Raw genomic sequence first — 107,843 nt, forward strand, 5'->3', positions numbered from 1 at the left:
GTGGTGAGGACGTCGGGGTGGTCCGTGCCCTGGAGCCGCGCTTTTTCGGCGAGGACTTCTTCCCCGACGTCGATGGCCTCGGTGATGCGCCCGGCGCTCTGGTACACCGTGGCGAGGTTGCTCCGCGCCGCGAGGGTGTCGAGGTGGTGCGCGCCCAGGACGCGCGCGCTGTCGGCCGCCACCCGTTCCAGCAGGGAGACGGCCTGGGCGATGTCTCCGGCCTCCTCGTGGGCCAGGGCGAGGCTGCCGCGGGCGGAAAGCGTGTCGGGGTGGTCGGGGCCGAGGATACGGGTGCGGTCGATCGCCACCTGTTCCAGCAGCGTGACGGCTTGGGCGTGGTGGCCGGCCTGTAGATGGCAGAGCGCGAGTTCAGCACGGACGCCGATGGTGTCGGGGTGGTCGGAACCCAGGGAACGGACGCAGTCGGCAGCGAGCCGCTCGAGCAGGGCGAGGGCCTCCCCGGTCCGTCCGGCGTGTCGGTGGCAGGAGGCGAGGACGCGGCGAGCGGCGAGCGAGTCGGGGGCGTGGGCCATCACCTGCCCCAGCAGGGAAGCGGCTTCGTCGGTGCGGCCCATGAGTACGAGCAGGGCGGCGAGATCGGTGCGCGCGGTCAGGGTCCTGGGGTGCTCGGAGCCCAGGAGCCGTACCTGGTCGGCAGCCACTTCCGTCAGGAGGCCGACGGCTTCGTCGCCGCGCCCGACCAGTCGGTAGGACGAGGCCAGGTTGCCACGGGCCATGAAGGTATGGGGGTGGTCGGGGCCCAGGACACGCACGCTGTCGGCCGCCACCTCCTCTTCGAGGCGGACGGCCTCGTCCGTTCGCCCGGCCCGGAAGTACGACAGGGCGAGGCCTGCCCGGGCCGTGAGGCTGTCGGGGTGGTCGGGTCCCAGGAGCCGTACGCGGTCGGCGAGGACCTGCTCCTTGACGGCCAGCGCCTGCTCGTTCAGTCCGGCCTCGTGGTACGAGTCCGCGAGGTTGCCGAGGGCGCCGAGGGTGTGGGGGTGGTCGGGGCCGAGCACCCGTCGGCAGTCGACCGCCACCTGTTCGAGCAGGGCGACGGCGTGGGCGGTGCGCCCGGCCTTCCGGTGCGCGAGGGCGAGGTTGCCGCGCGCCGCGAGGGTCTCGGGGTGGTCCGGGCCGAAGCGCCGCGTGTTGTCGGCCACCGCTCGTTCCAGAGGCGGCACGGCTTCGGTGGTGCGCCCGGCCTGCTCGTAGCAGAGCGCCAGGACGCCCCGCGCCGTGAGGGTGTCGGGGTGGTCGGGGCCCAGGAGGCGCTCGTAGCCGGCGAGCACCTGCTCCCCGATGGCCACGGCATCATCCAGATGTCCGGCCTGTTGGTGGGCGAGGACGAGGTTGCCGCGCGTGGCCAAGGTGTGGGGGTCGTCGGGGCCCAGGAGCCGTTCGAGGTCCGAGAGGGCCCGCTCCCCGGTGGAGACCGCGTCGTCTAAGCGTCCGGCCTGCCTGTACGCGACGGCGAGGTGGGCGCGGGCGCGGAGTGCATCGGGGTGGTCGGGGCCGAGGAGACGCTCGCCGTCGATGGCCAGCTGGTTCCAGTGGGCGGTGGCGGCGGCGGCCAGGCCGGCTTCGAGGAGGCTGGCGCCGTAGCGGAAGAGCAGGTGGTGGGCGTGGGGGTCGGCACGGTCGAAGTGCCACAGGAGTCCGCCGGCGTTCCCCCGTAGCGCTTCGGTGTTGGCCCTCAGGACGACGGCGAGGGCGTGGTCCTCGTGCTCCTCCCCCGGCCACAGGGCGAGGAGCGCGTCGGCGGCCGTGCAGTGCGGGCGCTCGCTGACGGGGGTGGTGTCGAGGGTGGCGCGGGCGGTGAGCGCGTGGATGGTGACCTGCCGGTTCGGTTTCTCGGTGAGGGTGAGGAGGCTGTAGTTGTGCAGGACGGCCAGGGCGTCGAGCGCGTCCTCCTCTCGCACCCGTCGCACGGCACCGCGCCCGTCCTCGACCGCGGCGCGCTCGCCCCCCACCGCTCCGGCGCGGGCGCGGGCGAGGTGCTCCAGAACCGGCACGGTGGCCCACAGGTCCTCGGGATGGCCGGCAGGGTCGAGGAGCGAGGCCAGGACCAGCGCGTGCACGGTGAGCGGATCCTCCTGCCGGACGGCGTCGAGGGACAGCAGAAGGGCCACTGCGACGGACAGGTGGTAGCCGTCGACGCCGTCGCGCCCCGGTAGGGCCTCCTCCAAGGACCGGCCGCGCTCACGGAACGACTGGAGGTACTGGCTGCTGCTGCGCCGCCGCTGGATCATGTAGGCGGCCGCGTAGGCAAGCGCCAGGGGCAGGTGCCCAAGCGCCTCGGCGAGATCGGCGCTCCCGGCGTCCAGCAGGTGGGAGCAGCGGGCGGCTTCGAGGCGCTCACGCAGGTAGGCGGCGGACTCGGGAGCCGAGTAGACGCCGACGTCCACGAGTGCGCGCCCGGCGTCGCTGGCCGCGGCCCCCCGCAGCCGACTGGTGGCGATCACCCGTCCGCGCCCGCCGCGGCTCGTGGCGGGCCACAGGTCGCCGAGGGTCTGGTCGGTGATGTTGTCGAGGACGACCAGCCAGGACCTCTCGGTGGTGGCGAGCCAGGCCAGGAACGCGGCCGCGTCCTGCTCGACGGTCTCCGGCTGTCCGCCGACCCCGGGCACCTGCACCTTCACCGCGGTGCGGGCGTACGCCTCCAGCACACCGGCCGGCCGTGTGGCGTCCACCCACATCACCAGGTCGGTGCCCTCGTTGATGGCCCGGCGGGCGTAATGCGCCGCGAGCTGGGTCTTGCCGACCCCGCCCTGGCCGGCCAGCACCTGGGACAGGACGACGGTGCCGGACTTCTCCCGCGCGTCGTCGATGACCTCGCACACCGCGGTCCGCGGTTGGAAAGCACTGGGTTCGGGTGGGAGATTGCCCTCCAGGACCGGCCATTGGACCGGGCCCTTCGTGGCTTCGACCGACTCCAGGTCGGGCATGATCCGGCGGTCTCCGTGCCGTGACAGGAGGTCGGCGAACCGCGGGATCTCGAACAGGGGGTGGACCGGCTGGGCGTGCAGGCGGCGATGCCCGAGTGCCGGGTCGGCTTCGGTGACGACACCGACCAGCCGTCCCTCGCAGAAGACGGCGCTGCCCGAAACCCCCGCCCACGACGCGCCGTTGCGTCCCCTCCGGTGCTCGGGCCAGATCGGGGTGTCCAGGACCCATCCCCCGCCGGTCCTGGAGGTACCGGCCGGGGGCAGCTCGCCCCGCAGGTGCTCCACCTGCGGTTCCCCGCCGTCGCCGGCAAACGACGGGAAGCCCAGGCCCTCGTACGACAACAACGCGGCCCCGGCCGGCCGGCCCCAGCGCACGGGCGCGGAACCGCCGACATCAACGGGCTTGTCCAGCCATAGCAGCGCCACGTCCATGGTGTCGGAAACGTGGTCGCGGGGAGTGGGCCAGCAGACGCGGACGCCACGCCGGTGCAGCTTCGTGCTCAGGACCGGATGCCCGACGCGCACGCTCAACCACGGTTCGCGGTCGCGCACGACGTGGAGGCTCGTCAGGACCAGCCGGGGCCCGATCAGGTAGCCGGTGCCGTTCGGTGCGCCCCCTACACGGATCAGTACCAGTCTCCTCGGATCCATGTCACTCGTCCCAGGGCTCGGGCTGCAGCGGCTCGGACGGTTGAGAGCCGTAGGCGGGGTCCGGTGCCCCGGCGTACGCACTGCGGACCGAGACACCGCGCTCGACCCGGAAGCGTTGACCGGGGCCGAGGGCCTCGTCGAGGACGTTCAAGGTGAGGGTGAGCCGCTCTCGCCGGACGGCCCCGCGCGCCCCTCCGGCCTCGGCCTCGCCCTTCGCGCCGAGCGCGCCGACGGACACCGTCACCTTGCCGGCGCCGTCCCGCCGGAACTCGACCTCCAGCTCCAGCTCCGCCTTCTCCACTTCGAATCTCAACTGCTGTCCCGCGCCGTCGGTCTGCGCCTGGTACAACTCCGACCGCAACTGCCACAACGCTTCACTGAGACTGATCTCGTCCATCCGTACCGTCCCCACCCCTCCGTGCCCGCCCCACACCGTGGTGATCGCGGCGCACAACCGATCCGGCCCGCCCACGACGGCCTCAACAGACCGACCCCTCAAAGGAGAAGAGCCCGCTGGGCCGTCGACGCGTACCAGTCTGCTGGCGAAGGGGCCGCTCGTCTCGGGAACGGCCAACTGTCCACCCCTGCGGGACCGGCGGTGCCGACCCTGGTGCACCGGGAGAAGCGCCGAGCTCCCGCCTTCCTTCCCCCGCGGCCAACTTGCCGCGGGCGGCGCGTCCTGGCCCGAGGCGGAAGGGCGCTGGCGCGACGGTCTTCACCTGCACCGACTTCACCGGAAAGGGCTCACTCGGGGCCATCCGGGTCATGTGCTGCTCGGAGGCGGCCGGCGATGTAGCCGGCGCGGTCGCCGCCGTTCCATGTGTGCCGGTGGTGTGCGGTGCCGTCGGCGGTGCCCGGGAGGTCGGCGAGCATCTTCCAGTGGACCGCTCCGACGAGTGCGAGCCAGGCGCCGTTGCATGCCTTGCCGGCGCTGGGGACACCGAGGCTCTGGAGGCGTCGTCGCAACGTGTTCGAGCTGAGCGGGCGGGAGGGGTGACTCTATCGCCGGCAGCCGGCAACGTTCGTTGGTCACCGCTGGGAACGGTCCGTCGGCGGCGAGAAACCTATTGCTGAGTTCTGGAAGCGCTCCGGTGCTTGTTTAGACATTCCGAACGTCGGTGATCGTGAAGCGCTCCGGGAAGCCGCAAACACCCGTTGTTGGAGAAGCCCTGCGCAGCCAGAGGGGCGAAGGCCGGGAAGGAGATAGGGGGTCTCCTGGTCTTTGAGGGGCGCGGCCAGAAGGCGGCGTTCATGGACGAGTCGTTGGAGGAGGGCTGACAGTCGCGGGCGAAGCCAGAGTGTTTCGCGGCCGAGCTGGAGGCCCAGGACTCCGGGTTCGTCGGGGTGGATGTGGATGTGGACCTGGGCGAGGGTGAGGTTGGCGGTGGTGTCGTTCCGGCTTCCGCCGGTCGGGACGAGCATGCCGTGGCGGCTGGGGACGAGCAGGCCTTCGCCGACCTTGCGGGTGCGGGAGGGGAGGGGGTGTGCTCGGAGAGCATGGCGCGGCCGTCGTGGCCGGTGTGGTTGAGGGTGAGGAGGCTGGCGCGCTGCGGGTACTCGGGGAGGCCCTTCTCGATGCGGCTGATCGTCTTGGCGGCCAGGGGGCGCTTCCTGTCACCGATCCTGGTTCCGAGGTTGGTCCAGTCGATCGCGGCGGCGGCCGGTCGGGTGTAGGGCTCGACCAGGGAGTTCCGGCAGCGGTAGTCGTACTGGCGGCCGTACTTGCCGATGGTGCGGCCCTTGCGCCAGGCCTGGACGGCTTCGACGTCCTCGTCGCATCCTGCGCACCAGGCCAGGGGGCGGGGGCGGAGGTCCGGCATTGGATGCCGGTCCGGGTGAAACGATGTAGATGCGGTCGCGCCACTGCGGGGCGTGGAGGTTGGCGTCGAGGGGGTCATCCCCGCGGGTGCGGGGAGCAGGCTAACTGACCTGCTACTTTAGGTGGCGCGGATGGCGTTCTGCAGCACTTTCACCGATACCGGCAATTCGGGCATCTCCTCAGTCGGCCGCGGCACCCAGCCTTGCAAGCCAGGCCCCTTCGCACAGAACCCTTGCGGCTGCCGTTCGAAGCGTGCGCCACATGAGCGGATTCCTCAGCGCCCAGAACGGCCTGACGCGGTCCGTGCTCTCCGCGGAGACCCGACCCCGCCGACCGCCCCACTCGACCACCCCGTGCCCTCTCAGCGAAGATCGGTCCCCGGCATCGCATCGTGACATCCGAGGAGAGCCCCTTGATCACCCAAGGAGTACACGTCAGGGGACGGTGCAGCGCTTGCGGTGGCACCACCGTCTGCGACGTCGGTCAGTTCCTCGACCGCGGCCGGCTCCGCTGGGGCGCCGAAGGCCGGTGTGAGGGCTGTCCTCACGGGTGGTGCGAGCAGGGCGCCGGCCCCGTGACCCCCGAGCACATACGGCAGGCCCTGCTGCGGGAACACGGGCCCACCCGGCTGCGCCTGTCCTCGGACCTGCCGAGCCTCGTCCCGGTGCTCAAGGCCCTGCGCGACGCGGGCGACGGCCTGTCCCTCGGTGAAGCGCGGGCGCGCGCCGCGCAGCTCGTCGCGGACGGTCTCCTCGGGACGCTCGTGGAGATGGAGGTACTAGCCGGCCATATGCGGGCGCATTCCGTGCCGGTGGCCGTCGGGCCGGCCGGTGGGTGACGCGGCGGCGCGCCCCCACCGCGCACGGGCCAACCGCCCAACCGCCTGATGCGGCGTCATTCGCCCCGTAGGGTTCCCCATACGTGATCATCGACTGCGGGGAGCGGAACGTGGTGGGGGCCGGGGGCGAGCGGGGGCGGCGGAGCGGGGTCGTCGGGTACTGGCGGGCGGTCGAGTTGTTCAGCCCGCAGAAGGTGCCGGCGCTGTCCGCGCGGGACCGGGTGTACCCGCTCGAGGCGGACGGACCCCTGCCCTGGGAGGCCGGGCATCCGCTGCGCTCCGTCCCGCTGGAGCCGGGGTACGACTGGCAGCACGTGGTCTACGGCGGGACGTACGCCCTCGCCGCCGTGCGCGACACCCTGCTCCGCGTGTTCGGGGAGAGCGGCGAGGACCACGACGGCCGGATGGACGGCGAGAGCGCGCTGTTCGCCCTCACCGTGACCGACGAGGGCCGGCTGCTGCTCGACTCCCCCGTCTTCTCCTCCTGCGCCTGGGCCACGGGCCGCGCCCTCTCCCCCGGCCCCGGCCGCCCGGGATGGCTCGACGGGTTCGAGGAGGAGGCCGAGGCCTGGGGCGAGCGGGCCGCCGCGCTCGGTGAGCCCGACGGGGCGCCGGCCCCCGAGGGCGAAGAGGAGGAAGAGGTCGCCGTCGGGACAGGTGTGGTCGGCGGCGGGCAGCTGCTGGAGTTCACCGGCGAGCTGGCCCGGGCCTGGGGTGTCGAGGCGGCGCTGGAGCCCGTCGGGGTGCGGGTGCGCAGTGTCGCCGTACGGGCCGACCACTCCGGCGACGCCGACCAGCAGGACTTCCTCAACAGCTTCATCGCCGCCGACCTCGAGCGCGTCGCGGGCGCGCTCGCGCGGCAGGACCCCGGCTCCGGGCTCGCCGCCTACCTCACGCCCGGCGCCGCCTTCGACCAGGCCCGCCGGGTGGACCTGCGCCTGCACCCCGAAGCCGCCCTCGCCGGCGTGGCCCCCGCCCGTACCCCGGCGGGCCGCTGGCCGGCCGAGGCGGAGCACCCGCTCGCGCTGAGCCAGCAGTTCGCGGTCAACGCCGTGCACGCCGAGCTGGCCCCCGCCGCAGGGCTCTTCGCCGTCAACGGCCCGCCCGGCACCGGCAAGACCACCATGCTGCGCGACTGCTTCGCCGCGGCCGTCGTCGAGCGGGCCCGCCGCCTGGCCGGGCTCCGCCTGCCCTCCGAAGCCTTCGCGCAGCAGGACCCGTACGTGTGGAAGAGCGGCGACTACACCCGCACGGTCACCCCCCTGCGCCCGGAGTTCACCGGCTTCGAGATGGTCGTCGCCTCCGCCAACAACGGGGCGGTGGAGAACATCTCCACCGAGATCCCCGCCCGCGCGGCCCTCGGCCGGCAGTGGCGCGAGGAGGCCGACTACTTCGCCGAGCAGGCCACCCGCCTGCTCAAGGGCGAACCCGCATGGGGCGCGGTCGCGGCCAGGCTCGGCAGCAAGCGCAACCGCATGGAGTTCGTGAACCGCTTCTGGCACGGGAAGTACCGCCAGACCGACACCGACGCCCCTCCCCCGCCGCCGGTCCCTCCCCAGCGGCGGCCCCGGCCCCGCAACGCGTGGATCGACAGCGGCAGCGGCCTCTCCCACCTGATGCGCCAGTGGCGCGACACCCCGCAGAGCGGCGTGTGGCGCGAGGCGAAGCAGCGGTTCCAGGCCGCGCTGGCCGAGGCCGAGCGGCTGCGTGACGAGCGTGCCGCGGCCGCCGACGCGTACGCCGGGCGGGCCGCGGCGTACGAGGCCCTGCGCGGGGCGCGTCTCGCCGCGGAGCGGGAAGCGGCGGCGCTGGCCCGCGTACGGGAGGACCTGCCCGGCGCAGAGGCGGCTCTGGCCCGTGCCCAGCAGCAGCTGGCCGATGCCGAGCAGGCGCACCAGGGTCATCTGGCCCGCCGTCCCGGCTTCTCGGTGAGCCTGTTCACGATGGGCCGGGCGGCACGGGCCTGGCACGCCGACGAAGCCGGGGCGGCCGGCCTGGTCGCCGACGCCCGCAAGGCGCGCGAGGCGGCGCAGGCGCACGTGGACGGCGTACGGACGGCGGTGGGCGCCGCCGCGGCGGTCCTGCGCGCCCGCCAGGACGCGCAGCGGGCGGCGCTCGCACACGCCGAGCGCACCGACCAGGCGCTGGCCGCGGCCCGGACCCGCTGGGAGGGGTTCGTCCCGGAGGACTCCTGGCTGACCGACGACGCGGCGCGCGAGCTCGCCGCGCCCTGGTCCGACCCCGAGATCACGCGGGCCCGGACCGAGGTGTTCCTCGCCGCCCTCGGCCTCCACCAGGCCTTCCTGCGCTGCACCGCCCGCACCATGTACGCCAACCTGATGGCGGCGATGGACGCCGTCGCCGGCTCGGTGCCGAAGACCGTGCCCGAAACGCACGTACGGGCCGCCTGGCAGAGCCTGTTCCTCGTCGTGCCGGTGGTGTCGACGACCTTCGCCTCGCTGGACCGGGTCTTCGGGCGGCTCGGCGCGGAGTCCCTGGGCTGGCTGTTCGTCGACGAGGCCGGGCAGGCGGCGCCGCAGATGGCGGTGGGCGGCATGTGGCGGGCGCGGCGTACGGTCGTCGTCGGCGACCCGCTGCAGCTGGAGCCGGTCGTGGTCCTGCCGTGGACGGCGCAGCGGGCGCTGCGCGAGGACTTCGGCGTGGCGGAGGAGTGGGCGCCGGGCCGTACGTCGGTCCAGCAGCTCGCCGACCGGGCCAACCGCTACGGCACGCTGCTGCCCGCCGAACTGCCCGACGGCGCACACGAGGTGTGGGTCGGGGCCCCGCTGCGGGTGCACCGGCGGTGCGACGACCCGATGTTCTCGATCAGCAACGCCGTCGCCTACGACGGCCTGATGGTGCAGGGCACCCCGCCGCGTGAGGCGTACGTGTACCGGCCGGGCAGCAGCTGGGTCGACGTCGCCGGGGCGGAGGCGGACGGACACTGGATCCCGGAGGAGGGGCGGGCACTGCGGCGGGTGCTGGAGCGGCTGCGGGACGAGGGCGGGGTAGACCTGGCGGAGGACGTGTTCGTGATCAGTCCGTTCCGGCAGGTGGTGGCGGGAGCCCGGCGGGCGTGCCGGGACCTGATGCCGGCCGACCGGGTGGGGACGGTGCACACCACGCAGGGCAAGGAAGCGGACGTCGTCATCCTCGTCCTGGGCACGGACCCGCGCCGCCCGGGCGCCCGGGCCTGGGCGGCGTCACAGCCGAACCTCCTCAACGTCGCGGTGAGCAGGGCGAAACGCCGCCTCTTCGTGATCGGCAACCTCGAGGGATGGCGCGACCAGCGCTTCTTCAACACCCTGGCGGAGTCGCTGCCGTGCCACCGGTGGCAGGCCCGGGTCCGCGGGGAGGACGGCCGGAGCTGAGGCTGCAACGTGATCGGCGACTCGCTGGGCCAATTCGGCATGCACTTCAAGAGCGCCTGCGACCGGCACGACTTCGGCTACCAGAACTACCGCGACGCCCTCGGCGAAGAAGGCTTCCGCAACGGCGTCCTCGGCGTTACCGGAATCGGAACCGACAGCCCGAAGAGCCGCGTCGACGCGGTGTTCCGGCAGGACCTGCAGCGGGCCTGCGAGTACGGCCCGGCCAGGACCGGCACCTACAGCCCGCCGAAGCCCCCCGGCTACGACCTGGAATGCCAGTTGGCCATCAACAAGATCTGGGCGGCGGTCGTCATAGCCGGCTGACCGGCACAGCAGAACCCGACACTCGACGGCAGCGACGACCAGGCGCTGGAGCTCGTCCGGCTCCAGCGTCTCCACCTCCCACTGCACCGGGCGCCTGGGGTCGAGGCCGTGGCGGCGGGCGAAGGCCGGCCGCCTCGGGTCGCCGCTCCTGCCTTCGGTCGCCGGGAGCCCGTACGCGCGTACCTGCTCGTAGGTGAGCAGCACCCGGGTCATCGAGCTCCAGCAGTCCTTCCGTGAGCTCGACCGCCTCACCCAGCAGCTGACCGGCCCGGGCACGTGGTCGAAGCCGTCCGTGATGCCGATGGACGCCTACCGCGACGGCGACGCGTACGTGATCGCCTTCGACCTCCCCGGTGTCGCCGTGGACGCGATCGACATCGACGTCGAGCGGAACATGCTCACGGTCAAGGCCGAGCGCCGGCCGAACGCGAAGTCGGACCAGATCCAGAGGGAGCTCACCGAGCGGCCCCTGGGCGTGTTCTCCCGCCAGATCATGCTGGCCGACACCCTCGGCGCCAAGTACATCGACGCCGACTGCGAAGCGGGTGTCCTGACCCTGCGGATCCCGATCGCCGAGCGCACCAAGCCGCGCAAGATCGCCATCAGCGGCGCCGGCGACCGCAAGCAGATCTCCGGCTGACCCGCATCCGAGCCCGCCCGAACGGGCGGAGGACGAAGCGCCCAGCCTCCCCTCGAAGCCGCCCTCACTCTCAACACCCGGCTCCCCGACGCCCGGCGGCTCACCGGCTGGGCCTTCGTCAAGGACCTCGCCACCCGCACGGACGCGACCCCGGCCACCGCCCGCTGGGAAGCCGGAACGGTCCTGACCGTCCTGGCCCGCCTCGCCGGCCCGGACCTCCTCGCCCGGATCCTCCACCAGCTCCCCGACGGCTGGGCACTCCTCTTCGGCCAGGCCCAGCTCCTGCGCCCCCAGCCCGCCGCCTGAGCGCCGGTACCGGTCTCCTCACTCGGCCGGGGCGGTGGCGTGGGACAGTGCCACGCCGCCGATGATCAGGGCCAGGGCGAGGAGGCGGCCGAGGGACACCGGGTCCTTGTGGACCACGATGCCCAGGGTGATGGCGCCGGCCGCGCCGATCCCGGTGAAGACGGCGTAGGCCGTGCCGACCGGCAGGCCCTTCATCGCCAGGGACAGCAGGTAGACGGCGACGGCGGCGAGCGCGAAGCAGAGCAGCGTGGGCAGCGGGCGGGTGAACCCGGCCGTCGGTTTGATGCTCTGCGACCAGGCGACCTCCACCAGCCCGGCGGCGACGAGGAGGAGCCAGTTCACAGGGAGGCTCCCGTCTTGCGGGCAGCGACGCCACCCGGATGGGAGGCGCGCCAGGCGGCGGCGACCGCGTCCCCCGCCTCCCGACTGGAGGAATGGCGGCGGGCGCTGGCATCGAGGTGCAGCAGCGTGGTCATGGCGGGGGTCCCCTCGCTATCGGCCGGAACATTAACCGGACACGGCGTCCGGTTATACCGGATGAGAGCCTCAACCGGACATGGCGTCCACTTATTCCGGTAGGCTGAGGTCCCATGGGGACGAGGGAACGCGCGGACGCCGCCCGCAACCGGGCCAAGGTGCTCTCCGCCGCCGCCGAGCTGTTCGCCGCCGGCGATCCGCGGACGGTCACGATGGAGGACATCGCCCGGGCGGCCGACATCGGCCGCGGCACGCTCTACCGCCGCTACCCGGACGTCACGTCCATCGCCGCGGCCCTCCTCGACGAACACGAACGCCGCCTGCAGGAAGAGCTGCTGCACGGCGCTCCCCCACTGGGCCCCGGAGCGCCGTCGGCCGAGCGGCTCACCGCGTTCTACGCCGCCATGGTCGGCCTGCTGGAGAGCCACGGCCACCTCGTGCTGGGCGCCGAGACCGGCGAGAAGCGCTTCACCGTCGGGGCGTACGGCTTCTGGCGCGCCCACGTCCTCGCCCTGCTGCGCGAGTCCGGCGTCCCCGACCCGGAGGCCCTGGTGGACACCCTGCTCGCGCCGCTGGCACCGGAGGTCTTCCTCCAGCAGCGCGCACAGGGGGTGACGCCGGACCGGATCAAGGCGGCGCTGGGGCGGCTGGCGAGCGCGCTGACCGCCGACTGAACGAGCCGGCGGACCGTGCCGGCAGGGCGTGCGCGGGCCAGGCCCGGTACCAGCGTTCGGCGATGGCCCGCGAGAGGCGTACCGGCCTAGCTTTCGGGCTTGGCTGCCCTCGTGCGGCCCTGGGCCCAGGCGGCCAGCGTGGCGCCGACGACGGTGATGCCGATGTAGACGGTCATCGTGGCGGGGAATCCGCCCGGCAGCCAGCTGAGGAAGCCGGCGTTGCCAGGGTCGATCAGTTGGCGTATCGCCCCCTGCCCGCCCACGACGAGGAGGGCCAACCCAAGGATCTGTACGAGCTGGTACTTCACGTCACCCTCCGTGCGTCAGGACGTGCTTGCCGTGGCGGTAGCACGGCGGCGCCCGTAGGTGGTGAACCAGGTGTATACGGGGGCCAGCGTGGGTGACGGTGGCCAGCCGTTGACCGTTGCCACGAGCTGCCAGTAGCGCTCGCAGTACGGATCAGTGGCAGGCTGCAGCCGAGCGAGGAGCCAGCGGCGTAGATCATCGTCGCCCGCGTCGTGGAAGGCATGGCAGTAGAGGCCTGCGAGTGTGTCCGCGACCGAGGCCGTCCGCGTCGCCGTGGGGAGAATCCCTGCGGATCCGGCTTCGTCGATGCGCGCGCGCATCGCCTCGTCGAGAGCGTTGTGCGCATCCATGGTGTCATGCACCGTCGGCGTCTGTGCTTGCTCCTGGGCGGTCTGCCGGAGCGCCGCACGGAAGTCGGGGTCGCCGCAGAGCTCGGTGAGCTCCAACCAGGCCTCGACCTGTTCGGGCGTCGGATCGTCAGGGAGCTGGGGGACGGCGGAGCGCATCAGGCCCGCGAACTCCGGGTTGGAGCGGACACCTTGAAAGGTGTCGTCAACGAAGTCGGCCAACAGGCGACGGTGTTGTGCCTGGGAGAGTGCCGCGAGTCGGTGCATGAAGTCGATCTCCAGGTGGGTGGGGTCACGGCGGGCGACTGCGTGGAGGACCGCGCGGCGCAGTCGCAGGGTGCGGATCTGCACGTCCAGCGCGTCCACGTGTGCTTGCGCGACGTCAGGCAGGGATGTCTCCCTGTCCAGCACGCTGCGCACACTGCTCAGATCGACTCCGAGATCGCGGAGCGTGCGGACCAGGTGCAGGCGTGCGAGCGCGTCGGGGCCGTAGAGTCTGTAGCCGGCGGGACTCCGGCCGGTGGGCGGGACGATGCCGCGATCGGAGTAGAACCGGATGGCCTTCACCGTCAGGCCGGTGATTCGGGAAAGCTCTCCGATGCCGTAGAGCGTTTCGCTGTCGCTGTGCATGCCCTTAGCATGATGTCTCCCCTGGGGGGAGGCTCAACACCCGGGCGGGCGGGGCGGCCACCGGTGAGCCGCTACCGGTTCGCGGTCGGTCAGGCGGTGGTCGACCACGACCGCCAGGCCCGCGGCGAAGCCGTTGGTGTCTGCGCCTGGCGGACGCCGCGTCGGGGTCCCCGTGGATCGCCCGCACCCTCGCCTGCGAACCGCTCGGCGCCCCGCCGGCCGCCCCCGGGCAGGACGCGCCGGCCGTGGCGGCGCGGGTTGCGGTCGACGCGCCCGAGGGCGGTGACGAGGAGGAGCAACCCGGGTCAGGCCGGACCGGTGTCCCTTCAAGCGATGAGCAAGCGGAGGCCGAGATCTGCCGCGTCGAGGTCGGCGAGGTCGCTGTTGCGCTCGGCCCACCGGCCGGAACGGAGGTCGTCACCGAGGCTGCGCACCGCCCGCTGCTCGGCCTCTGGCCCGCCCCTCGTCCACACCGACACCGCACGGCGCACGTGATCCTCCAGATACGCTCCCGGGCGGCGCCGGTACGCGTCGAACCGGCCGTCGGCGCAGTCCCACGGGATGGGCACCGGCTCGGCGCGGGCGCCGATGGCGCCGGCCATCCCCGCGAGCGAGGGGAAGCCGGCGAGGACGCCGGCGAACTCGGGCAGGTAGTCGCGCGTGAGCCAGAACCGGCCTAAGGCGTGTCTGATGATTGATCTTGCGGCAGGTAGAGGTGGGTTGACGGACGTGGCGTGGGAGCGGATAGGGCCCTTGTTGCCGCAGGTGGACGGGCGTGGCCGTCCGTGGCGTGATCACTGGCAGGTGGTCAATGGTGTGCTGTGGCGGTTGCGGGCCGGGGCTCCGTGGCGGGACCTGCCGGAGCGGTATGGGCCGTGGCAGACCGTCTAGGAGCGGTTCGCCCGCTGGGAGGCGGACGGCAGGTGGGCAAGGCTGTTGGAGCATGTGCAGGTCCGTGACGACGCGGTGGGCGGGGTCGAGTGGACTGTCGCTGTCGACTCCACGGTCAACCTGCCCCACCAGCACGCCGACGACGCACGTAAAAAGGGGCCGCAGACGGGGACGAACTGGAAGATCCGGGCCGCTCGCAGACGCGCCAGGCCCTCGGCCGGTCCCAAGGCGGGCTGACCACGAAGGTCCACCTCGCCGTCGACGGCCGGGGCCTGCCCCTGTCCATCGTGCTCACGCCCGGCAACGTCAACGATGCCACCGCGTTCGGCCAGGTCCTCGACGGGATCCGCGTCCCGCGAGCCGCGCCGGCCGCCCGCGCACGACACCGGCCCGGGTCCTGGGCGAGGCCTACCCCAGCCGGGCGATCCGGCGCCTGCTGCGGCGTCGGGGCATCGCCGTCACGATCCCCGAGCGCCGCGACCAAGCGGCCAACCGCCGGCGCCGAGGGCGCCTCGGCGGCCGGCCGCCCGCCTTCGACAAGGACGTCTACCGCGACCGCAACGTGGTCGAACGATGCTTCGCACGCCTCAAGCAGTTCCGCGCGATCGCGACCAGGTTCGACAAGCTCGCCGACCGCTACCGGACCGGAGACGTCCTGGCTTCGCTGATCCTCTGGCTCCGAGATACAACCGTTGCTCCCGGCGGCGGATGGGCGGGGTCGGCCGTGGAGAGATCACCGTCAAGTGATCGATGGCGTGTTGTGGCGGTTGCGAACGGGCGCGCCATGGCGCGATCTGCCCGAGAGATACGGCCCTGGCAAACCGCCTACGAACGCTTCGCCCGCTGGGAGGCCGATGGCACCTGGGCCAAGCTGCTGGAGCATGTCCAGGTCCGGGATGACGCCGTGGGGCGCGTGGATTGGACGGTGTCGGTGGACTCCACCATCAACCGGGCTCACCAGCACGCCGATGGAGCCCGTAAAAAAGGGACCCTGGCAAGGACAAACTGGAAACTCCGCCACGCTCGGCGGCGGGGCAGGCCCTCGGCCGGTCCCGGGGCGGGCTGACCACTTAAGGTCCATCTGGCCGTCGATGGTCGCGGCCTGCCCTTGTCCGTTGTTGTGACGCCAGGCAATACCGCCGACGCCACGGTTTTCGGCGCGGTGCTGGACGCGATCCGCGTGCCCCGCACTGCCGCCGGGAGGCCCCGCAGTCGGCCCGACCGGGTGCTGGCCGACAAAGCGTATTCCTCCCGCGCCATTCGTACCCGCCTGCGACGTCGAGGCATCCGTGCGACCATCCCTGAACGCGCCGACCAGATCGCCAACCGGCATCGGCGCGGCACTCACGGTGGCCGTCGCCCCGCCTTTGACAGAGATCTCTGCACGGGCCGCAATGTTGTGGAGCGGTGCTTCAGCCGACTGAAACAGTTGCGCTCCGTTGCGACCCGGTTCGACAAGCTTGCCGCCCGCTACGAGGCCGGGCTGCGGCTCGCCTCACTCGTTCTGTGGCTCCGCCACTGCGACTCGTGACTTCCTGCCCCGAGCGTCGCTCCCCAGCTCAGGCTGACCGGCCACTTCGGTGGATCCGGGCGGTGCCTGCATCGAGATCGATCCCTGTCTTCTTGGGAGCGCCGTCTTGCTCGTCATCCCGTAGAACCAGCGCGATGCGGCGTTGTTCCAGCTGGACCCGCTTGCTCGGATAGATCAGGGCATGGAGTTCTTCGGTGGCGGTCGCACCCACACCTCTGCTTCCGAACTCGCGTTCCGCCAAACGGCCGGGGAGCCAACCCCGCTGCTGACCCTGCTGAATCACCTTCCGCAACAACGCCAGCAGGAACAGCGGTATCACGATGACGAGTACGACGAGCGGGCTTGTGAGTAAGCGCAGCATGCGCTGACAACGCACGGCGTGACCCAGGCGTTCCACCCGAGAGATCATTTGTCAGACAGGAACCAGTCACTAGCCACACGGCGTCTCGACAAGGCAGGGTGCTGGCCGAGGCCAGCATGTGTGCACGTTCATCGGCTGTCCGGCACGCCGCACGGGCCGCAACAGTGGAGTGGCACCGAGTCCCGACGAGATCACCAGCAGAACACGAGCGTGAATCGCCGCTGGGCCGGTACGAGTGAGCCGGGGGCCCCGTCAGTTGACGATGCAGGTGTAGTGCATGGTGAGCGTGGTGGTGCGGGCGCCGTTCTGGATCACGAGGTAGAAGGACTTCAGGTCCTTGTCGAATGTGCCGCCCACGTGGATGTCCGCGCTCCTGCCGGGCTCCAGCGTGCCAGCCTGGGGGGTGACGAGCACGCCCTTCGCGTCGCCCCGTTCCGGCAGCTCCGCGGTGTTGGCCAGCGGGTGTGTGAGCGCCACCGCCCGCCAAGTGGCCTTAACGTCACCGGGCTTGATCTGTACCCCCGCCTGAATGCCGCTCACACACGCGACCCTCTCGCCGTCCCGCGTGGGAACGTTCTCCGGCTCCAGGGTGCGGCGGATGTAAATGTCCCCAAGAGGCGGCTCCGTCGTCCTCGGCGACGTGGGGGTCTTCGCCGGAGAACCGCCCGACTGCGGTGAACTGCCCGGGGACTTCGCGGGGGACTTGCCCCCCTCCCCCTGCTGTACAGGGCCCTGGCCCCCCGACGGTGGCCCCGGGGCCTCGTCCCCGATGCAGCCGGCTGCCCCCGACAGCATGACCATGGCGGCGACCGCCATGCCGATCCGTACGCCGCGACCTGACACGCCAAACCCCCAAGCACGGAAGCCCTATGGGAAGTGTGGCCGAAAAGCCCCGATCCATTCAAGGTGTGCGAGTGCAGCGGATATGGCCCATCGCGGTCCCGAGGCCCTGCCAGGTCGCCCGCCCTGCCGACTCCACCCCCGGACCTGGCCGCACACCGGTTCCGCTGTCAGTTCGAGGAGCCTCTCCCGCAAGGGCAGAGCGCCCGTACAACCTCGGCTCCCGCACCCTGCTCCCGACGCTCAGGCCCCGCCACCGCCCGTGAGCTCGCTGATCCACTGCTTGGCCGCGGCGAGGTCTGGAGCGTGCGTAGGCGAAGCCATCCCACTCCTCCAGGACACGCGGCTCGTCCGGCCGAAGGTGGCCCGCTCCACCCCCCACCGGCCGGGCGCCGGTAGACATCTATCGGTGCACGCCGGCGCTTGTTGTACGAGGCGAGCGGGTCGTTTGCGTCCACACGCGGCACAGCACGAGACGGCTGGTTCGGAGGGCCGGGGCGCCGGTGCTTTCCCATCCTGGAAGCGTCTCACAGCTCACGGACGGGGAAGCGGCATGCCGGGCATTTGGGGGTGGCTCAGGTGCTGCCCGGCATCGTGCACGTGCAGGGTGAAGGTCTCCGGTCCCGGCTGGCCAGCCACATCATAGGCGGTGAGTACGCTTTCGATCCGTTCCCACAGCCGGACCGGTCCACCTTCGCGTACGTCCCATCCGTCACCCTTCGGAGTGAGAAGGGCGACGGAGCCAGTGACGGTGTCGGCCAGGATCACGTTCTCGCCTAGGCCGTTTCTTGCGGATCATCCGACGGACGTGCAGAGGTGGGGCAGAGTGCGTTTCATCCCGTGGTGCGCACAGCTCGGTCAGCTCTAGGCTCGACACCATGCATCGTCAGTCCGTGTCCCCGCCGTTGACAGAGGGAGAGCTGGTCATGGCCGAGCACGAGCTCGGTGTGTCCTTCCCGGCCGCTTACCGCGCGTACCTCAAGGCGGCGAAGCCCGCCAAGCGGGTGTTCCGGCCCTGTCGAAGAGAGTGGGGCTGGGATTGGGGCGCGGATCGTCAGCCCCTGGCGGAGCTGCTGCCCCTGCCCTTTCCACACCCCGACTCATACGTGGACGCGAACGCCGAACTGGATGCACGCGAACCCTGCCTGGAGGACTTCACCAACGAGCCGGACCACGCGGATGCCTGGCAGGCCTGGGACAGGGAATGCGAGGTCTTCGAAGAGCAGAAGACCGCCGGAGCCGTGACCCTGCAGGACAACGGCTGCGGCTTCTACACTCTGCTGGCGGTCACCGGTCCACTCGCAGGCACGGTGTGGTGGGATGGTCGCGCCACTTGTGACCTGATCATCCCGCTGTCGCTCGATCACATGGGCAGCGCCCGCCCAGTCACGTTCAGCGAGTGGCTTCGCTACGACTCCTGGGACTTGCTGCCGCCGGGCTGGGGCGGGTCCTCTCGCTCCAGCTCATAGGCCGGCTCTTGGGATCACCTCGCTGACCAGATCAGAATGGCCGCGAGGTGGAGCCCTGCCTGGTAGCTCGTAGCCGTCTTGTCGTAACGAGTGGCCAGGCCGCGCCACTGGTCGGGTAGCCGGGGCACGTCGCCGTGACCCGGCCCCCTCAGAACCGGACGTGCCTGTTTCCACGCATCACGGCTCAAGCAAGCCTGAAGGCTTCACAGGTTCTGCTCTTTTCCGGTCGCCGTCGCCGTCGCCTGAATGGTGCCGGCGATGGCATTCCGAGTGGACGAGCCGAAGATTCTTGCTCTCATCGGAGCCGCCATGCCGCCGGTAGGTGAAGTGGTGTTTATGCAACCGCTTCTTCATCGCGTCGAACCAATCGATCCATTCGCGTGGACTGTCGGGCTCGAATTCTGCGCCGGCGATGAGCGTTTGCCGCACAGCGGACAGATTCCCTTCTGGCGGGCCGCCAGAGTGAGGCTGATCTTATCCATCGGTGGCGGTGTCCGCGTTGACGGCGTTGGCTCCAGTAGCCGCGGAGGGCAGGATCGTCGGGTGACGACTTACCTCTGACCAGCTGATGCCGTCTGATGTTGGTCCAGGCGAACTTGGGAAGGTGTGCGCCTGTGGGGCGGTCACCGAATACCCAGTTGTTCGCCTTAGATCGGTTGAGCCTGCCGAAGTACTTGTTCACGATCCAGTGCTTCGACTTCTTCGGGTGGGTGCGCTTGGCCCACTTGTAGGTGAGCATCCACACATAGCTGTCCAGTGCCGAGAACGTCCGGCTGGACACCACCGTCCGGTAATACGCGGACCAGCCGCCGACATCCAATCCCTCGGCGCCCACGTACCGCAGCGCCCGCACTCCAGCCTCGCCCGGCGCGTACGCCCCGGCTTCATCCGTCCCATACCCCGCACAACGCCCCGGAGGCGGGCCCAGTAGTGGCCCGGAACCCAGCGCGCTTCAGGGATCCGGAGCCTGAGCCAGCGATCAGGTCCGCCGAGCCGTCCTGCGAGGCGCTCCACCAGTAGGCCTGCGCGCGACCGAAGGGGGCGCTGGGGTGTTCGCATGCTTCGAGGACCTCGTTCTGGCGTTCGGTGGTACTGGGATCGCACCAGGAACCGACCAAGGTCCAGCCGGCGAGCTCGGGAGTAACGAACACTCTGCGGTACACATCGAGTGGATCGGCGTCGAGGCCCCCGTGGCTGTCGATGTCCGCGGCATACACGACGACGGAGAACGGGACCGGACGCGGCTGCGACAGCCCGAGCATCTCCATGACGCCGGCCTGGTCCCCGGTAGGCACCGCGATCCAGGAGAGGCAGCAGCAGGAGAGCGGAACCGGCGTGTCGCCGGCGATTTCGATCCTGGCCAGCCGTTCCAGTGCCGCGGTGTCACGGGCGCTCATCACCGCCTCGCCGCCGATCTCCGCCAAGGCTTCCAGAGCACCCGCGCGCGCCGCCCCGGGACCGTCGATGCGGACCGCCTGGAGCAGCGGCACCACGGCGGTTCCCCACGCCGAGAACGCTTGAACCGCCGCCTGCCTGACCTTCGCGTCACCCGGCAGTGGCAGGACATGTCGCGCGGTAGTCGGCACGCCGCTGTTCCGGCGGCTGATCGCTGCCACAGCGGGCGCTCCCCGGCCGGGGAGCGCAACGGGCAGCCCGGGGTCAGCCGCCACCCGAGCCGGCCGAGGCCGAACCGCCGGATGTCCAGCTGGAGTTGGTCTGCGGCCGGTCGCGCGTGCTGCGCTCGGTGCGCAGCCACACCACGACCCCAGCCGGGCCGAGCAGGGCCTTCAACGCGTCGGCGAGCCGCTGCGGGTCGCCGCCGTCCGGGAGCGCCAGCCGCTCCCGTTCGCCCCGCAGGACGAGTTCCAGCGCGAGCGTGGAGACGGCCGGCTTGTAGTCCCCCTGGTACGGCTCCACCACCTTGTGCGTCAGCCGCACCTCGCGCAGCGTCTCGACGGGCAGCCAGTCGTCCGGCCCGGCGGCCCGGACCAACCGCAGGGACGCGGGCACCGTGGCCGGCGCGAACTCCACCCGCAGGATGTCCCGGGCCCGGGAAAAGGCCAGCACCGGCCAGCCGATCAGGTACTCCAGCCCGGCGATCACCCCCACCACCACGAACACGGTCGACGCCCGCGCCCCGGCCAGCGCCATCCACAAGGCGACGCACAGGGTCGGCACGCCCAGGGCGAGCGGAGTGAACAGCGCCGGCCCCGCCGAGGCCAGCACGTTCCACACCGGCCCGGTCGGGCCGGCGCGCAGGACCAGATCCGTCGAGTCGGGGCCTTGTCTCAGCAAGGGATCGATGGCCATGCCTCCAGCGTAGGACCGGTCCGCAAGAGCGCCTCGGCCATACCCGGCCGACGGGGCACGACTTCTGACGGCCCGTAGCCCTCAGCCGGCGGGCGCGGCGGGCTCCCAGGGCTCGGACCACGGGTCGGGCCACTGCTCGGCGGCGGCCATCAGCGGGGTAGAGGGTGGCGCCGTCCAGGCTCTCGCGGATGATGTCGGCGTGGCCGCCGTGGCGTGCGGTCCCTCTCCACTCACTGACGGTTGAAGCTCAGATCACGTCCCGCGCCGGCTGCGGTAGCCGATCTCGGCGAGGTCCTCGGCCAGGTCTGCGAGGGTGACCTCCGCGTTCAGCGATGACACCAGCTTCTGGCTCAGCGGTCGCAAGGCATACACGTCGCGCACCGCTTCCAGGTCGACAGGAACCTCGTAGTAGTCCTCGGCGAAGCGCCGGAACGCTTCCGGCGAGCGGTCGACCAGGAGCTCGAACAGGCCTGTTGCCCCGTCCGGGTCGGAACACCCGGCGGGGAAGTCGATCACGCCGTGCCGCCACCGATCATCCGTTGCCTCCCGCCACAGGCAGGCCGTCACGACGGGGACGTCATCCTCGTCGGTGAACGCTGGCTCTTCGACGAAGGGCTTGAAGACCTCCGGAACCTCGTCGATCACTCCCGGCCAGGGCTCGCCGTCGTTGCCGTACGGGCTCATCGGTGCTTCGTGGTCGAAGCCACGGACGTAGGCCCCGGCCGCCGAGAACACGATGGAGTACTCGTTCCCCGACCCGTTGCGCATCGAGGCCATCTCCTCGTCGTCGGCCCAGCCAGCGTTGAAGGAGTAATACCGGCCTTCCCAGTCCGGGCTCAGGATCGCGTCGAGCATCGCCAGCGAGCGGCACAGGTTCCGCAGGTCAGCGATCGAAGGGAACTGGCGAGCTACGTCATAGACAGTCACGTGCTCATCCAACCGGATACCCCTGACACTCAGAATCTTCCCCAAGGGCTATCACGCTCAGTAGCAGTGCCGGAGTCAGGTGGGGCAACTCGCGACAGTTGAATACGCGGGCCCACCAGTACCGAGGCCGGGTACGCACGCGATCGGGGCCGGCGCCCCCACGCGCACGGACGGTCCCAGGCCGAACGCGTCGGCGACGATGCGCCGGGCACGGCCTTGATGGCCTCCGAACCTTCAGCGGCGGTCGTCAAGGCTGGTACGGGCTCCAGCGGCCGAGCCGGGCGAGTTCGCGGCGGGCGGCGGCCTCGGTCAGGCCCAGCGCGGTCGCAGCTTGCGCCGGGGTGGCGTCGTGCTGGGCGGAGCGGGCGACCCAGTACCCCGCCGCGCGGGCGGCGGCCTCCAGCCGGCGGACCGCACGGACCGCGGCGAGGGGCGAGTCGTCGCCGAGCTTGCCGATCTCGGCTTGCAGTTGCTCAAGGAGGTGGGTGACGGACTCGGGGAGCGGGATCGTGGCCGCTTCGACGGCGGTCGTGTGCTCGTCCCACTCCTGGCAGCACGCGTCCGCCTGTTCGTCGGCGGCGTCCTCCAGATCCTGCCTGCCGATCGCGTCCCAGTCCAAGGGGTGTTCGGGGCCGCTCCATCCGCACGAGCAGGTTCCGCGGAGCGCCGCCGCGCGCGGGATGTGCGTGAAGCGGCCGTCGTAGACGGACCAGTGAGACGTCCGGTGGACATCGGAGCCCGAACCGGTATCGAAGAGCGCCGGCGCGGGCACGGTCCCGTCGGCCAGGAGGACCCCGACCCAGCCCTCGTGGGAGGTCCCGAACTCCTCCGTCGTCCACGTCTCCCTGTCGCCGGCCATAACGCCCCTTCACCGCCTGGCAGAGCCCGCCCGGCCGCGGGCCCGTCTGCCACGACCTTCGCGCACCGGCGTCCTCTGGTCAGGCGAACGGAGGAAATCCGTCCCGAAGGCTGACCACGAAGAAGGGGTGTGCCGGGAGGACTCCGGTCAGCCGCTCGACGGAGTGACCGCCACTGTAACGCCGCTGAGCGTCGGGCTGCGCGGTCTGGGTCAGCGCAGCCCTACGCGGTGTGGCGGTCAGGCGGGGATGCCGAGGGGCAGGCCGAACTTCTGCATCTGGGTGGCGAAGTCCTTGGGTCCGGTGAAGAGGTGGGCGCGGAGTCCGGTGGTGGAAGCGGCGTGGACGAAGGTGGGTTCGTCGTCGAAGTACGCCAGGCGCTGGGTGGGGATGTCCATGCGGTCGACGGCGGTGCGGAAGGCGTGGGGGGAGGGTTTGTCGACGCCGAGGCTCGCGGAGGAGAAGACGTGGTCGAAGGTGATGTTGTGGTGTTCGAGGTCGGCGGGAAGGGCGTCGGTGCAGTTGGACAGGACGCCGACGGGCATGTGGCGGCGGATCCGGTCGAGGAGTTCGACCATGGTGTCGTCGCGTTCACCTCGGTCGGCGCGCCAGGGTCCGAGGTTGTGGCATACGGCGGGGCCGTAGTCGTCGGCGAGGCGGTCGGCGACGTTGTCGGCCCACTCCTGGTCGGTGAGGATGCCGACGCGGGCGGACGGCAAGCTGAGCTGCCAGCCAACCTCATCGCCACGAACCCGACGATGTTGGATAGCCGCATGGTGAGACGCAAGAAGGAGAAGAAGAAGCGGCCCGACTGGGGCAGCCCGAAGGGGATCGTGCTGTTGGCGACGCCAGAGGGCTGGCGCCACAGCGTCCTCACCGTGGAAGGCGGCATGCTCTGCGGGCGTCTGGACGTGCCGGTCAACACCGGCCCACAAGACGCGCGAGCCGCGGCGGCCCAGATGGTGACGGAACTCGCGCGCGACTTCCACGACACCGACGTCGAGGTGAGCTGGGATCCCCCTCGGGAGCCCTGGTCATGGACCGCTCAAGTCACCCTCGCCGCCGGAGCCGTCCGCTAGAGACGGGCGCCGGCGAGCGTCAGCGGCGCAGGTAGGCGAGGACGGCGAGGACCCGCCGGTTGTCCTCGGTGGAGGGGGCGATGCCGAGCTTCGTGAAGATGCTCGCGGTGTGCTTGGCGACGGCGCTCTCGCTGAAGTACAGGGTCCCCGCGATGGCGGCGTTGGAGCGGCCTTCCGCCATCAATTCCAGGACGTCGCGTTCGCGCGGGGTGAGGGCGGATATGGTGCCGCGGGCCTCGCCGCGTGCCAGCAGGCGTCCGATGACCTGCGGGTCCAGGACGGTGCCGCCCGCGGCTACGCGGCGTACGGCGTCGATGAACTGGCCGGTGTCGGTGACCCGGTCCTTCAGCAGGTAGCCCACGGCGCCGTCTTCGCTCGACAGGAGCTCGTTCGCGTAGAGCTGGTCGACGTACTGCGAGAGCACGAGCACGGGCAGGCCGCGGTGGTGGCGCCGGGCTTCGAGGGCGGCCTGGAGGCCCTCGTCGGTGTGGGTCGGCGGCAGGCGTACGTCGACGACCGCCACGTCCGGCGGCTCCTCCAGCAGGGCGCGCAGGAGGCCGGGGCCGTTGTCGACGGCGGCGACGACGTCGAAGCCGTGCTCGGTGAGCGTGCGGACCAGGCCGTCCCTCAGCAGGAAGAGGTCTTCGGCAAGGACGACGCGCACGGGATCTCCAGGATGACGGTGGTGGGGCCGCCCTGCGGGCTGTGCAGGACGAGGCTCCCGTCGAAGGTAGCCAATCGCTCCCGGACGCCGAGCAGCCCGGTCCCCCGGGAGGGGTCCGCGCCGCCGCGGCCGTCGTCGGTGACGGTCACGCGCAGCCGCGGGCCTCTGGCGCCCGCTTCCTCGCCCTCGTCCTCGTGCGCGAGGCGGATGTCCACCCGGCCGGCGGCGGAGTGCTTCGCCGCGTTGGCCAGCAGTTCGTTGACCGCGAAGTAGGCGGCCGACTCCACGGCGGCCGGCAGCCGCCCCGCCAGCCGTACCTCGACGTCCACGTCGAGGAAGCTGTCAAGGGCCAGGGAGCGTACGGCGTCGCCCAGGCCGCGGTCGATCAGGACTGGCGGCTGGATGCCCCGGACCAGGCCGCGCAGGTCTTCGAGGGCCCGCCCGGACAGTTCGCGCACCTCCAGCAGCGCGGCCCGGGCGGTCGGCGGATCCACCTCCAGCAGCCGCGTCGCGCTGTCCAGGCGCATCCCGAGGGCGACGAGCCGCGCCTGAGCCCCGTCGTGCAGGTCCCGCTCGATGCGCCGCAGTTCGGCCGCCTGCCGGTCCAGCACCTCGGTCCGGCTGTCCGTCAGCTCTTCGACTCGGCGTCAGAGTTCGGTGACGCGCGGGGCGGCGAGCAGCCGGCGCCCCCACCGGGCGTGCAGGCGCAGGACGGGCGGGGCGAGGAGCAGCCCTGCGGCGGTGAAACCCAGGCCCAGTACGGTCGCCGCGAGCATCAGGGCGGTGCTGTGCACGGGGACGAAGGCGTACCAGTTGCCGTCGTCCAGGAGCCGCCACACGAAGGGCTGCACGAGCACCCCGAAGAGCCCGTAGACGACCAGGGACGGCGGCAGGGCGACCAGCAGGCCGCCCACCAGCGGCTCCAGCCACGCCCAGGACAGGTCCCGCCAGAACCCCGCGTCCGCCAGGACCCCGCGGGCCCCCGCGGTCCGCGGGAGCGGATCGGGCGTGGTGATCCGCACCCCCGACCACTGCTCCGCCCGGTGGCGGGCGCGGTCGGCGCAGCGGCGCAACGCGGCTGCGCCGGGCGGCAGCAGCCGCAGGCCCACGCCGACGGGCAGCAGGAGCAGGGCTCCCACGACGCCGGCCCCGACGGCCGCCACCCGCAGGCCCAGCAGCCCGGCGAGGTGACAGCGGCCGACGGCGGCCGAGCGGCGGGACAACTCCGCACGGAAAGGGCGTGATGTCGAACTCATGTCCTGTGCAGGGTAGCCGCTGCGTGCACCGCCGCCCGTGCCGGTGCACGCCGGCCGCCGCGGAGGACGACCGCGAGCGTGGCCACCACCAGACAGGACAGTCCGAAGCAGAGCATGGGCGGGACGGCTCCGGACTCCTCGTCCAGGAACAGGAGCAGTCCGAGGTTGACCAGGGCGTGGAAGCCGCCCGCGTACAGCAGCCGCCGCCACCCGCCCAGGCCGTCGAGCGCGATGCCCAGGACCACCGACATCGCCACCGTGGCCACGAGGAACCCGGCGGCGTAGGCGGGCGCCTGCGCGAAGACCTGCACGTGCCAGACCCCCCACAGCACACCCACCGTCACCGAGGCGGCGACCGTCCCCAGACGGGTGCGCAGCAGCGGCTGGAGGAAGCAGCGCCAGCCGACCTCCTCCCCACAGGCCCCCACCAGCTGCGCCACCATGATCAGCGCGAAAGGCTGTTGCAGGGACCCCGGCGACGTGAAGGGCGCCTCCCCGCGGACCGCGTAGTACCCGAGCACGCAGAGCACGACGATCAGCCCGGCCGCACCGAGCAGCACCGCACCGCCGAGGGGGTGCGGACCAGCCCCCGCCCCGGCGCCCCGCAGCAGCTCGCGCGTCCGCCGGCGCCGGTACAGCGCGACCGCGCCCACCGCGAGGGCCGGCCCGAACTGGGTCAGTTGCACGACCTCCTGCGGTATCCCGGTCGCCGGCTGTACCGCCCCCAGCGTCCCGGCCGCCAGGGAGGCGACGACCGTGAACACGCCCACGGTGCCCCACACTCCACCCCGACGCTCCGTCCGCCCCGCGAAGTCCCCGTCCACGCGCTCCATGAGCACCTTCCCCGTTCGCCCGATGAATCCGTCGAATCCCTACGCGGACCACGATGCCGCGCGGCGCCCGGCAGGCCACTGCACCTGGCACCCGGGCTGGGGTGAACCTGGATGCACCCCTCGCACGGCGCCTACGGCGAGGTATGCCTGGACGCGCCGGCCACCACGCCGTCGGCCGCCGTGCCGGGTCCGCCGCGGCGTCGGTACGCCAGCCAGACGCCCACCACCGCGAGGGTGCTCGCCGGCCAGGTCGCGATGCTCAGCGGCCCCGCGAGCAGCGGGTCGACGAGCGCGCCCGCGACGTGGCGGGTCAGGGGCAGCGCGAACTCGTTGAGCGACACGTGCGCCGCCACGGCCGCCCACACCGACCCGGTCGCCAGCCGGACGGCCGCGATCACCGTTCCGAGCAGCGTCGCGGTCACCACAGCGGCCGGTATCCCCAGCACCACCGGATGGCCGGGATAGCTCCCGCCGAGCGCCGTCATCGGGACGTGCCACGCCCCCCAGATCGCCCCGCCGAGCAGCAGGCCGCGGATTCTGCCGCGCTGCACCAGCCTGGGCAGCATGTAGCCCTGCCAGCCGAGTTCCTCCCCGAAGTACAGCGGTAGGGACACCAGCGCGCTCAGCACGAGCAGCGCGACCGTGCCGGGCCCGGGCAGGTGCGCGGGGACGTACCAGCCAGCGAGGGTGGAGACGGCCAGGCCGACGGCGGTGAGGCCGAGCGGGACCGTGAGCGCCCCTGCCACGCAGCGCAGTTCGTGCCGCCATGGTGTGGACCGCAGGAGGCCGAGGACGCGCACGGCCTCGCGCGCCCCCTGCCGGTGCGCCGTGAGGCCGAAGGCGGTCAGGGCCGGCACCAGCATCATCAGGATCATGCACAACGCCGCGAGCGGCGGCGTCTCCTGCGCGGCGCTCGTCCGGCGCAGGCCGTCGAGCCACAGGGGGACCATGGTCAGCCACGCGCCGACGAAGCTGATCACCAGGAAAGAGATGAGCCCGTGGCTCGGACGTTCTCGCGAGTTCGCTCGTTTCATGACGGCGACGCTACGAACCGCCGGAGGACCGGGGCGATCGTGTGCGCTCCCCTGCTCATGGTGTAGCCAGCTCCACTGTGCCGGGAGGCCGGGAGAGGAAGACTGGGTCCGTGATGGATCTATCGACAACCCGTACGTACGTGTCGCGTTCGGCCCGTGCCGCCGGGTACTGCGCGATCGCGGCCGCCCACGGACTGGCCCTGGTCGTGCTGGTACCCGTACTGGTGTACTCGGCCGTGCTCTGCCTCGTCGGCGTGGGCCTGCTCGTCCTGCCGCTCGAACTCCGGCTGCTGCGCCGGCTCGCCGACGCCGAGCGCAGTCGGCTGGGCCGCTGGGCGGCGACCCCCACCACGCCGGCCGGACCGCACACCCGAAGCACTCTGAGGGCAGTGCTGTCGGACCCGGCGACCGGCCGCGACCTGCGCTGGGCACCCTGCATGGCGGTCGCCGGAACCCTGCTCGGGCTCATCGGCGCGGTGCTCTTCCTGTTCCCGGCGGCCGTGCTCGTCCTCGTCGGACTGTGGTGGGTGTTCCCTGCGGACGAGCCGATCAAGGTGATGATGAACATCCCGATCGACGGATGGGGATCCGCATTGCGCATCGGCGTGCCCCAGTTCGTGCTGAGCGTGCTGCTCGCCCTGACCGGCCCGCCCCTGATCGCCAGGCTGGCAGCGGCATCGAGCCGGCGGCTGCTGGCCCCCTCGGCCGCCGCGGTCCTCGCCGAACGTGTGGCGGCCCTGAACCGTACGCGCACCGGGGCGATCACTGCGCACGGCGACGAGCTGCGCCGCATCGAACGCGACCTGCACGACGGAACCCAGGCCCGCCTGGTCTCCCTCGCCATGCAGCTCGGCCTCGCCGAACGGACCCTCGGCTCCGACCCCGAGGCCGTGGGACCGCTGCTGACCCGGGCGCGGGAGGGCGCCGAGGAAGCGATGGCCGAACTGCGCGACTTCCTGCGCTCCATCTACCCTCCGGTCCTCGCCGACCGGGGCCTGGCCGGTGCGCTCTCGGCGGTCGTCGCCCGCTGCCCGGTACCCGCCGCCGCCCACCTCGGCGAACTGGGCGAGGTACCGGCGCAGGTCGAGGTCGCCGTCTACTTCGCCGTGACCGAGGCGCTCACCAACGCGGCCAAGCACAGCCACGCACGCTCCGCGTCGGTCACCCTGGCCAGGGCCGGCGACACGCTGCGCGCGGAGATCACCGACGACGGCCGCGGCGGGGCCGCCGAGGGCCACGGCACCGGGCTGCGGGGCATGCGCCGGCGCGTCGAGGCCGTCGACGGCGTGCTGCGAGTGCAGAGCCCGCCCGGCGGCCCCACCGTCATCACCGTGGAGTGCCCGTGCGCATCCTGATCGCCGAGGACAACGTACTCCTCGCCCAGGGACTTTCCACGATGCTGAAGGCCCTGGGGAACGACGTGCTCGCCATCACCGAGGACGCCGACTCCTTCGTGACGGGCGCGCTCACCCACCGCCCGGACGTGGCCGTGGTCGACGTCCGCCTCCCCCCGGCCTTCACCGACGAAGGCATCAGAGCCGCACTCCGCGCCCGGGAGCACATCCCCGGCCTCCCGGTGCTCGTGCTCTCACAGTACGTCGAGGACACCTACGCCCGAGAGTTGATCGCCGACGGCACCGGCGTCGGCTACCTGCTCAAGGACCGGGTCGCCCGCGTCGACGACTTCCTCGACGCCCTCCACCGGGTGGCGGCCGGCGGCACCGCGCTCGACCCCGAAGTGGTCCGTCAACTCCTCGCGACGCGCGGCAACCCCTTGAGCAGGCTGACGGAACGCGAACGCGAGGTACTCGCGATGATGGCCCAGGGATACGGCAACTCCGAGATCGCCGATCGGCTCGTCGTCACCGAGCGGGCCGTGCACAAGCACGTCGGCAACATCTTCCTGAAGCTCGGACTCCCACCCGAGGACAGCGGCCACCGGCGCGTCCTCGCGGTCCTCACCTACCTCGGCGCCCCCCAGAGACCCGCCCCGCCGTCCCTTCTCACGGAGGGCGCTCGGGGCGCGCCGAAGGCCGAGCCGGACGCTGTCACACGGGCCGGGCCAGGGTGGCTGCCCGCACGCACCGCGCCGTGGTCGGTGCCGGGACTGTCCCGCAGGCGGCCCGGCCCTCGGGACCCTGACAGGTGATCGGAGCGCGGGCCGGAACCCGCAGCCGCCCGATGCTCCTCCCGGACGGTGTTCTCATCCCCGCCGGAGATGGCCGCGAACTCTTGTAGCACTTGACGGCCTGGGTGGTCATGAAGACGCCGTCGTCGGTCTTCTTCCACTCCCTGTCGCGTTCCTGCTTCCACAGGCGGTCGACCTCGTCGGCGTCCTTGGGCAGCAGCCACTTCTCCGGCGTGCCGAGGTAGTGGTTGACGTGGTGCCAGGCACACATGAAGCCGTGGGCGTCGTCCTTGGAGACGTCCAGGCCGAGGTTCCGCATGGCCTCCAGGACCTGCACGCTGAAGACGCACGCGGCGCCGGTGGTGTACTTCCGGGAGACCGGCTCGCCGTTGCCGCGCCGGAACGTTCCTGCCGCCTCAGTCCTCGTCCGTGGCGACGACGACCACGGCTCGCCCACTGCCGATTCCCACCACGGCCGCGTCAAAGGTGGCCTCGGTGACCGGTGTCCACGTGACGTTGCCCAGGGCCGCCTCCCGGTAGGCGGCGTGGCCGTTGGCACGCCAGTCGGCGTCCGGCCCCAACAGCTCCGCCAGCCCGCCGGCGATGGCCTCGGCCAGGCGGCGCATCGCCCCGCCGGCACCACCGCCCCGGTAAGCGAGGGGGCGAACCAGCGTGGCTGCCGTCCAGGACAGCACCTCGTCCGCGGGAATCCGCCTGGCCAGCGCGGCTTCCATCTGGTCCGGGGAGCGCGGGCCGCCGTGCCCGTGGTCGCAACGGCCGCAGTCCGGAGCAAGCAGTCCCGTGGGCGCCAGGACGTCCCAGCACAGCTGTCCGTGGCTGCGGCCGTCGTCGGGACCGAGGTGGACGATCCGGTCCGCGTACTCGCCCCACTCCGCCAGCCACATGCCGAGGTCGGCATCGGATCCCAGATCGTATGCCGGGGGCTTCTCGAACGACAGCTTCACGGTTCTCCTTCGACCAGGTCGTCTCTTCCCGATCTTGCCTGACCCGCGCCGATGCACGGCACCGAACGACGCCGGCTTGACCGGCAGAACCCGAAAGAGACGACCCACCGCCGGCGGCCGGGCCGGGCAGCGGCCTGCCGAAGGTCAGCTCACGGACCCCGGCCATCGGGTACGCGGCGCTGTCCGCCGCGCTGCGGCGCACCCAGGAGGCGCTCCGTCGCGGACCACCGCTAGCCCGCCGACCCGGGTCGTGATGCCCGCCGGCCCGCGTCGGGCCGAAGCGAGCACGCTGGCCGGTCGACCGAGGGTGTCGCCCTGCTCCACCTCGATCGCGACCGTCTGCGCCCCTGTCGTGTCGAGCAGGTGGGCGGCCAGGCAGCCGGTGCTGTTGGCGTTGGCGACGTCCTCGTCGACACCGATCGCCGGCGCGAACATCCGCGCCGCACCCGGCCGGTCGCCCACCGGCGCTACGTACACGAAACAGCCGAGGAGCCCGTACCGCCGGCACGCCGCTGCCAGCCTGCCGAGGTGTGGGCGGACTCGGAGCAGCGCCGACCGGTCGTGGACCGGTACCAGCATGCGTGGTGCGCCGGGCGCGGCGATCCGGGGCGCGTCGGTCGGATGCGGATCGTCCGCCGTGAGCCCGAGCGCGGCGACGATCGCGGCGCGCTCGTCCGGTGCCGGGTGACGCAGCGCGACGAGGCCCTGGTCGAACCACACCTCGACGCCGGCGGGGCGACGGATCGCGGCGGTGTCGAACGTGCGCCCGCCGGTGTGCTGGCGGTCGTTCAGCTCGCCCAGCGCGGTGCGGGTCAACCGGACGGCCTGCGCGGCAACGGTGCCGTGGCCGCAGCCGGGCAGTTCGGCGGTGGCGGTGAAGAACCGGACCGGCCGGCCACCGTCCGGCGTCCGCCCCGGGCCGAGGAACGCCGCGTGCGAGGTGCCGGCCGCAGCGACGACCGCACGCCGGTCCGCGTCCGTCGCCGCCGGGTCGTCGTCGGTGACGGCCGTGGGGCTACCGCCCCGGCCGTCGCGCCGCACGCACGCATCAACCACCGTGACATCCGGCCAGGACATCGGTCAGTCGATGCCTTCGACGATGCGGAAGTCGCGCTCGACGCCATCGGAGAGGGCGACCAGCGCCTCCTGGTAGGCCGCACTCTCGCGCGCCGCGACGGCCTGCTCGAAGCTGTCGAACTCGACCACGACGGTGCGCTCGGCGATTCCGGCGTCATGCGCCACGACCCGACCGCCACGGACGATGGTCCGGCCGCCCGCGGCCTCGACGGCCAGGCGGGCCAGCTTGTTGTAAGCGGCCAGCTTCTCAGGATCTGAAATGGTGCGGTAGACGCTGACCCAGTAGCCCTTGGGCATGGAACCTCCAGTGTGGGGATGAGTGCATCCGACTTACGGGTTGGTCTCGGACGAGTGTCGACGGGCGAGAGCGAGGCTTGTCGGCGTCGTGATCACCATGGCGCCGATGCCGATCAGAGCCGCGGTGTCATGCGCGCGAGCAGTGCGCCGGCCTGGTCGGTGCACTGCGGTTCCAGCAGGGCTGTCTGCGACCTCGGCTCTCCCGTCGAGTTTGTTTCGAAATCAGAAACACCGGGGTGGATGCTAGTGTTTCGAATAACGAAACGCAAGGAGGGTCATGCCGACACCGCGCCCAGGAACACCGGTTCGTGGATCGACGACCGGCCGTCCCCTCATGGCCGCGATGGACCTGTTCGGCCGTCGATGGGCGCTGCGAATTCTCTGGGAACTGCGTGCGGGTCCGCTCGGCGCCCGCGCGCTGCTGGCACGGTGCGAAGGGCTGTCATCCAGCGTCCTCTACCAGCGGCTCCGCGAACTCGCGTCGAGCGGGATCATCGCCCCCTCGGCCGACGGCTACGAGCTCACTCGGCTGGGGACAGCACTCCGTGATGCCCTTCGTCCGCTCGACGAATGGGCGACCACCTGGGCGCAGGAGCGAGAACACAACGATCAGGAGCCCGCGGAGACGTGAAGGTCACGCCCGACGAGGTGGAGCGGTGATGTGACGGCCGCCGACTCGGGACACGGGCTCACGCGGCCTGCGAGAGACCCTCGCTCGCCGGCCCGTCGCCGCGCAGAGGGGTGAAGGCGACGCCCAGGCGTTGCGGGGGTCTCCGTCTGCCCGAGATCGCCGCCGCCCTGGACGCGGCGCGGCACGGGGGACGGCCCCCGCCGTCACCGCCGGCCCCTCGGCGCCCGGTACGGCGTCAGCACCCGCACCGCAGAACGCCTCCTCGCCAAAGCCCGTGACCACATCGGCCGGCCCCACAGGCAGCGGGGCGCAGCAGCGGGCCGGGGCACCTGCTTCCGGCCTGCACATAACCTTGACGTTTACTGACTTCGGCTCGTCAAGGTGACACCGGATTACGGGCTGCTGCGCAGCGCGTCGGCGATGCGGACGGCGTCTAGAGTCTGTTGCGAAAGTGGATCTTGTTCGTTGATGATCATGCCCTGTGGGACGTGGGGATCTGACGAACGGCCAGTGGGCCCGGCTTGAGCCACTGCTGCCGACGGGCATCAAGCCGGGTCGGCCGCAGGTGTGAACGCGGCGGCAGCTGATAGCCCTGGGCGAGGATCCTCACCCAGCTCCAGGCCGAGGCCGATGCGAAGGGTCTCGGGGGCGCTCCTGGCTCAATGCGAGGGAGGAGTCGCCCGGCCCACAACCAGCGGCGTCGATTCGAGTCTAGGCGCACGAGTCATCGCCAGGACTTGGCTGGAAAATACCTCTTTACTCCCCCTTTGGCTCTGCTTCTATTTTGCACGGCATGTCCGTGCTTGATCCATTTCAGCGCAACGACACTGGAGGCCCGGAGTGCGACGTGTCAAGAGCTTCGCCGTAGTTGCCGCAGCAACGGCAGCCATCACGTTCGCCGGAGTCGGCACAGCAATCGCCGACACAACTGCAACCAACGGCGGCCTGGCAAGCGCCACTTTCGTGAGCTATGGCGACGTCATCACCGTCACCCACTACAACTACGACCCCGATTCTCCATACCCTGAGTCCTGGGCGGAGTGGTACACCGACTACGGCCGTGAGGACTCGTGTGGGCCTACGAAGAGTTCCATCACGTGCCGTCCGAACGTGGCCGAGGGCCATTACATATACATCCGGGTCTGCACGAACTACAGCTTGATCAACCCCCCGACTTGCGGTGCCTACAAAAGGTCTTCGACCTCATAGAGACGCCGCGCTCTGGGGCCGGGGCGGGAGACCAGCCAACTGAACCCCGCCCCGGGCGCCCTACTGTTGCAAAAGTGCTGGTCATAGCCACTCGTTGATGGCTGCGACCAGCACGGTCGCGTGATAGCGGACGGCGAGTTTGTCGTACCTCGTGGCGACCGCGCGGTGGCGCTTGAGCCGGTTGATCCCGCATTCGACCGCGTGCCGCTGTTTGTAGTCATCCTTGTCGAACTTGGGCGGGCGGCCGCCTCGGGAGCCGAGCTTCTGGCGGTTGCGGATCTGGTCCGCCTTCTCCGAGATGGTGCACTTCACGCCGCGTCGGCGCAGGTAGGCGCGGTTTGCGCGGGACCCGTACGCCTTGTCCGCGCGGACCCTGTCCGGCTTCGTGCGGGGGCGGCCGGGTCCGGTTTTGGACACCCGGATGCCGTCGAGGACCGGCTGGAACTGGGGACTGTCGTGCCGCTGGCCGGCGGTCACGAGCAGGGACAGTGGTTTCTGTCCCTGCTCGACCGCCAGGTGCAGCTTGGTGGTCAGCCCGCCGCGCGAGCGCCCGAGGCCGTGGTCGTCCGGCTCGGTATCGACGCCTCCGGGAGGCTCCTTTTGGAGATCCCCTTTTTACGCGCCCCGGCTGCGTGCTGATGAGCGCGAGCGATGGTGGAGTCCACGCTCACGTCCCACGTGATCAGTCCTTTCGCGTCGGCCTCGGCCTGAAGCTGCTCGAAGATCCGCTTCCAGGTGCCATCACGCTGCCACCGTCGGAACAGGTCGTAGGCCCGGTCCCACGGCCCGTACCGTTCCGGCAGGTCACGCCAGGGCGCACCGGTCCGCGTCCGCCACCGTATGCCGTCGATCAACTGCCGACGGCTCCATGTCCGCGGACGGCCCGGCTTTTTGCCTACCGGCAGCAACGGCTCCAGACGCTCCCACTGGCCGTTCGTCAGATCACCACGTCCCACGGACAGTGATCAACCCGAACCTTGATCAACTTTCGCAACAGACCCTAGTAACGGGCTCTTGTCGCGGTCGATGGCCGGAGCCCGCCCGACCCGCACCAATCCGGGTGACTTTCGGCCCCACCGAGCCCCGGAGTCGGCGGGCGTGACCGTCCGCCGGCCTAGCGTGCGCGCCACGCCCACCCTCAGAACCGTCGCCGCGAGCTCCGCCCTGTTCCTGGCCACGCTGTCCGGCGCGACGCCCGCCGTCGCCGGAGGCGACGGCGATCTGCACCGGGTGTCGCCCGGCGACCCCTACGCCACCTGCCCGGTCCAGCCGGCGACGAGACCGCGACGCGGTCATCGCCGGACTCACACTGCCCTGGAACTCTGACGTCGTCGAAGGACACGCCAACCGGATCAAGATCCTCAAGCGCCAGATGTTCGGCCGGGCCGGCTTCACACTGCTCCGCAAGCGAGTGCGGTCCCCCTGGTCTCCCGGCGGAGATCACTCACCGTGCACGCGTCACGGAAATCGAGCCGGAACCGCTGAACGTGAACAAAGCCATCCACCCCTCCGTCACCTTCGACTGGGCCGAGTTCAAGACGCTGGCCGCCCCGAGGCGGCCTCGCCGCCGACACCAAAGGGTTGGAAGCCGCCATGGCGCTGGTCCGCGGCTGGCCGTTCGAAGGACGGACCCTGCCCTGGGCAGACCCCGTCATCCAGGAAATGCACTCCCGGATCACCGACACCACCCACACCCTCGCCCGCTGGCACACCCGCAGCAAGAATCCCGACCTCGACGCCGCCCGCCACACCATCCAACACGCCCTCGACGTCGAGGAGACCTCCGAAGTCCTCTACCGAGACCTCCTCCACATCGAAGCCGCAACCGGCAACCACGCCCCCGTGAGGAAGGTCATCGCACGAGCCCAGCACATCGCCCGCACCTACGACATCACCACCGAAACGACCATCAACGAAGTCCTTACTGGTGCTGTGCCACGTGCGACAAGGGCCTGAGCCGGCCCCTCCCACCCAGGCACGACAGCAGCCCGGACACGACCCCCAGACGCGGGGTCGACGACATGATCGGCATCTGCATCCGCCGCATGGACTTCTGTGTGCCCATCGGCGAGTTCGTCATGAGCCAGCGCGCCCGCGAAGTCCAGGCGTTCCGCGACGACGAGACCGCGCCCCTCGCCGCCCGCACGCCCTCCCGGCCATCCCCAGCTCCCGGTAGCCGGACCACAGCCCCCCGCCTTGCACGCCGGGGCAGGCAGCACCACCTCCTGCACCACTCGAACACGATCGAGACGAGCACGACATGACCGAGATGCTGACCAGGCCGGTCGAACCGGCCGCCGGCCAGCACCGCAACCCGCGCGACTACCCCTTCGACGAGGTCATGGCCACCCGCCTGCAGGTGGCTCCGTTCCCGGCACACCACGCCGCGCAACGCTCGCAAGGGTACCGAGACCCCCAAGCGACTGAGCCGTCACCGTTGGACCGTGGAGCGGACTGTGGCGTGGCCGGCCGCCCAGCCGGCTGCCGACGCCTGCATCGCCGCTACAAGCGCACGGCTGAACACGTCCTCGCTTTCGCCGGGATCGCGGCCGCCCTGATCTGCTGCTTCCGCTGGCTCATCCAGTGAATTGGGCTTTCAAGGGCGCTTCCGGACAACCGCTGTTCCTGCGTCCAGGTCGATACCCATCTGCGGTGGAGCGCCGTCGAGCGTGTCATCTCGTAGGACAAGCTCCTCCTGGCGGCGCTCGAGCTGCACACGTTTGTTGGCGTTCAAGAACGCATGCAGCTCATCGGCGACTGTGGCCCCGACGCCCACCCCGCTTCGCGGCGTCCGGGCTCTCAGGAGGCGGCACAGCCACTTTGGACGGCCGACTCGTACCAGTACGTGCCGGATCGACGCCAGCATGAAGGGGACCAGTACCAACACCGTCATGGTCAGCAGTCCCACCATCATCATCATGCTGTTTCAACGCCCCAGCACCGCACACGGTTCCAACGCGCAATGACACCGACCCTTCGTACGTGTCCACCCCGCGAGAGCTGGGCCAGCACCAATTGAGATGACCTCTACTGATCTTTTCGTAAGTTCGGTGGGTGTGGCGGGTGGATGGTCAGGCCGGTATGGGCGAGGAATGACCATGGCAGTCGGGGGTTGGTGTGGATGCGGTGGATCCCTTGCTCGGTGGCGTCGGCGACACCTGCGAGGTGGTCGCCGGCGAGGTTGGCGAGTTCACGCTTCTTGAGCGAGGACCACAGCAGTTCCACCAGGTTCAGCTCTGGAGCGCAGGCGGGCAGTCGTTCCAGGGTGAGCCAGTCCTGTTCGGCGGCCCAGGCCCGCATCGCCCGGCTCCAGTGGGCGGACAGGCCGTCCCAGACCAGGACCACTCGCTCGCCGCGGTAGAACACCTTCATCTGCTCCAGGACCTCGATGAGGGCGGCGGTGTCGTAGCTGCCGGGCTTGAGGCGGAAGCACGGGCGGGCCCCTCGGTCGGGTTCGGTGGAGTGGTAACCCAAGGCCCCGGCCATCGACGCGCGCTTCCAGTTCAGGCAGTGCCGCAGGAGTGGAGTCCCCGCCCTCGGGGGTGCGGCGGATCCGAGGGAGCAGAAAGACGCCTGATTCGTCGAGGGAGACGATCCAGGCGCGTGTGTTCACGGCCCCTTTTCGATGCGCGGCCACTCGTGCGCGATCCAGCGGGCGATCTCCGGCTCGTCCCGCTCGACCGCCCGCCGCTCGGGCCGTTGCAGGCTCCATCCGAGCCGGCCGGTCAGCAGCCGCCACACCGACGCCCTCGACAACACCACCCCCGTTGCCCGGGTGACGACCGCGCCGGCTCCTTCCAGGGTCCACAGGTCGGCCTCGAAACCATGCGCCTGGGCACCTTGCTCCAACGCGGCCCGGACCGTCTCGACCTGGGTGTCGTCCAGCTTGGTGTGGCGCCGCGGACCTGAACATGCTCGAGTTCTCCGGCACCGCGCCGGGCCTACGCGTAGGGCGCGCCGAGGTAGTTGCGTGCGAGTTCCCGCAGGCGGTGCACGTCGAAGCTGCGGCCGTGGCCGGGGTGGGCGATGGATATGTCCAGGTCGGCCAGGAGCGCCAGGCTGCGCCGATAGGCCGGCGGGTCGGATTCGGGGAGGTCGTCGATGAGGTGGCCGTTGTAGATGACGTCGCCGCTGAACAGTGCCCCGGTGTGTTCTTCGAGGAGGGCGATGCAGCCGGGGGTGTGGCCGGGAAGGTACAGGACGGTCAGTGAGCGCCCGCCCAGGTCGATCACGTCTCCGTCCTGGAGGGGGCGGTGCACCGTGAGCGGCTCCACGCGGTAGGTGCGAGGGTCGTAGCCGGTGTGGGGCAGCGCGTTGATCAGCAATCCAGGCAGGTCTTCTCCGGCCGGGTCCATGCCGATTTCCGTGTAGAGCCCGGGGCCGTAGAGGCTGGCGGGCACGCCCTGCGCCAGGGTCTCTGCAGCGGCTTGGTGGGCCGCCCGTTCTGAGAACTCGTGTGCTCCGCCGACGTGGTCCAGGTGTGCGTGGGTGAGGACGACCAGCGGATCCCGCTCGAACATGCGGGGGATGTGCCGACGCAGGCCGGCGACGCCCAGGCCCGCGTCCACGACGAGGTCGCGTTCCGTGCCGCGTAACCACCACAGGTTGGCCCGCACCAACTTGTCGACGTGCGGCTCTGTGATGCGAACGAGGCCGTCGTCCAGTTCCTCCAGCTCGTACCACCTGCGAGCCTGCGCCAGGATCATCGGCCTGCCCCGCTCTCGACGAGATGCCGATCGCCGAAGTCCGCGTCCAGCCATGAGCGCACGGCTGGCACGCCGCCGGCCTCCTGGCCGCACGCGACAAGTTGGGCCACCTGCCGACTGCCGATGGTGCCGGTCGCGCCGGACATGAAGATCTTCATGACATCTCCGTTCGTCGTGCTCACATACAGGAGACAGGGCATCCCGGCATCCCGTGATGGGCTGTGACTCGGTTCATAGGACGTCATGGCCGTCCGCGACCGAATTGTGCAGAAGGTCCATGAGGACCGCGGCGGTCTCGTCGGGGCACTCGTAGTGCGGCAGGTGTCCGACGCCGTCGAGCGGGCGCAGGTAAGCGCGGGAGAAAACGGTGCGCAGGACCTCGTCAGGCGGCATCGGGGTGATGGGGTCCTTTCGCCCCCACACCCCCAGCCGTCGGACCAGATCAGCCACCGGCTTCGGCAGGGCCGCCAAGGTCTTGGCCCCCGCCGTATGGTGCGCGCTGCCGTGTCCAGCGCCGAGAGGTAGCACGCATGGGGGAGGCGGATCCTCCATGCGGATGACGCAAGTCGTCACCGTCCGGACCACGATCGAGCCATGTCGATCACGCGTTCCCCGGACGACACAGCACGTCCCGTCCTACGCCGGGCAGTCCGCCTCCACCTGAGCGCATGGCCTGGGTACGCCGCAGCGGGATGGGGTTTCTTGTTCGCAGTACCCAGTTTCGTGTGGGCGACGGGCAGTACCTTCGGCGCCCGGACGACGGTGTCGCCGTCGCTGGTGCAGCTCGCTCGCGACGGAGTGCCGTGGTTCGTGGCCGTCCTGGTGGTGACCGGCTTCCTGAAGCTCGTCGGAGCACTGCTCGGCATCGGCTTGACGCGAGCGCGGGGCGCGCGAATCAGCCGATTCATGGTGTTCTGCGGGGGTGGTTCGGCGATCCTGCTCACTTGGCATGGCGGCCTCTTCGTCGTCCACGGTGTGCTGGCCGAGGCCGGGGCCGTCTCTGTTGAGCCGGACCTGGCTGCGCTGACTTGTTGGTACCTCTACTTGTGGGGGCCGTGGTTCATCGTCGGTGGTCTGGCCTTCGCCGGGGCCACCGCGCTGTATGTCCGCCCACGCCGTGATCGGCGCGAGCTACGGCTCTACGGCGCTGTGGGCGCGCTCGGTGCCCTGATCCTGTCCGTGACCTCGGCGGCTACCGGGATCGGTTGAGAGCCGTCACGCAACTGCTGGTCACAGGCGAGATGATCTCGCGGTGGCTGGTGTGATCACAGCGTCGGAGAGCAGGTCCCCCCGACTGGCGGCGCTGATCGCCTCGGGCGATGCGTCCCGAATCGCTCGCCGACAACCCAACCCCACATATGAGGAGTAGCCATGGTTGATCCCACGTCACATCCGCGGACTCCGGACCGCGTGCGCCACGTCGCGGTGCCGCCTGCCGCTCACGCACTCAGCACACTTGTGCGGATCGACTACGAGAACGCCGTGCTCACCGACCTCGACCCGGCTCAGAACCGCACCGCCGAGCAATGGGCGCGAACGGTCCTGGAAGACGCAGCCTCTGACACGCGGCAGGCCCTCACCCAGGGCTGGACCGCACTCGGCCTGCAGCTCCGCCCGGCCCCGTCCGAGGGTTGCGTACTCGGCTGGCCGGTGCGGCACAGAACCCCGGACCTCGTGCTCCTCTCCGCCGGCCCCACCCGTGGACTGCACGGCGAGCTGCTCTTCCAACGTCGGCCCCACACGCTACTGTTGGCCGCTTTCATTCAGTTGGACGACCAAAGAGCACGTGCCTTGTGGGCGCCAGCCGAGAACCGGCACCCCCACGTCATGTACCAGGTTCTCGAACAGGCCGTATCCCGGGCTACAGCCTGACCACATCACGACAAGGCGCTCGCCGGCGAGACGCCGAAACGGCAGCGGACTGCCGCAGGTGCGGACCGGCTGCATTCACCGCCCGCCCACAGGATGAGTGGGTGCACCTACCCGCCGCCACCCCGTCCCGGGCTGACCCGCACGACTACTGACTTTGAAGTCGGGTTGTCGTAGGGGCTGACGATCGTTGATCGTCGCGGTATGCCGGAGGTATGAGGTATCCGCAGGGTGGGGGTCTGACCGCGGAGAGGCAAGCCTTCCGCGAGCGGGTCCGGATGGAAGCGGTGGCGATGTTCGCCACCGGGCGGGGCAGTAGCGAGGTCGCGAAGGAGTTACGGGTCAGCGTCCGGTCGGTCCAGCGGTGGCGGCAGGCCTGGAGTGTGGCCGGTCGGGACGGGGTCCGTTCCCGCGGCCCGGCGTCGCGTCCCAAGTTGAGCGATGCGCTCTTCGCCGTGCTTGAGGAGGAGTTGGCCAAGGGCCCGGTCGCGCATGGCTGGCCGGATCAGCGGTGGACACTGGCCAGGATCAAGACCCTGATCGGCCGCAGGTTCCACAAGTCCATGACGCTGTCGGGCATCTCCCAGATGCTGCGGCGGCACGGCTGGAGCCACCAGGTCCCGGCCCGTCGGGCCGTCGAGCGTGACGAGGCGGCTGTGGCCGGCTGGGTGAAGGACGTGTGGCCGCACGTGGAAACACCGCGGCGGCGCTCGGGGCCTGGATCGTCTTCGAAGACGAAGCAGGGTTCTCGATGACGCCGCCGACCTCACGCACCTGGAGCAAACGCGGCAACACACCGGTCATCCGGGTCCGCGGACGCTCCCAGCGCCGCTTCTCCATCGCCGCCTTGTGCTGCTACAGACCCGGGATGCGCTCCCGCCTGGTCTACCGGCCCAAACGGCACGCCGATCACAAAAGCGGAGGCCGCAAGAGCTTCGCCTGGACCGAGTACCGCGACCTCCTCGTCGCCGCCCACCAGCAGCTCGGCGCACCCATCGTCCTCATCTGGGACAACCTGAACGTTCACAAAGACCGCCGTATGCGGGCCTTCATCGACGCACACGACTGGATCACCGCCTACCATCTGCCGCCCTACACCCCCGACCTCAACCCAGTGGAAGGCATCTGGTCGATCCTCCGCCGGACCAGTCAGGCCAACACCGCCTTCACCGACCCCGACCACCTCATCCGCCGACTACGACACGGCCTCCGCCAGATCCAATACCGGAGCGACATCATCGACGGATGCCTCGCGGCGACCGGCCTCACCCTGACGACACCACGCCTACAACCTCAGTAACCGGGCCATCCTGCCGTCGGCGCAGACCCTGTGAACTGACGTCTTACGCGACCTGTTCCCATCTCTTCTCACGCAGCTCGCTACAGCATCGTCTGGAGCGGTCTTGCCTGATGGGCATCAACGGGCCAGCCAACCTCTCCGGGAGCTCAGGGAAATGCCAGCAAGGCAGACCCTCGTGGTGGTCAGCGGACCACCGGGCACTGGAGAAACCACCCTCGCACGCAGCCTCGCCCTCGAACTCGGCTGCCCCGCGATCATCCGTGACGAGATCAAGCAGGGCCGGTGCGTCACCCCAACACTGACCATCATCGAGCGCATGACCGAGCGCGCTCGCTCGGACAGGCATCGCGCCGCCCACGGCGACCGTCAGCTCCGTACCGACATCGCCGCCGGCGCCTACAGCCCCGAGGGGTTCGTCGACATCTCCCTCGACGTGCCCACCCTGCTCGTGGACACGTCTGACGGCTACCAGTCAGGGACAGCCGAGATCGCAGCATTCGTCCGGGCGCGCTGACCTCAAAGCGGGGGGGCCAGTTCAGATTCCCCGCTCGCGGCCACCTGATGGGGAGTCATCTGGCCCCAGATGTCACAACGTGTAGTCATCGACAGGGCGGTGGCTCAGCGTGACGCCCTCGCGTGGACGCAACCGTTGCCTCGACCCGCGCCCTGGCCGAGGGTCTTCCCCGTTCGGGTGTTCCGCTGTCTGGTGACGTAACTTCGAGGATCTTGAAGCGTTCTCAGCTCATCCGATCGATCCGCGGTCCGGTCCAGAGCGAGGGGGCCTGGGTTCTCTCGGTCCAGGGAGTTTTCATGAGTCACCGTCGCACGATGCTCGCTGTGGCAGGGTCCGCCATTCTGGCCGCCGGCACGACTGTCCTCCTGCCCGCGACCGCGCACGCGGCCGTCGCCTGTGATGAGTCGTCCCTGGTCACTGCGGTAAACGCGGCCAACTCCGCCGGCGGCGGAACAGTGACTCTCACCCCGGGATGCACATACACCCTCACCGCCAGCCACGGCGACGACGGAGTGAACGGCCCCACCGGACTCCCGATCATCACCACCTCGATCACCTTCGAGGGCAACGCCAACACCATCACCCGCGCAGCGGCGACCAACTTCCGCATCGCCCAGGTCAGCAAGACCGGCGGCATCACCCTCAAGGCCGTCACCCTCAGCGGCGGCCATACGGCCACAAACGGGGGCGGCATCCTCAACTTCGGCGCGGTGGAACTCACCGGAAGTAAGCTGTCGAACAACGCCGCCGACGGCGTCGGCGGCGCCATCTACAGCACCGGCGGCGCGGCAGCGGCGACGTTTACCAGCAGCGACGTCAAGAACAACACCGCCCACCAGGCCGCCGGTATCGCCAGCGTCAACGCGACCCTCACCCTCACCAGCAGCGTGGTCAGCGGCAACGCCGCAGGTATCAACCCCGGCGGCATCTACTACGTCGCCGGCACCGCAACGCTCAACACCTCCTCGGTGACCGCCAACACCCCGACCAACTGCACCGGCAGCCCCTCCCCTGTCCCGGGGTGCATCGGATAAGTGGCCGTCTCACCACGAGATTGACAATCAGGCTGGGCAGCCGACACCCGGCCCAGCCACCTCCCGTGCTGTGCGACGCGCCACAGGTTCCCCGACTCGCCGACAGCTCAATGCGGCGCCGAGCACGGGGTGGCCGATTTCCACCCTGGCTGCCCAAGCAGAGGAGGGGGTACTGACCTGGGCCGGAAGGCGCCGACCGACCAATCGGCCATGAGTCCACGACTGACACAGTCGAGCCGGAAGCGGTCACCCACGGTTACATTCGCAACTGGCCGTCCATGGGGAATTCCTGGTGGCCGCTGTCAGGGAGGCAGACAAGCGTTTGCGTGCATGCCCCTGACACGCCCGCAGGCGGGTCCGGCGGCCGGCGGTTCAGCCGTCGGTTCCCTGCACGGTGTCGGCGTAGCTGTTGAACACGTCGAGTTCATCCTGCTCGAAGCGGCGGATACCGCCCCGGATGGAGTCGTAGCCGGCCACCACGGAAGTCGCGGTGGCGTAGACATGCTCGTCGTCCTTGACCTCGAAGTGGAAGGTGAGGGAGACACGCCTGACGTCGGTCACCCAGGCTTCGATGCGGACCGGGGTCTCCCAGGTCTCCAGCGGGTGCTGGTAGCGGATGGTCTGCTCGCGCAGCAGGAAGTTGCGGGCCAGGCGCTCGGCGGGGTCCTGGGGGACGAGCATGCTGAACATGCGCATGCGGGTCTCTTCCAGGAGGACGCCGTAACGGGAGCTGTTGAGGTGGCCGTTCGCGTCGAGGTCCGACCAGCGAACGGGGCAGTCGTAGATGTGTCGGGACACGGTGACTCCTGAGGTTGTGGGATCTGCCGCGCCTTCGAGGCGCCTGGCCGATACGAGGACGGACTGGCACACCCGTCCGCCCGCTAGGCCCGGGGGCTGCGGGGAACAGCCGTCCGAATGCTATCTGTCGTCCGGACGGCCACGCCCCGGCCCCCAGGCCCCCAGGCCCCCCAGTTGCGCTTGCCTCCCAGGGCGTCGGTCTCGTCGTCGGAGGTCTCGGCCTCGACCCAGGTGATCACTACGAACCGGCAGTGCGGCATCGACGCCGGGTACAGGACGTGGGAGACGACTTCGATGGCCTCCCAGCCCAGGGCGGGGATGATCAGCGGTCGGCTTCCAGGTGGGCTTCGGTGCGCCAGATCCGCTCGACGTCCGGGCTCTGTCGAACCTCGGCGATCAGGTCGACGAGCTCGGCGTTGTCCTTGTGAGTGGCCTGAGCGAACTTCAGCAGCCGGATGTAGGCCGCGGCGTGCATCTCCCAACCGTGCTATTGGGTACGGGCCTGAGGGTTCGTCAGGGCCCAGCGCATGAGGTTGGCACGCGGCTCCATGACCCAGGGCCACCACTCGGCCATGGCCGCGTTGCAGGCGAGGATGTTCTGACAGTAACGCGGCGTGCGGCTACGGCTCCGCGTCGGCTCTTGCGGGTCATGAGTGCGGCTCTTGACCCTCACGTGACGTCAGGCTGCATAGTCGGTGCCGTGGAAGATCACTGGACCGTGGGGCGCGTGGCCGAGCTGGCCGGCGTGAGCGTCCGCACGCTGCATCACTATGACGAGATCGGGCTCGTGCGCCCGTCGGCGCGGACCGCGGGTAGGTACCGGGCCTACTCGGCGGGTGACGTCGAGCGGCTGAGGGAGGTGCTGGCCTACCGGCGGCTGGGCTTCGGGTTGCGGGAGGTTGCGGAACTGGTCGGCGACTCGTCCACCGACGCGGTCGCGCACCTGCGCCGACTGCGTGGCCTGCTGCTGGAGCGGCGTGATCGTGCTGACGCCATGATGGCGGCCATTGACAGGGAACTTGAGGCACGGGCGAGGGGACTGAAGGTGACACCAGAGGAGCAACTGGGGATGCTCGGTGCACGGCTGTACGACGCGATCGGCGGCGCTTACACCGCGACACGGCGCACCGAGCCGCGGATCGCAGCGCAGATCTTGGACGCGCTCGGGGACGCGCGGACGGTGCTGAATGTCGGGGCCGGCACCGGCTCCTACGAGCCGGCCGATCGCGAGGTGACTGCGGTGGAGCCGTCGGAGGTCATGCGGCGTCAGCGGCCTCCCGGCTCGGCGCCGTGCGTGGCCGCCGCCGCGGAGAGCCTGCCGTTCGAGGACCACTCCTTCGACGTCGCGATGGCCGTCTCCACTGTTCACCACTGGGGGGACCCGATAGCGGGGCTGCGCGAGATGCGGCGCGTGGCCCGCCGCGTGGTGGTGCTCACGTTCGACACCGACGAGCCCGGATGGCAGGACCGGTTCTGGCTTACCCGCGACTACCTGCCCGAGTTCGCCACCGTCCTCGCAGAATTTCCCTCACTTGCGGGGATGGCCGACGCGATCGGCGCCCGCGCCGAGCCGGTGCCCATCCCGTGGGACTGCACTGACGGCCTGTTCGAGGCGTACTGGCGCCGACCGGACGCGTATCTGGAGGATCACGTCCGCCGTGCGGTGTCGGTATGGACGAGGGTCGGACCGGACGCCGAGCAGCGGGCGGTGCGAAGCCTCCGCGACGACCTCGACTCCGGCCGGTGGGCCGAGCGCAACAGCGACCTCGCCCACCTCGACGCGGCAGACCTCGGCCTCCGCCTGCTCATAGCTTGAATGGGCACCGGTCCGGACTGACCCGGGTTACTCCTCCTCGTCACCGTCCTCGGACGCGTCTGGGACGCGGAAGGGACGCAGGCCCTTGGCCGGGGCCGCTGGCGGTGATGTTGAACAGGTAGCGGCCCAGGAAGTTGATGTGCCGGTCCTTGAGTGGGGAGGGCCGGGCGACATCCTCGTCCTTGAGGTCGTGGCCCTCGGCGCGGAGTTGAGCGACGGCGGCGTCCAGGTAGCGGGTGTTCCACAGCACCACGGCGTTGAGGACCAGGCCCAGGGCGGCGAGCTGGTCCTCCTGGCCCTCGCGGTACGCCTGGCGGATCTGGCCCCGGCCGCCGTGACAGATCGCGCGGGCCAGCCGGTGGCGGGGCTCCTGCACGGTGAGCTGCCGGTTCATCAGCCGCCGGTAGGTGTCGTCCACCGGGTCGACCAGGCCGAGCAGGTGCATGGTCTTGTCGATCCGCCCGTACTCGGCGAATGCCGCCCCCAGCGGGGTCGGGTGCCCTCGCGGCCGAACATCCGCAGCAGGTCGTAGGCCCGTACCTGGTTGGTGATGAGCGACCCGGCCACCCGCAGCATGTCCGGCCAGTGCGTGGCGATCTTCTTCAGGTTGACCTTGTTGCAGGCCACGTCCTCCAGCGGTCCGTACCCGACCGACGGCTTTTCGCCGTCGGGCAGGTCGGCCCGCCAGAACCGCTGATCGGCGAGGTCACGGAAGCGCGGGGCGAAGCGGAAGCCGAGCATCTTGTACAGGCCGAACGCCATGTCGGAGTAGGAGGCGTTGTCGGTGGCCACCATCTCCGGCTTCACCCCGCCGTCCAGGTTCAGCAGGGTGTCCAGGGTGTAGAGGCTGTCGCGTGGGGTGCCGCGTACGACCATCGCGCCGATCCCGGCGACCTGGTCGTTGACGGCGTTGAGCCAGGTGACGCCGCGTTTGTAGCCGTAGTACTTGGGCGAGGGCCCGGTGTTGATGCTCTTGACCGGAACGACGAAGCGCAAGCCATCGACGGAGGCGAGCAGCCCGCCTCCCCACATTTGGGCAAGCTCGATGCGGGACTGTGCGCCGATCATTGCGGCGTTCGCCGCGGCGATGGTGTCGGCGCGCACGTGGTTCTGGTCGACGTGCGAGAGCCGCGAGCGGGTCAGCGCCTTGTTGTTCGGGTCGATGACCGGGGTCAGCCCGATGTTGCAGCTCTGGGAGACCAGCAGGGCAACCAGGGAGACGAGCAGCCCCTCCATGCGGGTACGCCGGTCGGAGACGTGCCCGAAGGAGTCGAGGAACCCGGTCCAGGAGTGAACCTCGAACAGTAGGTCCGACAGGTCGATCCTGGGCAGCATCGCCTCCGTGGTGGCCTTCAGCCAGGTCAGCGACTCCGGCTCGCCCAGCGCGCCGAGCTTGTCCACGCTCAGCCGAGCACGTCCCCCGCCCTCGGGAACGACGATCTCCACTCGGACCGACAACCGGACCGAATCGGACGTGGACCGGACTGGTACGCCCCGGGACCATCCGGGCACGTGTGCACACCGGACGGTCGGACCGCCGGCCCGGACCGCGCCGCCTGTCCGAGGCCGAGGTCGTCGAGCTGGTCCTCCCGGACGTCCCCGCAGTCCTGGCGGCCGAGGGGAACGTACAGATCACCAGGGCGCAGCTGCGGGGCATCATGCACGCCCGCGGAATCCCGCTCGGCAATGAGCACATCGGTCCTGTCCTGACCGCGCTTCGGGCCGCCACCGCCTCCACCACATCCTCCGAAGGAGCCACCCGCTGATGAAGACGTGCGAGCGATTCACCGACTGAAGGCCGGATACGAACGCGACATCACGTTCCTGCGCAACCACGCCGCCCGTCACGCGGGCAGCACCGCCTCCAAGTCGAGCACGCGGCACGCCCTGGCGGTGAAGCAGAACATGGCCAAGGCGCTGACCCGCCATTTCACGCGCTGCCCCCTGTGCGGGTGAGCTGCCCCCCTGCCCGTACGGCGGCCCGGACCAGCCCCCGGGCCGCCGCCCTGTTCCCGCGCCTCGCCTCCCGGAAGGAGCCGAATCCCCCGTGTCCTCAGCCGAGAACCCGCCCGAAGGAGAGCAGAACCAGCGCGTCGAACGGGCCGAGTCCCCCGGACGCGACCACCGATCGCCGGACAGCAACTCGCTCCCAGGAGGGGCAAGTTATCGGCCAAGACGCTCTTCCCCGTTGGGGAAGCGCGTCTTGGCCAAGCCCGCCCCAGGAGTGGCGGGAGCGGACCGGAGCCAGGGGGCACCGGTCCACGAGGCAGCGACCGAGGGCGGATCGCAGCCGGAGGGGAAGCCCGTACCGCGACGCAAACGCCGCGTCACGAAGAACGCCTCCCGCGGGCGCTTGCCGAAGACCGCCGCCGAGAAGCGCAGCTACGTGTGCAGCGTCCGCCTCAACGACGACGAGAAGCACCACCTCGCCACAGCCGCCGCAGCAGCCCGCACGAGCCTGCCCGCGTTCCTCGCCCGCAGCGCTCTCGCCGCCGCCCGCGACCCCGAGCATGCCGCCGGCGCCATCGCCGGCGAACGTGAGCTGATCTACGAGATGTTCGCCGCCCGCCGACACCTCGGCCACGTCAGTTCGAGCAGAATCTCCGCACGGGCGAGATGAGCCCGGTGACGCGGCGGGTCGTCGCGGGGCTGGGCATCGTCGGCGGCGTGGCGACCGGAGTGGTCGCGGCGGTGGCCGGGCTGTTCGTCGTGCTGGCCGCGGTGCGGTTCGATCCCGGCGAAGCCAAGGGCATGGACGAGACGCTGCGTTCGTTCGCCGCCACACCCGCCGGGCCCGTTCTGCTGATCGCCGCGGCGGTGGGCCTCCTGCTGTTCGGCTTCTACTCGTTCTGCGAAGCCCGGAGTCGGTCGGTGGCGGCCTGGACCCGGTCGGTGGCCCGGCGGACGGCGGTCAGCACCGCGTCGAGGTGGGCGTCCGCCGGGCGGTCGCCGGAGTTGATGGCGAGGGTCAGCTGGTTGAGGTTGTTGCCGTTCCGCATCAGGCGCCGGACCACGATCACCACGCCGACGATGACCAGGACGGCTCCGACCACACCGACGATGACCCGCCCGAAGGGCCAGGTCAGCACCCTCGCGGTGTAGTCCTTCGAGGTCTCATCGCCGGGACGGCCTCCGGCGGACCCGCCGACCGGCGCGGTCTGCACCACGCCGATACAGATCACGGTGTAGAAGACCGCCAGCCCCAAAGAGCCCAGGCGGCGGGTCCACCTGTCACCGCCCGTCACCGCGCCCGTCCGAATGCGGCCTCGGACAGGCGCCACAGCGCCATAGCCGCCAGCCCCACGACCAGCGCCCATAGCAGCACCCGGCCGAATGGCTGCTCGCCGATGGTCCTCACCGCGCCGGACCGGTCGGCCTCCTTGCCTCTGTCGCCGCCGAAACCATCTGTACGGCCAGCAGCCCCACCAGTACGTAGATCACTCCCCGCCCGGAGAGTCCGACCCTGGACAAGACCTCCATGGCGCGGCTGTTGGACACACGCCGGCCCTGGGACCTGGCGTGGAAGACATTGCCTTTCCTTATGGCCATACGTGGCACCTCCGGGGCCCTGCTGTCGGCCGGCAGGGCGCTGTGTTCAGTGCTTGAAAGCGTCCTTGATCTTCGCCCCGGCCTGCTTGGCGTTGCCCTTGGCCTGGTCAGCACGGCCTTCGGCCCGCAGGTGCCAGCTGCCGGTGACACGGCCGACGGTCTTCTTGGCGCCGCCCTTGACCGCCTCGGCCTTGTGCGCGATCTTCTTGCCGATACTCATGGGGTGCCTGCCTTAAGTCGTGCGCCGGTATGTGGCGGCCTACCGGGGATCCGATCGGTGCTTGAACGGGTTGAGCCCCCTCCGGCGCTCTCCGCCCGGGTTGGACTCTCGCCCAACCGTCGCCTCTGGGCGGGCGATGCCACGTTGGTCTACGACGTCGGCGCGGTCGTCGCCGGCGGTGGCTGCTCCCCGGCGCGACTTGTCGACTTCGGGGCCGGTTTCGTGGCCGCGATGAGAGTTACGGCGGGCACCGGCCAGGAGGAGGCTCAGCCCGAGCAGGGCCACGGCCCCGACGACGATGCCGTAGAGGAAGAGGGTGCCGGTGGATCCGGTGACCTCGTGGCCGAATACGGAGAATCCGCCGGTCAGCTCGTGGGCGCTGCCGTCGTTGGTCACGACGCCTGCCACACCGACGACCAGGGCGGCGATCAGGAGGACGAGTCCGAGGATGACGAGCATGGCGCGCTCCAGAGGTGTCTCTCCACGGTAGGACTGTCCTGCCCGGGAAGCCACCAGCAGAGGGCAGATCCAGACTGGGAACAGGGGCTTTGCGTCACTCCATGAGATCGGCGCACATCATGATCGTCCTCGGAATCATCCTGCTGGTCGTCGGATACGTGGTCGGCATCTCCATCCTGTGGACCCTCGGGATCATCCTGGTCGTCCTCGGCATCATCCTGTGGATCCTAGGATCCGTCGGACACAATGTCGGCGGACGACGGCACTACTGGTAGCCGCCCCTGACCCCGTGCGGGGAACGACCCCCGTTTCCGCACGACCCCCGCCGCCGAGGACGCATACAGCACGGCCGCCACGACCAGCCTGCCGCGCCTGGGGCACGCGCAACCGCGAACCGAGGCATCACACCATGGCCCTCTTCTACCTCCTGCTGATCGCCGCGATCGTGCTGATCATCATCGGCGCGACCGTCGACGGCATGCTGTACCGCTCTCCGCCGGCGTGCTCCTGCTCATCGCCGACGTCCTCTACCTCGCCGTGAGATCGGTACTACGGCGCCGTCGCCCGGCCCACTGACCCGCCCACCACTGTTTCCGCCACCGCTGCCCCGACCTCGGTCGTTGTCCGGCACGCTGACCGCCACCAGTCGACAGCCCCGACCAGGCCCCGAATCCTGGAGGCAGCGCCTGGCCCTGCGCCAATACCGATCCTTCTTCGCCTACTCAGCGCCTGACCACCGGCCCATACCGCTGCGACTACCGGCCGCTGTGAGCACTGGACGCGAAACACCGGCCGGCATCTGCCTCACGCAGAAAGGATCGCGCGGGCAGCCACCGGCCGGTACAAGTGCAGGGCCGTCATATGGGGTTCGATGTCGCTGTCCCGCTCGCTCTCCTTCTTGCTCTGGTCCAAGATCCGGCGGGCCTTGTCCTTCAGCCGCCGGCGTTCCGCCGGGCCGGTGGCACGCGCCGCGGCCTGCTCGATCTTCTCCGCCTGGTCACGCATCTGCTGTGCACGGCTGCCGGACTCGCCTGCAACACTCGTGATCACTCCTGGGACCTGGGGAGAGCGGATGCCACCACCGAAACAGCACCCCCGCCCCCGCGCATGCCGCACGGTCACCCACCGCTATCCCCGCAGCACAGGCCGGGTACAAAAGGTCACCCGGCGTTCTCAGCGGAGGTGGCGGCGCCCGGAGCAGCGCCCGTGCATGCCCAGGTACACCAGGGCCGCCACGAAGACCAGGATGCCGATGACCAGCAGGTAGAGCATGCCTTCGGCGACAGCGCCGATGATGCCCAGCACCATCGCCACGATGACCAGGATCAAGAAGGCCTTCACGACGTGGACACCTCCTCGGGCGAGTGAGGGCTCAGCGGCGGGCGAGCTGCCGCTCGCCGCCCGCACCGGGCCGGTAGGTGAGGCCGTAGTGCTGGAAGATGGCTGCCTCTTCCTCGGGCAGGACGTCGTCCATGCCGAAGGATCGTCCAGCTGATCCCCGACCGCTGTCTCCAGCGCCGCGACCAGCGCGTCCTCGGCAGTCTCCAGCACCTGCTGGGCCTGGGAGAGCAGCCCGTACCAGTGGACCGCCTGGGTGGCACCGGGATGAGTCTGAGGGGCGGCGGGCACGGCCAGGGTCAGCTCGCTCAGGCCGAGGCCGAACTGGGCCTCGATCCGGGCGGCGAAAAGGCCGAGCACGTCGCCGTCGAAGACGTCGGGGATGTCGGACACGAAGAGGGCTCCTGAAAGAAGGGAACGTACGGGCGGGTCAGTTCAGGCGAGGGCCGTGGTCGAGGGGAGGTCACCGTCGTCGACCCAGCCCGTGATGCCCGAGGCGGTGGTGACGTGCAGCCAGGCGCCGTCGGTGACTGAAGGCGTGAACGGCTCCCCACGCCGCAGCACACCCACGGCCGTGGAGATATCTGCGGCACGGGCGTCGCCGAGGCTATGCGGGCCGGGCTGCGGCGTGCGGTCGGAGCCGGCGGCGGCAACGCCGGGGCCTCCTCGTCCGACCATGCCTCCCACCAATCGACCGCGGCGTCGTATGTCTCGAACACATCTTTCTGTATGGCTACTGATCCGTAGCAGCGTGCTGCTGTCGAATCAGGCCTGGTCGGATGGAGGAGATGGCCGATGGGATTTCGCGACAGGTGTCGTGCCCGCGTGTGGATTTCCACCACTCGGCCTTTGTTGATGGCCGGGCGATGCGCTCGCGGGGGAGGACGCTGGGTACGGCCGAGCGCACGTACTCGGCTATGTGGGTGGTCATGTCCATTGCAGGAACGATCAAGCCCTGTGTCAGGTCCGTTCGCGCCGCCTTCGTGTGGAACGTTGGTGGGCACGAGCCCCGCCGGAAAGGCTGGCGGGAGCTGAAGAACGGAGCGAGCCATGAGCACCAATCTGCCCCCTGGCGTAGTCCAGATCCTCCCTGAGGGTGCGCCGTGTCCGCCCAAGACCCTGGGCCTGTATCGGGACTACAACTGCCAGGGCCCGGGGTACGGGATCGGAGCCGGCTTCAACGTGGAGCTCAGCCAGTTGCCGCTTCCTGGCGGCCGCAGCATGTCCAAGAACGTCTCATCATGGGTGAACCTCACGGACAGCGACGCGAAGCTGATCGGCAAGGGTGAGCGCATCCTGAAGGCCGGCGAGAAGCTCGAGGAGCCGGCGGGCTACAACGACACGGTGGAACGAGTCGCCTGGGTGTAGTAGGGGCGGCCAGCCCGCGCGGGGCGAGCGTGAGACATTGCGCTCGCTTCGCGCCTGGTTCAGCCACGCCCTTTCGAGGTGTTGAGGCTGGCGGGCTCTGGCGCTGATCTTGTGACGTGGTCGGTGTCAGGGCGCAACGCCGCTCCGGTGGCGTGGCCCAGCAGGTGAGCAGACCTGCGGCAAGGTCGGGCCATGCCAGGAACCATCGAAAGAGCCGAGGCGGCCGGCCGTGTCACTCCTCCTCATACGGGAAGCGGGCGAATGGCGCTTCCTCGGCGAAGAAGGTCTTGGCGCGAATTGCGGCTCGCTTATCGTCGAGTACTTGCCCCGGCCGGGAGCCGTTGCCGAGCAGCACGCCGCCGAAGCGCATCCCCATGTATGCGGCAGTGTGGTGCAGGGTGAGCACCAGCGGTTCTGCGACGATCTCCTCTCGATGTGCCATCGCCGTCACGCCCCACAGCGTGCGACCCGCCATCTTCGTCCTGAAACCCGGGTCCGGGGTGCTCAGCCACTTCGACCAGTAGTCGAAGTAGCGCTTGGCGTAAGAAGACAGCGAGTACCAGTACAGCGGCGACGCGATCACGATGTCGGTGGCGGTGAGCGTTGCCTGCCGCAGCAGTTCCTCGTTCTCCTGCTCCGGCCATGGCGCGTCGGCGTGCCGCGCGTCGACGTAGTCGGGCAGCGGCAGTTGTGCCAGGTCCAGCCACCGCTGTTCGGTGTCGCTCGGGAGCTGTTCCGCTGCGGTCCGAGCCAGCTGCTCGGTGTTGCCGTCCGGTCTGGCGCTGGCCAGGAGAAAGAGGAACGAACGGGTCACGTGAGGCTCCAGTTGTCGCTGTCGAATGTGCCACGTCCAACCCCGCCCGACCCCGCGGTATTTCCGGGCGCGGTCAGCGCGTTCATGGCTTCAGTCGCCGCCTCCGAAGCCGGCGGTGACGGTGTCGATGTCGCGGCTCAGTCGGGTGATCAGGGAGTGCAGGGCGGAGCGTGGTCTGCTGGCCGCTGCGGTGCACTGCCGCTACCTCGGCGATTGGGTGGCGACCGAGCACCGGTGGAGCCTGGCCGTCGACCCCGCCGAACGCGAGGCACTCCTGCGGTACGCGGCCGACTGCCCCGACTCCCGCATCCTCTCCCCCCTCGGCCGACTGACCAGCAGCACAGGCAAGACGTACGAGTTCGAAGCGTGCGGCTCCGGGACCCGCAAGACGTTCTCGGTGACCTACGACAGCATCAACAGCGCCCAGGTCACCCTCCGGCTGCGCTGACCCCGCCGCCATAGCGCAGGGCGCCGGGCACGGTCTTGACGACCGCCGCTCCTTCAGCGGCGGTCGTCAAGGCCGGTACGGGCTCCAGCGTCCGAGCCGGGCGAGTTCGCGGCGGGCGGCGGCCTCGGTCAGGCCGAGGGCGGTCGCAGCTTGCGCCGGGGTGGCGTCGTGCTGGGCGGAGCGGGCGACCCAGTACCCCGCCGCGCGGGCGGCGGCCTCCAGCCGGCGGACCGCACGGACCGCGGCGAGGGGCGAGTCGTCGCCGAGCTTGCCGATCTCGGCTTGCAGTTGCTCAAGGAGGTGGGTGACGGACTCGGGGAGCGGGATCGTGGCCGCTTCGACGGCGGTCGTGTGCTCGTCCCACTCCTGGCAGCACGCGTCCGCCTGTTCGTCGGCGGCGTCCTCCAGATCCTGCCTGCCGATCGCGTCCCAGTCCAAGGGGTGTTCGGGGCCGCTCCATCCGCACGAGCAGGTTCCGCGGAGCGCGGCCGCGCGCGGGATGTGCGTGAAGCGGCCGTCGTAGACGGACCAGTGAGATGTCTGGTGGACATCGGGGCCCGAACCGGTGTCGAAGAGCGCGGGCGCGGGGACGGTCCCGTCGGCCAGGAGGACCCCGACCCAGCCCTCGTGGGAGGTCCCGAACTCCTCGGTCGTCCACGTCTCCCTGTCGCCGGCCATAACGCCCCTTCACCGCCTGGCAGGGCCCGCCCGGCCGCGGGCCCGTCTGCCACGACCTTCGCGCACCGGCGTCCTCTGGTCAGGCGAACGGGGGAAATCCGTCCCGAAGGCTGACCACGAAGGAAGGGCCGGCTCGCGCTTCGCGTCCGTGCGCGCGGGCACCGCCCACGGATCGGCGTCGCCTGCCGGCGGCACGACGGCGGGAACAACACTGGTGGCCGGGGCCGGAGCGGCGCCCGCAGCCGCCCCCGGAGCGGGCGCCGGAGCCGTCCCTGGAGCGGGGACGGGAATGGGGGCGGAAGTGGGGGCGGGGATCTGAGGGTCGGCTGGCCGCGCGGCTGGGGCGTGCGCCGGGGCGGCGGCCGGGGCAGGCGCGGAGGCCTTGGCGACGGGCGTCTTGGCGGTGGGGCGGGTGTGTGGGCGGTGGCCGCGATGACAGGTGTCAGCAAGGTCAGAGGGCACGCGCGGGCTCCGGCGGCAGGGGACCAATGCACCGCCGCTCGATGGGTCGCGCCCACCCTCGTGGTACGTCCCCGGCCCGCACAGGAACCTGAGCCCGACCCCCATGGCAGCACTATGGCCCAGGGAGGCCGATCTGCTGCTGACCAACCCCGACGTTCCGTCCACGCGCCGTCGCGCGGGACCATGAACAGCGGACGCGATCGGAGGGCCTCTCCGACCGGTTGCGCGCGCATGACGATCCCGGGATCATCCGGTGCCGCGTAGCCCTCGGCTGTGATGCGGAACTGCACGTCATTCGCCTCGGCGTACGCGATTGTGTCGCTCTCCGGTTCCGCCATGTCCCTCCCGACCAGGGGGAGTCCGTCGTAGGTGACCTGGGGGCCGTGCACGGCGTCGGCAGCGATGCAGAACAGTCCCACGGCATGGCTCACATATGCCGTGATCGCAGGCGGTGAAGGAGACACCCCGCGACAATGGATTTCGACCTTCCAGGTAGGCGAGAAGCTCGCGTGAGGCCGTGCACACTCGGCGACCTTCATCGGGCCGAGTACCTCAGCCGCCTCAATAAGACACCTGAGATTCACCGGCCCGTCAGGGCACGAAGACGCGGCGTCGCCTCCGTGCCACGGCCAGTTCCGCGGCGGCACGGCGGGCGGATGCCGCGTGCAGGGAGGAGTTCCAGGCCAGCGCGACGCGTTCGGCGCGCGCGTACGCGTCGGCCGCCGCCTCCTCCTCGCCGAGCAGGCGGTACAGGTCCCCCAGCGGGTGGGCGAGCGGCCGCGTGGCGTAGGCCGCGCCCGCCGCGCCCCCGAACTGGTCCTGGAGCGGCAGCAGATGCCCTGCCAACAGGCCGGCCGTGGTGGTGTCCCCGCACAGGACGGCCAGTTCGCTGCGGTAGTCCAGTTCGATGCCGTACAGGTGGTCCGTCACCGGCAAGGCCGGGAACCGGATCTCGCGGGCCTCGTCCAGCCGGCCCTGGCGGGCCAGGAGGAGGGCGTGCGCCACGGCCACCGGCTCGCCGACCGCCTCGTGCACCTCGCGGACGCTGCGCTCGATGTCCGCCGTCCGCCCCTGGGTGAACCGGATCGTCCACAGGCCCAGCGTGCGAGGACCGTTCGCGTGGTGCGCGCCCACCCGCCGGAACAGCTCTTCGGCCTGGGCGTAACGCTCTTCCGCCTCGGTGAACCGTCCCTCGACGGCGGCGAGCATGGCCCGGGTGGTGGCGTTGATGCCGCGCGCCCAGAGCATGCCGTACCGGTCGGCGAGGTGCAGCCCCTCCCCCGTGTGACGGCGGACGCCCGCCGGGTCGTTGCGGGTGGCGGCCGTCATGGCGTCCAGGTGCTCGCACACCCACCGGTACGCGGGCAGGTCGTGCTCGGCGGCGAGCAGGCGCAGCCGGGCGACGAGGGGGTCCCGCCCCCCGGCCTGCCGTTCGTGCGGCGGCAGCTTGGCCGAGGTCATCAGGGCGGAGGCCAGCAGCCGGGGCTCCCCTGAGGAGTCGGCGAGCGCCAGCTGCGCGTCGGCCGCCTCACGGGCGCGCGCGGCGTCCTCGCCGGCCACCGCGTCCGCCAGCACCTGGAGCACCCGGGCCCGGGTCGCCTCGTCCAGCGCCCGGTCCCCGGCGAGCCGCTCCAGCCGGGCCAGCGCCGTCCGGTCGAAGAGCCCTTCCAGCCGGGTGCGCCAGGGCGAGGGCTCGGTCCACGCTCCGTAGACCGCGGCGACCAGGTCGTCACGGTTGGCCCGTACCGCCAGGTCCGCGGCCCGCTGCCGAGTGTGGCGCGCCGCGTCGGTGGCGCCGGCGCGGACCTGGGCGCCGAGCAGGCGCACCAGCAGGGCGATGCTCGCGTCGGGGTCGGCGTACGGGTCGGCGGTGGCCGCCGCGTGCACGTCGAGTGCCTGCGCGAGCAGCCCGACGGCCACGTCGTGCGCGTACCGGCGTTCCGCCTGCTCGGCCGCGCGCAGGGCGTAGTCCACGGCGAGCGGGGCGTTCACGGACCGGCCGGAGCGGGCGAAGTGGTGGGCCAGCGCCGCCAGGTCGTCGGGGCGGTGGCGGCGCAGGACCGCGGCGACGCGGTCGTGCAGCCGGGCGCGGCGCACGCCGGTCAGGTCGGTGTAGACGGTGTCGCGTACCAGGGCGTGCACGAAGCCGACCCGGCCCGGGCCCGGCTCCGTGAGCAGGTCGGCGGCGAGCGCGGCGTCGAGCCCTTCGAGGACCGATTCCTCGTCGGTGTCGGCCGCCTCCACCAGCAGCGCCACGTCCGTGTCCGCGCCCATGACGGCCACCAGGCGCAGGGCGGCGAGCGCGGCGTCGGGCAGCAGGGCCAGCCGCCGGCGCAGGACGTCCCGGACGCCCTGGGGGACCTCGGACAGGGCGACCAGGGCGCCTTCGCTGTCCAGGAGACGGGCGCTCTCCCACACGTAGAACGGGTTGCCGCCGGTGCGCGCGGCGATCGCGGCCACGGTGTCCGGCGAAGCGGGGGTGCGGCAGACCGCGGCGACGACGGTGGCGACGGCGTCGGCCGGAAGCCCGCCCAGCGCGATCCGGTGCGGGGTCCGAGGGGCGAGCTGGGCGAGGGTCTTCGCCAGCCGGTCGCCGGCCTCCGCCGGGCGGTAGCAGCCGACGGTGAGGAGCGGCACGCCGGTGACCGCGGCGGCTGCCTCCAGCAGTGCCAGCGTCTCCCCGTCGGCCCGGTGCAGGTCCTCCAGGAACACGGCGAGCGGCCTGCCGTCGGCCGCGGCGGAGAGCCAGGCGGCGAACGCCCGGTGCATGCGGAAGCGGCCGGCCGTGGCCTCGTCCCGGGTGGCGGCGGGTGCCGCGTCCGGTTCGTGCAGCAGGACCGCCAGTTCGGCCGGGGCGGCGGGTGCCTGGCGGGCCAGTGCGCCGAGTGCCTCGACCCAGGCCCAGGCCGGGGGCGCCCCTTCGTATTCGGGGCAGCGTCCGACCACCACCGTCCAGCCGTCACCGGCCAGCCGGTCGGCGAACCGGGCGAGGAAGGCCGACTTCCCGGCCCCCGCCTCTCCGGTGACCAGCATCAGCCCTCCGCCCGCACGCGCGGCGCGGGCGGCGGCCTCGGCGGTGCGCAATTCCCGGGCCCGCCCGAGGAACGGCCGCGCGGCCTCGGCCCCGGCCGTCCCCGGCGGCGGCGTCCGGACCTCGGCAGCAGCTACGGGCACACCGGCCGCGTGCGACTCGTCGAGGCCGCCGGACGGGTCGGTGCCCGGTGACGTTCCGGCGCGCAGGACGTCCAGGCGCTGCTCCAGGAGGGCTTGCTCGACACCGGTCAGGACGGGCGACGGATCGCAGCCCAGCTCCTCCCGTAGCACGGCCCGCGCGCGGCGCAGCACGGCCAGCGCTTCCGCCTGGCGCCCGCAGGCCCAGTGCGCGAGCGCGAGCAGCCGCCATCCCTCCTCGCGCAGCGGCTCCGCCTCGACGAGGGCGGCGGCCGCCCGCGCGGCCTCGGCCGGGGGCCCGGCGCGCAAGTCGGCCGCGACGGCAAGCTCGCGGGCGTCCGCCAACAGGGCGGTCAGCCGGGCTGCTTCGGGTGCGGCCCATTCCTCGTCGGCGTGTTCCTGGAAGGCCGGGCCCCGCCACCAGGACAGCGCCTCGGCCAGCAGCTCCCGGGAGCGGGGGGCGGCGGCCCGCCGGGCCTGCTCCAGCCGGGATTCGAAGTGCCAGGCGTCCACGGCCTCGTCCGGCAGCCGGAGGGCGTATCCCGGCGCACAGGTGACGAGCACACCGGCGGGGGCGCGCGGCGGCCGCTCCGGTTCCAGGAGGCGGCGCAGGTTGGACACGTAGGCGTGCAGGGAGGCGGTGGCCTTCGCGGGCGGAGTGCCGCGCCACAGATCCTCGGCGAGCCGGTCGACCGAGACCACCGCGCCCCGGGCGGCGAGCAGCCCGGCGAGCACGGCCCGCTGCCGGGGGGCTCCCAGGGGGACGGGCCTGCCTTCCGACTCGGCTTCCAGGGGGCCCAGCACTCGTATGCGCAACACGTCGGCGAATGTACCGGAGATGACTGGAACGATCACTGGACGACGGGTAAACGTACCTGCTCAGAGGGTGTTTGAGGGAGGGACGGAACGTCGGGGCGGCAGCGTCGGAGGCACGGACTCCGCGTGCCCGCCAAGCCATAGCCAAGTGGGGGCGCAGTGAACGCCAAGCGGCGCTCGGCACGCTGCTCCCGCCCGTTCCGCCATCGATCACCCGGAGCATTCGAGCGTGTCTCACAGCAGCACCCCCAGCCCCTCCCCCGGGCGCCCGTACACCCACGAGATGGTCGTCGTGCACCGCGTCTTCCGGCGCGAGTCGGCCCTGCTTCCCCGCTTGGTGCGGGCCGTACCCGAAGGCGCGACGGAGCGGGCCGCGATCGTCGGCGCGCACCTGGCCGAGTACGTCACCGGGCTGCACCACCACCACACCGTCGAGGACGAGACGATCTGGCCGCTGCTGCGCGGGCGGGCCGAGGCGGTCGCCGAGGGCACGGACATCGTCGTGCGCATGGAGGAGCAGCACGCTCGGATCGACCGGAGCCTGGCCGAGGTCACCGACCGAGCGCCCGCCTGGCAGCGGAGCCCCGGCCGGGCGGCTGCCGAGGAGCTCGCAGGGGCTCTGGAGGAGCACCGGTGCGCTCTCCTGGAGCACCTCGACGACGAGGAGCGGCTGGTCCTGCCCCTGGTCGAGGAGCACCTGTCGGTCGCCGAGTGGGACGCGGTGGGCCGCCGGGGCATGGAGACGGTTCCCAAGGACAAGCTCCTGCTGGCCCTCGGCGCTCTCCTCGAGGACACGGACCCGCAGGAGCGGGCCTACTTCCTGGACAGGGCACCCCTGATCGGCCGCCTGATGTGGCGGGCCTTCGGCCGGCGCCAGTACGCCGCCGCCTGCCGCACCCTGCGCGCCCCGCTCGACGGTGGGGCAGCCCGGTGAGCGTCCTCGCCTCGGCGCCGCTCGACGTCCTGGACGCCTACCGCACCTGCGAGTTCGCCACCCTGGGCAAGGACGGCACCCCGGCTGCCTGGCCGACGGCGGTGAAGCGCAGGCCGGACGGCACGCTGCTGCTGACCACCTCCCTCGCGTTCGCGCAGAAGGCGTTCAACATCCGCCGGGACGGCAGGGTCGCCCTGCTCTTCTCCGATCCGACGGGCAGCGGGCTCGACCCCGCCCCGCAGATCGCCGTCAGCGGCCGTGCCGCGTGCCCCGACGAGATCATGACGGGGTCCCAGGGAGCCGAGGACTACTGGAGCATGCTGTTCGTACGCCAGCCGCACAGCCGGGGGTACGTCCGGGCCCCGATGCGGCCGCTGATGGACTGGTACTACCTGCGGCTGCTGATCACCGTCGAGCCGGAGCGCGTGGACGTCCGGCCGCCCCTTGCGGAACTGGCGGTGCCGACGGCGCAGGCCTCCGCGGCCGGTGCCGCACTGCCGGGCGCCGCCCGGCTGGGCAGCTTCCCGACGGCCGTCCTGGCCGCCCGGGATGCGGCCGGCGCGCCCGTGCTGGCCAGAACCCGGACCGTCGCGGGACCTGCCGGGTACCGGATCGTCATACCGTCCCACTGCGCCGTCGTACCGGGCCCGGCCTCCCTCCTGGTGCACCGGCACGACGCATTGCTGAACCGTATGTACAACGCCCTCGTGCGGGGCGAACTGCGGTGGTCGGCGGGGGAGCTCGTACTGGTGCCGTCGCAGGTGGTGGAGCCCATGGGCTCGGGCTCGGCCCGCGACGCGGTGACGGTCCTGCGACGGGCCAGGCGCTCCACCGACCGCTATCTGGAACGCCGGGCACTGCCCAGGCCGAAGGTGCGCTGGGACCTGTTCCGGGACTTGGCCCGGCCGCACCGCGGATGACGGCGCCCGCTAGCCCACCCCCTACCCCTCTTGGAGAACTCATGCTCGACCGCTTCCCTCCCGCCCGCCGGACGCTCGGCGTACTCGTCGCAGCCTGCGCCGCCTTCACCCTCGCGGCGGGACCGGCGAGGGCCAACCCCGTCCCCAACCAGCGCTGGAGCCGCACCGACCGCAATCCCGACCTGATCGTAGGGGAACGGTTCAACGGCGGACCGGCCCTGTGCCTCGACGTGACCGACTGGCAGACCCACAACGGCGCGGGCGTGCAGATCTGGGACTGCCACCCGGCCGCCAACCAGACGTGGGTGTGGAACATCAAGCAGTGACCGGCGGAAACGCCTGATCCGATCGCACGCGTTCGACCGCTGACGGAAGATCGCGATTCGTCTCAACTCAGCGCCATGCGGCCACAAGGCACGCATCAGACGCAGGCGCTGAGTTGAGAAGAACAACTGGCCGGCCCCGGCCGTTCAAGGCATTCGCGATTCTCGGCACGGTGACGGCCCTGTGGTCCGCCGAGGTGTCGGCCGCGCCAGCCACGCAGGTGGCTCCCGCCGGACCCCCGACGGCCACGCGCCATGTGCAGCCCCGTCCTGCAGTCGGGGCGATGGCAGCCTGCTTCCGCCCGTCGATGCCGATCGGGCGGAGTGCCTGATGCCTCCGACCACACGCCGCGCCGCACCGCCCGCCCCGGGAGCACCACACCGGCCCACATCCCGGGCAGCGTCACGGCCGACGTGCCGCGCTGAGGTGTTGGCCAGCGCTGCCGGTGCCGCTGCTGGTGCGCGGACAGTCCCCCGGCAGCTCGACCGTCACCGCCCACCGGCGCCCACCCGCTCAGGCCGCGCAGGGACGGGGTGACGCCGCCCATACTCGGTGTCCCCTGCCCTGTGCACACCCCGATGCCCCCTGCCTCGGGCACACCCCCTGCCGGAGCCGCCCCGCCCAGCACACCGCACGACGGCACCACGGTGTGTGACACAAAGAGCACAGGTGCAGCTCACGGCCGAGATAGTGGATCGCCGGGACACCTCCGCTCGCGCGGAGAGCTTTGGGCGAAGGCGTCGACATCCGGTCCGTGGACAGCGTGGCCCTGATCGACCCCAAGGGCTGAGCCGTTGACATCGTCCAGGCCATCGGCCGAGCCCTGCGGCAAAAGCCCGGGGAAGGCAAGATGGCGTGGACAGCAAAGGCGGAATGTCATGTCTGACCAGGTGGAGTCGACGGAGCAGGACCGGTTGGAACGGCTGCGGGGCCTGTTGTCGGGGTCGCGTGCGCAGGGCCGGCTGGGGCGGGTGCTGGGGTAGGGCGGCGAGTACGGCAACCTGCTGCTGGGCGTGATGCTGCACGGCGCCGACCGGGTGCGGCAGGGCAAGACCCCGACCGATCTGGAACAGCTGCTGCTGAACGCGCTGGGAACGGTCGTCTCCGATCCGGAAGCCAGGCTGTGGGGCCAGACCTACCGTCAGCTCGTTGAAGCGCAGGGCCGGCTGACCACGATCCCCGAGGTTGTCACGAGCCGTTCGGTGGACCGGGGCTATGCGATGGCGGACCTGCGCCAGGACATGCGCCACGTCGTCGCCGGGGCGATGGCCTGTCCGAACGTGCAGATCGTGGACCCGTTCGCGGTGGCGGCCGGCCAGCCGGAGGACCCGGCGTTCATCGCCGCGATGCGGGACACCGGATTCGCGGTGACCGCCTACTCCGTACCTCCCCAGCCCGCGCCGGCCGCCGCGACCGTCGACGAGGACGGCGGCGGGCAGGCCCAGGCGGCGCCGGGCGAGGCAGGCGGTGAGCAGGAGCTCTCCGCGCCTGTGGCGTTCCGGGTGAAGCTCGAGCTGGAGAGCTTCTACGTGCAGCGCGCCGTCGGGGACGCAGGCGGCGGCAAGGACGAGATCTACTGGACGGCCGCCACATCCACCGGCAAGGACGGCACCGGCGCCGGCACGTACTTCTCGCAGAAGTTCGGCTCGGTCGAGAAGGACGAAACGTACCGTTTCGATGCCGGTAAGAAGGTGCTTTTCGAGGGGTCCTCCAAGGGATTCCTGGGGACTTCGATCCAGGTCTGGGAGGCCCACCAGAGCGACGACCGATGGTGGAACGAGCTGAAGAAGGCGCTCAACACCGCGGTCGACCTCATCGACGACGCGATGACGATCGTGGACGGCTTCATGGGCATGGTCCCCATGTGGGCGTCGATCGCCTTCGAGATCAGCAAGATGTTCCTCTACATCATCGACGTGTTCCGCAACTGCGACGACCTGTCCTGCGACCGCACCATCGGGCTGAACCAGCAGGACCTGGCCGTGCTCTCCCACCTCGGCAACACCGACTGGCACTTCAACGGAGACGGCCACCACATCCTGAAGGTGAAGTACACCGGTGACGGGGTCCCCTTCCCGCAAGGCACCGTGGAATGCGCCGTGCGCACCGACGGCGCGTGGGGAGTGCCGGTCCCCCTGGGCTGGAAGAGCATCACACCCCCGGCGATCGCCTCCTACAACGGCACGCTCGCCTGGAGGAACAGGGCTGGAGGCAGCCCCAGCAGATCGGCAGCGACAAGAGCTACTTCGCTCCCGCCCTGGCAGCCGCTCACGGCAAGCTGTACTACGCCGTCACCGGCACCAACAAAACACTGTGGCGACGCACCTTCAACGGCAGTTCCTGGAGCACGGCAGTGAAGTTCGAGGGACACACACCCGTCTGCGCCCCCTCCCTGGCGCAGTTCCAGGACTGGGTCTGGCTCACCGAGATCGGCGCCGACCGAAGGCCCTACCTGAACCTCACCGACGGCCCCCGCTGGCGCGACGTCCTCGAGGACAACCTGAAATGGACCGTCGACAACCCCGTCGCGATGGCCCCCCACGGCGGCTAGACGAACCGACCGCAGCCTCCAACGACAACAAGCTATATGTGATGTACCGCCGCTGACCCACCAGCCTCTCCCGCTGCCGCGCCTCGCCCCGCTTTTGATGTGTCTGGCAGCCGCCCCGACGCGCTTGGAAGGGGGGGTGGAGCGGGAGCGGGCGGCGGAAGCGGAGACACGGAGGCCGTCGGGGACCGGGTCGCCGGGCAGGGCGCAAGTCACCGTTTCGGCTCAGCGGCCGTGACGGGGTCGCTGCCCGGGCGGTTATGGGCTGCGTCGTCCGTGCTGTCTTCCCAGGAATCATTAGTTCAAGGAGATTGTGATGTCCCGTATCGCCAAGGCCGTAGCCCTTACCGCCGCCGCTGGCGCCGTCCTGGCAGGCGGGGTCGGCACGGCCGCCGCCGACGCCACCGCCGAAGGCGCCGCCATCGGCTCCCCCGGCGTCCTGTCCGGCAACGTCGTCCAGGTCCCCATCCACATCCCCGTCAACATCTGCGGCAACACCGTCAACATCGTCGGCATCCTCAACCCCGCCTTCGGCAACGTCTGCATCAACGACGGCGGCCTCAAGGACGGCCACTACAAGGGCCAGCAGCACGGCGAATACTGACCAACACCCGGCCCTGGACCCGGCACACTTCGCGCCGTCACCCCAGACCGCCGAGTGAACCAGCAGCAGCGCACAGCCCGGTACCGATCGGCCTCCCGCACGTCGTCCAAGGGCAGGCCGGCTCCCGTATCGGGCTGTGCGCTGCAGTTCCCGCGATGAAAACGAAACGGCTCCGCCCTTACCCCTCAATCACCGGGAGCAGACAGGAAGGCGCCACGCTTCGAATGACGCTCCCTGCCCGCTGAGCAGACGCCGTGGAGTGCGGCTCGCCGTGAGGCGTACGCGAAGAGACGACGGTCTGGGCGGTCCGCGTCGCGAGAGCGCACCCCTCCGGTGGGCGGCGGGCGGGGGGGCACGGGCGGCCGGCTCAGGCCATGCCGTCCAGCAGGAGCGCCATCACGCCCACCAGCGTCGCGCTGCTGACGATCTCCCGGCGGGCGATCATGCCGGGGATGTCGGCCAGCGGGATCCATTCCACCCGGTCCGACTCGTTGCGTTCGGTCGGCTCACCGACGCGCCGGGCGTCGTCCGTGCGGAACACAAAGTGCCGCGCGTCGGTGATCCCGGCCGCCGGCTCCGCGTAGATCAGCTCCCGCAGGCCCTGCGGCCGCCACCCCGTTTCCTCCTCCAGCTCCCGGCCGGCGGCGGTGGCGGGGCTCTCGCCGTCCTCGACCAGCCCCATCGGCAACTCCCACGCCCAGGTGTCCGTGACGAAGCGGTGGCGCCACATCATCAGCACCCGCTGCCGCTCGTCGACCGCCGCCGTCACGGCCAGGTCCCGCAGCCGTACGACGTGGTAGTCGACCCGCGCGCCGTCCGGCTGCTCCACGTCCAGCGAACGCAACCGCACCCAGGGCGTGTCGTGCACCGTGCGCTCGCCGTGGATGGTCCATCGCATGTCGTCGTACCTGCTCTCGAAGAGGGATGGCGCGGCCAAGTGGTCCCGCGGCACCAGCCTTTCACGGGCCGGGCCCGTCGGCTGATCTTGTCCGGTCTCCGAGAATCCGCCCCTGCGGTGGCGCGGTTGGAAGGGTCCGTACGCCCAGCCGACGCGGCATCAGGCGTCAGGCATCAGGCATCAGGCATCAGGCATCAGGCTCGGGCTCCCGCGACAGGTCCGCCGCGCGTGCCCGCTCGGCCGCGTATCCGCCCGCCACCCGGCCGGTTGGGCCCTTCACAAGGTCACCCACCCGCACATGAAGGCGGATCCATGACGACCAGCTCGATCGCCTCCGCCCCCTCGGCCCGAGCCTCGTCGCGGCGGCGTTCGTCACCGCACGCTTCTCCAGTCTCGTCTACTCTGCGGCCTCGCCTGCGCCGGCGGGCAGCAGCTGCTCGTCGAGGTCGCGATGCACCGCCCGCACGCGGAGCTCATCGCGGTGGTCCATGTACACAGGCGTGACCGGACGCCGGCGCCTTCCTCCGGACTGTTCCTGACTGGTTCGCCCTGGACCGGACCGCCGGCCAGGCGACCGCCCTGCAGCCGGCCTGCGAGAAGGACACCTTGCCGGCCCGGCTCAGGGGCTGGCTGGAGCGCCCCGGCGTCCCCGTGCTGGGTCGTCCGCGGGTTCGGCAGCCAGAGCTACGTCCAGGTCGTGCGCGAGCGGCCCGGGATGAGCGGCTGGCCGTGCTGCCGCGTCGACCGCCGCTCGGACGCCGTGTATTGGTCACGGCGATGTGTGGCCTCCACAGCAAGGCCCTGTCCGGCGCACGTTTGCCGCCCAGACTCCCTGAGAGTCTTTGATCACGTCGAGGGTGACAGCCTCGGTCGCCACCAGAGTGCGCACACGACAACAGAGCTGGATGGCTGAGGGGTACACAACGGCGTCCGGTTCGCCGTCGCCCCATGCGATGACACCAACTCCCGCCTTCGGATCGAACCACTTCACAGTCCCCCTGGGCACAACGCTCCCCTCTCACAAGAACAGATGTGAGCCAGGACTACTGGCCAGAGCCTTGCGGTTCGCGCAAGCGACACTTCCCCCCAATCGAGCGAACGTCGCTCCCACCGGGAAGTACGAGGCCAATGCGCCTCCGAGACCGGTAGCGGGCCGCCTCCGGCGGGACCACTGCCGGAATCAATCCAGCTGTTGGAGAGCCACAAGGATCAAGGACTCAGACCCGCGATCTTGAAAACAAGTCAAGCCGAGCGACACTGAAGTCAGACTGAACGCAGCGCCTGGTAGGGGGATTCAAGGCCGCAATCAACGCGCTTGCGTTGTCGACCACTGACAGCGAGCGGGCCCGGACTGGTGTGGAGGGCGGCCCGGTAGTACTACCGCTCCCGCCACCGTCCGAGGCAGGCGGTCCGGATGTCGTATCGGTCAGGGCAGAGCTTGTAAGCCACACGCCGGAATCAGGTCACCGATTCGGCCCAGTGCCCGTAACGGCCCGGCGGTTCGGGCGGTTGTGGGGTGCGTCGTCCGAGCTGGGTTCCCCGGCAAGTCGTGAGCTCAAGGAGAATTTCGATGTTCCGTATCGCCAAGGCCGCAGCCGCTACCGCCGCCGCCGGTGTCGTCCTGGCAGGCGGGGCCGGCATCGCCGCCGCCGACGCCACCGCCGAAGGCGCCGCCATCGGCTCCCCCGGCGTCCTGTCCGGCAACGTCGTCCAGGTCCCCATCCACATCCCCGTCAACATCTGCGGCAACACCGTCAACATCGTCGGCATCCTCAACCCCGCCTTCGGCAACGTCTGCATCAACGACGGCGGGCACAAGGACGGCCACTACAAGGGCCAGGAGCACGGCGACAACTGACACCACCCGGCCCTGGACCCGGCGCACTTCGCGCCGCCAGACCACCGTGTGAACCAGCCGCAGCACACAGCCCGGCACCGGAATCGCCCTCCATCCTCCAAGGGGAGGCAGATGCGTGCCGGGCTGTGCGCTGCAGTCTTCGGGTATACGGAATCGGCTCCGCCGTGAGCACAAGCGACCCGTCCTACCGATCACGGAGCCGTTCCGCACTGATGGTGCCGTGGGGTGCTGTTGGGGCCGCAGCCCTCGTAGCCGCCTCCGTCCCGGCGGCCTCCCCCCACGGGTCCTCACCAGGAGCCGCTCTCGGCCGGCTTCTTACGGACACTGGTCGGGGTCAGCGGCGGTACATCACGTACAGCTTGTTGTTGTAGGAAGCCGCAGCCGGCTCGTCCGGCATGGTCGGCGGGGTGGTGGTGTTGATGTTGTGGTAGCCGCTCCAGGCGTTGTTGCTGTGGGTCGCCGCGAGAAGTGCACCGTTGACGGCACGGAAGAACATCCACAGTTTGCCGCCGGGGTCGGCCAGGGCTACGCCGTGGGCCCCCATGATGAGGTGGCCTCGTCGAAGGCACGGGTGTACAGCTTGGAGTCGGTGCCGGTGACGGCGTAGTGGAGCTTGCCGGTGGCTACTCCCAGGGCGGGGGCCCGGTGGCTGTAGTCTCCCCCGACCTGCGCAGGCTTGCGCCACGTCCCGTTTTCCAGGCGCGACCACAGCACCGCGCCGTCCGACTGCACGAACGAGGCATACAGCTGGCCCTTGTACGAGCACAGGGCGGGCGGTGTGATGCTCTCCCACGGCAGCGCGATCGGCGCACCCCAGCTCTCCCCGGTGCGGACGGCGTATTCCAGGGTGCCGGAGGGGAAGGGCACCTTGTCACCGGTGTACTTCACCTTCAGCACGTGATGGCCGCCACCGTCGAAGTGCCAGTTCGCGCTGGAGCGGTGGGACAGGATCGCCAGGTCGGTCCGGTCCAGCACGATCGCCCGCTCACAGAACAGATCATCGTCGTTGCGCAGATGCTCCAGCAAAATGATGCCCATCAGGTTGAGCTCACCCAGCCGGCCGACCAGGCCGGCTCCCGGCATCTGGGTGAGGAGCCCCCATGTGATCGTGTCGAAGAGGTACTCGGCCATCTTCTGCAGATACAGGTGCAGCGCGTCGTACCAGGCACTGGTGCTCTGGTCGGCCTCCCAGCACGACAGGGAAAGCACGACCGCCTTGTCCACCGAGCCCTCGAACACAGTCCGGTTCGACGCGCTGAAGGCGCGGGTCTGCCCGGTCTTCACCGCCCCGAACTCCTCCGACCGGTAGGCCCTCCCCCGGGTCTTGTCGCTGGAGGCCGTCGAGCACCAGTAGATCTCGTCCCTGCCGCCGAACTGGTCGCCCACCGCCCGCTGGACGTAGAAGTTCTCCAAGTCCAGCTTGCAGCTGAACGGCTGCGGCGCGTCGGCCTCCCTGCGCTGCCCGTCGAAGACGGTGACACCGAAGCCGTACTCACGCATGCCCGCAAGGAACTCAGGACTGTCGACGGATCCCCCCGCCGCCACCACCTCGCGGTCCGCCAACGCCGTGTTCGGCTGCGCCAGGTGCTCGGCGTTGACGGCCGCGAAGCCCGCCCTCAGGTCGTCGAAGCTGAAGCCGGAGGTCGCCGGCCGGGCGGTGATGGCATCCGGGACCACGTCCAAGGTCCCCAGCTTCCGGACCGACTCCCGGTAGACCCGGCCCCAGTCCCCGATCTCCGTATCCGACATCGCGGTACGCATCAGTCCCAGCAGGTCCTGCTCCAGATCGGTCGCCGTCTTACCCTGCCGCAGCCGGTCCGCCGCATGCAGCATCGCACCGAACAGCGCACCACCCTTGTCGTACCGCCCCAGGATCCGCGCCGCACGCGTATCGCGCCGCGTACCAGCAACAGACCCTGAAGCCGCTCCAGACGCTGCTCCGGAGTCGTGTCCCCACCAGCCATGTACTTCCCACCCCTCTGCTTGCCAGACCCAGGACGGGCCGGACCAAGCGGGGACAATACGCACCTGTGAGTACCTCGAGCGGTCATCACACGGCGGTTCTACCCGCCGCCCCCACAACGGCGACAGGGCCCGAAGCGGCAGTCCCCCGGGCCGTCCCAGTAGTTGCACGTGGTGATTTCCTCGTCCCACACGGTGTATTCACCGCCGAAACGGCACCGCACGCACGGGCTACCGGGGGTCGTGTGGGCTGGTCGGCCCCGCAGCGGCAGCGCAGGCCGCCGCGGACGTGTGCCGATCGTCCGCACCCAGGAGGGCTACTTCTCGAACCCGAACGACCCGCGGAAGTTCGTCCGGTGTGTGGACTTCGAGGGCAGCCCTGGGATGAAGCCCAGCAGGAAGGGCTGGCTGTCTTCCCCGGGCGGAGCTCACCCGGCTGGCACGAAGGCTTCACGGGCGGCTCCTGTACGAGGTGTTCCAGGACGAGCTGCTGCTGGAGACCGAGCCGATCCTGTCCGCCCGTGGCGGATCTGCCGGGGGCAGAGCAACGGCGTCCGGGGGGTTGCCGAGGTCGAGAGTGGAGTCGACGGCATCCCGCCCTCGACAAGGAGAAGAGATGATTCCCCTCACCATGCTCGCGCCCCGCGCGGAGGAGGGCGTCACACCGCCCGGCCATTTCGACGACCACCTCGCGGCAAGACTGCTCGACCAGCGGATCATCTTCCTCGGCACCCAGGTCGACGAGGTGTCGGCCAACCGGGTGTGCGCGCAGCTGCTGCTGCTGTCGGCGCAGGACCCGCGCTCCGACATCAGCCTGTACGTCAACAGCCCGGGCGGGTCGGTCACCGCGGGGCTCGCCATCTACGACACGATGCGGCTCATCCCGAACGACGTCTCGACGCTGGCGATGGGCTTCGCCGCCAGCATGGGCCAGTTCCTGCTCACCGTGGGGACGCCCGGCAAGCGGTTCGCGCTGCCGAACGCGCGGATCATGATGCACCAGCCCTCGGCGGGAATCGGCGGCACCGCCGCGGACATCGAGATCCAGGCGGAGAACCTCCAGTTCACCAAGAAGGCCGTCGAGCGGATCACCGCCCAGCACACCGGGCAGAGCGAGGAGACGATCGCGCGGGACGGCGACCGGGACCGCTGGTTCACGGCCGAACAGGCCAGGGAGTACGGGATGGTGGACCGGGTGGTGGATTCGCTCGCTGACATCCGCCCGGCCACGCCGCGCCGACGGACGGGGCTGTGACATGGGGTCGTACACGGTTCCCTACGTGATCGAGCGGACCGCGCAGGGCGAACGGTCCTACGACGTCTTCAGCCGGCTGCTGAACGAGCGGATCATCTTCCTCGGCACCGAGATCGACGACGGGGTCGCCAACGTGGTCATCGCGCAGCTCCTTCACCTGGAGTCGGCGAGCCCGGAGCAGGAGATCTCGATCTACCTCAACTCGCCTGGCGGATCGTTCACTTCGCTGATGGCGATCTACGACACGATGACCTTCGTGCAGGCGCCGATCTCCACCTTCGGCGTCGGTCAGGCGGCGTCGACGGCGGCGGTGCTGCTGGCGGGCGGAGATCCCGGGCGACGGTTCGTGCTGCGGCACGCTCGGGTGCTGCTCGGCCAGCCGGCCAGCGGCGGCCGGCAGGGGACCGTCTCCGACCTCAGCCTCGCGGCCAAGGAGATGGTCCGCATCCGCTCGCAGGTGGAGGAGGTCCTGTCCTGGCACACACAGCACGACGTGGCGACGCTGCGCGCGGACATGGACCGGGAGAAGGTGTTCACCGCCGAGGAGGCCGTGGCCTACGGGCTTGCCGACGAGGTGCTGAGCCGACGGTTCGCGTTCGTCTGAGCCCGCGCGGCCGTGGCCGAGGGCCGGCGAGCCGGCCGGTACGGCGGGGGCGCGCCCCCGCCGTGCCAGCCGTGGGCCCGGTCCGGTCAGGCGGCGAGGCAGAAGCCGTCGTACTGCGCCGTGGGTGATGTGCGGCCCCGGCCCACCCGGCTCCGGGCGTGCCGGGCCAGCTCGTCACCGGCGAGCAGCAGCAGGTCGGCGAGGCCGAGCCCGAGGGCCTGGGCGGCGGCCGCGAGCACCTCGGAGGATGCCTCCTTGCGTCCGCGCTCCACCTCCGACAGGTACGGCATAGAGATCCGGGCCGCCTCCGAGACGTCCTTCAGCGTGCGCTCCTGGGCGAGCCGCTCGCGCCGCAGCACGTCGCCGACGAGGTCACGCCACAGAGGCTCCCTCGGCGCGCGTGGCTGTGGACCCCCCACGGGTCTCCGCGGGGCGCCGGCCGCCCCGCCGGAAACAGGCGACGGGGCCTGCGGGCGCAGGGAGATGACGCGGGACTCGTTCGACGTATGAGTGCTCACCCCCTCACCCTAAGGATTTGGGGCACGGGGGGAAGGGAGTGGCCTTCTGCCCTGGGTGAAGCCGCGCCGGATCCTGATCCGCCTTCTGCCGGTTCGAACGAGCCGTCACCGCCACCAGAGACGTCTCCTGGCCCAGGTCGTTCGCGTACGCCTCCCGACGCGCCGCCGACCACGCCGACGCCCCAGCTGGCGGGGAGCGTCATTCGAACCGTGCGGTATTCCCAGCTCCGGAGCACCTGCTAGGCCAAGGCGGGGGCGTCAGGGCGGTCGCGGCGCCACTCGTAGCGCCATGCCGCGTCGAGGTAGCGCTCCTCTTCCAGGGAACCGCGCTGCGGCGGGCCGAGAACGCGTGCTGCTTCCACGCAGCGTTCGTCGTTGTGGAGGGCGAGTCCGTAGACGGCCACCAAGGGTTGTCTGACAAATGATCATCTGGCTGGTTCGCGGAGCCGGAGGATCAGGGCGGCCAGGACGACTCCGGCGCGGTAGCGGCCGGGGAGCTTGTCGAACCTGGTCGCGATCGCACGGAACTGCTTGAGGCGGGCGAAGCATCGTTCGACCACGTTGCGGTCGCGGTAGAGGACCCGGTCGAAGGCGGGTGGCCGGCCGCCAAGGCGCCCTCGGCGCCGGCGGTTGGCGGCCTGGTGGCGGCGTTCGGGGATCGTGGCGGCGATGGCCCGGCGCCGCAGCAGGTGCCCTCTTCGGGCGCTACGGCAACGCGTGCGTGGACGACCAGGTCAACCGGAACCTGGCCACCGGCAAGCTGTCGGCGCGGAACCGGACCTGCGTCAAGCAGGCGGGGTTGCGGCCCGCGGTACACGTTCCGAGTGCGCGGGCCAACAGCATTCTGCGGCTATTCGTCATGATCTTGGCGAACACCGACTTGAGGTGGTCCTGCACCGTGTGCTCGGAGACGACCATCTGGCGGGCCACCGTGTGGCTGTCCCACCCTTCACCAGCTGGCTGTCACGGCGGCCCCAAGGCCTCCGTCGGCCGGTCCGCCGCCACCCCGGCGTCGATCGGACCCCGCAGCGCCGCCCCTACCGCCTCCGGGTCGGCGGCCTCCACCACCGCCCGCGACCACCGACCCGGCCCGGCATCTGTCGGCGGGACCAGGCCCGAGCCGACCGCCCACCGGCAAGGGACTGCACACGGTGGCGTTCAGCCCCGACGGGCACATCGTCGCCGACGGCAACATCCATGGCGACGTTCGGCTGCGGGCCACCGACCCTCACGAGGTCATCGCGGACTTCTCCGCCGACGAATCCGACAACAGCACCGCAGCCTTCACCGCGGACGGCTCCGCACTGGTGACAGCGTGGATGAAGGATCCGCCGAGCGTGTCGACCAGGCCAGTGACGTTGCGGGAACTCACCCCTGCCGCGCGGGCCAGTTCGCCGATACTCAGCCCCTGGTCCGTGGCCGTACTCAGTCGTGCGAGGACGTCGAGCGCCCCCGCGCTGAGCCCACATCCCTCCGCGCCGTGCGACCGCAGCCGGTCGACCGCCTGCGAGGCAGACCGGACGGCTGAGGCCGTCTCGAGCGCGAGGGTGTCGCCTCCCGCCGTGAACGCCTCCATGGAGTCGTCTACTCCCCTCTGCGAGGGATGCGAGTCAGGGCAGGGTGAGGATGCGGGGGCCGTCCTCGGTGATGGCGATGGTGTGTTCGATGTGGGCGGCTCGGCTGCCGTCGGTCGTGCGCAGGGTCCATCCGTCGGGATCGGTGTGGTAGTCGTTGCGTCCTCCGGCCATGAGCATGGGTTCGATGGCGAGAGCGAGGCCGTGGCGCAGGGGGAAGCCGCGGCCGGGGCGTCCGTGGTTGGGGACGTGGGGGTCTTCGTGCATCTGGCGCCCGATGCCGTGGCCGCCGAAACCGGTCGGCATGCCGCAAGCGGCCTTGCGAGCGACCGTGCTGATGGCATGGGAGATGTCTCCGATGCGGTGGCCGACGGTGGCGGCGGCGATCCCGGCGTCCAGGGCCTGCTGGGTGGCGGCGATGAGTTCCAGGTCGGCGCGGCGAGGGGTGCCGACGGTGAAGCTGATCGCGGCGTCGCCGGTCCAGCCGTCGAGTTCGGCTCCGCAGTCGATGCTGACCAGGTCGCCGTCGCGCAGGCGGTAGTCGTCGGGGATGCCGTGCACGACGGCGTCGTTGACGGAGGCGCAGATCACTGCGGGGAAGGGGACGGGCGCGAAGGAGGGCTGGTAGCCCAGGAACGGAGAGCGTGCCCCGGCCGTGGTCAGAACGGTGCGGGCGGCTTCGTCGAGTTCGCGCAGGCGAACTCCCACGGCTGCCGCTTCGCGGACGGCTGCGAGTGCGTGGGCGACGACGCGTCCGGCTTCTCGCATCGTCTCCAGTGCCGTGTCGGTCTTGATCTCCACCATGTTCAGGACTCCCCGCGATGCGACGCCACCCAATACTTATACCGGTATTAGTATCACGGGTATGGTGAGAGTTCCTTTGAGTCCGCAGGAGCGGCAGCGCGGAGAGCGCTTCGGGGCCCTGCTCCGCCAGGCCCGCGGTGACCGCAGCATGGTGGACGTGGCGGCAGCGGCCGGGGTGTCCGCGGAGACGCTTCGCAAGATCGAGACCGGCCGGGCCCCGACTCCGGCCTTCTTCACCGTGGCGGCCCTGGCCTATGCGCTGGACCTGTCGCTGGATGACCTGGCCGCTGCCTGCGCGGAGGAGGATGCCGACCGCGGCGGGCAGGCCATGTCGGCATGAACGTCAGGCACGCGCCATCCAGCCGAGAGGGCGGATGGCTCTGAGGTAGCACTGGAACGTCGGCCTTCGCCGCATGACACCAGATCGCTGATCCCGTCTCGGCACGGTGCGGACTCTCAGGTCGACCCCCGAAGGACTTTGAGGGTCGACCACTGAGAACCCGGCGTCTTGTCGAACATAGTCGTTTGAGTTTCCACTGGTGGGAGTGGGTTCGGTGCGGTGCGGTAGGGATGCGGCGTCGTGTTTGTCGTTGATCGTGTGGGGTGGTTGATGGCGTCGGCGCTGGGTCTGCTGGAGGCGAGGTAGCCGGCTGCGCGGGAGGAGATGGAGCGGCTGCGGGAGGAGGCCGATCGGATTCTGGTCGAGCTCGGTGAGGCAGAAGCCGTTTCCGTGCTGGTGGCCGGGGCAGCCGGCGGTCCGATGCGGGCCAGGGATCTGACCGTGGCCCTGGGCGGTGAAGCGGTGCCCGCGAGGATCGAGTGTGTTCGGTCGATGGCGAAGCGGCTGGTGCCCCGGAGGTGTGCGGTAGCCGCAGAGGGGGTTGTTCACTGCGGCTACCGGTTCAGTGGCGGAGCAGGCCGCCGAGCAAGTGCGGACGCCGACGGGCGAGGCGGCATCCCATGACAACGGGGTTGGACGGGCGGACGCGGACACGGAAGACTGCGACAACAGGGTCTCCTGCTGCTCGGTTGGATTCGGTCGTCGGTGACGTCGTCGATGGCGAGGCGGACGATGCGGCTGACAGGTTGCGCGTGGAGGAGAACGAGCGCGGCGGCGACCCGGGCCCGCAGGAGACAGGAGTCGTCGTTACCGCCGCTTCGTCCGTGGGCCGCCCAGACCGGGCGGTCCGTGGCGGCCGGCCGGACGAATTACCACCGGCTGTTCGTCGACTTCGCGGACGAACAGGTGGCCCAGCGGGCGGGGTCTTCGACGGTCACGCGGGTCTCCTGCCTCTTTGTGCCTGCCCGCCTGTGCACACCGCCGCGCGATGCAGGCCCGAGAGTCACACCCAGGTGTAGTTGTCGTCGGTGACGGCTTCGAGGGCGGCGTCGGTGACGGCGGCGCGGGGGTCGGGGAGGGCGGCGAGGGCCGGGCCGATGGGCGGGAAGATCGGCAGCTTGGCGGTCTTGCGGTAGTCGAGCCACTCGATGACGCCGGTCTCACAGCTGCCGTCGGGCAGTTCGTCCTGTTCGGTCTCGGCGAGGGTGGCGCGCAGTTCGGGGCTGATGTGGAAGCGGTAGATCAGGTGGAGCTTGCGGGGCGGCGGGGTGGGCCCGGGGCGGGTGACACGCTGGTCGACGACCCACATCAGGTCGCCGCCTTCGGCCTGGTCGATGTCGAGGTGGAGTTCCTCGGCGAGTTCGCGAGCGAGCGCGGTGTTGAGGCTTTCGCCGTGTTCGACGTTGCCGCCGGGCGGGGTGTAGTGGGTGGAGTCGGCGCGGTCGCGGCGGATGAGGGCGATGGCGTCGCCGCAGAACACCAGTGCCCCCGCCCGGATCTTGATCCGGGAGAACGGGGCCGCGGAGGGGCTTTCGGATGCGCTGGTCATGGCGGCCAGTATCGAGGCCGCACCGACGGCCCGGGCGGGTCTTACCCCTCTTTCACCCGCCCTCCCGGGCGCCGGTCGTTCAGGCCGCGGGCAGACCGGGCAGGCCGGGCAGGCCGGGCAGGCCGGGCAGCGAGAACGCGGCGCGGCCCTCCGCCATGCTGGTGGGCTCGATGAAGCCGTCCGACAGGGGCAGCACGTGCCGGGGCAGGCAGCACCCGGTGGCGCGCATGAGCGGGCAGAGGTGGCAGGGGCCGGGTTCCCCGTCCGGCACCGCGAAGCCGGAGGACGGCGGCTGCGGTGTGTGGCCCGGTAGGAAGCCCCCGTGCCGGAGTGCCGGCCGGGGGCGTCGCCAGGGCGAGGGTCAGCAGGTGTGGGAAGGATGGCCCTTCTCGATCTGTTCGGGGCTGGCCCAAGACAGGATCGGGTAGCCGAGGGCCTTGAGGGTGGTGCGCGCTTCGGCCACGTACTGAGTCGGGTTGTCGGGGAAGGCCTGCCCGGCGGCGGCGGTGGCGACTTCCACGACGTAGTAGAGGTGGGAGCCGACGAGTGTGTACCAGACGTAGGGCAGGCCGCGGGCGCTGTCGGCGGGTTCGAGGCTCGTGGCGGCGGCCTCCACCTGGTCGCGCGTGAGGGTGTACGTCTTACCGCGGTGGGCGAACGGAGCAGTGCGGGGCATGTTGGTGTCCTTCGGGGCGTGATGCTGGGGGCCCATCCGTTGATTGCCGGAGGGCCTGCGGAGGTGTCCGGTGGCGGGCACGGGGCCTCGCAACGGTGCCGCCGCCGGGGTCGGCGAGAGCGCGGGGAACTTGCCGGGCGTGGTCAATGACGGATCAGTGCGTAAACGAGCATTGCGGCGAGCGCGGTCAGGATGAGGACGCCGCACGTTGCGAGGGCGGTGATCGCCGGGTGGGTGCGTGCGTTGGGGTCGTGGGGAACGCTGAGCGCGAGCAGCATGCGGCAGCGTCGGCAATGCCCTGTGACCCACGGCCCCCATATCCGATTCTCCTGGCCACAGCGGGCGCAGGTGATGACATGGCCCGGGTCGTATGCGGGCGCCGGTGTGGGGGCGGGTTCGGTGCTCACTTCCCGGCATGTCCGGCACATCCACCGGGGCTCACCAGCCGTGATCCGGAACGTGTTCGGCGACTGGCAGGACGGGCAGATCATCGGGGCCCTTTCGTGGTGGGGCGTAGTCGGCCTAGGGATCGGGGGATTGTGGCGGGCGGCCCGGCTGGTGTGAACGAGCCGCCCACCATGTGGGCACCCGGGTGCCCGCACGGTCAGGTGCCGAGGTGGGTGATGACGTTGCGGCAGGCCTCGGCTAGCTGGACCCGGTAGAGGTCGCTGACTCCGCCGCCGGCCTCCCGGCCCACGTGATCGGGCACGTCACCAACGCCTCCGTCTCCGCCCTCCACGCCACCGAACGCGAGGCGGCGTCCGCTCCGGCGCCCTCCCCCTGTCGATGACCGTGGACTCCATGCGTGCGGACATAGCCCCTCAGGTCGCCCGTGAGACGGGCTGGCTGTGGCAGGCGGCCGTCACGCGCGGCCCGATGGGCGTGGCCGTGCTCATACCTGCCGGGTCCGTGCCCAGCGTCGCGGACGTGGACGCCATCCTCGACGAGCTGTCCAAGGAAGAGCGCGGGGTGCGCCAAGAGCTTCACCGCCCTGGCCCCCGCGATCATCGGCACCGCCCAGTACGACCCCCTGCGCGACGAGGGCAACGCCTACGCCCAGGCCCTGAAAAACGCCGTCACCGAGCCGTTCACCCACCTCAAGCAACGACTGAGCTGACCCAGCAGCCAAGGAGCTCCGCGTCACCACAGCCGGCGGCGCCGCCAGGACGCCAGGGGCGCTGACCGCGCCCCGTCCGACGAGAGAAGTCGGACCACGCGTGAGCTGTTCCGCGCGGGCGACCCCCGGAGCGAACCGCCATGCGGACCGGCCCGGCGGCGGCCGGGGCGCGCGGCTGGTGGCGTCGGGAGCCGGGCCTGCGAGGTGCGGCATGGCAGGGGCCGTGCGGCGGGTACCCCGGCCGCCGGTCTGGTGTTTGGTCTGGCCAGGAGAGTGGTGACGGGCCGCGAGCCGGAGCCGGGCCCGGTGCCGACCCGGGGGGGGCCGGCGTATGCCGTCCGCTGGTGGCTACAACGGCCTCGTACATGGGCGAGGCGCCTTCGCCGACGAAGGCGCGAATCGAGCTGATGTACTCGTCCTGGGAGATGCGGCCGTCGGCGTCGGTGTCAACAGCGTCGAAAGCGGTCGCGGCGTTCTCTGCGGTGTTCCCCACGACCCGGCACAGCCGTGCGATTTCCGCTCGGTCCAGTGCGCCGTCACCGTTGGCGTCGGGGAGATCGAACAAGGACCCCATCAGTACCTGACCGTCCCGGAGTTCCGTCCGCCGGCGAGGTCGCTGCCGATCTCACCGAGCACCCTGTGGACGGCTTCGGCACTGGTTCAACCTGGCGCCGGCCGCGGACCGGTGAAGCGCCGGCCGCCGACTCCGGGACTCCTACCTGCTCGCCGGTTCACAAACCGCACTGGAGTGCCAGGCCGTCGCCGTGCTATTTTTTGTGAGCAATCGTTCAACTACGGAGGCCGCGATGGGGCGCAGACAGCTCTGGGACCAAGACGAGGTGCTGGCCTCGGCCATGCGGCTCTTCCGCCACCGGGGCTACCTCGGCGCCTCCCTGCGGGACATCGAAGAGGCCACCGGACTGCACCCGGGGAGCCTCTACCGGACCTTCCGGAGCAAGGACGGCCTGTTCCACGCCGCCCTGGACGCCTACAACGAGCGGGTGGTGCAGGGCCGGGTCCGGGTCCACCTGCTGGAGCCCGCTGACCCCCTGGCCGGCATCCGCTCGTTCTTCACCTCGGCGATCGAGACCGGCGCCGAGCCCGACCCGGGCTGCCTGCTCACCAACACCGCCGTCGAGTCCTTCACCCTCCCCGAGACCGCCGCCGGCGTGCACCACGGCCTGGCAGCGATCGAAGGCGGCTTCGCCGACGCGCTGTCCCGCGCCCGGTACCGGGGCGACACACCGCCGGACCTCGACGTCGCGACCACGGCCGCCCACCTGCTCGCGCTCTACCAGGGCCTGCTGGTGCTCGTCCGGGCCGGCCTGCCCCGCACAACCTTGCACAGCGTCACCGACGGCGCGATGGCGTCGATCGGCTCCCTGAGGACCCTACGAAAGCAGGACGACCATGAGTGACACCCAGCGTCTCTGGAACGATTACGCCGCCTGCTGGTCGGCCGACCCCGCCGACCGGCTCGCCGCCCTCGGCGCGGTTGCGGTGGACGAGATCGCCTACCGCGACCCCGGGACCGAGGTCACCGGCCTGACCGAACTCGGCGCATACATGGCCGGCTTCGCCGGAGCCTTCCCCGGCCACCGGTTCCGCATCGACGAGGTGCTCGAGCACCACGACCGCTCCCTCGCCCGCTGGACCCAGCTCGGCGGGCAGGGCGAGACCGCGTCGACCGGCATCAGCACCGCCCGCCACCACGAAGACGGACGCCTCGCCGACATCACCGGCTTCTTCCTTCCGGCCTAGGGTGTTTGGGTTTCGGATCCGCCCCAGGGCTACTGAAGCGCCGAAGGCCGGCCAGACCGCCTGACGCTCCGGGGTCTGGGAGCCCGCCGCACGCGGCCGGGCTCCCGGGCCGGCGACGACAGGCGCCATCTCATGCGTGCCGGGCGCGCTGAAGCACCCGGCCCGGCCTGCTGCCGCCGCCGAACTACTGCACCCGATCGAGGAGCCCGAGCGGAACCGGTCGACCACCCGCACCTTCGCCGGCATCGCCAACGCCGCCGGGCCGGGCCGCGGTCAGCCGGAGCAGTGGGGCCCCGAACTCCCCTGCCGCCAGTTCGCCCAGCGCGTCGGCGTCTCGTCGTCCTCGGAACGGGCGTCCACGGGGCCGTCAGGGCGTAGTCGGTGAACGACTTGGCTTCCGTCACTTCTCGGGACAGCGGTGATCGATGCGCAGTCTGACGGCGCCACCGCGCGTGCCTGTTGAGGTCGACTGGGTCAGCTCATGCAAGGGCTGATCGTGCGGCTGCGTTGAACTGCACGTACTCGATGGTCGCGCCTCCGGGGTGCCGCACGGTCAGGTTTCGGCCGGTGGGCACCTCGTTGGGACCGTCGAGGATTTCTCCGCCGTGTTGCTCGGTGAGGCTCAGAATCCGGTCGATGGACTCCACGAGCGCGGTGGCGTGGGTGCCGCGGTAAGGGGCTAGGGCTTCCTCGGAGCCTGCCAGAAGCAGATAGCCGCCGATGCTCGCGAGGTCCAGACCACGGTAGGCGAACCGCAGTCGTGGCTGCTCTCCGGTCAGCTCGACGAAGGTCGGCAATGCCACGTCCAGGTCGTCGACGTAGACACGGGCAAGGGTGGCAAGCACCGTCACGGCCATCTCCTAGATCATTTCGATTTTCCCGAAACATCGAAGCGGTCTGCATACTACGGGTGTCACACGGGCGAAGACGAGGAGGGTCGGTGGAACAGCCTGACTACCACGCGGACTTGGACCTGGCTGCGGTGCTCCATGCCCTGGGCGATCCGGTCCGGCTGGCACTGGTCCGCCGAATGGCCGAGGACGGTGAGAGTGCGTGCAGCCCGGATGGCGTGGACGTGCCCAGATCGACGCTGTCCAATCATTGGCGAATCCTGCGCGAAGCCGGGGTCACCCGGACACGGCGGATCGGAAAGGCACGTCTGATGGCTCTGCGTCGCGCCGATCTGGACGCTCGCTTCCCAGGGCTCCTCGCCGCCGTGTTGGCCGAAGTTCGTGCGGGTCCCCCTGCTCCGCGCGCTGAGACCGCCCGCCGGGCGACGGCGGTCTGGTGAGCAACGTTCTGTACGAGCAGGAACGAGCGGCTTCGCGGCAGTCACGGTGAAGACATCCGTGTGAGAGGCCGGCTGCCTAGGGCCTGTTGTGAAAGCGCTGGTCACAGCCACTCGTTGATGGCTGCGACGAGGACGGTGGCTTCGTCGCGAACGGCGAGTTTGTCGTAACGAGTAGCCACGGCTCGGCGCCTTTTGAGGCGATTGATTCCGAACTCGACAGCGTGCCGCTCGCGGTAGTCGGCCTCGTCGAACTTCGGCGGGCGGCCTCCGCGGGAGCCGAGCTTCTTGCGGTTGCGGATCTGGTCACGCGCTGCCCGGCGGTGATCACGATAGACATGGGCTTCTGTCCCTGCTCGACCGAGAGGTGGAGCTTGGTGGTCAGGCCTCCCCGCGAGCGTTTCCACCGCCCCGGCGGCGTGCTGGTGGGCCCGGCATACGGTCGAGTCGACGCTGATGTCCCAAGTGATCAGGTCCTTCGCGTCGGCCTGGGCCTGCAGCTGGGTGAAGGTGCACTTCCAGGTGCCGTCCCGCTGCCAGCGCCGGGACAAGTCATAGGCCCGGTCCCACGGCCCATATCGGTCCGGCACATCACGCCACGGGGCGCCGGTCCGGGTCCGCCACCGTATGCCGTCTATCAACTGCCGCCTCGTCCATACAGGCGGGCGGCGCGGCTCCTTTCCCTTCGGCAGCAACGGCGCAAGCCGGGCCCACTGGCTATTCGTCAGATCTCCCCGCCCCATGGAGTGATCACCGCAGATCTTGATCCACTTCTACGGCAGGTCCTCAGTGGCCGCGGCACCGCTGGGTCCGGCACCGACGAGTACGGTGACTAGTCGCTCCGCCTGTTCGCGGGGGTCCGGCACGTCGGACCAGCTGGTCATCAGGAGGTGGTGGACGGTTCCGACGAGGGCGAGCGCGATCGAGGGGGTGTCGGTGCCGCCCGGGAGGCGTCCGAGCCGCTGTTCGGCGTCCAGATAGGCAGCGATCGCGCCCTGGATCGCGGTGAAGCCCGGCGCGCCGGCCTCCAGCGCCTGGCGAATCCGGAGGGAGGCGGCGGGGCGGGTCATGGCCAGGCCGATGACTGCGGGGTCCAGAGAGTTCAGGAGCGCGAGCGCGACCGTGACGAGGTTGTCGGCCACCGTGGTCTGACCTGCTCGCGCAGGGAGCCCACCGGCCTGTCGCGCGGTGCGCGCGAACCGATCCAGGACCAGCTCGGCGACGAACTCGTCCAGGCCGTCGAAATGCGCGTGCAGCAGCCCCTTGGCGCAGGCCGCCTCGCCGGTGATCGCTCTGCTGGTCAGGGCGGCCGGGCCTTCTCGGGCCAGGACCCGTTCCGCGGCGTCGAAGAGCCGTTCGCGAAGGTCGGGGATCGCTACTCCACGCGGTGACATAGGCCTCTCCTGGTACGGGTCGTACGGCATTGCGGCTCACTCCGGCGCACAAGGGATTGCCAGTATGGGCGCACGCCCATACTGTTTGGGCGCACGCCCATACTAGTTCCAGCAAGCACCGCATCCAGCAGGAGGCCCCGCATGCAACACATCGTCAACACCGACCAGGCACAAGCGTGGAACGGGTACGAGGGCAACCACTGGGCCCAAAACCAGGACCGCTGGGACGCCGTGAACGCCGGCTTCAACGAACCCCTGCTCGCCGCCGCCGCGATCCAAGAGCGCGACCGCGTCCTGGACATTGGCTGCGGAACCGGGTGCACAACCAGACTGGCAGCACGCCGGGCCCGAAACGGCCAGGTCCTGGGCCTGGACCTGTCGGCACCGATGCTGGCGCGCGCACGCGAGACCGCGCAGCGCGAGAACATCCCCAACGTGGCCTTCGAGCAAGGAGACGCCCAGGCCCACGCCTTTGAGCCAGGCGTGTTCGACGTCTCGATCAGCCGCTTCGGAGTGATGTTCTTCGCCGACCCCGTTGCCGCCTTCACCAACATCCGGCACGCCTTGCGCCCCGGGGGCCGCACGGCGTTCCTCTGCGCGGCCGGGGCCGAGGACAACGAGTGGCTTCAGGCCGTCGCGGCACTGCGCGACATCCTGCCCGTCGGAGAATTCGGCGCACCGGGAAGCCCGGGAATGTTCGCCCTGGCGGACCCGGACCGCACCCGCGAGATACTGTCCGCCGCCGGATTCGAGCACATCGACGTCGTGCGCGTGGACGCGTACGGGACGTGGGGCCAGAACGCCGCCGACGCTGCCGCCTTCCTGCTGAACTCCGGCCCCGGACGCCACCTGACCAGCCAGGTCGAACAACAGGTCCAAGACCGCGCCCGCCACACACTCACAGACATCCTCGGCATCCACGAGGAGAACGGTGCACTGCGGCTGCGCACCCCTGCCTGGCTGGTCACCGCCAACCGCCCGAAGTAGCCAGGCCCGGCCGACTGGCTCGCCCAGCCGCAACAGCCCGGTCACTTCGTTTCGAGGCCAACGTGCTGGTCACAGTCATCAACGAGTGGCTGTGACCAGCACTTTCGCAACACGCCCTAGGTGCACTTGGTGTGCGACCGGACTTCCTCGGTCGCCTCTGGCTCCTCGTCTGACTCGAGCCGGCGGACGGCAGAGGCGAGGTTCCGCCGAGAGACCCGGGTTCGGGTCCAGCCTGCGGGCACTTCGAATCGTGCCGGGTCGTCGAGGTAGTCGGTGCAGCCCATCACGATGAACCGTCCCGAGAGCGCGTGGAGGCTCGCCTCGACGACGTGGTCGAAGTCGTTGCAGTCATCGTGTGGCTGATCTGCGAGGACATGGACACTGACCGCCACGGTGTCGTTGACGGCGGTGTCGATGGCCAGGGCATCTTCAAAAACGCCTAGCCCGTCCACGACGGCCTGTTCGGTCCGCACGCCGCTGAAATCTCCTTCGGCTCCCTCATCCGGGGCGTGGATCTGGAAGTAGTCCGCGAAGAGCTCAAGGTGGGTCGCCGCGGAGGCATCATCCCTGCTTCACCGTGCCCCACCGAGTGGCTCCGCCGGTCACTGCCCGCGTTCAGCGGCATCGATTGCCTGCGCTTCGACGCTTCCAGGGCCGTGGTCGACAAGAGCATCTCCCCCCAATGACCGAAACGCTCGTGATCCGTTCCGGCCGGTTCAGGAGCGTTGGAGCCTTTCGGCCTGACGGGCATTCAGCGGCCCCAGTGACTCCCCGCGCCCCGCAGCCCGGAGGGGGCCGGCTCTCAGGTGCTGTTTGGGTCGTTGATGACGAACCGGCCGCCGGTGTAGCGCACCCGGATACCCTTTTCTGCGCCCGGCGCGGCGGCGGCTGCGGCCCGCCGCAGGGCCGCCCGTGCCTGCGGGGTCCGCGGTCACTCACGCCAGAAGGGGTGGCCGGACACGGCCGGGTCATCGCGCTCCCCCGCTCCCCGGCCGGCACCACCCTGAGCTCCGGCTCGCGCGCCATGCGGTCGTAGAGCCGGGCAGGGCCCTGCTGACCTGCGTGTGTGCATCCCGTCCGTGGGGCGGCTCCCCCAGTTGGCGTGAGGAGTCGGGACTCGTACGGCTACGGCGGGCTCGGGGGCACGTTCAGACGTCGCGGTGTCGTACGGCGGCCACCGCGAGGGCGAGCGTGGCCAGAGGCCAGAGGGCGTACACGATCCAGGAGCCCGGGAGCGTGGCGGTGTAGCCCAGGGATCCCGGACCCGGTTCCCCGATCCGCACCAGACGCGTCCAGGCGGCCGAGACCATCGCGTGCCTGACGTCCGCCGACCAGCGGTTGCTCTCCGAGAACATGGTGGGCAGCATCAGCAGAGTGAAGACGCTGGTGAGCACGGTCCCGGCGGTGTGCCGGAGCAGGACGCCGAAGCCCAGGCCGACCAGGGCGCACACCGGAGCCAGCAGCGCGGAGGCCAGCAGCGGCCGGAGCACATCGGGGTGGGTGAGGGCGACTCCGGCATCGTGCCCCTGAAGGACGGCCTGGGAGACCAGGAAGGATCCGAGGGAGGCGGCCGTGCCCACCGTGGTCCACAGCGCGGCGGTGACGACCGCCTTGGCCAGTACCACCGCTCCACGGTCGGGGACGGCCACGGTGGTGGTGCGGATCAGGCCGCTGCCGTACTCGTTCACGACGGTGAGGGCACCCATGCTGCCGGCGACGAGCGTCAGCGTCATGTAACCGGTCGCCGGGTAGGCGTCGTAGGCCAGGAAATCAGCGGGTTCGGAGCCCGCGGCCTTGTCCGCCAGGGTGGCCACGGCGGCGGACCCGATGACGAACAGGGTGATGAGCGCGAGGGCCCACGGAGTGGAGCGCAGGGACCGTGTCTTGATCCACTCGGAGGCGATCAGGTCGAGGAAGCGGGCGGGCGGCTCGTCGGGGGACGTGGCCGGAGGGGTCGCGAGGGGGGTGAGGGGGGCTAGGGCCTGTGTGATGTTGTGATCAGTCGGCGGTCTTCAGGAGGTCGTCGATCCAGATCATTGTGGCGCGGAGGTGGAGGCCGGCGAGGTAGCTCTGGGGCGCCTTGTCGTAGCGGGTGGCGATGCCTCGCCAGGCCTTCAGCTTGTTGATCAGGCGTTCGACGGTGTTCCGCTCTTTGTAGAGGCCGGCGTCGTGGCTGACGGGCCGGCCGCCCCTTGCGCCCTTCTTCTTCCGGTTGGCGGCCTGGTCCTTCTTCTCCGGGATGACTGCCTTGATGTTGCGTTTGCGCAGGTAGGTGCGGTTGCCGCGGGATGAGTAGGCCTTGTCCGCGGCGACCGCGCCGGGTCTGGTGCGGGGGCGGCCGACGGGCAGCCGGACCCGCACCTTGCCCAGCACAGGGATGAACTGAGGGCTGTCGGCGGCCTGTCCGACGGTCAGGACGAACGCGAGCGGACGGCATTGCCGGTCCGCGGCGAGATGAATCTTGGTCGTCAGTCCACCGCGGGACCTGCCGAGCAGGGCTTCCTTCATGCGGAGCTTGCGTCTGAGCCGGACGCGCCGGCGCTCGGCCTGTCCGTTCTGTTCCTCCGGTCCGCCCCTTTTTTCCGGGCCTCCTCCTGCTCGCGCGCAGCCTCTTCCAGGGCCTCCATGAGGTCCTCGCCGATACGCATCCCGGCGGCGTCGTGGTGGGCGCGGACCGTGGTGGAGTCCACGCTGACCAGCGACAAGTCCGTTCTCCCGGTGCGGGCCGCTGCGGCGATCAGGCCTTCCAGCAGGGCGGAGAAGACGCCGGCGTCCCGCCAGACGCGGAAGCGCCCGTAGACGGTGGCCCAGGGCCCGAACTCAGCGGGCATCTCCCGCCACTGGGCACTGGACCGGAACCGCCAGATCACCCCTTCGAACTGTTCCCGCAGTCGCTCGGGGTACGGTCCGTACCTGCCGATCGGCAGGTACGGCTCGATGAACTTCCACTGGGCATCGGTCAGTTGCCTACGCGTCACGGCCACAGTCCTACCGGGTTCCGCTCCACGAAGAGGGCAGAACCCAGCAACTGATCACGACATCACACAGGCCCTAGGGGTGTGGTCATCGGGGCTGTCCTGCCTGGTATTCGACGCTGTCGGCGGTGAGTTCCATGAAGGCCTCCTCCAGCGAGGCGGTTCGGGTGGTCAGCTCGTTCAGCAGGATTCCGTTCGTGAAGGCGAGCGCGGCGATCCGGTCCGCCGGCAGTCCGGTCACGGTGAGCCTTTCGGCGCCCGCCGATCCCTCCGGCTCGACCGATGCGCCGGCGGTGGTCAGCACCGCCGTCAGCTCGGCTGCCTGCCGCGTGCCCACCACCACGCCGACGCCGGTGCTGCGGGCCGCGAAGTCCCGTACCGACTCGGCCGCGATCAGCCGGCCCCGGCCGATGACGACGAGGTGGTCGGCGGTGTTCTCCATCTCCGACATGAGGTGGCTGGAGAGGAAGACCGTGCGTCCCTCGGCCGCGAGGCGCTGGAAGAGGCGGCGCATCCAGAGCACGCCTTCGGGGTCCATGCCGTTGACCGGTTCGTCGAACATCAGCACCGGCGGGTCGCCGAGCAGGGCGGTGGCGACCCCGAGCCGTTGCTTCATGCCCAGCGAGAACCCGCCGATGCGGCGGTTCGCCGCCTCGGCCAGGCCCACGTCGTGCAGAAGCACGTCCACCCGGCGCGGGGAGATCCCGTTGCTGCGGGCCAGCGCGGACAGGTGCGCGGTGGCAGTGCGGCCGCCGTGGACCTGGCCTGCGTCGAGGAGGGCTCCGACGTGCCGCAGGCCGCGACGGTGGCTGTTGAAGGGGACTCCGCTGACGGTGGCGGCGCCGCCGGTGGGCGACTCCAGGCCGAGGATCATCCGCAGGGTGGTGGACTTGCCGGCTCCGTTGGGGCCGAGGAAGCCGGTGACCCGGCCCGGCCGCACGGTGAAGGACAACTGGTCGACGGCGGTCTTGCCGCCGTAGCGCTTGGTGAGTTCATGTACTTCGATCACGGGGACAACGCTGCCTGGAGGGGCGCGTCCGGTCATGGGGCCGTGGGCGGCAACCGTGCGGCCGGGTAGGCCCGTGGGCGTACGCCCGGGGGACGACGACGCGGGGCAGGCGGCTGGATAGCCTCGCGGAATGAACGACATGACGACCATTCCGTTGCCCGCGTACGTCGCACGGCACGCCCTTCCCCTGACGCGGGCACGCCGGCTCGAGACGGCACACGGCCGATGATGCGAACGAAGGCCGTGGCCTGGGCGGGGGGCGTCCTCTATGCGGTCGCGGTGGGTCTGCTCATAGGGGGCGGGCCGCGGGCCTCTGGCACGGTCCACGGCATCGGGGCGCTGCTCGCGGCGGGCCTGCTCGTGGGCGTCCTGCGACGGAGTCCGGTCGTGGCGCTGGCCCTGACGCTCCTCGGTTCCACCGCGGTGCTCGCGTGTCCCCCGCGCTCCGCCCAGGTGGATCTGTCGGCTTCGTCCCAGGGCCAGTTCCTGCCGTATCTGGCGGTGGACCTCGTCCTCGGCTTCATGGTCGCGACTCGTGCACGGCGGGTTTCGGCCGTCGCCGTGGGCGCGACCCTCGTCGTCCAAATGCTGCTCGTCGGCGGCTTCGCGCACGGCGACACCATGACCGTCTACCTCGTGCTCGCCGTCCTGGCGATGGCGGCGGCCTGCACGGCCGGTCTCCTGAGCCGGGAGCGGCGCGAGCACGCGGTGGAGCTGCGCGCGCAGGAGGTGACGGAAGCCGTGGTCGCCGAACGACTGAGGATCGCGAGGGAGTTGCACGATATGGTCGCGCACAGCATCGGCATCATCGCCATCCAGGCCGGGGTCGGGAGCCGGGTCATCCGAACGCAGCCCGAAGAGGCCCGCGAGGCTCTGCGCGCCATCGAAGCCACCAGCCGGGAGACCCTGTCGGGCCTTCGACGCACGCTGGTCGCGCTCCGCCAGGCCGACCCGGACCCGGAGTCTTCGGGGCGGGTACCGCTCACGCCGTCGCCCGGTCTGGTGGACCTCGAACGGCTGGCGGCGGCGACGGCGGACGCCGGCGTACGCGTGGACGTGCGCCGCGACGGGCAACAGCGCCCGCTGCCGGCCGATATCGAACTGTCGGCCTACCGTATCGTCCAGGAGGCGGTGACCAATGTGGTCCGCCACGCGGGCACCGGTCACTGCAGGGTGCACATCGATTACGGGGACGGGGAACTATCCGTGGAAATCGTCGATGGCGGGCGGGGCGTCGCCGGCGAGGACGGCCCGGCCCACGGGTTCGGCATCGTGGGCATGCGCGAGCGGGTCGCCCTGCTGAACGGACGCCTCAGCGCCGGGCCCCGTCCCGAGGGCGGCTTCCGGGTGGCGGCGCGGCTGCCGCTGCCCGGCACCGCCGCAGCTCCGGTGGAGGCCCGAGGATGACCGCTCCCCTCCGTGTCCTGCTGGCCGACGACCAGCCGCTGGTGCGGTCCGGCCTGCGCGTGATCATGGCCGACCACCCCGACCTGGAGGTCGTCGGTGAGGCCGCCACGGGCGCCGAGGCGGTCCAGCTGGTCGGGGACCTGTGCCCCGACGTCGTGGTGATGGACATCCGGATGCCCGGCATGGACGGGATCGAAGCCACCCGGCTGATCACCGCGGGTCCGGCGACCGCCCGCGTGCTCGTCCTGACCACCTTCGACGAGGACGACCACGTCTACGGCGCGCTCCGGGCCGGAGCGAGCGGCTTCATGGTCAAGGACATGGCGCTCGACGACATCCTCGCGGCGATCCGCGTGGTCGCCGCCGGCGACGCGCTGATCGCCCCGGGGGTCACGCGCCGTCTGATCGCGGAGTTCGCCGGGCGCCCCGCAGCCGCCCCGGCCCGATCCCCACGGCGGATCGAGGGCATTACCGAGCGGGAACGGGAAGTGCTGACCCTGGTCGGGCGCGGCCGGTCGAACACCGAGATCGCGGAGGACCTCTTCATCACGGTGGCCACCGCCAAGTCCCACGTGTCCCGCCTGCTCACCAAACTGGGTGCCCGGGACCGGGTTCAGCTCGTGATCACCGCCTATGAGACGGGGCTGGTCACGCCGTCCGGCTGAGCGGAGAGGGCCGAGAGGCAGGTACCGGACGAGATCTGCAGCGCCCGGGCTGCGGGTGGACGGCCTCTCGCCGGGCCGTGGCCCGGCGGCGGAACCCTCTGGGGCGCCGGTACCACCTGCGGTGGCGGCGGCCGTCGGCATCGAGCGCGCAGAGCGCTTCCTGTCCACTCCGCCCGACGTACGGATGGTGCGAGGGGAAGGCGAACTCCGAACTCCCCTAGCCGTGTGGCCTGATTCCCGAAGAGACGGACACCTGCCCCTGGGCGGAGGACGACACGCTGCCCGCCTCTCTGATCGCTCGCATCGACGCCTGGGACGACACGCGGGCGGCTGTGCAAGCTGCGGCTGCTCCGCTTCGGCCGGGACCCGGGACCTGCGCGTCATCACCTGCCCCGCCGACCTGGGCCGCCCACCCCGGTGGGTGCTCATGGGCCCGGACGAGCCACCCTTCCGTCGTAGTACGGGTGTCCTGGTGCCGACTTCCTCGTTGCACCCGGCATGAAGAAGATCATCACCGTCACGGCCCTCGCGCTCGCCGCGGCCGCCATGGCGGCGCCCGCCCACGCCGACAACGACTCCAACTTCGGTGGCGGCATCAATGCCGCGAACAACTGGAACTTCACGGCCGCCGCCGTATGCCTCCAGGAAGTGGCCGTCGTACCCACGCTGGGCGATTGGGTCGGCAACCACGCCAACAACTGCTCCAACGGCAACGTCATCGACCACACCGGCCGATAGCCCCCCTTCGCAGCCCCGGCGTGACCGACCTGGAACCCATCGCACCGGCCGCGGGCAGGGGGTTCTGGATCCGTTCACCAGCCGGGTGGCCCTGGGACAGACCGGGCCTGACGGCGGCCCGGGGCGCCGGAATCGGCGCCGTCGGTGTGCTGATCGGCACCCCGCTCGGGATCGCGGCCCAGCGGCTCGTCGTAAACCAGGTCGGGGTCGTCGGCTTCCCGGAGTACATGCGTGGCCGCCCTCGGCGTTCTCGTGCCCGCCCGGTCGGCCACCCGGACCGCCATCGGCACGGTTCTCCACACCCGATGGCCTCCCTGAGCGCCGACGAGGGAGACGGGCTCCGTCCTCCGGCCGGGGCGGGGGGCGCGTGGAGATGCCGGTCGGCGGGGTCGTAGGCTGCGGCGGGCGAGCCGGGTGGGGCGCGGCGTCGTACCCGCCGTTGCCGTAGCCCCGTGGCCCCGTTCGATGCGGGGTACCGGCGAACGACCTGGAGGATGACCGGTGATCGCTCTGACCGCAGTCGGAGGAGTGGCCCTGGTGGAACTGGGCATGGCACTGACTCCGGGACCGAACATGATTCACCTCGCCTCGCGTGCGATCACTCAAGGCCGCAGGGCGGGTCTGGTCAGCCTGGGTGGGACCGCCGTGGGATTCGTGTGCTACCTGCTGGCCGCGGCCGCGGGCCTGTCCGCGCTGTTCGCCGCCGTGCCGGTGGCCTTCACGGTGGTCAAGCTGGCCGGGGCCGCCTATCTGGCCTACCTGGCCTGGGGCATGCTCAAGCCCGGCGGCCGCTCCCCCTTCGCCCCCGCCCACGACCTCCCGCCGCTCTCCGACGCCCGTCTCTTCGCGACGGGGCTGCTGACCAACCTGCTCAACCCCAAGATCGCTCTCATGTACGCCGCCCTGCTGCCCCAGTTCCTGGACCCGCAGGCGGGTCCGGCCGGGGGGCAGCTGCTTCAGCTCGGGGGTGTCCAGATCGTCGTGGGGATATCCGTGAACGCCCTGATCATGCTGGCCGCAGCACGCGTGTCAGGGTTTCTGGCCGCCCGGCCCCGCGCCATGACCGCCCAGCGCTTCACGGCGGGCGGCCTGCTCGGTGCCTTCGCGCTGCACACGGCGCTGTCCCGCACTCCCGGCCCCGCCTGAGCCATCCCGCGCCGTACGTGGCGGACGAGGAGGGGCGGCCGGTCGGCACCCGGCGAGACGTGCACCCCTGTCCGCCTCACGGAACCTGCCCGGCCCATTCGTACGGACCCTCGTCAGGGTGATGCCGCTACCGGCTATTCGAGCGCATCGGGCAGGGGGCATGTGGCGCGTGTGGCTGGTATGGCGCGGCCAGGACGATCTTCTCGACCGGGACGTCGCCGTCAAGGAGATCCTGCTGCCTCCGGGCATTCCCGACGCGGTCCGCGACCAGCTGCTCGCCGAGTCTCAGCAGCAGCCGGCGTCTGCCTGTCGGGGAACGTTGACGCGAAGTGCCGGCAGCGCCGTGGGACCCCGCCGCCGGAGTGCAGTTGCTCCGGAGGCACGCAGGGGTGCGAAGATGCCTTCGTGGTGACAGACGCCCAGTGGGCTCGGATTCGAAGCGGGCTGCGTTTCGGTCAGCTCAGTGCGATACCGGCGAGGTCGCCTTTGTGGTCAGCCCGCTTCGGGATCGGCCGAGGCGGGCTGACGCGTCTGCGAGCGGCCCGTCCGACTGTGGCAACAGGGGGCGCTATCCGCACCCACGCCGCGTCCGTCAATTCACCTCGACCCGCCACAAGATCAATCCTTGGCCACGCCTTAGGGTATGCGGATGGCTCGTTCTGACGCTGCATCGAAGACACGTTTTCTGGTCCTGCAGGACTACGGCATGGGCGGCACCTGGTGGTGGGTGCACGCCCGGTCCGAGCAGGAGGTGCTGGAGACCTTCGCCGACGTGGAGGTCGTGCACACCGAGGCCACCCGCGTGGAGGCCGAGGCCTGGGGTCTTGACGAGGCCGACGTCGACGGCCCGACGACACCGCCCGGCCTGGCCGAGGCCCGAGCCGAACGGGCCGCCCAGCGCGGCATGCCGGGCTTCGGCGCCTTGGTCGGCCGGGACCTGCTGTATCTGAGCCGCCAGTGGGACGAGGACGACGATCCGATGATCTACCTGATGGAAGTCGGGCCCGATGGTCGTCGCATCCGCCAGGTCGAGCTGACCGAGGACGGAATGGCCTACCGGAGCACTCCGGAGGACTGGCCCTTCAACCCGCCGTGGGTGGACCGCTACGACCCTGCGTGGGTGCCGTTCGTGATCGACCAAGAGGAATTCGAGGCCCAGTGGACCCGGGCCGTCTACGATCCGACCCGCTGGGATTAAGGGGCGGTTCGCGCATACCGTAGGCACGTGAACGATATCGACACCGAAACCCTTGGGTGGGAGCTCATCGGCTGGGAGAGTGACGAGCAGGCCGCCCATGTCACTGCACTGACCCGAGTCGAGATCCTAAGTATCAGGGACCTGTTCCCCTACGGCGACGACGACTTTCTTGCGACCGCGGTCTACGAGGTTCCGCCCGCGTTGTACTCGGCCATGCGAAGTGCCATCCCGCACCTGGAGTTCCGTGAGGGGCTGGAGTACCAGATCGGTGGTTTCCGCCTCTCAGGCTGAGCTTGACGATCCGCCGATGCGTCGGGGCTTCGTGCCGGCCTTGTGGTGTGCGGGTCGGGCGGGCGGCCGGGGCTGGTTGCGGGCGGCGCAGAGATTCCCGACAAGTGGGCTGCGGTAACGGAGGTGTCATGCGGCCGGTCGGGTGATGACCGGGTTTGCGGGGGGCCTATCCGTGGGCGGCGACGAGGCGGCGCAGTTCCTCGCGGGGGTCGGGGCCTTCGCCCCCGCGCCAGATCTGGTTCGCCGTCTCCCCTGCGGGGATGCCGCGCAGGAGCATGTCCCGCATGGCCGCCACGGCCGTGGCCCTGGCGCTCGCGGTGCGTTCACGGCTCTTCGCGGTGCCGTCGTCGGCGGCCAGGGCGGTGGCCAGTGCGCGCTCCCACCCCAGGACGTCGTCCCACACCCACATCTCCACGTGCCCAGAGCCCGGGTGCTGGAGGCCGACCAGTTGCCATCTCTGGCCCTCAGTCAGGGGTGTGTCCGCCGACACCCAGTGGGTCACCAGTTCGGCAGCCCGTGTGGCGAGTTCGGCGTCCGCTGTGTTCGTCGTTTCGGTCATGTTCCCGCCCCCCGTTGTTTTCGTCTGATTGACGATAGCAGGGGGTGGGGAAGCCGGTGCGGCCACCACTCCGATGGCCTATCGGGTGCCGTGAAAAGGATGTCGGGCTGAGCTAATAAGGGAGGCAACATCCGCACCCCGTCCGGAGGGACCCCTCGTGTCTGCTCAGCTCAGCGACAGGCTCATGGAACTGCTCGACAGCCCCGTCTTCGTGAACATCGCCACCATCCAGCCCGACGGCAGCCCCCAGGTGTCCCCGGTCTGGGTGAAGCGCGACGGCAACGACGTGCTGATCTCGACCACCGTGGGCCGGCGCAAGGAGAAGAACATGCGCCAGGACCCGCGCGTCACCGTACTGCTCCAGCCCTTCGACGCCCCCTACACGTACGCCGAGATCCGCGGCACCGCCCAGCTCACCACCGAGGGCGGCCAGGAGCTCATCGACGAGCTCTCGGTCAAGTACACCGGCAAGAAGTACCGCGAGTTCAACCCGAGCTCGGTCGACGACGCACCGCGCGTGGTCGTCCGGATCACCCCGCGGAAGATCGTCGGGCAGTTCTGAGACTCGGGCGGAGGGACCCTCGGTGGAACGGAGGGCCCTCCGCCCGTGATCGCGCGGCCAACCTCCGCGGGCGCGGGGGACGCTTGCGGACGGACAGCTTGTTCAGCGTGTGATGGGCCGGGGCGGCCAACAGCCGGGCCGGCTCGGGCTGCGAGGGGGTGGTGGCGGTCCGTGGGGGCGGTGCGGCGGACGGGGGCGCCAGTTGCCACGGGCCCCAGTTGCCGCCCGGTGCCGATTGCCCGATCTCCCACACGCGGTCCCTGTTCCACTCGCGCGCCGCCACGTGCAGCCTGCCATCCGGCAGTTGTTCCACGGTGCTCGGCTGGCTCAGGCCCACCCCGGCGTCCGGTACCTGGCCCATGGACTCTCTCGGGCCCCAGCCCGCGCCCGCGTTCTGCTGATGGCGCAGTTCCATCGAGCCGGCGCCGTACGCCCCGGAGGCGAAGGCGTCGATGCTGCCGTCCTGCTCCTTGAACAGCACGACTCCGCCGTGGTAAGGGGTCGGCGCGAGGCCGAAACCGTCCGGGGCGGTCCAGCCCGCCGCACCGCCGTCACCTTCCACCGTGCGGCAGAAGGAACCGTAAGGCCGCCACCGCCACGGCGATCTGGTCGGCGGGTCGGCCGGGGGGAGCCTCGCCTACAACTCCCGCCAGGGCGCACCGCACGGTGTGCGCGCCTCGTACTTCAACGACTCGCGCCATGCGGGTAGCCCGGACGCGACGCCCGTGATGGTGCGCGGCGAGTCGCAGGTCAACCTGGACTGGGGCATCGCGTGGACCGGCAACCCGGAGAACCTGCCGTGGCGGGACAACCCGCTGCCGCCCGCCCTTCAAGAGCTGGTTCGTGGTGCGCTGGGAGGGCCAGGTCAAGGCCCCGGTCACCGGGGACTTCCGCTTCGCGGGCGCGCACACCGACGGCGCGAAGATCTGGCTCGGCGACAAGCTGGTCTACGACGACCCGAACCCCTCCGACCCCGGCGACGACTTCCTGCTGCCCGGCCCGCACCAGGACGGCGATGTCGCGTTGAAGGCCGGCCAGTCGGTACCGGTCCGCGTCGAGCTGTACCACCACTGCGACCAGAGTCCCCGCATGGTGCTGTGGGCCAAGAGCAGCACCGGTACCGATGACCAGCGCGGCCACAATCTCGAACCGCGGATCGTGCCGACGCAATGGCTGATGTCCGCTGACTCGCAGTCGCTGCCCGCCGGATGGACGCTGTCGGCGCAGTCCAGCGGCTACAGCCACGCCGAGATGCTGGACGGCTCGGCGGTGCTCACCGATGCCGCCGGCGGCAAGCACACCTGGGCCAAGGCCTCCAGGGGCGGCTACACGCCGCCGGTGGGTGAGGACGGTGTCAAGCCGTCGGCGGAGCTGGACCGGCCGTACGTGACGGTGTCCGCCGACGTGGTGGTGGCGCAGGACGACGCGACGGCCCGCGAGCTCGCCACCGGGTCCGCGCCCTGGGTGCACAGCATCTGCGCCGCCGAGGGAGCCATCCCCTACCCCGCCCCCGCCGAGGCCCGCGCGCGCTGACCGCCGGCTGGTCGCCGGCCGACCACGCCCTGGTAGCCGACCGGCTGGACCCGGTTCGCCGGCTCGCCCCGGACGGTCGCCGACCATCTCGAACGGCTCCAGGAGGCCACCGGGGCGGACGAGCTGCTGATCACCACCGTCACGCACGGACACGCGGACCGGGTGCGGTCGTACCGCCTGCTGGCCCAGGAATGGGCGCGCCGGTGGCAACACGGTGTTCACCGCGGGGCGCGCAGGGCGTAACAACCGCTTCCTAGCGTGACCGGCCGTGGGAGCGCGGCTACGAACGGGTCAGCGGGAGGCGTCGGCATGAGCACCACCGAATCGCGACAGGACGTGCCGGACACGGCGCAGGGAGCTGCCGGCCAGGCGGTCAGGGAGACCCTGGAGGACTACACCCTGCGTTTCGCGCCCCGCAGTTACCGCCGCTGGAGCCCCTTGGTCGTGGCCACCACGGCCCTCGGCGGCATCGCGTACATGGCCGACTTCTCCATCGGCGCCGGCATCGGCCTGGCCCACGGCACCGGCAACGCCCTGCTGGCCATCGCCCTCGCTGCGGTGGTCATCTTCGTCACGGGCTTCCCCCTGGCCTACTACGGCGCCCGCTACAACATCGACCTGGACCTCATCACCCGCGGCTCCGGCTTCGGTTACTACGGCTCGGTCCTCACCAGTGCCATCTTCGCCAGCTTCACCTTCATCTTCTTCGCCCTCGAAGGCTCGATCATGGCCCAGGGCCTCGAACTGGGCCTCGGGCTGCCGCTCTGGCTGGGCTACGCGGTCTCCACGCTGATGGTGATCCCGCTGGTGGTCTACGGCATGAAGGCGCTCAGCAGGCTCCAGGTGTGGACCACCCCGGTCTGGCTGCTGCTGATGGTCGGTCCGCTGGTCTACCTGGTGGCCCACGACCCCGGCACGGTGGACCGCTTCCTGGCCTACGCCGGCACGGACGGCGACGGCGCCGTCGACACCGCCTCCGTGATGCTCGGAGCGGGTGTGTGCCTGTCACTGATCGCGCAGATCGGCGAGCAGATCGACTACCTGCGCTTCATGCCGCCGAGGACGGAGGCGAACAAGCGAGCCTGGTGGACCGCCGTGCTCGTGGCCGGCCCCGGGTGGGTGGTGCTCGGCGCGCTCAAGCAGGCCATCGGCGTCTTCCTCGCCGTCTACGTCATCGCCGAGGCCGGACCGGCCGCCGCGCCCGAGCCCATCAGGCAGTTCCGGGGCGCGTTCGACGCGATGATGCCGCCTTGGGCCGTCATCCCGCTGGCCGTGGTCCTGGTGGTGATCAGCCAGATCAAGATCAACGTGACGAACGCGTACTCCGGCTCGCTGGCCTGGACGAACTCCTTCACCCGCGTCACCGGGCGCTATCCCGGCCGCATGGTCTTCGTCCTGGTCAACCTCGCCTTCGCACTGGTCCTGATGGAAGCCGACATGTTCACCTTCCTGAACGGCCTGCTCGGCTTCTACTCGAACTGCGCGATCGCCTGGGTGGTCACCGTGGCCACCGACATCGGCATCAACAAACACGTGCTGGGACTGTCCCCGCTCCGGCCGGAGTTCCGCCGGGGCATGCTCCATGCGGTGAACCCGGTCGGCGTCGTGTCCTTCACCGCCGCTTCCGGGCTGTCGATCGCCGTGTACTTCCACCTCTTCGGCGACGGCCTCCAGCCGTACTCGCCCGTGGCCGCGGCCGTCATCGCCTTCGTCCTCACCCCGCTGACGGCCGTGGTCACCAAGGGCCGCTACTACCTGCGCCGCGCCGACGACGGCATCGGCGAGCCCCTGCTGGACGGCGACGGCAACCCGAGCGCGGCCGTCTTCGACTGCCACGTCTGCCACCAGCCTTACGAGCGGCCCGACCTCGCGGCCTGCATCACCCACGACGCGGTCGTCTGCTCCCTGTGCCTGAGCACCGACAAGGCCGGCGAGCACGTCCTGCCGGCCGTCGGGTGAGCCGGGCCCACCGGGTTCAGCGCCGGGGGGCCACGGCGTCCACGGCTGCCGCGGCCGCGGCGAGGAGGCGGTGCAGGACGGGGACCGGGATCGCCGGATTGGTGACCGCCGTGCCCGCCGCGTCGCGGTCGTGCAGCAGCCCGGCCAGGACGCGGGCCGGCAGCCGGGGACTGCGCATCGCGCTCTCGCGGACGTGGGCCGCCGGGTCGTTCAGCAGCCGTACCGCGTCGGCCGGTGACAGCCGGGGGTCCTCGGCCGCGCGGCGGCGCACCTCGGATTCCGGGTCGCGGGCGAGACGTGCGACGTCGGCGGGTGTGGACTGCGGATCGTCCAGGGCCAGGCGGCGCATCCGCCCGTCGGGGTCGGCGGCGTATCGCAGCAGCCCCGTACGGGGGAAGTTGGGGTGGCTGCGGGGGCGGTCGGGGTGGCTGAAACTGCCGTCCCACCAGCGCCAGACCTCCAGCAGCATGCCGGCCGGCGCGTCCTCGCACGATTCGGCCAGGAACAGCCGGACCGTCCGGTCCTCGTCCCGCGCCAGACGCTCCACGACGTCCGGTGGAAGACGCCGGGCCCGGGCCACGCTCCGGCGGATGAGCGGATGGGACGACACGGCGAGTCGGCGCATCGCGTCGGCGTCCCCGTGCAGGTGCTGGACCCAGGGCAGCGGGTGCGACATCGACGCCGGGTCGAACGCGTGGCGCACCGCGGCACGCTGCTGCTCGTCGAGGTCGGGCCGCAGTGCCACCGCCGAGCGGACCTCCTCGTCCGGGTCTTGTGCCAGGGCGGCGACGCCGTGGGCACTGAGCCCCGGGTTGGCGGCCAGCGCCCGGCGGGTCTCCGCGTCCCCGTCACGGACCAGTTCCGCCTCCAGGCCGGGGGCGAGGCGGCACTTTTCGAGTGCGGGCCGCGTCTCGGGCAGCGCGGCGAAGACCTCGCGGGACATGGGGGCGGCGGTGTGGTGGGCGAGCAGCGCGGGCGTGCGCACCGCTTCGTCGGCGTCGGCCAGCAGCCGCTCCCGCAGCGGTGCGCCGAGCTCCTCCCACCGGGCGCAGACAGCCGCCCGCACGCGGGGATCGGCGTCGGCCGCGAGGTCCGGGAGGCGGTGGGCGGGGAGCCCGGGGAGTGCGGCGGCCGCGGCCCGGGACGGGCCGGCGAGGAGGTCGTCGTACAGGTCCTCGGGGAGTTCGGCGCCCCAGACGCCGGCGCATTCGGCCCACAGCGCGCGCCGCCGGGGCGACGGCTCGCCGCGTACCAGGCGGACCCACTGGTCAGACGTGAGCTTGGGCCGGAAGGTGTCGGCGGGTGCCGCTCGCACCCGCGGGTCGGGGTGGGCGACGGCGGCTTCGAGGACGGCGGGACGGTCGCATCCGTGCAGGAAGCCCTCCGCCACGTCCAGCAGCCGGATCAGCAGCTCGTCCGGTGCGGCGGGGTTGGACCCGATCCACTCGGCCCAGTGCAGGGGCCACGCAGGGCGGCCGGGGACCGCTGCCCATACTTCGGCGCGCTCGGCCTCCGTCTCGCGCCCGGCGGCCGCGGCCGCCTCCTCCAGCCGGTCCGGCAGTCGGTCGAGGGCCGTCACGCGGGGCCCGTCCGCGCCGGGCACCCGGGCGACGAGCACCTGCCCGTCGAGGGACAGCGCGACGAACCCGGGGTCGCCGGTCAGCCCCGGTATGCCGCCGCCGGTGTGGCGGACCCGGGTCCACCACGCGTCGTTGCCGCCGATCCGATGTCCGAGGACGGCCACCAGGAACTCGCCGTCGGCATCCGCGAGGCGGCTCCACCTCGCGAGGTCGAGGGTTTCCCGGACCGCGCCGTCGGGCGCCGCGATCCCCCGCGCGATGCGCCAGCCGGCCTCGGGCGGCAAGAGGCCGCCGGCCGGGCGCACGTCCTCCACGACCGTGAGTCCGGCGGACGAGAGCAGTTCGTGGAATTCCGGGCGTCGGTGCACGCGGTGATGATCCCCTCCGGCCTGCGGCGGTTCAACTCCCTCGGCCGCGGCCGGTCCCCGCGGGCCGCGGTACCCCGGAACCCCGGGACTTCGCGGACAGGTGCCGGGACCCGGCTGCCGGGCCGGGGACGCGTACGGGCGGGCAGGCGGTCGGCGCCGGGCGGGAGTTCGTCCGGATCGCCGTCACGTCAGTCCGTCAGGGACCGGACGGCCTGCCGCTCCAAGTCCAGGCTGCGGTCCACGTGCTGCGCGCACGCGTCGAAGAAGGACCGGCGTTCGCCCGGACCCGCGTCCGGGGCGGTGTCGCGGGCGAGTGCGGCCAGCTCCGACCACTGCCCGGCGGACTCCCGGAACAGGGCGGCGGCCTCCGTGCGGCCGACGAGATCGAGGAAGTCGGCGTACAGCGGCCGCGTCGCGCCGGGGGCGGTCCACTCCTCCTCCAGGCAGGAGTACAGCCGCCCGGTGACCGCGCGGAAGGCTTCCGGCGCGCTGCCGAACCGATGCTCCCAGCCGGCGGCGGTGCTGCCGTCGCGCAGCTGGGCGGCGAGCCTCTCCATGCCGCTGAAACCGAAGTTCACGTCGAACGCGTTGCCCAGGACCGGACCGGTGAGGTGCCTGACCGTGGAGCCGATCGCCCCCGTCACGTCCGGCTCCTCCTCGGGCGGCCCGGTGGGCACGATCAGCTGGTGGCGGCCCTTGCGGTGCGCGGTCCAGGCGGCGCCGAACTCCTCGCGGTCGATCCGGTACGGGGTCTCGGCCCCGTCCTCGACCAGCAGGTCGTCTCCGTCGTAGCCGGCGATGACGACGGTGTACGCGTCGGTGCCGGTCAGCTCGGCGTCCGGGTCGGGGCCGTGCCAGGGCAGGGCGGAACGGTCGACCACGCAGAAGGCGGGCTGTCCGGCGTCGAGTGCGGCCCTGACCCGGCCCCAGCGGGGGTTCATGGCCCGGGTGGCCTCGTACGGCACCCCCAGGCGGCCGAGGGCGACCTGCACCCAGGGCTCGGGGTGGGCCTGGGCGACGATCGTGAGGAGGGGCAGCCGGCCCTCGTACTCGAAGACGAAGTACATGAAGCCGACGCCGCCGGCCAGGCCCGCCACGAGCTCCTCGTCGTGGACGCTGCCCAGGGCGTGCCGGATCAGCGAGGCCTCCCGGTGGCGTCCGGTGCCGAAGTCTTCGTAAGCGAGCGTGGTCATGACTCCACCCTAACCTGCGTAAGGGCAGCTCAGGCCGGGCGGAAGCGCATCGCCGACCACACCACACGCCGTCGACGGCGCTCTGGCGGACCGGCCGGACGCCGTGGCCGGCTGGCCGTGCGTGCGCCGTGTCGGCCGACGGCGTCCCGCCGGCCGTGGTCGTGGGCGGTGCCCGGGGCCGGTGCGCCGAGGCGGCCGGGGCCGGGTCCGTCGCCGGTCCCGGTCCGGACCGCCTCAGCCTAGAGCCCGGCCGGCTCTAGCCGTAGATCTGCAGGCCCCAGCCGAAGGCGAAGTCCCAGTACGTGCAGCTGAAGCGCTTGCCCGTGGCCTTGCCCGCGGCCACACAGGCCTCGGGGCTCGGGTAGACGTTCACGGAGCCGACCGCGGTCCCCGCCGGCTGCGCCGGCACGGCCGCCTGGGCCGTCGCGGTCGCACCTCCCAGGACGAGCGCACTTCCCAAGGTGAGGCCTGTCAGTGCACGGCGTGCGCGCATGGTGTTCCCCTCTCGTGGAGCCGGTGCTGTCAGGTGCGCGACAAGACTCCCGAGGAACGGTCCAGGAACGACGGGGAACGGGTGGGGAACCGGTGGAGTACAGCCGGCCTCCGGGCCGGCGCGGCTCGTTCCGGTGTCCGCTCCCCCGCTGCTTGGATGCGTGTTGCGTGTTGCGTACTGCTGCGGCTGATCCCGCCCGGCACCTGGGCGGCGGCGACCGGTTCCGGGCGGCCGTCGTCGGTTCGGGGCCCGCCGCCGAGCCCCCGCCCGAGCCTGTTGCCCTGCGCGCCTCCGTGGCCGCTCCGCAGCAACGGGAGGAACTGTCGGCATGGCCGGCCGAGTCGACGCGGGCGCTGCTGGGCGCGCTGCGGGAGGTGGGCCATGGGGCGGCGCTCTGTGCGCTGGCCGGCACTGGCCACCTCTCCGCCGGCGCCCCGGGGACGCGGCTGTCGATCGGCTCCCGGCGCCGTCAGGCCCGGCGGCAGGGCCCGGCCTCTGGCGGTGGGCGGAGTTGGCGGCGGCCTGGTGTGTGGGCGCCCGGTACCGCTCCTGCGGGAGGTTGTGGTGTCAGGACGGGTTCCGGGCGAGGTGAACCACGTCGGGGACCCCACGGGCGACGGGTACCTCCTTGGTGTGCACGTCCTCGAAGCCCGCCTGGCGGAGGGCCCTCTCGAATGCGGGAGACGGCTGGGCGGACCAGATCGCCAGGATTCCACCCGGGGTGAGACGGGCGCGGCAAGCGGCGAGACCACTCGGGGAGTAGAGGCTGTCGTTGTCGTCGGTGACGGTCCAGTCGGGGCCGTTGTCGATGTCGAGGCAGAGGGCGTCGTACTGCTCGGCCGTAGTGCGCAGGTGGTCGTTGAGGTCGGTGTGCAGGATGCTCACCCGCGGGTCGGACAGGGCGTCGGCGGTGATCGCACTCAATGGGCCGGTGCGGTGCCAGCCGATGATGGCGTCTTCGCGTTCGACGACGACGATCCGCGACCAACGGGGCTGCCCGCTGGCGTGCGCGAGGGAGAATCCGACACCGAGTCCGCCGATCAGGACCGTGGGGGCGGCGGCTGTCGTCTGTCCGAGGGCGGCATCGACGAGGAGCCGCTCGGAGCGCCCGTCAGAGGTGTCCATCAGGAAACAGCCGTTCACGATGATTTCGTACGTCTCATCGCGACGGCGCAGAACCACCTCACCGTGTGGTCCGGTGCGGCGGTCCAGCGTCGACGGGGCTTCCACATGGGCAGTGTGGAATGTCATCGTGCGCGTCCCTTCATGTGAACCGGTGATCATTCGGCTGTCCCAACGAAGTCGTGGGCCAGGAGGTTCCTGCGTTCCGGCAATGGCTGCCCTGATTCCACCCGTGAGCCGGTCATTCTGCGGGTCTGGTAGGCCATCAGCTCCAGGGTTGTCGTGGACCGACCCGGTGGGTGGCGACGGCGGCGGACGGGCCGCGCGTCCAGGGGCCGGGCCAGAGAGGCTGTGCGCGGAGGGAACCGGCACCGAACAGCAGGCCGAGCGCGTAGTAGGCGTGTCGCGGTAGCGTTCGGGCAAGTGCTGCCCCAGCGCCGGCACGGTGCCGTCGTGGCGGCTCCTGGTGATGTGGCCGTTGTGTGCCCACAGGGCAACTTTGGCGGACGGGTACTCCAGGACCCGTCCGAGGTTGTCGGCCATGTGCCGGTCACGGGCGGCGAAGACGGTCTGCCCCGGGTCGGTGTGGCGTCGCTCGCGCGTCACGAGGTCGGGGGCCTGCGCCAGGGTCCGTGCGTGGCGCAGCACGTCGGCCGCGTCGGGAGCCAGTTCACGCAGGAACTCCAGCAGTTCCTCGGCCTCGTGGGCCAAGCGGCGTTGTGGGTCGGGGCGCGATCCGGGATACGCCCTGGCCAGTACCCCGAGCGCTTCGTGCATGCCGGCCACCCGGTCCGGTGCCGCCCCGCGCAGGAAGGCGTCGAGCGCGGTGGGGGAAGCACCGCATGCTTGGGGGTCGATGCCGACGAAACCCACCTGCTCGTCCTCCGGCCGTCCCCGGTTGTAGGCCCGCATCCATCGAGGACCGCCAGCACCTCGTGGGTCCGCCAGGTCCAAAATCCCAGCCCCGCAAGGACCTCGGCGCCGTCCCCGGTGCCCCGGCGGACCCAGGCGTCGACGGCTTCGCCCGCCGATGCGCTGGCCTCCATGGCCAGTACCGAGAACCCCAACTCGGTGACGAGGAACTCCAGCAGGCGGTGCTTGAGCTGGAAGAACTCGCGCGTTCCGTGGGTGGCCTCCCCCATCCCCACGATCCGTTTAGGCCGTTGAGCACCTGCTTCAGCGGTCGCAGGTCGTCGGTGGACGCGCCGCCGTCAGGCAGGCCAACGGTAGGGCGCTGCGGCCAGCCAGGCTGTCACTCCGTCGGACACGGCGTCCCCCTCTGTCGCCGGGATGTCCGCCGAGGCTATCCCTTGGGGTGTGCGGCCAGCGGGAGCCCGATGCTGAGGCGGTATAGGCCCGGCGACTGCCCCGAGCTCGATCATCAGTCGAGCGACATGAGAGCCATGGCGATGAGGCCCTGCTCGCCGGCGGCGTCCTCGCAGCATCACGCCGCCGGTGCTCACGCCGCAGTTGTCACCGCCCCTGCGACTTGCGCGGCCGATCGCCCGCCTCGTTAAGGTGACCCAGAACAGGGGGGTGATTGCAGTGGAGATGAGCCGGACTGCGGCCGTTGCCGTCGTGCAGCGGATCATGGATGCGGACTACACCTCCGAAGAAGAGGTGGACGGGTGGTTGGAGATGCTCGACAGAGCCCTGGCATGTCCAACCGGCCACGTCAGTGACTTGATCTTCTGGCCGCCGGAGCGGGATCTCTCGGCTGCTGAAGTGGTCGAGCAGGCCCTGGCCTATCGGCCGATCGCCCTGTGAGGTCGATGCTCGGCTCCGGAGCCAGATGGTCACGGCTGCTGCGGCGACCGTGCCGAGGCAGACGGAGCCGCGCTTGTCGTAGCGCGTGGCGACCGCTCTGGACTGCTTGTGGCGGCCTCAGGAGCGGCCTCAGGAGAAGAGGAGGCACCCGCAACCGCCGGCATCGGCCCACGACGGCTGTTGCCACCGACGGCGGATAGGCGGCGGGTGTGCCGAGGCTGTGCTCGGCGGATTCCCCAGACCACCGTCGTGGGCACGGGGGGCGGGCTCCGACGGGGTGGGGAGGGGGGAACCGTCCCCCCTCGGAGGGATGGCCCTGGCCCCGTCGGTGTACGGGGTCACCCGGGTGCGCGGCATGGCTACGCGGGGTTCCGTGCCTCTGGTCTTGCACGATCGTGGAAGCGCCGCGCGGGGCGGCGCGGTGCCTGAGGGAGCGACCGCGGTGGATGTGGGACGACGCGCCGTGCTGGCGGCGCTGCCGGCTGTGGGGCTGGTGGCCGGCTCGAGCGCTGTGGCCGCGTCGGCTGCCCGGGGGCGGGAAGGCGGTGTCGTGGCGGCTCCTCGGCCGCCGGCTTCGCTGCTCGGACAGGAGATCCGGCGGTTGCCGACATCGCGGGAGGTGGTGGCGCTCACCTTCAACGCCGCGTGGGACGAGAGCGGACTCGGCACCGTCCTGGCGGAGCTGCGCCGGCGGAAGGCGCCTGCCACCTTCTTCCCCACGGGGATGTACGCCGAGGCCCATCCGGCGGCCGTGCGGGCGATGGCCGAGGCCGGACACGGCTTGGGCAACCACTCGTACAGCCATCCGTACTTCGATGACCTGAGCACCCAGGAGCGGGCGCGGGAGGTCCACGCGGCGGACGCGGCGATCCGTAAGGCGTCCCAGGCCGAGCCCCTGCCGTTCTTCCGTTTCCCGTACAGCTCCACCACGGAGGATTCGGTCGCGGACGTCAACGAGATGGGCTACGCGGCGATCGAGTTCACCAACGACACGAACGGCTACTTGGGGCAGGCCGGCGGTATGACCGTGAACCAGGTGGTCCGCAGGGCGGTGGGCTCGCTGGGGCCGGGGGCCGTCCTGCAGATGCATGTCGGGAGCAGCGCGGGTGATGGGGTGGTGCTGGACGCCCAGGCACTGCCGCGAATCATCGACGCGGCAGTGGAGGAGGGGTACAAGATCGTGGACCTGCGCGAGTTCCTCGCGGCGACGTAACCGGGCATGGTCCGCCTTCCCGGCTGCCGGAAGACGACGCCTTCGCCGTCACCCCGTCATGTGACGCGGCGGCCCGTCTGCGGGTGCAGGCGGGTGGTGAGGAAGGTGAGGATCTCGTCGCGTGCCTGGACCGTGGGGTGGCCCGCCTCGTCGACGAGGTGGGCCGTGACGACGCTGTGCGGTGTGCCGACCAGGTCGGCGAAGAAGGGCGGCGGCGTCGGGTTGGCGGCGGTGTCCGGGAGGACGCGGCCGTCGAAGGCCTCGCCGAGCAGGGCCCGGTAGGCGGCGAAGCGCTGCCCCGTGCACCACCGGTCGCCCTCGAAGCGGTAGGCCAGGACGGTGAGTCCGTCACGGTCGAGGCGGTCGCGCACCGCGCGGGCGTCCGCCGGGTCGAGTTCGATTCCGCCGGGGTCGTCGAGCGGCAGCGACGGGTGGTTGACCACCGGGGCGATCACGGCGGGCTCCAGGGCCATGGTGAGGGCGAAGTTGCCGGTGAAGCACAACCCGATCGCCCCCACCCCCGGCCCGCCACACTCCGCGTGGGCCTGACGCGCCAGGCCGCGCAGCCAGAGCGTCACCGGGCTGGTGCCGCCCCCGGCGAAGGCGCGGAACTCCGCGCTGACGCATGCGCGGCGGACGACTTCCCGGCCGCCCTCGACGGTGGGGAAGGCACCGTCCGTCCCGAAGAGGGAGGGCACGTGGATGGTGAAGCCCGCGTCCCGCACCCACCGCGCGAGCCGCAGGACGTCGGGGCTGATGCCCGGCATCTCGGGCAGCACGACGACCGCGGGGCCGGCCCCGGCCACGTACACCGTCTTCTCCACCCCCTCCACGGCAACGGTCCGGCGGGTGAAGTCGGTGATCGGATCGTCTTCGGTCATGGGGTCAGCCTGACGCGGAACCGGCTGCCGGGTGAGGGGCGGGATCGCCAGGATGAGAGGTGATCTCGCCATATCCTCATCCTCATCCTGATCCTGGTGGGGGCGGGGCAAGGGCAGGCGGGGGGACGGGTGGGGGCGGAAGAGGGGCGGCCGACGGGGGGCGGCGAGGGGGCGGGGGACCTGCGGGTCGGGGTCCTGGCGTACCCGGGCTGTTTCGCGTCCGAAGTGTTCGGTGTGCCGGACCTGTTGACGATGGCCGGCCACGTCGCCGGGCCGGACGCGCCGGGCTACCGGGTGTCGGTCGTCTCGCCGCGGCGCCGGGTCACGGCCTCGGGCGGCGCGAGCCTGGACGTACGGCCCGTGCGTGAGGTCGACGTCCTCGTGGTCCCCGGCTTCGAGCTGCGTGCGGGCGCGGATCTCGACGCCCTGCTCGGCCGGCTCACCCCGGAGACCGCGGCGATCCGGGCGCAGGCCGCCGCCGGCACCGCCATCGTCTCGCTGTGCATCGGCGCGTTCCTGCTCGCCGAGGCGGGCCTCCTCGACCGGCGCCGGGCCACCACCTCCTGGCTGCACGCCGGGGAACTGGCCCGGCGCTGTCCCGAGGCGGAAGTACAGCCCGAGCACCTGGTCGTCACCGACACGGGGGTGACGACCACGGCCGCCTTCAGCGCGATGTACGACTTCGCGCTGGACCTGATCCGCAGGCAGCACGGCGCCGGCGTGGCCCGGGCCACCGCCCGTGTCGCGCTCCTCGAGGACGCGCGGGCCTCACAGACCCCGTACGTCGATCCCCGGCTCCTGCCGCAGCCAGGCCGGGAGTTCTCCCAGCGGGTCATGCGGCTGCTCGACCAGAACCTCGCCGAGCGGTACGACCTCGCCGCACTCGCGGACGCGTTCCAGGTCAGCACCCGCACGCTGCTGCGCCGCTTCGCCGAGGAGACCGGACACAGCCCGCTGGTCCATCTCCAGGCCGCCCGGGTCCGCCGGGCCCGCCATCTGCTGGAGTCCACCGACCACACCGTCGCCGCGGTCGCGGCGGCCGTCGGATACCAGGACCCCGGCACCTTCGCGGCGCTCTTCGCCCGCCACACCGGCCACCGCCCGAGCGCGTACCGGACGGCGTTCCGTCGGAGTCGTGCCGGTACCGGCACCGGAACCGGTACGGCGTGCGCCCGGTAGAGGGGGGGTGCGTGCTGCACGCACACCCCCGGGGGTAGCCCGGTTCCCCGCCGCGGCTGGGGCTCGGGCGGCGAGCCGCCACGACCGTGGACTGTGGCACGGCGCCCCGGATGAGGAAGGCGGCCCGGCACAGCGTTCGACCGCGCCGGGGGCTTGGGGTCCATGGGTTCGGAGAGAGCGCGTCGCGTCCGGAAGCGCAAGATCGGCGGGGCCTACCGCTTCCCGCCGTGGGTGGGGTATCCAGGGAGGGCGGCCCGCATCGGGCATCGACCCCCTCCCCCGCCTGGAACGGAGACCTGTTGTGGACGGCTGGTACGTGGACGACCGTTGCTTCAACTGTGATGTCGCACGACAGCTCGCGCCCGAGCTGATCGGCGAGGCCGGCGGTAAGTCGCAGATCCTGCGCCCGCCGCGCGACGAAGCGGAGACGCGGCGCTTACACGCGGCCGCCTTCGCCTGCCCCACCCGCTCGATCCGGCACACCTCCCAGCGGCCGGACCAGCGGCTCGACCCCTTCCCGATGGAGTTGGACAGCGGCGTGCTGCTCTGCGGGCACAACTCGCAGCACACCGCCGGGGCCAATTCCTACCTGCTCCTGCGGCCCTCGGGGACGGTCATGATGATCGACACGCCGCGCTGGAGTCCGCGGCTCGCCGAGCGGTACTCGGCTCGCGGCCCCGTCACCGATGTGCTCCTCACCCATCGCGACCACGCCGCACACGGCCGCCGCTACGCCGACCACTTCGGCGCCCGGCTGTGGATCCACGAGGGCGACCTCGATGCGGCACCCGACGCCGACCGGGTGATCCGCGGTCTCGAGCCGCTGGAGGTCGGTGCGGGTGTCACCGCCCATCCGCTGCCGGGCCACACTCCCGGCAGCGTGCTCTACCTCGCCGATGACCGGTACTGCTTCAGCGGGGACAGCTTCTACTGGTCACGCACCACGGGCGATCTGGAAGTCGCAGACAGCGTGACCTGGTACTCCATCGAGGAGTTGGCCGCCTCATTGGCCGGGGCGGCAGGACGGCTCCGGTTCGAAT

The 107,843-nt window shown here is 70.9% G+C and carries 122 protein-coding genes and 19 pseudogenes (2 of these 141 running past the window's edge); 63 read left to right on the forward strand and 78 right to left on the reverse strand.

Annotated elements, in window-relative coordinates:
- The 3 genes from BX286_RS00760 to BX286_RS35960 all read right to left on the reverse strand — a co-directional run.
- On the reverse strand, positions 1 to 3,599 hold the 5' portion of the coding sequence (locus BX286_RS00760) for a tetratricopeptide repeat protein (protein WP_121014312.1). The gene continues 1,207 nt to the left of window position 1, outside the view; 3,599 of the gene's 4,806 nt are visible here — the first part of the coding sequence; its start codon is at positions 3,597 to 3,599; the stop codon falls past the left edge of the window.
- Position 3,600: 1 nt separating this feature from the next.
- Positions 3,601 to 3,996, reverse strand: a complete 396-nt coding sequence (locus BX286_RS00765; RefSeq protein ID WP_079432176.1) for a trypco2 family protein — start codon at positions 3,994 to 3,996, stop codon at positions 3,601 to 3,603.
- 347 nt (positions 3,997 to 4,343) lie between these two features.
- On the reverse strand, positions 4,344 to 4,565 hold the full coding sequence (locus BX286_RS35960; protein ID WP_123995172.1) for a hypothetical protein: 222 nt from the start codon (positions 4,563 to 4,565) through the stop codon (positions 4,344 to 4,346).
- 390 nt (positions 4,566 to 4,955) lie between these two features.
- Between BX286_RS35960 and BX286_RS36275 the strand changes: the two genes are divergently transcribed.
- The 6 genes and pseudogenes from BX286_RS36275 to BX286_RS00800 form a co-directional block, all read left to right on the forward strand.
- Entirely contained in the window at positions 4,956 to 5,273 is a 318-nt protein-coding gene (locus BX286_RS36275) for a hypothetical protein (protein ID WP_187344053.1), read from the forward strand.
- Positions 5,274 to 5,992: 719 nt separating this feature from the next.
- The gene (locus BX286_RS37210) at positions 5,993 to 6,256 is read left to right on the forward strand and encodes a hypothetical protein (RefSeq protein WP_237293240.1); all 264 of its coding nucleotides are present in this window, start codon (positions 5,993 to 5,995) and stop codon (positions 6,254 to 6,256) included.
- 83 nt (positions 6,257 to 6,339) lie between these two features.
- Positions 6,340 to 9,627 (forward strand): DEAD/DEAH box helicase, encoded by a 3,288-nt coding sequence (locus tag BX286_RS37215; protein WP_121014313.1) that lies wholly within the window; start codon positions 6,340 to 6,342, stop codon positions 9,625 to 9,627.
- A 9-nt stretch (positions 9,628 to 9,636) separates the two neighbouring features.
- Complete coding sequence (locus BX286_RS00785; RefSeq protein ID WP_121014314.1) at positions 9,637 to 9,951, forward strand: phospholipase A2; 315 nt, start codon at positions 9,637 to 9,639, stop codon at positions 9,949 to 9,951.
- 193 nt (positions 9,952 to 10,144) lie between these two features.
- Entirely contained in the window at positions 10,145 to 10,591 is a 447-nt protein-coding gene (locus BX286_RS00795; RefSeq protein WP_261993284.1) for an Hsp20/alpha crystallin family protein, read from the forward strand.
- A 48-nt stretch (positions 10,592 to 10,639) separates the two neighbouring features.
- Positions 10,640 to 10,897: pseudogene (locus tag BX286_RS00800) on the forward strand (DUF2267 domain-containing protein); the annotation flags it as partial.
- A gap of 18 nt (positions 10,898 to 10,915) precedes the next feature.
- Here the strand turns inward: BX286_RS00800 and BX286_RS00805 are convergent.
- Positions 10,916 to 11,239, reverse strand: a complete 324-nt coding sequence (locus BX286_RS00805) for a multidrug efflux SMR transporter (RefSeq protein WP_079431394.1) — start codon at positions 11,237 to 11,239, stop codon at positions 10,916 to 10,918.
- On the reverse strand, positions 11,236 to 11,373 hold the full coding sequence (locus BX286_RS00810; RefSeq protein WP_237293239.1) for a hypothetical protein: 138 nt from the start codon (positions 11,371 to 11,373) through the stop codon (positions 11,236 to 11,238). Before BX286_RS00810 ends, BX286_RS00805 begins: the two co-directional genes overlap by 4 nt.
- 114 nt (positions 11,374 to 11,487) lie before the next feature.
- Between BX286_RS00810 and BX286_RS00815 the strand changes: the two genes are divergently transcribed.
- Positions 11,488 to 12,048: a TetR/AcrR family transcriptional regulator gene (locus BX286_RS00815; protein WP_079431393.1), complete on the forward strand. Its 561-nt coding sequence runs from the start codon at positions 11,488 to 11,490 to the stop codon at positions 12,046 to 12,048.
- A gap of 86 nt (positions 12,049 to 12,134) precedes the next feature.
- Here the strand turns inward: BX286_RS00815 and BX286_RS00820 are convergent, their stop codons facing one another.
- The 3 genes and pseudogenes from BX286_RS00820 to BX286_RS00835 form a co-directional block, all read right to left on the reverse strand.
- Complete coding sequence (locus tag BX286_RS00820; RefSeq protein WP_079431392.1) at positions 12,135 to 12,356, reverse strand: hypothetical protein; 222 nt, start codon at positions 12,354 to 12,356, stop codon at positions 12,135 to 12,137.
- Positions 12,357 to 12,371: 15 nt separating this feature from the next.
- Positions 12,372 to 13,331, reverse strand: a complete 960-nt coding sequence (locus tag BX286_RS00825) for a MerR family transcriptional regulator (RefSeq protein ID WP_121014315.1) — start codon at positions 13,329 to 13,331, stop codon at positions 12,372 to 12,374.
- A 326-nt stretch (positions 13,332 to 13,657) separates the two neighbouring features.
- A pseudogene (locus tag BX286_RS00835) lies at positions 13,658 to 14,005 on the reverse strand (MerR family transcriptional regulator); the annotation flags it as partial.
- 16 nt (positions 14,006 to 14,021) lie between these two features.
- Here BX286_RS00835 and BX286_RS00840 point away from each other — a divergent pair.
- Positions 14,022 to 14,904 (forward strand): annotated as a pseudogene (locus tag BX286_RS00840) (IS5 family transposase); the annotation flags it as partial.
- 1 nt (position 14,905) lies between these two features.
- Positions 14,906 to 15,753, forward strand: a pseudogene (locus BX286_RS00845) (IS5 family transposase).
- Positions 15,754 to 15,781: 28 nt separating this feature from the next.
- On the opposite strand, the gene BX286_RS00850 reads toward BX286_RS00845, so the two are convergent.
- The 3 genes from BX286_RS00850 to BX286_RS00865 form a co-directional block, all read right to left on the reverse strand.
- Positions 15,782 to 16,150 carry a DUF6191 domain-containing protein gene (locus BX286_RS00850; protein WP_148710236.1) on the reverse strand — a complete coding sequence of 123 codons (369 nt, stop codon included), beginning with the start codon at positions 16,148 to 16,150 and terminating at the stop codon, positions 15,782 to 15,784.
- Positions 16,151 to 16,366: 216 nt separating this feature from the next.
- Positions 16,367 to 16,654: a hypothetical protein gene (locus BX286_RS35965; protein WP_123995174.1), complete on the reverse strand. Its 288-nt coding sequence runs from the start codon at positions 16,652 to 16,654 to the stop codon at positions 16,367 to 16,369.
- Between the two features lie 834 nt (positions 16,655 to 17,488).
- The gene (locus tag BX286_RS00865) at positions 17,489 to 17,722 is read right to left on the reverse strand and encodes a hypothetical protein (protein ID WP_311736904.1); all 234 of its coding nucleotides are present in this window, start codon (positions 17,720 to 17,722) and stop codon (positions 17,489 to 17,491) included.
- Positions 17,723 to 17,880: 158 nt separating this feature from the next.
- Here BX286_RS00865 and BX286_RS00870 point away from each other — a divergent pair, with 158 nt between their 5' ends.
- Complete coding sequence (locus BX286_RS00870) at positions 17,881 to 18,423, forward strand: SMI1/KNR4 family protein (protein WP_237293238.1); 543 nt, start codon at positions 17,881 to 17,883, stop codon at positions 18,421 to 18,423.
- Positions 18,424 to 18,437: 14 nt separating this feature from the next.
- On the opposite strand, the pseudogene BX286_RS37985 reads toward BX286_RS00870, so the two are convergent.
- The 8 genes and pseudogenes from BX286_RS37985 to BX286_RS00905 all read right to left on the reverse strand — a co-directional run.
- Positions 18,438 to 18,533, reverse strand: a pseudogene (locus BX286_RS37985) (IS5/IS1182 family transposase); the annotation flags it as partial.
- A gap of 67 nt (positions 18,534 to 18,600) precedes the next feature.
- The gene (locus BX286_RS37220) at positions 18,601 to 18,852 is read right to left on the reverse strand and encodes an HNH endonuclease (RefSeq protein ID WP_261993666.1); all 252 of its coding nucleotides are present in this window, start codon (positions 18,850 to 18,852) and stop codon (positions 18,601 to 18,603) included.
- Positions 18,758 to 19,276 (reverse strand): group II intron maturase-specific domain-containing protein, encoded by a 519-nt coding sequence (locus tag BX286_RS00875; RefSeq protein WP_315974680.1) that lies wholly within the window; start codon positions 19,274 to 19,276, stop codon positions 18,758 to 18,760. Before BX286_RS00875 ends, BX286_RS37220 begins: the two co-directional genes overlap by 95 nt.
- Positions 19,277 to 19,307: 31 nt before the next feature.
- Positions 19,308 to 20,039: a hypothetical protein gene (locus BX286_RS00880; RefSeq protein ID WP_148710237.1), complete on the reverse strand. Its 732-nt coding sequence runs from the start codon at positions 20,037 to 20,039 to the stop codon at positions 19,308 to 19,310.
- Between the two features lie 43 nt (positions 20,040 to 20,082).
- Positions 20,083 to 20,733, reverse strand: a complete 651-nt coding sequence (locus BX286_RS00885; protein ID WP_121014318.1) for a hypothetical protein — start codon at positions 20,731 to 20,733, stop codon at positions 20,083 to 20,085.
- Positions 20,734 to 20,985: 252 nt separating this feature from the next.
- Positions 20,986 to 21,660 carry a hypothetical protein gene (locus tag BX286_RS00895; protein WP_121017471.1) on the reverse strand — a complete coding sequence of 225 codons (675 nt, stop codon included), beginning with the start codon at positions 21,658 to 21,660 and terminating at the stop codon, positions 20,986 to 20,988.
- Positions 21,661 to 21,907: 247 nt separating this feature from the next.
- A complete protein-coding gene (locus BX286_RS00900; RefSeq protein WP_121014319.1) occupies positions 21,908 to 22,519 on the reverse strand; it encodes a hypothetical protein in 612 nt (203 codons plus the stop codon).
- A gap of 237 nt (positions 22,520 to 22,756) precedes the next feature.
- A complete protein-coding gene (locus BX286_RS00905) occupies positions 22,757 to 23,236 on the reverse strand; it encodes an HAD family hydrolase (protein WP_121014320.1) in 480 nt (159 codons plus the stop codon).
- Positions 23,237 to 23,290: 54 nt separating this feature from the next.
- On the opposite strand from BX286_RS00905, the gene BX286_RS00910 reads away from it, so the two are divergent.
- A complete protein-coding gene (locus tag BX286_RS00910; RefSeq protein WP_148710238.1) occupies positions 23,291 to 23,596 on the forward strand; it encodes a hypothetical protein in 306 nt (101 codons plus the stop codon).
- A 19-nt stretch (positions 23,597 to 23,615) separates the two neighbouring features.
- Here BX286_RS00910 and BX286_RS00915 read toward each other — a convergent pair whose 3' ends face one another.
- The 5 genes from BX286_RS00915 to BX286_RS00930 form a co-directional block, all read right to left on the reverse strand.
- Entirely contained in the window at positions 23,616 to 24,260 is a 645-nt protein-coding gene (locus tag BX286_RS00915; protein ID WP_079431382.1) for a response regulator transcription factor, read from the reverse strand.
- A complete protein-coding gene (locus BX286_RS37225) occupies positions 24,224 to 24,871 on the reverse strand; it encodes a sensor histidine kinase (protein ID WP_261993285.1) in 648 nt (215 codons plus the stop codon). Before BX286_RS37225 ends, BX286_RS00915 begins: the two co-directional genes overlap by 37 nt.
- Before the next feature lie 36 nt (positions 24,872 to 24,907).
- Complete coding sequence (locus BX286_RS37230; RefSeq protein WP_261993286.1) at positions 24,908 to 25,516, reverse strand: sensor domain-containing protein; 609 nt, start codon at positions 25,514 to 25,516, stop codon at positions 24,908 to 24,910.
- The gene (locus BX286_RS00925; RefSeq protein WP_121014322.1) at positions 25,513 to 26,349 is read right to left on the reverse strand and encodes a CPBP family intramembrane glutamic endopeptidase; all 837 of its coding nucleotides are present in this window, start codon (positions 26,347 to 26,349) and stop codon (positions 25,513 to 25,515) included. The genes BX286_RS37230 and BX286_RS00925 overlap by 4 nt, the downstream gene beginning before the upstream one ends.
- Positions 26,350 to 26,480: 131 nt before the next feature.
- Entirely contained in the window at positions 26,481 to 27,383 is a 903-nt protein-coding gene (locus BX286_RS00930; RefSeq protein WP_100862037.1) for a CPBP family intramembrane glutamic endopeptidase, read from the reverse strand.
- A gap of 113 nt (positions 27,384 to 27,496) precedes the next feature.
- Between BX286_RS00930 and BX286_RS00935 the strand changes: the two genes are divergently transcribed.
- Complete coding sequence (locus tag BX286_RS00935) at positions 27,497 to 28,738, forward strand: sensor histidine kinase (protein ID WP_121014323.1); 1,242 nt, start codon at positions 27,497 to 27,499, stop codon at positions 28,736 to 28,738.
- Positions 28,726 to 29,358 (forward strand): annotated as a pseudogene (locus BX286_RS00940) (LuxR C-terminal-related transcriptional regulator); the annotation flags it as partial. The gene BX286_RS00935 and the pseudogene BX286_RS00940, both read left to right, overlap by 13 nt.
- 73 nt (positions 29,359 to 29,431) lie before the next feature.
- Here BX286_RS00940 and BX286_RS37235 read toward each other — a convergent pair.
- The 4 genes from BX286_RS37235 to BX286_RS00960 form a co-directional block, all read right to left on the reverse strand.
- Complete coding sequence (locus BX286_RS37235; RefSeq protein WP_398897995.1) at positions 29,432 to 29,848, reverse strand: hypothetical protein; 417 nt, start codon at positions 29,846 to 29,848, stop codon at positions 29,432 to 29,434.
- Positions 29,849 to 29,927: 79 nt separating this feature from the next.
- Positions 29,928 to 30,476, reverse strand: coding sequence for a hypothetical protein (locus BX286_RS00950; RefSeq protein WP_107438376.1), 549 nt, complete (start codon positions 30,474 to 30,476; stop codon positions 29,928 to 29,930).
- Between the two features lie 144 nt (positions 30,477 to 30,620).
- Complete coding sequence (locus tag BX286_RS00955) at positions 30,621 to 31,553, reverse strand: PhzF family phenazine biosynthesis protein (protein WP_261993288.1); 933 nt, start codon at positions 31,551 to 31,553, stop codon at positions 30,621 to 30,623.
- A 3-nt stretch (positions 31,554 to 31,556) separates the two neighbouring features.
- Positions 31,557 to 31,850, reverse strand: a complete 294-nt coding sequence (locus tag BX286_RS00960; RefSeq protein WP_079431376.1) for a DUF1330 domain-containing protein — start codon at positions 31,848 to 31,850, stop codon at positions 31,557 to 31,559.
- A 334-nt stretch (positions 31,851 to 32,184) separates the two neighbouring features.
- Between BX286_RS00960 and BX286_RS00965 the strand changes: the two genes are divergently transcribed.
- Both BX286_RS00965 and BX286_RS00975 read left to right on the forward strand, forming a co-directional pair.
- On the forward strand, positions 32,185 to 32,481 hold the full coding sequence (locus BX286_RS00965) for a helix-turn-helix domain-containing protein (protein WP_079431375.1): 297 nt from the start codon (positions 32,185 to 32,187) through the stop codon (positions 32,479 to 32,481).
- An 840-nt stretch (positions 32,482 to 33,321) separates the two neighbouring features.
- On the forward strand, positions 33,322 to 33,690 hold the full coding sequence (locus BX286_RS00975) for a hypothetical protein (protein WP_100862040.1): 369 nt from the start codon (positions 33,322 to 33,324) through the stop codon (positions 33,688 to 33,690).
- Between the two features lie 81 nt (positions 33,691 to 33,771).
- Here BX286_RS00975 and BX286_RS00980 read toward each other — a convergent pair.
- A protein-coding gene (locus BX286_RS00980; protein WP_398897999.1) for an IS5 family transposase occupies positions 33,772 to 34,646 on the reverse strand; the annotation gives its coding sequence in 2 pieces (ribosomal slippage) (positions 33,772 to 34,256 and positions 34,256 to 34,646; 876 coding nt in all).
- A 637-nt stretch (positions 34,647 to 35,283) separates the two neighbouring features.
- Here BX286_RS00980 and BX286_RS35970 point away from each other — a divergent pair.
- Entirely contained in the window at positions 35,284 to 35,646 is a 363-nt protein-coding gene (locus tag BX286_RS35970) for a hypothetical protein (protein ID WP_148710239.1), read from the forward strand.
- A 401-nt stretch (positions 35,647 to 36,047) separates the two neighbouring features.
- Positions 36,048 to 36,277, forward strand: a pseudogene (locus tag BX286_RS00995) (transposase); the annotation flags it as partial.
- Positions 36,278 to 36,286: 9 nt separating this feature from the next.
- Here BX286_RS00995 and BX286_RS01000 read toward each other — a convergent pair.
- From BX286_RS01000 to BX286_RS36290, 6 genes are all read right to left on the reverse strand, one after another.
- Positions 36,287 to 36,601, reverse strand: coding sequence for a DUF6191 domain-containing protein (locus BX286_RS01000; RefSeq protein ID WP_148710240.1), 315 nt, complete (start codon positions 36,599 to 36,601; stop codon positions 36,287 to 36,289).
- 116 nt (positions 36,602 to 36,717) lie between these two features.
- Positions 36,718 to 37,176 (reverse strand): transposase, encoded by a 459-nt coding sequence (locus BX286_RS01005; protein WP_100862044.1) that lies wholly within the window; start codon positions 37,174 to 37,176, stop codon positions 36,718 to 36,720.
- Positions 37,177 to 37,299: 123 nt separating this feature from the next.
- Positions 37,300 to 37,539, reverse strand: a complete 240-nt coding sequence (locus BX286_RS36280) for a winged helix-turn-helix domain-containing protein (protein WP_159036662.1) — start codon at positions 37,537 to 37,539, stop codon at positions 37,300 to 37,302.
- 92 nt (positions 37,540 to 37,631) lie between these two features.
- On the reverse strand, positions 37,632 to 38,396 hold the full coding sequence (locus BX286_RS01015; protein ID WP_100862045.1) for an MBL fold metallo-hydrolase: 765 nt from the start codon (positions 38,394 to 38,396) through the stop codon (positions 37,632 to 37,634).
- On the reverse strand, positions 38,393 to 38,554 hold the full coding sequence (locus BX286_RS36285; RefSeq protein ID WP_159036663.1) for a hypothetical protein: 162 nt from the start codon (positions 38,552 to 38,554) through the stop codon (positions 38,393 to 38,395). Before BX286_RS36285 ends, BX286_RS01015 begins: the two co-directional genes overlap by 4 nt.
- A gap of 73 nt (positions 38,555 to 38,627) precedes the next feature.
- On the reverse strand, positions 38,628 to 38,789 hold the full coding sequence (locus BX286_RS36290; protein ID WP_159036664.1) for a hypothetical protein: 162 nt from the start codon (positions 38,787 to 38,789) through the stop codon (positions 38,628 to 38,630).
- 309 nt (positions 38,790 to 39,098) lie between these two features.
- Between BX286_RS36290 and BX286_RS01025 the strand changes: the two genes are divergently transcribed.
- The 6 genes from BX286_RS01025 (at position 39,099) to BX286_RS01050 (ending at position 43,113) form a co-directional block, all read left to right on the forward strand.
- Complete coding sequence (locus BX286_RS01025) at positions 39,099 to 39,605, forward strand: DUF3995 domain-containing protein (protein ID WP_261993289.1); 507 nt, start codon at positions 39,099 to 39,101, stop codon at positions 39,603 to 39,605.
- A 162-nt stretch (positions 39,606 to 39,767) separates the two neighbouring features.
- Positions 39,768 to 40,268 carry a hypothetical protein gene (locus tag BX286_RS01030; protein ID WP_100862049.1) on the forward strand — a complete coding sequence of 167 codons (501 nt, stop codon included), beginning with the start codon at positions 39,768 to 39,770 and terminating at the stop codon, positions 40,266 to 40,268.
- A 212-nt stretch (positions 40,269 to 40,480) separates the two neighbouring features.
- Positions 40,481 to 41,020, forward strand: a complete 540-nt coding sequence (locus tag BX286_RS01035; protein WP_121014325.1) for a winged helix-turn-helix domain-containing protein — start codon at positions 40,481 to 40,483, stop codon at positions 41,018 to 41,020.
- Positions 41,017 to 41,565, forward strand: a complete 549-nt coding sequence (locus BX286_RS01040; protein ID WP_261993604.1) for a transposase — start codon at positions 41,017 to 41,019, stop codon at positions 41,563 to 41,565. Before BX286_RS01035 ends, BX286_RS01040 begins: the two co-directional genes overlap by 4 nt.
- Positions 41,566 to 41,719: 154 nt before the next feature.
- Entirely contained in the window at positions 41,720 to 42,079 is a 360-nt protein-coding gene (locus BX286_RS01045; protein ID WP_100862050.1) for an AAA family ATPase, read from the forward strand.
- Positions 42,080 to 42,375: 296 nt separating this feature from the next.
- Positions 42,376 to 43,113: a hypothetical protein gene (locus BX286_RS01050; RefSeq protein WP_148710241.1), complete on the forward strand. Its 738-nt coding sequence runs from the start codon at positions 42,376 to 42,378 to the stop codon at positions 43,111 to 43,113.
- Positions 43,114 to 43,485: 372 nt separating this feature from the next.
- Here BX286_RS01050 and BX286_RS01055 read toward each other — a convergent pair whose 3' ends face one another.
- Positions 43,486 to 43,911: a thioesterase family protein gene (locus BX286_RS01055; RefSeq protein WP_159036665.1), complete on the reverse strand. Its 426-nt coding sequence runs from the start codon at positions 43,909 to 43,911 to the stop codon at positions 43,486 to 43,488.
- 322 nt (positions 43,912 to 44,233) lie between these two features.
- Positions 44,234 to 44,386 (reverse strand): hypothetical protein, encoded by a 153-nt coding sequence (locus tag BX286_RS36295; protein WP_159036666.1) that lies wholly within the window; start codon positions 44,384 to 44,386, stop codon positions 44,234 to 44,236.
- Between the two features lie 243 nt (positions 44,387 to 44,629).
- Here BX286_RS36295 and BX286_RS01060 point away from each other — a divergent pair, with 243 nt between their 5' ends.
- Positions 44,630 to 45,727: a MerR family transcriptional regulator gene (locus BX286_RS01060; protein WP_079431365.1), complete on the forward strand. Its 1,098-nt coding sequence runs from the start codon at positions 44,630 to 44,632 to the stop codon at positions 45,725 to 45,727.
- Positions 45,728 to 45,754: 27 nt separating this feature from the next.
- Here the strand turns inward: BX286_RS01060 and BX286_RS37240 are convergent.
- Positions 45,755 to 47,281 (reverse strand): annotated as a pseudogene (locus tag BX286_RS37240) (transposase); the annotation flags it as partial.
- Between BX286_RS37240 and BX286_RS01070 the strand changes: the two are divergent.
- The 4 genes and pseudogenes from BX286_RS01070 to BX286_RS01085 all read left to right on the forward strand — a co-directional run.
- Entirely contained in the window at positions 47,242 to 47,493 is a 252-nt protein-coding gene (locus BX286_RS01070; protein ID WP_121014328.1) for a hypothetical protein, read from the forward strand. The pseudogene BX286_RS37240 and the gene BX286_RS01070 sit on opposite strands and share 40 nt — an antisense overlap.
- A 7-nt stretch (positions 47,494 to 47,500) precedes the next feature.
- Positions 47,501 to 47,683, forward strand: coding sequence for a hypothetical protein (locus BX286_RS01075; RefSeq protein WP_237293233.1), 183 nt, complete (start codon positions 47,501 to 47,503; stop codon positions 47,681 to 47,683).
- 397 nt (positions 47,684 to 48,080) lie between these two features.
- Positions 48,081 to 48,347: a hypothetical protein gene (locus BX286_RS01080; protein ID WP_100862055.1), complete on the forward strand. Its 267-nt coding sequence runs from the start codon at positions 48,081 to 48,083 to the stop codon at positions 48,345 to 48,347.
- Positions 48,344 to 48,535, forward strand: a pseudogene (locus tag BX286_RS01085) (DUF1206 domain-containing protein); the annotation flags it as partial. The gene BX286_RS01080 and the pseudogene BX286_RS01085, both read left to right, overlap by 4 nt.
- Before the next feature lie 32 nt (positions 48,536 to 48,567).
- Here BX286_RS01085 and BX286_RS01090 read toward each other — a convergent pair.
- From BX286_RS01090 to BX286_RS01110, 4 genes are all read right to left on the reverse strand, one after another.
- On the reverse strand, positions 48,568 to 48,972 hold the full coding sequence (locus BX286_RS01090; RefSeq protein WP_187344054.1) for a DUF1206 domain-containing protein: 405 nt from the start codon (positions 48,970 to 48,972) through the stop codon (positions 48,568 to 48,570).
- A complete protein-coding gene (locus tag BX286_RS37990) occupies positions 48,969 to 49,085 on the reverse strand; it encodes a DUF1206 domain-containing protein (RefSeq protein ID WP_121014330.1) in 117 nt (38 codons plus the stop codon). The genes BX286_RS01090 and BX286_RS37990 overlap by 4 nt, the downstream gene beginning before the upstream one ends.
- Positions 49,086 to 49,322: 237 nt before the next feature.
- Positions 49,323 to 49,496 carry a CsbD family protein gene (locus BX286_RS01105; protein WP_100862057.1) on the reverse strand — a complete coding sequence of 58 codons (174 nt, stop codon included), beginning with the start codon at positions 49,494 to 49,496 and terminating at the stop codon, positions 49,323 to 49,325.
- A gap of 39 nt (positions 49,497 to 49,535) precedes the next feature.
- Positions 49,536 to 49,955, reverse strand: a complete 420-nt coding sequence (locus BX286_RS01110) for a hypothetical protein (RefSeq protein ID WP_121014332.1) — start codon at positions 49,953 to 49,955, stop codon at positions 49,536 to 49,538.
- A gap of 119 nt (positions 49,956 to 50,074) precedes the next feature.
- Between BX286_RS01110 and BX286_RS36300 the strand changes: the two genes are divergently transcribed.
- Positions 50,075 to 50,230 carry a DUF6131 family protein gene (locus BX286_RS36300; RefSeq protein WP_222842074.1) on the forward strand — a complete coding sequence of 52 codons (156 nt, stop codon included), beginning with the start codon at positions 50,075 to 50,077 and terminating at the stop codon, positions 50,228 to 50,230.
- 134 nt (positions 50,231 to 50,364) lie between these two features.
- Entirely contained in the window at positions 50,365 to 50,496 is a 132-nt protein-coding gene (locus tag BX286_RS37245) for a hypothetical protein (protein WP_261993290.1), read from the forward strand.
- A gap of 263 nt (positions 50,497 to 50,759) precedes the next feature.
- Here BX286_RS37245 and BX286_RS01115 read toward each other — a convergent pair whose 3' ends face one another.
- From BX286_RS01115 to BX286_RS35975, 3 genes and pseudogenes are all read right to left on the reverse strand, one after another.
- Positions 50,760 to 51,005, reverse strand: a complete 246-nt coding sequence (locus BX286_RS01115; protein ID WP_222842047.1) for a DUF6381 family protein — start codon at positions 51,003 to 51,005, stop codon at positions 50,760 to 50,762.
- Positions 51,006 to 51,327: 322 nt separating this feature from the next.
- Positions 51,328 to 51,438 (reverse strand): annotated as a pseudogene (locus BX286_RS37250) (PRC-barrel domain containing protein); the annotation flags it as partial.
- 290 nt (positions 51,439 to 51,728) lie between these two features.
- Entirely contained in the window at positions 51,729 to 51,971 is a 243-nt protein-coding gene (locus BX286_RS35975) for an SH3 domain-containing protein (RefSeq protein WP_123995181.1), read from the reverse strand.
- 372 nt (positions 51,972 to 52,343) lie between these two features.
- Between BX286_RS35975 and BX286_RS35980 the strand changes: the two genes are divergently transcribed.
- Positions 52,344 to 52,661 (forward strand): hypothetical protein, encoded by a 318-nt coding sequence (locus BX286_RS35980; protein WP_123995182.1) that lies wholly within the window; start codon positions 52,344 to 52,346, stop codon positions 52,659 to 52,661.
- Positions 52,662 to 52,893: 232 nt separating this feature from the next.
- Here BX286_RS35980 and BX286_RS01125 read toward each other — a convergent pair whose 3' ends face one another.
- Positions 52,894 to 53,475 carry a flavodoxin family protein gene (locus BX286_RS01125; RefSeq protein WP_079431357.1) on the reverse strand — a complete coding sequence of 194 codons (582 nt, stop codon included), beginning with the start codon at positions 53,473 to 53,475 and terminating at the stop codon, positions 52,894 to 52,896.
- A gap of 127 nt (positions 53,476 to 53,602) precedes the next feature.
- On the opposite strand from BX286_RS01125, the gene BX286_RS36310 reads away from it, so the two are divergent.
- Positions 53,603 to 53,923, forward strand: coding sequence for a hypothetical protein (locus BX286_RS36310; protein ID WP_185117133.1), 321 nt, complete (start codon positions 53,603 to 53,605; stop codon positions 53,921 to 53,923).
- 66 nt (positions 53,924 to 53,989) lie between these two features.
- Here the strand turns inward: BX286_RS36310 and BX286_RS01135 are convergent, their stop codons facing one another.
- Together BX286_RS01135 and BX286_RS01145 are read right to left on the reverse strand one after the other, a co-directional pair.
- Positions 53,990 to 54,601 (reverse strand): hypothetical protein, encoded by a 612-nt coding sequence (locus BX286_RS01135; protein ID WP_121014333.1) that lies wholly within the window; start codon positions 54,599 to 54,601, stop codon positions 53,990 to 53,992.
- 1,053 nt (positions 54,602 to 55,654) lie between these two features.
- On the reverse strand, positions 55,655 to 59,053 hold the full coding sequence (locus BX286_RS01145; RefSeq protein ID WP_187344055.1) for a BTAD domain-containing putative transcriptional regulator: 3,399 nt from the start codon (positions 59,051 to 59,053) through the stop codon (positions 55,655 to 55,657).
- 226 nt (positions 59,054 to 59,279) lie between these two features.
- On the opposite strand from BX286_RS01145, the gene BX286_RS01150 reads away from it, so the two are divergent.
- The 7 genes and pseudogenes from BX286_RS01150 (at position 59,280) to BX286_RS01175 (ending at position 64,380) form a co-directional block, all read left to right on the forward strand.
- Positions 59,280 to 59,984 carry a hemerythrin domain-containing protein gene (locus BX286_RS01150; protein ID WP_237293232.1) on the forward strand — a complete coding sequence of 235 codons (705 nt, stop codon included), beginning with the start codon at positions 59,280 to 59,282 and terminating at the stop codon, positions 59,982 to 59,984.
- Entirely contained in the window at positions 59,981 to 60,904 is a 924-nt protein-coding gene (locus BX286_RS01155; protein WP_121014335.1) for a pyridoxamine 5'-phosphate oxidase family protein, read from the forward strand. Before BX286_RS01150 ends, BX286_RS01155 begins: the two co-directional genes overlap by 4 nt.
- Before the next feature lie 41 nt (positions 60,905 to 60,945).
- Positions 60,946 to 61,230 carry an RICIN domain-containing protein gene (locus tag BX286_RS01160; protein WP_121014336.1) on the forward strand — a complete coding sequence of 95 codons (285 nt, stop codon included), beginning with the start codon at positions 60,946 to 60,948 and terminating at the stop codon, positions 61,228 to 61,230.
- 719 nt (positions 61,231 to 61,949) lie between these two features.
- Positions 61,950 to 62,084 (forward strand): annotated as a pseudogene (locus tag BX286_RS37995) (helicase-related protein); the annotation flags it as partial.
- A gap of 157 nt (positions 62,085 to 62,241) precedes the next feature.
- The gene (locus tag BX286_RS36315) at positions 62,242 to 63,585 is read left to right on the forward strand and encodes a hypothetical protein (RefSeq protein ID WP_187344056.1); all 1,344 of its coding nucleotides are present in this window, start codon (positions 62,242 to 62,244) and stop codon (positions 63,583 to 63,585) included.
- Positions 63,582 to 63,779, forward strand: a complete 198-nt coding sequence (locus BX286_RS01170; RefSeq protein WP_121014337.1) for a hypothetical protein — start codon at positions 63,582 to 63,584, stop codon at positions 63,777 to 63,779. Before BX286_RS36315 ends, BX286_RS01170 begins: the two co-directional genes overlap by 4 nt.
- A gap of 313 nt (positions 63,780 to 64,092) precedes the next feature.
- Positions 64,093 to 64,380 carry a chaplin gene (locus BX286_RS01175; RefSeq protein WP_079431351.1) on the forward strand — a complete coding sequence of 96 codons (288 nt, stop codon included), beginning with the start codon at positions 64,093 to 64,095 and terminating at the stop codon, positions 64,378 to 64,380.
- 367 nt (positions 64,381 to 64,747) lie between these two features.
- Here BX286_RS01175 and BX286_RS01180 read toward each other — a convergent pair whose 3' ends face one another.
- Both BX286_RS01180 and BX286_RS38000 read right to left on the reverse strand, forming a co-directional pair.
- Complete coding sequence (locus BX286_RS01180; RefSeq protein ID WP_079431350.1) at positions 64,748 to 65,278, reverse strand: NUDIX hydrolase; 531 nt, start codon at positions 65,276 to 65,278, stop codon at positions 64,748 to 64,750.
- Positions 65,279 to 66,047: 769 nt separating this feature from the next.
- Complete coding sequence (locus tag BX286_RS38000) at positions 66,048 to 66,284, reverse strand: cold shock domain-containing protein (protein ID WP_121014338.1); 237 nt, start codon at positions 66,282 to 66,284, stop codon at positions 66,048 to 66,050.
- Between the two features lie 564 nt (positions 66,285 to 66,848).
- On the opposite strand from BX286_RS38000, the gene BX286_RS01190 reads away from it, so the two are divergent.
- Positions 66,849 to 67,136, forward strand: coding sequence for a chaplin (locus BX286_RS01190; protein WP_100862066.1), 288 nt, complete (start codon positions 66,849 to 66,851; stop codon positions 67,134 to 67,136).
- Positions 67,137 to 67,470: 334 nt separating this feature from the next.
- Here BX286_RS01190 and BX286_RS01195 read toward each other — a convergent pair whose 3' ends face one another.
- Together BX286_RS01195 and BX286_RS01200 are read right to left on the reverse strand one after the other, a co-directional pair.
- Entirely contained in the window at positions 67,471 to 67,680 is a 210-nt protein-coding gene (locus tag BX286_RS01195; RefSeq protein WP_079431347.1) for a hypothetical protein, read from the reverse strand.
- Entirely contained in the window at positions 67,662 to 68,969 is a 1,308-nt protein-coding gene (locus BX286_RS01200; RefSeq protein WP_121014339.1) for a hypothetical protein, read from the reverse strand. Before BX286_RS01200 ends, BX286_RS01195 begins: the two co-directional genes overlap by 19 nt.
- Before the next feature lie 745 nt (positions 68,970 to 69,714).
- Between BX286_RS01200 and BX286_RS01205 the strand changes: the two genes are divergently transcribed.
- Positions 69,715 to 70,353: a ClpP family protease gene (locus BX286_RS01205; RefSeq protein WP_121014340.1), complete on the forward strand. Its 639-nt coding sequence runs from the start codon at positions 69,715 to 69,717 to the stop codon at positions 70,351 to 70,353.
- Position 70,354: 1 nt separating this feature from the next.
- Positions 70,355 to 70,957, forward strand: coding sequence for a ClpP family protease (locus tag BX286_RS01210; protein WP_121014341.1), 603 nt, complete (start codon positions 70,355 to 70,357; stop codon positions 70,955 to 70,957).
- Between the two features lie 86 nt (positions 70,958 to 71,043).
- Here BX286_RS01210 and BX286_RS01215 read toward each other — a convergent pair whose 3' ends face one another.
- The 7 genes and pseudogenes from BX286_RS01215 to map all read right to left on the reverse strand — a co-directional run bounded on the left by BX286_RS01215 (position 71,044) and on the right by map (position 73,853).
- Positions 71,044 to 71,475 (reverse strand): RodZ family helix-turn-helix domain-containing protein, encoded by a 432-nt coding sequence (locus BX286_RS01215; protein ID WP_079431341.1) that lies wholly within the window; start codon positions 71,473 to 71,475, stop codon positions 71,044 to 71,046.
- 52 nt (positions 71,476 to 71,527) lie between these two features.
- Positions 71,528 to 71,662: pseudogene (locus BX286_RS37255) on the reverse strand (HNH endonuclease); the annotation flags it as partial.
- 52 nt (positions 71,663 to 71,714) lie between these two features.
- Positions 71,715 to 71,879 carry a hypothetical protein gene (locus tag BX286_RS36320; protein ID WP_159402142.1) on the reverse strand — a complete coding sequence of 55 codons (165 nt, stop codon included), beginning with the start codon at positions 71,877 to 71,879 and terminating at the stop codon, positions 71,715 to 71,717.
- A gap of 24 nt (positions 71,880 to 71,903) precedes the next feature.
- Positions 71,904 to 72,206: pseudogene (locus tag BX286_RS37260) on the reverse strand (IS5/IS1182 family transposase); the annotation flags it as partial.
- Positions 72,181 to 72,414 (reverse strand): annotated as a pseudogene (locus BX286_RS38005) (hypothetical protein); the annotation flags it as partial. The pseudogenes BX286_RS38005 and BX286_RS37260, both read right to left, overlap by 26 nt.
- Before the next feature lie 289 nt (positions 72,415 to 72,703).
- Positions 72,704 to 73,051: a hypothetical protein gene (locus BX286_RS01240; protein ID WP_187344058.1), complete on the reverse strand. Its 348-nt coding sequence runs from the start codon at positions 73,049 to 73,051 to the stop codon at positions 72,704 to 72,706.
- A 34-nt stretch (positions 73,052 to 73,085) separates the two neighbouring features.
- Positions 73,086 to 73,853: a type I methionyl aminopeptidase gene (gene map, locus BX286_RS01245; protein ID WP_079431339.1), complete on the reverse strand. Its 768-nt coding sequence runs from the start codon at positions 73,851 to 73,853 to the stop codon at positions 73,086 to 73,088.
- A gap of 61 nt (positions 73,854 to 73,914) precedes the next feature.
- Between map and BX286_RS01250 the strand changes: the two genes are divergently transcribed.
- On the forward strand, positions 73,915 to 74,193 hold the full coding sequence (locus BX286_RS01250; RefSeq protein WP_079431338.1) for a helix-turn-helix domain-containing protein: 279 nt from the start codon (positions 73,915 to 73,917) through the stop codon (positions 74,191 to 74,193).
- Positions 74,194 to 75,196: 1,003 nt separating this feature from the next.
- Here the strand turns inward: BX286_RS01250 and BX286_RS01260 are convergent.
- The 4 genes from BX286_RS01260 to BX286_RS37270 all read right to left on the reverse strand — a co-directional run bounded on the left by BX286_RS01260 (position 75,197) and on the right by BX286_RS37270 (position 76,696).
- Positions 75,197 to 75,742, reverse strand: coding sequence for an NUDIX domain-containing protein (locus BX286_RS01260; RefSeq protein WP_121014342.1), 546 nt, complete (start codon positions 75,740 to 75,742; stop codon positions 75,197 to 75,199).
- A gap of 79 nt (positions 75,743 to 75,821) precedes the next feature.
- On the reverse strand, positions 75,822 to 75,971 hold the full coding sequence (locus BX286_RS36325; RefSeq protein ID WP_187344059.1) for a hypothetical protein: 150 nt from the start codon (positions 75,969 to 75,971) through the stop codon (positions 75,822 to 75,824).
- Positions 75,972 to 76,103: 132 nt separating this feature from the next.
- Positions 76,104 to 76,418, reverse strand: a complete 315-nt coding sequence (locus BX286_RS01265; RefSeq protein WP_121014343.1) for a hypothetical protein — start codon at positions 76,416 to 76,418, stop codon at positions 76,104 to 76,106.
- Between the two features lie 143 nt (positions 76,419 to 76,561).
- Positions 76,562 to 76,696, reverse strand: coding sequence for a hypothetical protein (locus BX286_RS37270; protein WP_261993291.1), 135 nt, complete (start codon positions 76,694 to 76,696; stop codon positions 76,562 to 76,564).
- Between the two features lie 554 nt (positions 76,697 to 77,250).
- On the opposite strand from BX286_RS37270, the gene BX286_RS01275 reads away from it, so the two are divergent.
- Complete coding sequence (locus BX286_RS01275) at positions 77,251 to 77,535, forward strand: alpha/beta hydrolase fold domain-containing protein (RefSeq protein ID WP_121014344.1); 285 nt, start codon at positions 77,251 to 77,253, stop codon at positions 77,533 to 77,535.
- Here BX286_RS01275 and BX286_RS01280 read toward each other — a convergent pair.
- Positions 77,516 to 78,109, reverse strand: a complete 594-nt coding sequence (locus tag BX286_RS01280; RefSeq protein WP_121014345.1) for an EF-hand domain-containing protein — start codon at positions 78,107 to 78,109, stop codon at positions 77,516 to 77,518. The two genes, BX286_RS01275 and BX286_RS01280, sit on opposite strands and share 20 nt — an antisense overlap.
- A gap of 232 nt (positions 78,110 to 78,341) precedes the next feature.
- Between BX286_RS01280 and BX286_RS01285 the strand changes: the two genes are divergently transcribed.
- The 3 genes from BX286_RS01285 to BX286_RS35985 all read left to right on the forward strand — a co-directional run bounded on the left by BX286_RS01285 (position 78,342) and on the right by BX286_RS35985 (position 79,681).
- Positions 78,342 to 78,953, forward strand: coding sequence for a TetR/AcrR family transcriptional regulator (locus BX286_RS01285; RefSeq protein WP_079431333.1), 612 nt, complete (start codon positions 78,342 to 78,344; stop codon positions 78,951 to 78,953).
- Complete coding sequence (locus tag BX286_RS01290) at positions 78,946 to 79,296, forward strand: nuclear transport factor 2 family protein (protein WP_100862074.1); 351 nt, start codon at positions 78,946 to 78,948, stop codon at positions 79,294 to 79,296. The genes BX286_RS01285 and BX286_RS01290 overlap by 8 nt, the downstream gene beginning before the upstream one ends.
- A 136-nt stretch (positions 79,297 to 79,432) precedes the next feature.
- Positions 79,433 to 79,681, forward strand: coding sequence for a hypothetical protein (locus BX286_RS35985; RefSeq protein ID WP_148710242.1), 249 nt, complete (start codon positions 79,433 to 79,435; stop codon positions 79,679 to 79,681).
- A 94-nt stretch (positions 79,682 to 79,775) separates the two neighbouring features.
- Here BX286_RS35985 and BX286_RS01295 read toward each other — a convergent pair whose 3' ends face one another.
- On the reverse strand, positions 79,776 to 80,153 hold the full coding sequence (locus tag BX286_RS01295) for a hypothetical protein (RefSeq protein ID WP_260337978.1): 378 nt from the start codon (positions 80,151 to 80,153) through the stop codon (positions 79,776 to 79,778).
- 83 nt (positions 80,154 to 80,236) lie between these two features.
- Between BX286_RS01295 and BX286_RS01300 the strand changes: the two genes are divergently transcribed.
- A complete protein-coding gene (locus tag BX286_RS01300; protein WP_261993292.1) occupies positions 80,237 to 80,587 on the forward strand; it encodes a helix-turn-helix transcriptional regulator in 351 nt (116 codons plus the stop codon).
- A gap of 101 nt (positions 80,588 to 80,688) precedes the next feature.
- On the opposite strand, the pseudogene BX286_RS01305 reads toward BX286_RS01300, so the two are convergent.
- Together BX286_RS01305 and BX286_RS01310 are read right to left on the reverse strand one after the other, a co-directional pair.
- Positions 80,689 to 81,327 (reverse strand): annotated as a pseudogene (locus BX286_RS01305) (IS5 family transposase).
- A gap of 30 nt (positions 81,328 to 81,357) precedes the next feature.
- Positions 81,358 to 81,978 (reverse strand): TetR/AcrR family transcriptional regulator, encoded by a 621-nt coding sequence (locus tag BX286_RS01310; protein ID WP_121014347.1) that lies wholly within the window; start codon positions 81,976 to 81,978, stop codon positions 81,358 to 81,360.
- Positions 81,979 to 82,119: 141 nt separating this feature from the next.
- Between BX286_RS01310 and BX286_RS01315 the strand changes: the two genes are divergently transcribed.
- Positions 82,120 to 82,965 (forward strand): class I SAM-dependent methyltransferase, encoded by an 846-nt coding sequence (locus BX286_RS01315; RefSeq protein ID WP_121014348.1) that lies wholly within the window; start codon positions 82,120 to 82,122, stop codon positions 82,963 to 82,965.
- A gap of 116 nt (positions 82,966 to 83,081) precedes the next feature.
- Here BX286_RS01315 and BX286_RS01320 read toward each other — a convergent pair whose 3' ends face one another.
- The 4 genes and pseudogenes from BX286_RS01320 to BX286_RS01335 all read right to left on the reverse strand — a co-directional run bounded on the left by BX286_RS01320 (position 83,082) and on the right by BX286_RS01335 (position 86,949).
- On the reverse strand, positions 83,082 to 83,438 hold the full coding sequence (locus BX286_RS01320; RefSeq protein ID WP_261993293.1) for a hypothetical protein: 357 nt from the start codon (positions 83,436 to 83,438) through the stop codon (positions 83,082 to 83,084).
- 675 nt (positions 83,439 to 84,113) lie between these two features.
- Positions 84,114 to 84,956, reverse strand: a complete 843-nt coding sequence (locus BX286_RS01325) for an ABC transporter permease (protein ID WP_121014350.1) — start codon at positions 84,954 to 84,956, stop codon at positions 84,114 to 84,116.
- A 7-nt stretch (positions 84,957 to 84,963) separates the two neighbouring features.
- Positions 84,964 to 85,943 (reverse strand): annotated as a pseudogene (locus tag BX286_RS01330) (IS5 family transposase).
- A gap of 85 nt (positions 85,944 to 86,028) precedes the next feature.
- Complete coding sequence (locus BX286_RS01335; RefSeq protein ID WP_185117135.1) at positions 86,029 to 86,949, reverse strand: ABC transporter ATP-binding protein; 921 nt, start codon at positions 86,947 to 86,949, stop codon at positions 86,029 to 86,031.
- A 228-nt stretch (positions 86,950 to 87,177) separates the two neighbouring features.
- Between BX286_RS01335 and BX286_RS01340 the strand changes: the two genes are divergently transcribed.
- The 6 genes from BX286_RS01340 to BX286_RS01370 all read left to right on the forward strand — a co-directional run bounded on the left by BX286_RS01340 (position 87,178) and on the right by BX286_RS01370 (position 92,394).
- The gene (locus tag BX286_RS01340) at positions 87,178 to 88,356 is read left to right on the forward strand and encodes a sensor histidine kinase (RefSeq protein WP_222842048.1); all 1,179 of its coding nucleotides are present in this window, start codon (positions 87,178 to 87,180) and stop codon (positions 88,354 to 88,356) included.
- On the forward strand, positions 88,353 to 89,021 hold the full coding sequence (locus tag BX286_RS01345; protein WP_079431320.1) for a response regulator transcription factor: 669 nt from the start codon (positions 88,353 to 88,355) through the stop codon (positions 89,019 to 89,021). Before BX286_RS01340 ends, BX286_RS01345 begins: the two co-directional genes overlap by 4 nt.
- A gap of 498 nt (positions 89,022 to 89,519) precedes the next feature.
- A complete protein-coding gene (locus tag BX286_RS01350; protein ID WP_079431319.1) occupies positions 89,520 to 89,759 on the forward strand; it encodes a hypothetical protein in 240 nt (79 codons plus the stop codon).
- A gap of 501 nt (positions 89,760 to 90,260) precedes the next feature.
- Entirely contained in the window at positions 90,261 to 90,905 is a 645-nt protein-coding gene (locus BX286_RS01355; protein ID WP_121014352.1) for a LysE family translocator, read from the forward strand.
- Positions 90,906 to 91,554: 649 nt separating this feature from the next.
- Entirely contained in the window at positions 91,555 to 92,103 is a 549-nt protein-coding gene (locus BX286_RS01365; RefSeq protein WP_079431316.1) for a hypothetical protein, read from the forward strand.
- Positions 92,104 to 92,130: 27 nt separating this feature from the next.
- Positions 92,131 to 92,394 carry a hypothetical protein gene (locus tag BX286_RS01370; protein ID WP_079431315.1) on the forward strand — a complete coding sequence of 88 codons (264 nt, stop codon included), beginning with the start codon at positions 92,131 to 92,133 and terminating at the stop codon, positions 92,392 to 92,394.
- A 166-nt stretch (positions 92,395 to 92,560) separates the two neighbouring features.
- Here the strand turns inward: BX286_RS01370 and BX286_RS01375 are convergent, their stop codons facing one another.
- Positions 92,561 to 92,953: a hypothetical protein gene (locus BX286_RS01375; RefSeq protein WP_121014354.1), complete on the reverse strand. Its 393-nt coding sequence runs from the start codon at positions 92,951 to 92,953 to the stop codon at positions 92,561 to 92,563.
- A 157-nt stretch (positions 92,954 to 93,110) separates the two neighbouring features.
- Between BX286_RS01375 and BX286_RS01380 the strand changes: the two genes are divergently transcribed.
- The 4 genes and pseudogenes from BX286_RS01380 to BX286_RS01395 all read left to right on the forward strand — a co-directional run bounded on the left by BX286_RS01380 (position 93,111) and on the right by BX286_RS01395 (position 97,007).
- The gene (locus tag BX286_RS01380) at positions 93,111 to 93,515 is read left to right on the forward strand and encodes a PPOX class F420-dependent oxidoreductase (protein WP_079431313.1); all 405 of its coding nucleotides are present in this window, start codon (positions 93,111 to 93,113) and stop codon (positions 93,513 to 93,515) included.
- 846 nt (positions 93,516 to 94,361) lie between these two features.
- Positions 94,362 to 94,574 (forward strand): annotated as a pseudogene (locus BX286_RS01385) (PA14 domain-containing protein); the annotation flags it as partial.
- Between the two features lie 297 nt (positions 94,575 to 94,871).
- Positions 94,872 to 95,291 (forward strand): annotated as a pseudogene (locus BX286_RS01390) (LLM class flavin-dependent oxidoreductase); the annotation flags it as partial.
- A gap of 66 nt (positions 95,292 to 95,357) precedes the next feature.
- A complete protein-coding gene (locus BX286_RS01395) occupies positions 95,358 to 97,007 on the forward strand; it encodes a cytosine permease (protein WP_121014355.1) in 1,650 nt (549 codons plus the stop codon).
- Positions 97,008 to 97,023: 16 nt separating this feature from the next.
- Here the strand turns inward: BX286_RS01395 and BX286_RS01400 are convergent, their stop codons facing one another.
- The 5 genes and pseudogenes from BX286_RS01400 to BX286_RS37280 form a co-directional block, all read right to left on the reverse strand.
- Positions 97,024 to 98,955, reverse strand: a complete 1,932-nt coding sequence (locus BX286_RS01400) for a hypothetical protein (RefSeq protein ID WP_121014356.1) — start codon at positions 98,953 to 98,955, stop codon at positions 97,024 to 97,026.
- A 188-nt stretch (positions 98,956 to 99,143) separates the two neighbouring features.
- Positions 99,144 to 100,148: a BtrH N-terminal domain-containing protein gene (locus tag BX286_RS01405; RefSeq protein ID WP_121014357.1), complete on the reverse strand. Its 1,005-nt coding sequence runs from the start codon at positions 100,146 to 100,148 to the stop codon at positions 99,144 to 99,146.
- Between the two features lie 256 nt (positions 100,149 to 100,404).
- Complete coding sequence (locus BX286_RS01410) at positions 100,405 to 100,641, reverse strand: hypothetical protein (protein WP_100862088.1); 237 nt, start codon at positions 100,639 to 100,641, stop codon at positions 100,405 to 100,407.
- Between the two features lie 567 nt (positions 100,642 to 101,208).
- Entirely contained in the window at positions 101,209 to 101,892 is a 684-nt protein-coding gene (locus tag BX286_RS37275) for a spermidine synthase (RefSeq protein ID WP_100863969.1), read from the reverse strand.
- A gap of 333 nt (positions 101,893 to 102,225) precedes the next feature.
- Positions 102,226 to 102,905 (reverse strand): annotated as a pseudogene (locus BX286_RS37280) (erythromycin esterase family protein); the annotation flags it as partial.
- Between the two features lie 409 nt (positions 102,906 to 103,314).
- Between BX286_RS37280 and BX286_RS01425 the strand changes: the two are divergent.
- Together BX286_RS01425 and BX286_RS01430 are read left to right on the forward strand one after the other, a co-directional pair.
- Entirely contained in the window at positions 103,315 to 103,530 is a 216-nt protein-coding gene (locus BX286_RS01425; protein WP_185117215.1) for an e9imm peptide, read from the forward strand.
- A gap of 601 nt (positions 103,531 to 104,131) precedes the next feature.
- A complete protein-coding gene (locus BX286_RS01430) occupies positions 104,132 to 104,743 on the forward strand; it encodes a polysaccharide deacetylase family protein (RefSeq protein WP_237293229.1) in 612 nt (203 codons plus the stop codon).
- A 56-nt stretch (positions 104,744 to 104,799) separates the two neighbouring features.
- On the opposite strand, the gene BX286_RS01435 is transcribed toward BX286_RS01430, so the two are convergent.
- Entirely contained in the window at positions 104,800 to 105,624 is an 825-nt protein-coding gene (locus BX286_RS01435; protein ID WP_121014359.1) for a dienelactone hydrolase family protein, read from the reverse strand.
- A gap of 234 nt (positions 105,625 to 105,858) precedes the next feature.
- Here BX286_RS01435 and BX286_RS01440 point away from each other — a divergent pair, with 234 nt between their 5' ends.
- Together BX286_RS01440 and BX286_RS01445 are read left to right on the forward strand one after the other, a co-directional pair.
- A complete protein-coding gene (locus tag BX286_RS01440) occupies positions 105,859 to 106,803 on the forward strand; it encodes a GlxA family transcriptional regulator (protein ID WP_261993294.1) in 945 nt (314 codons plus the stop codon).
- Between the two features lie 301 nt (positions 106,804 to 107,104).
- Positions 107,105 to 107,843, forward strand: partial view of an MBL fold metallo-hydrolase gene (locus tag BX286_RS01445; protein WP_079431303.1) — the 5' portion only. The gene runs 131 nt beyond the window's last position; 739 of the gene's 870 nt are visible here — the first part of the coding sequence; it begins with the start codon at positions 107,105 to 107,107; the stop codon falls past the right edge of the window.

It is taken from the genome of Streptomyces sp. 3211.6 (assembly GCF_003634815.1).
Lineage (GTDB): Bacteria > Actinomycetota > Actinomycetes > Streptomycetales > Streptomycetaceae > Streptomyces > Streptomyces katrae_A.

What these genes read in the sequence shown, in the direction of transcription:
- BX286_RS01310 (WP_121014347.1), bottom strand. Translation starts at nt 81,978, where the DNA reads ATGTCACCGCGTGGAGTAGCGATCCCCGACCTTCGCGAACGGCTCTTC.
- BX286_RS37270 (WP_261993291.1), bottom strand. Translation starts at nt 76,696, where the DNA reads ATGCTGCTCGCGCTCAGCGTTCCCCACGACCCCAACGCACGCACCCAC.
- BX286_RS01015 (WP_100862045.1), bottom strand. Translation starts at nt 38,396, where the DNA reads ATGATCCTGGCGCAGGCTCGCAGGTGGTACGAGCTGGAGGAACTGGAC.
- BX286_RS35980 (WP_123995182.1), top strand. Translation starts at nt 52,344, where the DNA reads ATGAGCACCAATCTGCCCCCTGGCGTAGTCCAGATCCTCCCTGAGGGT.
- BX286_RS36325 (WP_187344059.1), bottom strand. Translation starts at nt 75,971, where the DNA reads ATGCGCGCCACCGGGTGCTGCCTGCCCCGGCACGTGCTGCCCCTGTCG.
- BX286_RS00935 (WP_121014323.1), top strand. Translation starts at nt 27,497, where the DNA reads ATGGATCTATCGACAACCCGTACGTACGTGTCGCGTTCGGCCCGTGCC.
- BX286_RS00885 (WP_121014318.1), bottom strand. Translation starts at nt 20,733, where the DNA reads ATGGCCATCGATCCCTTGCTGAGACAAGGCCCCGACTCGACGGATCTG.
- BX286_RS01040 (WP_261993604.1), top strand. Translation starts at nt 41,017, where the DNA reads ATGACGCCGCCGACCTCACGCACCTGGAGCAAACGCGGCAACACACCG.
- BX286_RS01290 (WP_100862074.1), top strand. Translation starts at nt 78,946, where the DNA reads ATGAGTGACACCCAGCGTCTCTGGAACGATTACGCCGCCTGCTGGTCG.
- BX286_RS01315 (WP_121014348.1), top strand. Translation starts at nt 82,120, where the DNA reads ATGCAACACATCGTCAACACCGACCAGGCACAAGCGTGGAACGGGTAC.
- BX286_RS01295 (WP_260337978.1), bottom strand. Translation starts at nt 80,153, where the DNA reads ATGGCCGTGACGGTGCTTGCCACCCTTGCCCGTGTCTACGTCGACGAC.
- BX286_RS00925 (WP_121014322.1), bottom strand. Translation starts at nt 26,349, where the DNA reads ATGGAGCGCGTGGACGGGGACTTCGCGGGGCGGACGGAGCGTCGGGGT.
- BX286_RS01260 (WP_121014342.1), bottom strand. Translation starts at nt 75,742, where the DNA reads ATGACCAGCGCATCCGAAAGCCCCTCCGCGGCCCCGTTCTCCCGGATC.
- BX286_RS01160 (WP_121014336.1), top strand. Translation starts at nt 60,946, where the DNA reads ATGCTCGACCGCTTCCCTCCCGCCCGCCGGACGCTCGGCGTACTCGTC.
- BX286_RS00930 (WP_100862037.1), bottom strand. Translation starts at nt 27,383, where the DNA reads ATGAAACGAGCGAACTCGCGAGAACGTCCGAGCCACGGGCTCATCTCT.
- BX286_RS00955 (WP_261993288.1), bottom strand. Translation starts at nt 31,553, where the DNA reads ATGTCCTGGCCGGATGTCACGGTGGTTGATGCGTGCGTGCGGCGCGAC.
- BX286_RS35975 (WP_123995181.1), bottom strand. Translation starts at nt 51,971, where the DNA reads ATGGTCGGACGAGGAGGCCCCGGCGTTGCCGCCGCCGGCTCCGACCGC.
- BX286_RS01180 (WP_079431350.1), bottom strand. Translation starts at nt 65,278, where the DNA reads ATGCGATGGACCATCCACGGCGAGCGCACGGTGCACGACACGCCCTGG.
- BX286_RS01030 (WP_100862049.1), top strand. Translation starts at nt 39,768, where the DNA reads ATGGTTGATCCCACGTCACATCCGCGGACTCCGGACCGCGTGCGCCAC.
- BX286_RS01340 (WP_222842048.1), top strand. Translation starts at nt 87,178, where the DNA reads ATGCGAACGAAGGCCGTGGCCTGGGCGGGGGGCGTCCTCTATGCGGTC.
- BX286_RS36285 (WP_159036663.1), bottom strand. Translation starts at nt 38,554, where the DNA reads ATGAAGATCTTCATGTCCGGCGCGACCGGCACCATCGGCAGTCGGCAG.
- BX286_RS01365 (WP_079431316.1), top strand. Translation starts at nt 91,555, where the DNA reads ATGGCTCGTTCTGACGCTGCATCGAAGACACGTTTTCTGGTCCTGCAG.
- BX286_RS37230 (WP_261993286.1), bottom strand. Translation starts at nt 25,516, where the DNA reads ATGAGTTCGACATCACGCCCTTTCCGTGCGGAGTTGTCCCGCCGCTCG.
- BX286_RS01175 (WP_079431351.1), top strand. Translation starts at nt 64,093, where the DNA reads ATGTCCCGTATCGCCAAGGCCGTAGCCCTTACCGCCGCCGCTGGCGCC.
- BX286_RS36300 (WP_222842074.1), top strand. Translation starts at nt 50,075, where the DNA reads ATGATCGTCCTCGGAATCATCCTGCTGGTCGTCGGATACGTGGTCGGC.
- BX286_RS36295 (WP_159036666.1), bottom strand. Translation starts at nt 44,386, where the DNA reads ATGCACGCCGCGGCCTACATCCGGCTGCTGAAGTTCGCTCAGGCCACT.
- BX286_RS36310 (WP_185117133.1), top strand. Translation starts at nt 53,603, where the DNA reads ATGTCGCGGCTCAGTCGGGTGATCAGGGAGTGCAGGGCGGAGCGTGGT.
- BX286_RS01050 (WP_148710241.1), top strand. Translation starts at nt 42,376, where the DNA reads ATGAGTCACCGTCGCACGATGCTCGCTGTGGCAGGGTCCGCCATTCTG.
- BX286_RS01250 (WP_079431338.1), top strand. Translation starts at nt 73,915, where the DNA reads ATGGTGAGAGTTCCTTTGAGTCCGCAGGAGCGGCAGCGCGGAGAGCGC.
- BX286_RS01135 (WP_121014333.1), bottom strand. Translation starts at nt 54,601, where the DNA reads ATGGCCGGCGACAGGGAGACGTGGACGACCGAGGAGTTCGGGACCTCC.
- BX286_RS01395 (WP_121014355.1), top strand. Translation starts at nt 95,358, where the DNA reads ATGAGCACCACCGAATCGCGACAGGACGTGCCGGACACGGCGCAGGGA.
- BX286_RS00965 (WP_079431375.1), top strand. Translation starts at nt 32,185, where the DNA reads ATGGCCGCGATGGACCTGTTCGGCCGTCGATGGGCGCTGCGAATTCTC.
- BX286_RS01350 (WP_079431319.1), top strand. Translation starts at nt 89,520, where the DNA reads ATGAAGAAGATCATCACCGTCACGGCCCTCGCGCTCGCCGCGGCCGCC.
- BX286_RS01190 (WP_100862066.1), top strand. Translation starts at nt 66,849, where the DNA reads ATGTTCCGTATCGCCAAGGCCGCAGCCGCTACCGCCGCCGCCGGTGTC.
- BX286_RS01375 (WP_121014354.1), bottom strand. Translation starts at nt 92,953, where the DNA reads ATGACCGAAACGACGAACACAGCGGACGCCGAACTCGCCACACGGGCT.
- BX286_RS01035 (WP_121014325.1), top strand. Translation starts at nt 40,481, where the DNA reads ATGAGGTATCCGCAGGGTGGGGGTCTGACCGCGGAGAGGCAAGCCTTC.
- BX286_RS00765 (WP_079432176.1), bottom strand. Translation starts at nt 3,996, where the DNA reads ATGGACGAGATCAGTCTCAGTGAAGCGTTGTGGCAGTTGCGGTCGGAG.
- BX286_RS00815 (WP_079431393.1), top strand. Translation starts at nt 11,488, where the DNA reads ATGGGGACGAGGGAACGCGCGGACGCCGCCCGCAACCGGGCCAAGGTG.
- BX286_RS00960 (WP_079431376.1), bottom strand. Translation starts at nt 31,850, where the DNA reads ATGCCCAAGGGCTACTGGGTCAGCGTCTACCGCACCATTTCAGATCCT.
- BX286_RS01005 (WP_100862044.1), bottom strand. Translation starts at nt 37,176, where the DNA reads ATGGCCGGGGCCTTGGGTTACCACTCCACCGAACCCGACCGAGGGGCC.
- BX286_RS00900 (WP_121014319.1), bottom strand. Translation starts at nt 22,519, where the DNA reads ATGGCCGGCGACAGGGAGACGTGGACGACGGAGGAGTTCGGGACCTCC.
- BX286_RS00910 (WP_148710238.1), top strand. Translation starts at nt 23,291, where the DNA reads ATGGTGAGACGCAAGAAGGAGAAGAAGAAGCGGCCCGACTGGGGCAGC.
- BX286_RS01210 (WP_121014341.1), top strand. Translation starts at nt 70,355, where the DNA reads ATGGGGTCGTACACGGTTCCCTACGTGATCGAGCGGACCGCGCAGGGC.
- BX286_RS01110 (WP_121014332.1), bottom strand. Translation starts at nt 49,955, where the DNA reads ATGCTCGTCATCCTCGGACTCGTCCTCCTGATCGCCGCCCTGGTCGTC.
- BX286_RS01410 (WP_100862088.1), bottom strand. Translation starts at nt 100,641, where the DNA reads ATGCGCGCACGCCGTGCACTGACAGGCCTCACCTTGGGAAGTGCGCTC.
- BX286_RS01200 (WP_121014339.1), bottom strand. Translation starts at nt 68,969, where the DNA reads ATGCTGCATGCGGCGGACCGGCTGCGGCAGGGTAAGACGGCGACCGAT.
- BX286_RS00825 (WP_121014315.1), bottom strand. Translation starts at nt 13,331, where the DNA reads ATGCACAGCGACAGCGAAACGCTCTACGGCATCGGAGAGCTTTCCCGA.
- BX286_RS37245 (WP_261993290.1), top strand. Translation starts at nt 50,365, where the DNA reads ATGGCCCTCTTCTACCTCCTGCTGATCGCCGCGATCGTGCTGATCATC.
- BX286_RS01405 (WP_121014357.1), bottom strand. Translation starts at nt 100,148, where the DNA reads ATGACCACGCTCGCTTACGAAGACTTCGGCACCGGACGCCACCGGGAG.
- BX286_RS01345 (WP_079431320.1), top strand. Translation starts at nt 88,353, where the DNA reads ATGACCGCTCCCCTCCGTGTCCTGCTGGCCGACGACCAGCCGCTGGTG.
- BX286_RS01425 (WP_185117215.1), top strand. Translation starts at nt 103,315, where the DNA reads ATGAGCCGGACTGCGGCCGTTGCCGTCGTGCAGCGGATCATGGATGCG.
- map (WP_079431339.1), bottom strand. Translation starts at nt 73,853, where the DNA reads ATGGTGGAGATCAAGACCGACACGGCACTGGAGACGATGCGAGAAGCC.
- BX286_RS01435 (WP_121014359.1), bottom strand. Translation starts at nt 105,624, where the DNA reads ATGACCGAAGACGATCCGATCACCGACTTCACCCGCCGGACCGTTGCC.
- BX286_RS01195 (WP_079431347.1), bottom strand. Translation starts at nt 67,680, where the DNA reads ATGGGGGCCCACGGCGTAGCCCTGGCCGACCCCGGCGGCAAACTGTGG.
- BX286_RS01205 (WP_121014340.1), top strand. Translation starts at nt 69,715, where the DNA reads ATGATTCCCCTCACCATGCTCGCGCCCCGCGCGGAGGAGGGCGTCACA.
- BX286_RS01105 (WP_100862057.1), bottom strand. Translation starts at nt 49,496, where the DNA reads ATGAGTATCGGCAAGAAGATCGCGCACAAGGCCGAGGCGGTCAAGGGC.
- BX286_RS01045 (WP_100862050.1), top strand. Translation starts at nt 41,720, where the DNA reads ATGCCAGCAAGGCAGACCCTCGTGGTGGTCAGCGGACCACCGGGCACT.
- BX286_RS36290 (WP_159036664.1), bottom strand. Translation starts at nt 38,789, where the DNA reads ATGCCGCCTGACGAGGTCCTGCGCACCGTTTTCTCCCGCGCTTACCTG.
- BX286_RS37275 (WP_100863969.1), bottom strand. Translation starts at nt 101,892, where the DNA reads ATGACATTCCACACTGCCCATGTGGAAGCCCCGTCGACGCTGGACCGC.
- BX286_RS00870 (WP_237293238.1), top strand. Translation starts at nt 17,881, where the DNA reads ATGGCCGAGCACGAGCTCGGTGTGTCCTTCCCGGCCGCTTACCGCGCG.
- BX286_RS00810 (WP_237293239.1), bottom strand. Translation starts at nt 11,373, where the DNA reads ATGACCACGCTGCTGCACCTCGATGCCAGCGCCCGCCGCCATTCCTCC.
- BX286_RS01285 (WP_079431333.1), top strand. Translation starts at nt 78,342, where the DNA reads ATGGGGCGCAGACAGCTCTGGGACCAAGACGAGGTGCTGGCCTCGGCC.
- BX286_RS35970 (WP_148710239.1), top strand. Translation starts at nt 35,284, where the DNA reads ATGGCGCTGGTCCGCGGCTGGCCGTTCGAAGGACGGACCCTGCCCTGG.
- BX286_RS01265 (WP_121014343.1), bottom strand. Translation starts at nt 76,418, where the DNA reads ATGCCCCGCACTGCTCCGTTCGCCCACCGCGGTAAGACGTACACCCTC.
- BX286_RS01240 (WP_187344058.1), bottom strand. Translation starts at nt 73,051, where the DNA reads ATGGAGGCGTTCACGGCGGGAGGCGACACCCTCGCGCTCGAGACGGCC.
- BX286_RS01000 (WP_148710240.1), bottom strand. Translation starts at nt 36,601, where the DNA reads ATGGTGGGACTGCTGACCATGACGGTGTTGGTACTGGTCCCCTTCATG.
- BX286_RS01280 (WP_121014345.1), bottom strand. Translation starts at nt 78,109, where the DNA reads ATGGGGTCCTTGTTCGATCTCCCCGACGCCAACGGTGACGGCGCACTG.